Source organism: Arthrobacter sp. PsM3 (assembly GCF_030433895.1).
Lineage (GTDB): Bacteria > Actinomycetota > Actinomycetes > Actinomycetales > Micrococcaceae > Arthrobacter.
The window spans coordinates 1-98,593 of record NZ_JARUXE010000016.1 but is presented as its reverse complement, the minus strand read 5'-3'; the positions used below and the strand labels follow the sequence as shown (position 1 = coordinate 98,593).

General features: G+C 67.5%; 90 protein-coding genes and 4 pseudogenes. 37 read left to right on the top strand and 57 right to left on the bottom strand.

The features are described from left to right. Positions 1-115: pseudogene (locus QCD75_RS10675) on the top strand (glucose-6-phosphate dehydrogenase assembly protein OpcA); the annotation flags it as partial. After that, positions 105-911, top strand: coding sequence for a 6-phosphogluconolactonase (gene pgl, locus QCD75_RS10670; RefSeq protein ID WP_301228384.1), 807 nt, complete (start codon positions 105-107; stop codon positions 909-911). The pseudogene QCD75_RS10675 and the gene pgl, both read left to right, overlap by 11 nt. Positions 912-972: 61 nt before the next feature. Here the strand turns inward: pgl and QCD75_RS10665 are convergent, their stop codons facing one another. The 17 genes from QCD75_RS10665 to QCD75_RS10585 form a co-directional block, all read right to left on the bottom strand. Continuing rightward, a complete protein-coding gene (locus QCD75_RS10665; protein ID WP_301228382.1) occupies positions 973-1,353 on the bottom strand; it encodes an RNA polymerase-binding protein RbpA in 381 nt (126 codons plus the stop codon). A 120-nt stretch (positions 1,354-1,473) separates the two neighbouring features. Beyond that, entirely contained in the window at positions 1,474-1,731 is a 258-nt protein-coding gene (secG, locus tag QCD75_RS10660; RefSeq protein ID WP_226762181.1) for a preprotein translocase subunit SecG, read from the bottom strand. Positions 1,732-1,780: 49 nt separating this feature from the next. After that, positions 1,781-2,596, bottom strand: a complete 816-nt coding sequence (tpiA, locus tag QCD75_RS10655; RefSeq protein WP_301228379.1) for a triose-phosphate isomerase — start codon at positions 2,594-2,596, stop codon at positions 1,781-1,783. An 81-nt stretch (positions 2,597-2,677) separates the two neighbouring features. Continuing rightward, the gene (locus QCD75_RS10650) at positions 2,678-3,904 is read right to left on the bottom strand and encodes a phosphoglycerate kinase (RefSeq protein WP_301228377.1); all 1,227 of its coding nucleotides are present in this window, start codon (positions 3,902-3,904) and stop codon (positions 2,678-2,680) included. Positions 3,905-3,914: 10 nt separating this feature from the next. After that, the gene (gene gap, locus QCD75_RS10645; protein WP_301228375.1) at positions 3,915-4,925 is read right to left on the bottom strand and encodes a type I glyceraldehyde-3-phosphate dehydrogenase; all 1,011 of its coding nucleotides are present in this window, start codon (positions 4,923-4,925) and stop codon (positions 3,915-3,917) included. Positions 4,926-5,207: 282 nt separating this feature from the next. Further along, the gene (locus QCD75_RS10640; protein WP_301228373.1) at positions 5,208-5,831 is read right to left on the bottom strand and encodes a superoxide dismutase; all 624 of its coding nucleotides are present in this window, start codon (positions 5,829-5,831) and stop codon (positions 5,208-5,210) included. A gap of 172 nt (positions 5,832-6,003) precedes the next feature. Next, entirely contained in the window at positions 6,004-6,984 is a 981-nt protein-coding gene (gene whiA, locus QCD75_RS10635; protein ID WP_301228371.1) for a DNA-binding protein WhiA, read from the bottom strand. 10 nt (positions 6,985-6,994) lie between these two features. Next, complete coding sequence (locus QCD75_RS10630; protein ID WP_301228369.1) at positions 6,995-8,014, bottom strand: gluconeogenesis factor YvcK family protein; 1,020 nt, start codon at positions 8,012-8,014, stop codon at positions 6,995-6,997. After that, entirely contained in the window at positions 8,014-8,937 is a 924-nt protein-coding gene (gene rapZ / locus QCD75_RS10625; protein WP_301228401.1) for an RNase adapter RapZ, read from the bottom strand. Before rapZ ends, QCD75_RS10630 begins: the two co-directional genes overlap by 1 nt. Positions 8,938-9,050: 113 nt before the next feature. Further along, on the bottom strand, positions 9,051-11,090 hold the full coding sequence (uvrC, locus tag QCD75_RS10620; RefSeq protein ID WP_301228365.1) for an excinuclease ABC subunit UvrC: 2,040 nt from the start codon (positions 11,088-11,090) through the stop codon (positions 9,051-9,053). Positions 11,091-11,146: 56 nt separating this feature from the next. Further along, positions 11,147-11,815, bottom strand: coding sequence for a lysophospholipid acyltransferase family protein (locus QCD75_RS10615; RefSeq protein ID WP_301228363.1), 669 nt, complete (start codon positions 11,813-11,815; stop codon positions 11,147-11,149). Positions 11,816-11,872: 57 nt separating this feature from the next. Next, complete coding sequence (locus tag QCD75_RS10610) at positions 11,873-12,592, bottom strand: HAD hydrolase-like protein (protein WP_301228361.1); 720 nt, start codon at positions 12,590-12,592, stop codon at positions 11,873-11,875. A gap of 132 nt (positions 12,593-12,724) precedes the next feature. Then, positions 12,725-15,679 (bottom strand): excinuclease ABC subunit UvrA, encoded by a 2,955-nt coding sequence (gene uvrA / locus QCD75_RS10605; RefSeq protein ID WP_301228359.1) that lies wholly within the window; start codon positions 15,677-15,679, stop codon positions 12,725-12,727. 90 nt (positions 15,680-15,769) lie between these two features. Beyond that, positions 15,770-16,162, bottom strand: coding sequence for a GntR family transcriptional regulator (locus tag QCD75_RS10600; RefSeq protein ID WP_301228357.1), 393 nt, complete (start codon positions 16,160-16,162; stop codon positions 15,770-15,772). Then, positions 16,159-17,973, bottom strand: coding sequence for an ABC transporter ATP-binding protein (locus tag QCD75_RS10595; RefSeq protein ID WP_301228399.1), 1,815 nt, complete (start codon positions 17,971-17,973; stop codon positions 16,159-16,161). Before QCD75_RS10595 ends, QCD75_RS10600 begins: the two co-directional genes overlap by 4 nt. A gap of 203 nt (positions 17,974-18,176) precedes the next feature. Then, on the bottom strand, positions 18,177-19,889 hold the full coding sequence (locus QCD75_RS10590; protein WP_301228397.1) for an ABC transporter ATP-binding protein: 1,713 nt from the start codon (positions 19,887-19,889) through the stop codon (positions 18,177-18,179). Positions 19,890-20,079: 190 nt separating this feature from the next. Next, positions 20,080-20,859, bottom strand: coding sequence for a trans-aconitate 2-methyltransferase (locus QCD75_RS10585; RefSeq protein WP_301228355.1), 780 nt, complete (start codon positions 20,857-20,859; stop codon positions 20,080-20,082). Between the two features lie 118 nt (positions 20,860-20,977). Between QCD75_RS10585 and QCD75_RS10580 the strand changes: the two genes are divergently transcribed. The 3 genes from QCD75_RS10580 (at position 20,978) to QCD75_RS10570 (ending at position 25,545) form a co-directional block, all read left to right on the top strand. Further along, a complete protein-coding gene (locus tag QCD75_RS10580; protein WP_301228353.1) occupies positions 20,978-23,524 on the top strand; it encodes a DEAD/DEAH box helicase in 2,547 nt (848 codons plus the stop codon). A 55-nt stretch (positions 23,525-23,579) separates the two neighbouring features. Continuing rightward, positions 23,580-24,080: a GNAT family N-acetyltransferase gene (locus QCD75_RS10575; RefSeq protein ID WP_301228351.1), complete on the top strand. Its 501-nt coding sequence runs from the start codon at positions 23,580-23,582 to the stop codon at positions 24,078-24,080. Positions 24,081-24,273: 193 nt separating this feature from the next. Continuing rightward, entirely contained in the window at positions 24,274-25,545 is a 1,272-nt protein-coding gene (locus QCD75_RS10570) for an alpha/beta fold hydrolase (protein ID WP_301228395.1), read from the top strand. Between the two features lie 214 nt (positions 25,546-25,759). Here QCD75_RS10570 and QCD75_RS10565 read toward each other — a convergent pair whose 3' ends face one another. The 4 genes from QCD75_RS10565 to coaE all read right to left on the bottom strand — a co-directional run bounded on the left by QCD75_RS10565 (position 25,760) and on the right by coaE (position 31,343). Beyond that, entirely contained in the window at positions 25,760-26,617 is an 858-nt protein-coding gene (locus QCD75_RS10565; protein WP_301228349.1) for an MFS transporter, read from the bottom strand. A 102-nt stretch (positions 26,618-26,719) separates the two neighbouring features. Next, a complete protein-coding gene (locus QCD75_RS10560; protein ID WP_301228347.1) occupies positions 26,720-27,748 on the bottom strand; it encodes a TerC family protein in 1,029 nt (342 codons plus the stop codon). Between the two features lie 177 nt (positions 27,749-27,925). After that, complete coding sequence (gene uvrB, locus QCD75_RS10555) at positions 27,926-30,007, bottom strand: excinuclease ABC subunit UvrB (RefSeq protein ID WP_301228345.1); 2,082 nt, start codon at positions 30,005-30,007, stop codon at positions 27,926-27,928. Between the two features lie 40 nt (positions 30,008-30,047). Continuing rightward, entirely contained in the window at positions 30,048-31,343 is a 1,296-nt protein-coding gene (coaE, locus tag QCD75_RS10550) for a dephospho-CoA kinase (RefSeq protein WP_301228343.1), read from the bottom strand. A 22-nt stretch (positions 31,344-31,365) separates the two neighbouring features. On the opposite strand from coaE, the gene QCD75_RS10545 reads away from it, so the two are divergent. Further along, complete coding sequence (locus QCD75_RS10545; RefSeq protein ID WP_301228341.1) at positions 31,366-32,067, top strand: IMPACT family protein; 702 nt, start codon at positions 31,366-31,368, stop codon at positions 32,065-32,067. Continuing rightward, entirely contained in the window at positions 32,051-32,575 is a 525-nt protein-coding gene (locus tag QCD75_RS10540) for a GNAT family N-acetyltransferase (protein WP_301228339.1), read from the top strand. The genes QCD75_RS10545 and QCD75_RS10540 overlap by 17 nt, the downstream gene beginning before the upstream one ends. Positions 32,576-32,791: 216 nt before the next feature. Here the strand turns inward: QCD75_RS10540 and QCD75_RS10535 are convergent, their stop codons facing one another. The 4 genes from QCD75_RS10535 to polA all read right to left on the bottom strand — a co-directional run bounded on the left by QCD75_RS10535 (position 32,792) and on the right by polA (position 39,305). After that, the gene (locus tag QCD75_RS10535) at positions 32,792-33,220 is read right to left on the bottom strand and encodes a VOC family protein (RefSeq protein ID WP_301228337.1); all 429 of its coding nucleotides are present in this window, start codon (positions 33,218-33,220) and stop codon (positions 32,792-32,794) included. 391 nt (positions 33,221-33,611) lie between these two features. Beyond that, positions 33,612-35,093 carry a 30S ribosomal protein S1 gene (rpsA, locus tag QCD75_RS10530; protein WP_024367487.1) on the bottom strand — a complete coding sequence of 494 codons (1,482 nt, stop codon included), beginning with the start codon at positions 35,091-35,093 and terminating at the stop codon, positions 33,612-33,614. Between the two features lie 199 nt (positions 35,094-35,292). After that, the gene (locus tag QCD75_RS10525) at positions 35,293-36,582 is read right to left on the bottom strand and encodes a GNAT family N-acetyltransferase (protein WP_301228334.1); all 1,290 of its coding nucleotides are present in this window, start codon (positions 36,580-36,582) and stop codon (positions 35,293-35,295) included. 62 nt (positions 36,583-36,644) lie between these two features. Next, a complete protein-coding gene (polA, locus tag QCD75_RS10520; protein ID WP_301228393.1) occupies positions 36,645-39,305 on the bottom strand; it encodes a DNA polymerase I in 2,661 nt (886 codons plus the stop codon). Positions 39,306-39,531: 226 nt separating this feature from the next. On the opposite strand from polA, the gene QCD75_RS10515 reads away from it, so the two are divergent. Beyond that, entirely contained in the window at positions 39,532-39,996 is a 465-nt protein-coding gene (locus tag QCD75_RS10515; RefSeq protein WP_301228332.1) for a hotdog fold thioesterase, read from the top strand. 19 nt (positions 39,997-40,015) lie between these two features. Here the strand turns inward: QCD75_RS10515 and QCD75_RS10510 are convergent, their stop codons facing one another. The 5 genes from QCD75_RS10510 to QCD75_RS10490 all read right to left on the bottom strand — a co-directional run bounded on the left by QCD75_RS10510 (position 40,016) and on the right by QCD75_RS10490 (position 45,072). Beyond that, complete coding sequence (locus QCD75_RS10510) at positions 40,016-40,567, bottom strand: dihydrofolate reductase family protein (protein WP_301228330.1); 552 nt, start codon at positions 40,565-40,567, stop codon at positions 40,016-40,018. 131 nt (positions 40,568-40,698) lie between these two features. Next, a complete protein-coding gene (locus QCD75_RS10505; protein WP_301228328.1) occupies positions 40,699-40,920 on the bottom strand; it encodes a hypothetical protein in 222 nt (73 codons plus the stop codon). Further along, entirely contained in the window at positions 40,917-42,212 is a 1,296-nt protein-coding gene (locus tag QCD75_RS10500; protein WP_301228326.1) for an inorganic phosphate transporter, read from the bottom strand. The genes QCD75_RS10505 and QCD75_RS10500 overlap by 4 nt, the downstream gene beginning before the upstream one ends. Before the next feature lie 222 nt (positions 42,213-42,434). Next, positions 42,435-43,685 (bottom strand): FAD-dependent oxidoreductase, encoded by a 1,251-nt coding sequence (locus tag QCD75_RS10495; RefSeq protein ID WP_301228324.1) that lies wholly within the window; start codon positions 43,683-43,685, stop codon positions 42,435-42,437. Continuing rightward, a complete protein-coding gene (locus QCD75_RS10490) occupies positions 43,678-45,072 on the bottom strand; it encodes an MFS transporter (RefSeq protein WP_301228322.1) in 1,395 nt (464 codons plus the stop codon). Before QCD75_RS10490 ends, QCD75_RS10495 begins: the two co-directional genes overlap by 8 nt. 111 nt (positions 45,073-45,183) lie before the next feature. On the opposite strand from QCD75_RS10490, the gene QCD75_RS10485 reads away from it, so the two are divergent. From QCD75_RS10485 to QCD75_RS10470, 4 genes are all read left to right on the top strand, one after another. After that, positions 45,184-45,966: an IclR family transcriptional regulator gene (locus QCD75_RS10485; protein ID WP_441005467.1), complete on the top strand. Its 783-nt coding sequence runs from the start codon at positions 45,184-45,186 to the stop codon at positions 45,964-45,966. 117 nt (positions 45,967-46,083) lie between these two features. Then, a complete protein-coding gene (locus QCD75_RS10480; protein ID WP_301228318.1) occupies positions 46,084-47,214 on the top strand; it encodes a cupin domain-containing protein in 1,131 nt (376 codons plus the stop codon). Then, the gene (locus QCD75_RS10475) at positions 47,214-48,047 is read left to right on the top strand and encodes a fumarylacetoacetate hydrolase family protein (RefSeq protein WP_301228316.1); all 834 of its coding nucleotides are present in this window, start codon (positions 47,214-47,216) and stop codon (positions 48,045-48,047) included. Before QCD75_RS10480 ends, QCD75_RS10475 begins: the two co-directional genes overlap by 1 nt. After that, the gene (locus QCD75_RS10470; RefSeq protein ID WP_301228314.1) at positions 48,047-48,805 is read left to right on the top strand and encodes a maleylpyruvate isomerase family mycothiol-dependent enzyme; all 759 of its coding nucleotides are present in this window, start codon (positions 48,047-48,049) and stop codon (positions 48,803-48,805) included. Before QCD75_RS10475 ends, QCD75_RS10470 begins: the two co-directional genes overlap by 1 nt. An 89-nt stretch (positions 48,806-48,894) precedes the next feature. On the opposite strand, the gene QCD75_RS10465 is transcribed toward QCD75_RS10470, so the two are convergent. The 4 genes from QCD75_RS10465 to QCD75_RS10450 all read right to left on the bottom strand — a co-directional run bounded on the left by QCD75_RS10465 (position 48,895) and on the right by QCD75_RS10450 (position 53,631). Continuing rightward, positions 48,895-49,578: a hypothetical protein gene (locus QCD75_RS10465; protein WP_301228312.1), complete on the bottom strand. Its 684-nt coding sequence runs from the start codon at positions 49,576-49,578 to the stop codon at positions 48,895-48,897. Positions 49,579-49,683: 105 nt separating this feature from the next. Further along, positions 49,684-50,553, bottom strand: coding sequence for a universal stress protein (locus QCD75_RS10460; RefSeq protein WP_301228310.1), 870 nt, complete (start codon positions 50,551-50,553; stop codon positions 49,684-49,686). A gap of 385 nt (positions 50,554-50,938) precedes the next feature. Next, positions 50,939-52,252: an erythromycin esterase family protein gene (locus tag QCD75_RS10455; protein ID WP_301228308.1), complete on the bottom strand. Its 1,314-nt coding sequence runs from the start codon at positions 52,250-52,252 to the stop codon at positions 50,939-50,941. After that, positions 52,249-53,631, bottom strand: coding sequence for an MBL fold metallo-hydrolase RNA specificity domain-containing protein (locus QCD75_RS10450; protein WP_301228306.1), 1,383 nt, complete (start codon positions 53,629-53,631; stop codon positions 52,249-52,251). The genes QCD75_RS10455 and QCD75_RS10450 overlap by 4 nt, the downstream gene beginning before the upstream one ends. A 241-nt stretch (positions 53,632-53,872) precedes the next feature. Between QCD75_RS10450 and QCD75_RS10445 the strand changes: the two genes are divergently transcribed. Next, entirely contained in the window at positions 53,873-55,630 is a 1,758-nt protein-coding gene (locus QCD75_RS10445) for a long-chain-fatty-acid--CoA ligase (RefSeq protein ID WP_301228391.1), read from the top strand. Between the two features lie 9 nt (positions 55,631-55,639). Here QCD75_RS10445 and QCD75_RS10440 read toward each other — a convergent pair whose 3' ends face one another. Continuing rightward, positions 55,640-56,152: a TspO/MBR family protein gene (locus QCD75_RS10440; protein ID WP_301228304.1), complete on the bottom strand. Its 513-nt coding sequence runs from the start codon at positions 56,150-56,152 to the stop codon at positions 55,640-55,642. After that, entirely contained in the window at positions 56,149-56,994 is an 846-nt protein-coding gene (locus tag QCD75_RS10435; RefSeq protein WP_301228302.1) for a dienelactone hydrolase family protein, read from the bottom strand. Before QCD75_RS10435 ends, QCD75_RS10440 begins: the two co-directional genes overlap by 4 nt. Positions 56,995-57,209: 215 nt before the next feature. Here QCD75_RS10435 and QCD75_RS10430 point away from each other — a divergent pair, with 215 nt between their 5' ends. Then, positions 57,210-59,561: an FdhF/YdeP family oxidoreductase gene (locus QCD75_RS10430; RefSeq protein ID WP_301228300.1), complete on the top strand. Its 2,352-nt coding sequence runs from the start codon at positions 57,210-57,212 to the stop codon at positions 59,559-59,561. 212 nt (positions 59,562-59,773) lie between these two features. Here the strand turns inward: QCD75_RS10430 and QCD75_RS10425 are convergent, their stop codons facing one another. Both QCD75_RS10425 and QCD75_RS10420 read right to left on the bottom strand, forming a co-directional pair. After that, positions 59,774-60,091, bottom strand: coding sequence for a DUF6457 domain-containing protein (locus QCD75_RS10425; RefSeq protein ID WP_301228298.1), 318 nt, complete (start codon positions 60,089-60,091; stop codon positions 59,774-59,776). A 125-nt stretch (positions 60,092-60,216) separates the two neighbouring features. Further along, entirely contained in the window at positions 60,217-61,206 is a 990-nt protein-coding gene (locus QCD75_RS10420) for a LysR family transcriptional regulator (protein WP_301228390.1), read from the bottom strand. Positions 61,207-61,324: 118 nt separating this feature from the next. Between QCD75_RS10420 and QCD75_RS10415 the strand changes: the two genes are divergently transcribed. Genes QCD75_RS10415 through QCD75_RS10370 form a run of 10 tightly spaced genes read left to right on the top strand, consistent with a single transcriptional unit; the run spans position 61,325 to position 71,607 of the window. Further along, entirely contained in the window at positions 61,325-62,203 is an 879-nt protein-coding gene (locus QCD75_RS10415) for an FAD binding domain-containing protein (protein WP_301228296.1), read from the top strand. Between the two features lie 5 nt (positions 62,204-62,208). Beyond that, the gene (locus tag QCD75_RS10410) at positions 62,209-62,769 is read left to right on the top strand and encodes a (2Fe-2S)-binding protein (protein ID WP_301228294.1); all 561 of its coding nucleotides are present in this window, start codon (positions 62,209-62,211) and stop codon (positions 62,767-62,769) included. After that, the gene (locus QCD75_RS10405; RefSeq protein WP_301228292.1) at positions 62,766-65,159 is read left to right on the top strand and encodes an aerobic carbon-monoxide dehydrogenase large subunit; all 2,394 of its coding nucleotides are present in this window, start codon (positions 62,766-62,768) and stop codon (positions 65,157-65,159) included. The genes QCD75_RS10410 and QCD75_RS10405 overlap by 4 nt, the downstream gene beginning before the upstream one ends. 1 nt (position 65,160) lies before the next feature. Continuing rightward, complete coding sequence (locus tag QCD75_RS10400; RefSeq protein ID WP_301228290.1) at positions 65,161-66,090, top strand: XdhC family protein; 930 nt, start codon at positions 65,161-65,163, stop codon at positions 66,088-66,090. Further along, entirely contained in the window at positions 66,074-66,724 is a 651-nt protein-coding gene (locus tag QCD75_RS10395) for a nucleotidyltransferase family protein (protein WP_301228288.1), read from the top strand. The genes QCD75_RS10400 and QCD75_RS10395 overlap by 17 nt, the downstream gene beginning before the upstream one ends. After that, positions 66,721-67,653 (top strand): AAA family ATPase, encoded by a 933-nt coding sequence (locus tag QCD75_RS10390; RefSeq protein ID WP_301228286.1) that lies wholly within the window; start codon positions 66,721-66,723, stop codon positions 67,651-67,653. Before QCD75_RS10395 ends, QCD75_RS10390 begins: the two co-directional genes overlap by 4 nt. Beyond that, complete coding sequence (locus tag QCD75_RS10385; RefSeq protein ID WP_301228284.1) at positions 67,653-68,918, top strand: vWA domain-containing protein; 1,266 nt, start codon at positions 67,653-67,655, stop codon at positions 68,916-68,918. The genes QCD75_RS10390 and QCD75_RS10385 overlap by 1 nt, the downstream gene beginning before the upstream one ends. Next, positions 68,918-69,781 (top strand): SRPBCC family protein, encoded by an 864-nt coding sequence (locus tag QCD75_RS10380; RefSeq protein ID WP_301228282.1) that lies wholly within the window; start codon positions 68,918-68,920, stop codon positions 69,779-69,781. The genes QCD75_RS10385 and QCD75_RS10380 overlap by 1 nt, the downstream gene beginning before the upstream one ends. Beyond that, the gene (locus QCD75_RS10375; protein ID WP_301228280.1) at positions 69,774-70,901 is read left to right on the top strand and encodes an XdhC family protein; all 1,128 of its coding nucleotides are present in this window, start codon (positions 69,774-69,776) and stop codon (positions 70,899-70,901) included. Before QCD75_RS10380 ends, QCD75_RS10375 begins: the two co-directional genes overlap by 8 nt. 10 nt (positions 70,902-70,911) lie before the next feature. Beyond that, the gene (locus QCD75_RS10370; RefSeq protein WP_301228278.1) at positions 70,912-71,607 is read left to right on the top strand and encodes a DUF5134 domain-containing protein; all 696 of its coding nucleotides are present in this window, start codon (positions 70,912-70,914) and stop codon (positions 71,605-71,607) included. A gap of 32 nt (positions 71,608-71,639) precedes the next feature. On the opposite strand, the pseudogene QCD75_RS10365 reads toward QCD75_RS10370, so the two are convergent. Further along, a pseudogene (locus tag QCD75_RS10365) lies at positions 71,640-72,032 on the bottom strand (NAD(P)H-dependent oxidoreductase); the annotation flags it as partial. On the opposite strand from QCD75_RS10365, the gene QCD75_RS10360 reads away from it, so the two are divergent. Then, a complete protein-coding gene (locus tag QCD75_RS10360) occupies positions 72,009-72,629 on the top strand; it encodes an L-threonylcarbamoyladenylate synthase (RefSeq protein ID WP_226762233.1) in 621 nt (206 codons plus the stop codon). The pseudogene QCD75_RS10365 and the gene QCD75_RS10360 sit on opposite strands and share 24 nt — an antisense overlap. Before the next feature lie 28 nt (positions 72,630-72,657). On the opposite strand, the gene QCD75_RS10355 is transcribed toward QCD75_RS10360, so the two are convergent. Both QCD75_RS10355 and QCD75_RS10350 read right to left on the bottom strand, forming a co-directional pair. Beyond that, positions 72,658-72,951, bottom strand: coding sequence for a hypothetical protein (locus QCD75_RS10355; RefSeq protein WP_301228275.1), 294 nt, complete (start codon positions 72,949-72,951; stop codon positions 72,658-72,660). Positions 72,952-73,084: 133 nt separating this feature from the next. Further along, positions 73,085-73,297 (bottom strand): hypothetical protein, encoded by a 213-nt coding sequence (locus QCD75_RS10350; protein ID WP_301228273.1) that lies wholly within the window; start codon positions 73,295-73,297, stop codon positions 73,085-73,087. A gap of 542 nt (positions 73,298-73,839) precedes the next feature. Between QCD75_RS10350 and QCD75_RS22365 the strand changes: the two genes are divergently transcribed. Together QCD75_RS22365 and QCD75_RS10340 are read left to right on the top strand one after the other, a co-directional pair. After that, positions 73,840-74,259, top strand: coding sequence for a dihydrofolate reductase family protein (locus QCD75_RS22365; RefSeq protein WP_441005466.1), 420 nt, complete (start codon positions 73,840-73,842; stop codon positions 74,257-74,259). A gap of 410 nt (positions 74,260-74,669) precedes the next feature. Then, positions 74,670-74,984 carry a hypothetical protein gene (locus tag QCD75_RS10340; RefSeq protein WP_301228271.1) on the top strand — a complete coding sequence of 105 codons (315 nt, stop codon included), beginning with the start codon at positions 74,670-74,672 and terminating at the stop codon, positions 74,982-74,984. A 39-nt stretch (positions 74,985-75,023) separates the two neighbouring features. On the opposite strand, the gene QCD75_RS10335 is transcribed toward QCD75_RS10340, so the two are convergent. Beyond that, positions 75,024-75,275, bottom strand: a complete 252-nt coding sequence (locus QCD75_RS10335; RefSeq protein ID WP_301228269.1) for a dihydrofolate reductase family protein — start codon at positions 75,273-75,275, stop codon at positions 75,024-75,026. A gap of 353 nt (positions 75,276-75,628) precedes the next feature. Beyond that, positions 75,629-75,952, bottom strand: coding sequence for a hypothetical protein (locus tag QCD75_RS10330; RefSeq protein WP_301228267.1), 324 nt, complete (start codon positions 75,950-75,952; stop codon positions 75,629-75,631). Positions 75,953-76,628: 676 nt separating this feature from the next. Between QCD75_RS10330 and QCD75_RS10325 the strand changes: the two are divergent. Continuing rightward, positions 76,629-77,145 (top strand): annotated as a pseudogene (locus QCD75_RS10325) (DUF4113 domain-containing protein); the annotation flags it as partial. A 51-nt stretch (positions 77,146-77,196) separates the two neighbouring features. Here the strand turns inward: QCD75_RS10325 and QCD75_RS10320 are convergent. The 3 genes from QCD75_RS10320 to QCD75_RS10310 form a co-directional block, all read right to left on the bottom strand. After that, entirely contained in the window at positions 77,197-78,039 is an 843-nt protein-coding gene (locus tag QCD75_RS10320; RefSeq protein ID WP_301228388.1) for an AfsR/SARP family transcriptional regulator, read from the bottom strand. 532 nt (positions 78,040-78,571) lie between these two features. Then, positions 78,572-78,886, bottom strand: coding sequence for a hypothetical protein (locus QCD75_RS10315; protein WP_301228265.1), 315 nt, complete (start codon positions 78,884-78,886; stop codon positions 78,572-78,574). Between the two features lie 210 nt (positions 78,887-79,096). Next, positions 79,097-80,077: a S1C family serine protease gene (locus QCD75_RS10310; RefSeq protein ID WP_301228263.1), complete on the bottom strand. Its 981-nt coding sequence runs from the start codon at positions 80,075-80,077 to the stop codon at positions 79,097-79,099. Between the two features lie 182 nt (positions 80,078-80,259). On the opposite strand from QCD75_RS10310, the gene QCD75_RS10305 reads away from it, so the two are divergent. Together QCD75_RS10305 and QCD75_RS10300 are read left to right on the top strand one after the other, a co-directional pair. Then, positions 80,260-80,763, top strand: a complete 504-nt coding sequence (locus QCD75_RS10305) for an HtaA domain-containing protein (protein WP_301228261.1) — start codon at positions 80,260-80,262, stop codon at positions 80,761-80,763. A gap of 27 nt (positions 80,764-80,790) precedes the next feature. Further along, a pseudogene (locus QCD75_RS10300) lies at positions 80,791-82,490 on the top strand (alpha-amylase family glycosyl hydrolase). 44 nt (positions 82,491-82,534) lie between these two features. Here QCD75_RS10300 and QCD75_RS10295 read toward each other — a convergent pair. Beyond that, on the bottom strand, positions 82,535-82,801 hold the full coding sequence (locus tag QCD75_RS10295; protein WP_301228258.1) for a hypothetical protein: 267 nt from the start codon (positions 82,799-82,801) through the stop codon (positions 82,535-82,537). Positions 82,802-83,035: 234 nt separating this feature from the next. Here QCD75_RS10295 and QCD75_RS10290 point away from each other — a divergent pair, with 234 nt between their 5' ends. Both QCD75_RS10290 and QCD75_RS10285 read left to right on the top strand, forming a co-directional pair. Then, positions 83,036-83,338, top strand: coding sequence for a DUF4193 domain-containing protein (locus tag QCD75_RS10290; protein WP_056426952.1), 303 nt, complete (start codon positions 83,036-83,038; stop codon positions 83,336-83,338). 127 nt (positions 83,339-83,465) lie between these two features. Next, a complete protein-coding gene (locus QCD75_RS10285) occupies positions 83,466-85,724 on the top strand; it encodes a putative bifunctional diguanylate cyclase/phosphodiesterase (protein WP_301228254.1) in 2,259 nt (752 codons plus the stop codon). Here the strand turns inward: QCD75_RS10285 and QCD75_RS10280 are convergent. The 3 genes from QCD75_RS10280 to QCD75_RS10270 all read right to left on the bottom strand — a co-directional run bounded on the left by QCD75_RS10280 (position 85,713) and on the right by QCD75_RS10270 (position 89,094). Then, complete coding sequence (locus QCD75_RS10280) at positions 85,713-87,542, bottom strand: glycoside hydrolase family 15 protein (RefSeq protein WP_301228252.1); 1,830 nt, start codon at positions 87,540-87,542, stop codon at positions 85,713-85,715. The two genes, QCD75_RS10285 and QCD75_RS10280, sit on opposite strands and share 12 nt — an antisense overlap. Positions 87,543-87,687: 145 nt before the next feature. Further along, on the bottom strand, positions 87,688-88,029 hold the full coding sequence (locus tag QCD75_RS10275; protein ID WP_367400646.1) for a GNAT family N-acetyltransferase: 342 nt from the start codon (positions 88,027-88,029) through the stop codon (positions 87,688-87,690). A gap of 66 nt (positions 88,030-88,095) precedes the next feature. Beyond that, complete coding sequence (locus QCD75_RS10270) at positions 88,096-89,094, bottom strand: pirin family protein (protein WP_301228250.1); 999 nt, start codon at positions 89,092-89,094, stop codon at positions 88,096-88,098. A gap of 62 nt (positions 89,095-89,156) precedes the next feature. Between QCD75_RS10270 and QCD75_RS10265 the strand changes: the two genes are divergently transcribed. Beyond that, the gene (locus QCD75_RS10265; protein ID WP_301228248.1) at positions 89,157-89,828 is read left to right on the top strand and encodes an alpha/beta hydrolase family protein; all 672 of its coding nucleotides are present in this window, start codon (positions 89,157-89,159) and stop codon (positions 89,826-89,828) included. 12 nt (positions 89,829-89,840) lie between these two features. On the opposite strand, the gene QCD75_RS10260 is transcribed toward QCD75_RS10265, so the two are convergent. After that, positions 89,841-91,124 carry a class I SAM-dependent methyltransferase gene (locus tag QCD75_RS10260; protein ID WP_301228246.1) on the bottom strand — a complete coding sequence of 428 codons (1,284 nt, stop codon included), beginning with the start codon at positions 91,122-91,124 and terminating at the stop codon, positions 89,841-89,843. A gap of 147 nt (positions 91,125-91,271) precedes the next feature. Here QCD75_RS10260 and QCD75_RS10255 point away from each other — a divergent pair, with 147 nt between their 5' ends. Then, the gene (locus tag QCD75_RS10255; RefSeq protein ID WP_301228244.1) at positions 91,272-91,688 is read left to right on the top strand and encodes a hypothetical protein; all 417 of its coding nucleotides are present in this window, start codon (positions 91,272-91,274) and stop codon (positions 91,686-91,688) included. Between the two features lie 58 nt (positions 91,689-91,746). Here QCD75_RS10255 and QCD75_RS10250 read toward each other — a convergent pair whose 3' ends face one another. Both QCD75_RS10250 and QCD75_RS10245 read right to left on the bottom strand, forming a co-directional pair. Continuing rightward, positions 91,747-91,977 carry a zinc-ribbon domain-containing protein gene (locus tag QCD75_RS10250; protein WP_301228242.1) on the bottom strand — a complete coding sequence of 77 codons (231 nt, stop codon included), beginning with the start codon at positions 91,975-91,977 and terminating at the stop codon, positions 91,747-91,749. 7 nt (positions 91,978-91,984) lie between these two features. After that, positions 91,985-92,701 (bottom strand): TetR/AcrR family transcriptional regulator C-terminal domain-containing protein, encoded by a 717-nt coding sequence (locus QCD75_RS10245; protein ID WP_301228240.1) that lies wholly within the window; start codon positions 92,699-92,701, stop codon positions 91,985-91,987. A gap of 315 nt (positions 92,702-93,016) precedes the next feature. Between QCD75_RS10245 and QCD75_RS10240 the strand changes: the two genes are divergently transcribed. Further along, the gene (locus QCD75_RS10240; RefSeq protein ID WP_301228238.1) at positions 93,017-93,289 is read left to right on the top strand and encodes a hypothetical protein; all 273 of its coding nucleotides are present in this window, start codon (positions 93,017-93,019) and stop codon (positions 93,287-93,289) included. A 72-nt stretch (positions 93,290-93,361) separates the two neighbouring features. Beyond that, on the top strand, positions 93,362-94,282 hold the full coding sequence (locus tag QCD75_RS10235) for an amidohydrolase family protein (protein ID WP_301228236.1): 921 nt from the start codon (positions 93,362-93,364) through the stop codon (positions 94,280-94,282). Positions 94,283-94,289: 7 nt separating this feature from the next. On the opposite strand, the gene ligD is transcribed toward QCD75_RS10235, so the two are convergent. Then, entirely contained in the window at positions 94,290-95,312 is a 1,023-nt protein-coding gene (gene ligD / locus QCD75_RS10230) for a non-homologous end-joining DNA ligase (RefSeq protein ID WP_301228234.1), read from the bottom strand. Between the two features lie 96 nt (positions 95,313-95,408). On the opposite strand from ligD, the gene QCD75_RS10225 reads away from it, so the two are divergent. After that, the gene (locus tag QCD75_RS10225) at positions 95,409-96,731 is read left to right on the top strand and encodes a nicotinate phosphoribosyltransferase (RefSeq protein ID WP_301228232.1); all 1,323 of its coding nucleotides are present in this window, start codon (positions 95,409-95,411) and stop codon (positions 96,729-96,731) included. On the opposite strand, the gene QCD75_RS10220 is transcribed toward QCD75_RS10225, so the two are convergent. The 3 genes from QCD75_RS10220 to QCD75_RS10210 form a co-directional block, all read right to left on the bottom strand. Next, positions 96,722-97,021: a hypothetical protein gene (locus tag QCD75_RS10220; RefSeq protein WP_301228230.1), complete on the bottom strand. Its 300-nt coding sequence runs from the start codon at positions 97,019-97,021 to the stop codon at positions 96,722-96,724. The genes QCD75_RS10225 and QCD75_RS10220 overlap by 10 nt on opposite strands. Beyond that, positions 97,018-97,290: a hypothetical protein gene (locus QCD75_RS10215; RefSeq protein WP_301228228.1), complete on the bottom strand. Its 273-nt coding sequence runs from the start codon at positions 97,288-97,290 to the stop codon at positions 97,018-97,020. Before QCD75_RS10215 ends, QCD75_RS10220 begins: the two co-directional genes overlap by 4 nt. 106 nt (positions 97,291-97,396) lie before the next feature. Further along, positions 97,397-98,593, bottom strand: a 1,197-nt coding sequence (locus tag QCD75_RS10210; protein WP_301228226.1) for an ATP-dependent helicase C-terminal domain-containing protein, incomplete at its 5' end; no start/stop codon positions are given.

Below are 98,593 nucleotides of genomic sequence, written 5' to 3'. Positions count from 1 at the left end.
GGACTGCCTCGCCGAAGAACTCCGCCGCCTCGACCCGGATGAAGTGTTCGGTGAAGTGATTACTATTGGACTGCCACGTACCAATCTAAGGAGTGTCCGTCCCAGTGAGCGCTGACCCCAGAGTAAGCATCCATCCCGACTCGTCCGTCCTCATGGCCGCCATCGCGGCCCGCCTGATCACCAAACTGGTGGACATCCAGGACAAACACGGTGAGGCGACGGTGGTGCTTACCGGGGGATCGATGGGCATCGGCTCGCTCAAGGCCGTGGCCGAGTCGCCGGCGTCCGGCGCTGTCGACTGGTCCAAGGTCAACTTCTGGTGGGGCGACGAACGCTTCGTCGCTGCCGCCGACCCCGAGCGCAATGCCGTCCAGGCCCAGGAGGCGCTGCTCGCGCACATCAACGCGGACCCTGCCCGGATCCACGTGCCGGGTTCCACCGGGGAATTCGGTTCCCCCGAGGAGGCGGCCGCCGACTACGCCCGCCGGCTCAGCGAGGCAGCTGCCGCGGAACACGCCGCGGACATGTCCGATGACCGGCCGGAGCACCCGGCGCCCCTCCCCCGCCTCGACATCGTCCTGCTCGGCGTGGGACCGGACGCACACGTCGCGTCGCTCTTCCCGGAACAGGCCGGCATCCGGGAGAAGGAACTCTCCGTGGTGGGGGTCCGCAACTCCCCCAAGCCGCCGCCGGAGCGCATTTCGCTGACGCTGCCTGCCATCAACACGGCGTCGGAGATCTGGATGGTCGTCGCCGGCGAGGATAAGGCCGGCGCCGTGGGGCTGGCCCTGGCGGGCGCCAACCCGGTGCAGGTGCCGGCGGCCGGTCCGCGGGGCCGGATGGAAACGCTCTGGCTGATCGACGAAAACGCGGCTTCCCGGGTTCCGCAGCAACTGGTCCGCAAGAGCTAGCCTGGGCGGCCGGTCCGCTGCACGAGCCGGGGCGGCCGGTCCGCTGCGCTGTTCCCTGCGGCTATCCCTCCGGGAGGGCCCGGTTTGCGCGCAGTCTTTCGAGCGCTCCGGCCAGCACGTCTTCGGCGTCCTGGCTGGAGCGCCGTTCTTTAACGTATTCCAGGTGGCTCTTGTAGCCTTCCACCGGGACGTCCTCAAGCGCGAACTGTGCCTCGTCCCGCGTGGCCGTACCGCCGCAGCGGCGGCAGTCCCAGACGCCGGGGATCTGGTCATCCGGCAACTGGGCGAAGACCAGTGGCGTCTCGTGGCCCTTGGCGCACCGGTAGCTGACGCGGATGCGGGGCGTGCGGGCAGCGGTGCCGTTGAGCGGTTCTTGGCGGGGCGTGGCCCCTTCGGTGGCTCCTACTCGGATGCCCCGGAATCCGGAGGCGGAATGCAGCATCGGGAACTCCTGGCTACTCAGCGGGCGGAATGCGCATTGCAATCAGCCAAAGTGTAGTTCGCAGTTCCCGATGCCGGGGAGGGCCATAAGGACCCCTTATGAAGTTTTTAGGCAGCGGTCCTAGGAGTCGCCGCCGCCACTGAAACGCATGATCAGGCCAAGGCCGATGATGACGACGCCCCAGGTGACCCCGAGGATGACCGTGAAGCGGTTCAGGTTCCGCTCGGCCACGCCCGAGGAGCTGAGGCCGGAGCTCATGCCGCCGCCGAACATGTCGGACAGACCGCCGCCGCGTCCCTTGTGGAGCAGGATGAGCAAGGTCAGCAGGAGGCTGGTGATACCCAGGAGAACCTGCAGAATGACATGAAGAACGTCCACGACGGCCTTTCAGAAGATTTGGATTGCGGGGGCCACGATTGTGTCCGGACTAATCCGTCAGCAGGTGACTCTCGAACCTGACAATATTAGCAAACTCGGCGGCATCCAGGCTGGCACCACCGACCAGCAGTCCGTCCACATCGCGTTCCTTGAGGATTGAGGCGGCGTTGTTGGCCTTGACCGAGCCGCCGTACAGCAGCCGGGTCTTTGCCGCGGTGTCCGACCCGAAGAGGGTGGCGAGCTCGGCGCGGAGGGCGGCGCACATTTCCTGGGCGTCGTCCGGTCCCGCGACCTCGCCGGTCCCGATGGCCCAGACCGGCTCATAGGCGACGACGAGCTCAGCGGCCTGCTCGGGGGTGAGGCCCTCGACTCCAGCGCGGAGCTGCGCCAGCGTGTGGTCGACGTGTGTCCCGGCCTGCCGGATTTCCAGTCCTTCGCCGACGCAGAGCACGGGGGTGATGCCATGCCGGAGAGCCGCCTTCGTCTTGGCGTTCAGCACCTCGTCGGATTCGTGGTGGAGGGTGCGGCGTTCGCTGTGGCCGACGAGGACGTAGCCGCAGCCGAGCTTGGCGAGGAACTGGCCGGAAATGTCCCCGGTGTACGCGCCGGAATCGAACGGGGAGAGATCCTGGCCGCCATAGACGACCTTGAGTTCATCGCCCTGGACCAGGGTCTGGACACCCCGGAGGTCGGTGAACGGCGGGAAGACGGAGACCTCCACACGGCTGTAGTCGTGCTTGGCGTCGGACAGGGTCCAGGCGAGTTTCTGCAGGAGGGTGATGCCCTGGACATGGTCCATGTTCATCTTCCAGTTGCCTGCGATGAAGGGCGTGCGGGCGAATTTGCCGTTGGTTGACGTAGTCACGTGGTCTCCAAAATGTTCGTAGCAGTGGAACAGCCGGCAGGGCGCCCCGTCCTGGGACAGGCGCCCTGCCGGCTGGCTGGTTTAGCGGTCCAGGATGCTCAGGCCGGGGAGTTCCTTGCCTTCAAGGTACTCGAGGCTGGCGCCGCCGCCGGTGGAAATGTGCCCGAACTGGTCATCGGCGAAGCCGAGGGTCCGGACCGCGGCTGCGGAGTCGCCGCCGCCGACCACGGTGAATGCGCCGGTCTCGGTCAGCGCCTGGGCGATGGCCCGGGTGCCGGCGGCGAAGGCCGGGAACTCGAACACACCCATGGGCCCGTTCCAGAACACCGTCCTGGCGCTCTTGATCCGTTCCGCGAAGGCAGCGGCCGATTCCGGTCCGATGTCCAGGCCGATGCCCTGGGCGCCGAAGCTGCTTTCTTCAATCGCGTCGGCGCGCACCGTTTCATGCTGGGCGTCGGCAGCAAACTTGCTGGCCACCACGACGTCGGTGGGAACCACGAATTCCGTCCCGGCGTCCGCTGCGCGCTTGAGGTACGCCTGCACGACGGGGATCTGGTCCGCCTCCAGCAGGCTGCCGGCCACCTTGTGTCCCGCGGCGGCGAGGAAGGTAAACAACATGCCCCCGCCGACCAGGATGGTGTCCGCCTTGCCGATGAGGTTGTCGATCACGGCGAGCTTGTCCGAGACCTTGGAACCACCGAGCACAACGACGTAGGGGCGCTGGGTGTCGGTGGTGAGCTTGCGCAGCACCTCGACCTCGGTGCGCACCAGGTCGCCCTGGTACGACGGCAGCCGGGTGGCGACGTCGTAGACGGACGCATGCTTGCGGTGCACGGCGCCGAACGCGTCGTCCACGAAGGCGCCGTTTGATCCGGTGAGGGCCACCAGTTCATCGGCGAACGCGCCGCGCTCGGCGTCGTCCTTGGAGGATTCGCGGGCGTCGAAGCGCACGTTCTCCAGGACGAGGGCTTCGCCGTCCTGCAGTGCGGCGGCGGATGCCCTGGCGGCGTCGCCGACGGTGTCTTTCGCGAGGGAGACCTTGAACGGGGCGAGCTCCGCCAGCCGGGCCGCGGCGGGCTTGAGCGAATACTTCTCCTCCGGGGCGCCCTTGGGGCGGCCGAGGTGTGCTGTGACCAGCACACGGGCACCGGCGTCCGTGAGCTTCGCCAGCACTGGAAGGGAGGCCTTGATGCGGCCATCATCAGTCACTGTAGAGCCGTCGAGCGGCACGTTCAGGTCACTTCTGACCAGAACGTACCGCCCGCGGACACCATCAGCGATCAGTTCGTCGAGGGTGTGGAATGTCATGAGTCTTACCCTAGCCCAGCTTGGCTGCGACGAGCTCCGTGAGGTCCACGAGGCGGTTGGAGTAGCCCCATTCGTTGTCATACCAGGAAACAACCTTGACCTGGTTGCCGATCACCTTGGTCAGGCCGGAGTCGAAGATGGAGGAGGCCGGGTCCCCGACGATGTCCGAGGAAACGATCGGCTCGTCGGTGTAGGTCAGCAGGCCCTTGAGTTCGGGGGTCTCGGAGGCAGCCTTGAGGGCGGCGTTCACTTCCGCGACAGTGGTCTCGCGGGAGACGACGACGGTCAGGTCCGTCGCCGAGCCGGTGGGCACCGGCACGCGGATGGCGTAGCCATCGAGCTTGCCCTTGAGCTCCGGCAGGACCAGGCCGATTGCCTTGGCCGCACCCGTGGAGGTGGGGACCATGTTGATGGCGGCGGCGCGGGCACGGCGGAGGTCCTTGTGCGGGCCGTCCTGCAGGTTCTGGTCGGCGGTGTAGGCGTGGATCGTGGTCATCAGTCCGCGCTCGATGCCGAAGGCGTCGTTGATCACCTTGGCCAGCGGGCCGAGGCAGTTGGTGGTGCAGGAGGCGTTCGAGATGATGTGGTGCGCGGCGGGGTCGTAGAGCCCGTCGTTGACGCCCATCACGATCGTGATGTCCTCGTCCGAGGCGGGGGCGGAGATCAGGACCTTCTTGGCGCCGGCATCGATATGCTTCTGCGCGTCGGCTGCCTTGGTGAAGAAGCCGGTGGATTCGATCACGACGTCGACGCCGAGCTCGGCCCAGGGCAGCTTGGCCGGATCGCGCTCTGCGAGGACCTTGACGGTCTTGCCGTCGACGACGATGTTGCCGTCCTTGACCTCGATGGACTCCTTCAGGCGGCCGCCCACGGAGTCGTACTTGAATAGGTGGGCCAGGGCTTCCGGGCTGGTGAGGTCGTTGACGGCAACGATCTCGAGGTCTGCCCCCTGGGCGAGTGCGGCGCGGAAGTAGTTGCGGCCGATACGGCCGAAGCCGTTAATACCAATACGGGTGGTCACGTTTTCAGTCTCCTTGGTGCTTCTTCAAGCACGATTAGTTGAGAAGGCGCTCAAGCCAACTAACAGATCCCGCACGCCATTGGGCAGAGATGATTAACAGATCGGAGGGCGACCAGCCACATTGCTGAAGGCTAACCGCCTTCCGTGACCTATCTTACGTTTAACTTGGTCTGCCCCCGCAAGTGCAGGGGCAGACCGTCCACAATTTGAGCCGAACGGGCCTAATTGTGAGCTTTGTTACAGGCGTGTGAACTGCGGCACGCCCAGGTCGCCACGGCCGGGTTAGAGCGTGATGAGGCCGGTCGCGTTCTTGCGGGCCGCGTCGAAGCGCTTGGCGACGTCGGCCCAGTTCACGATGTTCCAGAAGGCCTTGACGTAGTCGGCCTTGACGTTGACGTAGTCCAGGTAGAAGGCGTGCTCCCACATGTCCAGCATCAGCAGCGGGGTGGTGCCGACAGCGACGTTGCCCTGCTGATCGTAGAGCTGCTCGATCACGAGGTTGCCGCCGACGGGCTCGTAGGCCAGGAACGCCCAGCCGGAGCCCTGCAGGCCCATGGCCGCCGCGGTGAAGTGGGCCCGGAAAGCGTCGAAGGAACCGAACGCGTCGTCGATGGCGGCTGCCAGCTCACCTTCAGGCTTGTCGCCACCGTCCGGGGACAGGTTCTTCCAGAAGACGGAGTGGTTGATGTGGCCGCCGGTGTGGAACGCGAGGTCCTTGGAGAGGCGGTTGATGTTGGCGAAGTCGCCCTTGTCGCGTGCTTCGGCCAGCTGGGCCAGGGCGTTGTTGGCGCCGGCCACATACGCGGCGTGGTGCTTGCTGTGGTGCAGCTCCATGATCCGCGCGGAAATGTGGGGCTCCAGCGCTGCGTAGTCATAGCTGAGGTCAGGCAGTACGTACTCGGTCACAAAATCCTCCAATGTCGTGGACTGGTTGTCCGTTTGGTAACTCTCGGATTGTGCATCCGGATGTTGTGGCACCCGGAAGTCTCTGGATCGGAATCCAGTGGGCATAGCCTCCGGTCCCCCTGAGGTATTCCCGCCGGCCCGATCCGATTCTGCAGTTGATTCCCGGCAGAGGCTACTCGTCCAGCATTTCCGGCGTCACATTGGCCTCCGTGCCGGGGATGCCGAGGTCCTGGGCGCGTTTGTCCGCCATGGCCAGCAGGCGGCGGATCCGGCCCGCGATGGCGTCCTTGGTCATCACGGGCTCCGCCAGGCGGCCGAGTTCGTCGAGGCTGGCCTGTTTGTGTGCGACCCGCAGTTCCCCGGCGTACTTCAGGTGGTCCGGGACGTCGTCGCCGAGGATTTCCAGGGCGCGGTCCACGCGGGCGCCGGCAGCGACTGCCGCCTGCGCCGAACGCCGCAGGTTGGCGTCGTCGAAGTTGGCCAGCCGGTTGGCGGTGGCACGGACTTCCTTGCGCATCCGCCGCTCCTCCCACACCATGAGCGCATCGTGGGCGCCCATCCGGGTCAGCAGGGCGGCGATGGTGTCGCCGTCGCGGATGACCACGCGGTCCACCCCCCTGACCTCACGGGCCTTGGCCTGGATGCCGAGCCTGCGGGCCGCGCCGACGAGCGCGAGGGCGGACTCGGGGCCGGGGCAGGTGATCTCCATGGCGGAGGACCGGCCGGGCTCGGTGAGGGAGCCGTGCGCCAGGAAAGCGCCGCGCCAGACAGCCTCGGCGTCGGCGGCGGACCCGTTCACCACCACAGAGGGGAGGCCGCGGACCGGGCGGCCCCGGGCGTCCAGGAGGCCGGTCTGGCGGGCGAGGGCTTCGCCGTCGCGCACCACCCGGACGACGTAGCGGCTGCCGCGGCGCAGTCCGCCGCCGGAGACGACGATGATTTCGCTTTGGTGCCCGTAAACCTCGGCGATGGCGGCCCGGAGCCGCCGCGCGGTCGAGGCGAGGTCGACTTCGGCCTCAATCACGATCCGGCCGGAGATGATGTGGAGCCCCCCGGCGAAGCGAAGCATGGCGGACACTTCAGCCTTGCGGACCGAGGACTTCTTGATGTCCAGCCGGGAAAGTTCTTCCTTGACTGATGCTGTCAGTGCCATGGCACTTTTCCTACCTGTTCCCGAAAATGTCGTGGTACGCCGTTGCCAGACGCAGCGGGTCGTGGATCGGCCGACGGCTCGACGCCCCCACTTTACCCAACACCACCTCGGCGCCGAGCATCGCGGCTGCCTCTTTGAAGTCGGCGCGGTCGGAGACGGAGGCCGGATCGGCCAGCACGACGTCGATCGTGAAGTCGGGCGCGTAGTCCCGGAGCACCCGCAGATGGTCCGCGGCGGACATGCCGAGGGTTTCCTTGGTGTCGGTGGCGAGGTTCATGGTGAGGCAGCGGCGGGCGGCCGTGTTGCAGAGCGCTTGGCGCATTTCCGGCAGCAGCAGGTGCGGCAGCACGGAGGTGTACCAGGACCCGGGGCCGAGGATGACCCAGTCGGCCAGTTCGATCGCGGTGAGCGCCTCAATGCAGGCGGGGGCGTTCTCCGGCAGCAGCCGGACGCGTTCCAGCGATCCGGCGACAGCGCATTTCGCCTGTCCAGTCAGGGTCTGCAACGCCGACGTGCCGTCCGGGGCGGTGACCCGGACCTGGCCCTCGATGGTCAGCGGGACGCTGGACATCGGCAGTACCTCCCCGCGTGCACCCAGCAGGGCGCCGGCCCATTTGAGGCCCGCCACGGTGTCGCCCAGGAGTTCCCAGAGCGTCACGATCAGCAGGTTTCCCATCGCGTGCTCGTCGAGGGACCCGCCGCGGCCCTTGCCGGGCGCGAAGCGGTGCTGCATGACGTCGCGCCAGGTGCGGCCCCAGTCGGTATCGTCACAGAGCGCGGAGAGCGCCATCCGGAGATCGCCCGGCGGCAGGACGCCGTACTCTTCGCGCAGCCGTCCCGAGGAGCCGCCGTCGTCCGCGACGGTGACGACGGCGGTCAGTTCGGAGGTGAGCAGGCGCAGGGCCGACAGCGACGCGGCGAGGCCGTGGCCGCCGCCCAGCGCGACGACGGACGGGCCTTTGTCCTGCTGGCTGGCGAAGGCCGCGCTGGCCGGAGGGACGAGGGGCAGCGGTTCGGTGAGCAACGCCATTACTCGCGGCCCAGATCCCGGTGCGTGGTGGTCACGGTGACGCGCGGGTACTGCGCGAGCCGGCGGGACAGTTCGACGGCGACGGCAACGGAGCGGTGCTTGCCGCCGGTGCAGCCGACGGCGATGGTGGCGTAGTGCTTGTTCTCGCGCCGGTAGCCGTCCAGAACCGGTTCGAGGGCCAGCACATAGCGCTCCACGAAGTTGCGGACGCCTTGCGCTTCCAGCACATAGTCGCTAACGTCCTGGTCCAGCCCGGTGTGCGGCCGGAGCGCCGGGACCCAGTGCGGGTTGGGGATGAAGCGGGCGTCGGCGACGAAGTTGGCATCGACGGGAAGCCCGTATTTGAAGCCAAAGCTCATCACGTTGAGACGGAGCGCCACGGGACCGGTTTCGCTGAAGAGTTCCGTGATCGCGGTGGCGAGGCCGTGGACGTTCAGCGCCGAGGTGTCCAGCACGATGTCCGCGGAGGTGCGAAGTTCGTGCAGCAGGTCGCGTTCGGCGGCGATGCCGTCAAGGATCCTGCCGCCGCCCTGCAGCGGGTGGGGCCGCCGGCCCTGCTCGAATCGCCGGACGAGGACGTCGTCGTTGGCGTCCAGGAACAGTACCCGGAACCCGACGCCGCTGGCTTCCAGGCTGCGCAGGGTGGTCCGGATGTCCGCGAACAGTTCCTTGCTGCGGACGTCCATCACGACGGCGAGCTTGGAAATGGAACCCGGGGAGTGGGACACGATTTCCGCGAGGGTGCCGAGCATCTGCGGGGGGAGGTTTTCCACGACGTACCAGCCGTGGTCCTCCAGGGCGTCCGCCGCAGTGCTCCGGCCTGCTCCCGACATGCCCGTCACTACGAGCAGTTCGGCCTCAACGGGTTTGACCGGTGTCATGCCGTCCGGCTCCGTCCCGGATCCTGCCGTCGACTCTGCCATCAGTGAAGCCCCGTTCTGCTGTGCTGTTGTGCCGTGGAACGGCCGTGGTGCGGCGCAATCGCCGCGTGCAGCGTTTCCCAAGTTCTTACCCTAGCTAAGATTGCCGGTGCTGACTAAGTCTCCAGGATTTCGCCGGTGGTCATGTTGATGGCAGGAGCGGCGTCGTCGCCCCCGCCATCGGTGAAGTGCTGGACGATGGCCGCGGCCAGGGACGGGCCGATGCCCTTGGCGCCGGTGAGCTCCTCGGCGCTGGCGGTCCTGATGCTCTTGACCGAGCCGAACTGGGCCAGCAGGGCCTTGCGCTTGGATTCGCCGAGTCCGGGCACGCCGTCGAGGGCTGAGACGGTCATCGCCTTGCCGCGCTTCTGCCGGTGGAAGGAGATCGCGAAGCGGTGCGCCTCGTCACGGATGCGCTGCAGCAGGTACAGCCCGGCCGAGGCCCGGGGCAGGATGACCGGGAAGTCGCTGTCCGGCAGCCAGACCTCCTCAAGCCGTTTGGCGAGTCCGACGACGTACACATCGTCGATGCCCAGTTCGGCCAGGGCACGGGCGGCCGCGTTGACCTGGGGCCTGCCGCCGTCGACCACCACGAGGTTGGGCGGGTAGGCGAATTTGGTCCGCGGCGCCGGGGTCGTGGTGTCGGCGACGGCAACGGGGGTGGAAGCCGGGGAGGGGGCCGCGACAGCTGCCTGCGCCACGGCGTTAAGCATGGCCTGGTGGCCGGGCTGCCGGGCCGCGTCCGCCTGGACGGCCTTCTCCTGCAGGTAGTTGCGGAAACGCCGCGTCAGCACGTCGTGCATGGCCGCCGTGTCATCGGTGGCGGCGGCACCGGTGACGGAGAACTTCCGGTATTCGGACTTCTTCGGCAGCCCGTCCTCGACCACCACCATGGACCCGACCACGTTGGTGCCCTGGACGTGCGAGATGTCATAGCATTCGATCCGCATCAGCGCGACGGGCAGCTCCAGGGCCTCCTGCAGTTCCTGCAGCGCCTGGGACCGCAGGGTCAGATCGCCGGCGCGCCGGGATTTGTGGAGCCTGAGGGCGTGCTCGGCGTTGTCCCGGACGGTGGACAGCAGCGCGGCCTTGTCGCCGCGTTGCGGCACGCGGATGTCAACCCTGGCTCCACGCAGCCCGCTGAGCCATTGCGCCAGCTCCGCGGCGTTGCTGGGCTCCGCCGGGACGAGGACCTCGCGGGGCAGCCTGCCCTGCAGGCCGGCTTCCTCGCCGTAGACCTGCTGGAGCAGGTGCTCGACGAGGTCCGGGGTGGTGGAATCCTCGACCTTCTCCACGACCCAGCCGCGCTGGCCGCGGATCCGGCCGCCGCGGACGTGGAAGACCTGCACGGCGGCCTCGAGCTCGTCCTCGTGGAGGGCGAAGACATCGGCGTCTGTGCCCTCGGCCAGGACGACGGCGTTGCGTTCGAAGACCTTCTTGAGCGCGACGATGTCGTCACGGATCCGCGCCGCCCGCTCGTAGTCCAGCTCCGCCACGGCGGCGGCCATCTCCTTTTCCAGCCGGGTGACGAACGGCTTGGCCTCACCGCCCATGAAGGTGCAGAAGTCCTCGGCCAGGGCGCGGTGGTCCTCGGCCGAGATGCGGCCCACGCAGGGGGCCGCGCACTTGTCGATGTAGCCGAGGAGGCAGGGCCTGCCACTCGCTTCGGCCCGTTTCAGGACGCCGGCGCTGCAGCTGCGGACCGGGAACACCCGGAGCAGGGTGTCCATGGTGTCCCGGATGGCCCCGGCGGTGTACGGGCCGAAGTAGCGGGTGCCCTTGCGTCGCTCTCCGCGCAGGACCTGGACGCGGGGGTACTTTTCCCCCATCGAGACGGCGAGGTACGGGTAACTCTTGTCATCCCGGAACATCACATTGAACCGGGGCTTGAATTCCTTGATCCAGGTGTATTCCAGCTGCAGCGACTCGAGTTCGCTGCCGACGACGGTCCACTCCACGCTGCTGGCCGCATGGACCATCGCATACGTTTTGGGGAGCAGCCCGGCCGGGTTGGCGAAGTACGAGTTCAGCCGCGAACGGAGGTTCTTGGCCTTGCCGACATAGATGACCCGGCCGTGCGGATCGCGGAAACGGTACACGCCCGGATTGGTCGGAATCTCACCCGTCTGGGGTCGGTAACTCGCTGGATCTGCCACAGTTCAAGTCTACTGAGCCGGCGGACGTGTCCTGGACGCCCGCCGACCCGGGGGTGCTATTCGACGGTCTTGCTCTGGTTGTAGCTCGTGGAGCGTTCCTGGCCGCTGAGGGCGGCGATCGCGTCCATGATGCGGTCGGTGGCCTGGCGGCGGGCGGGCAGGGAGTGGTCCGGCCCGGTCTTATCGAAGTACAGCGGTTCGCCGACCTTCATGGTGAAGTGCTGCGGCTTGACCGACTTGCTGTCCGCGGGCTGCAGGTTCTCCGTGCCGATCAGCCCGACCGGGATGACGGGAGCCCCGGTGGTCAGGGCCAGCCAGCCGACCCCGGTGCGGCCGCGGTACAGGATGCCGTCGCGGGACCGGGTCCCCTCCGGGTAGATGCCGACGCCCTTGCCCGAGTCGAGGATTGCCAGCAGGGTTTTCAGGGCCTGGACGCTGGCGGCCTGTTCGCCGCGTTCCACCGGGATGGAGCCGACAGCCTCGAAGAAGGATTTCATGGCCTTGCCCTTGATCCCGCCGGTGGTGAAATATTCCGCTTTGGCGAAGAAGGCGACGGGCCGGGGCATGAGCGCCTGGACGATCACGCTGTCGAGGAACGACAGGTGGTTGGGCGCCACGATGAACGGGCCCTCCTTGGGCACGTTGTCGAGTCCGATAACCGTGGGCCGGCACGTCGAGGTGACCAGTCCCCGCGTGGTCCAGCGGATTGCATCAAACATTGCCATCGGTGTGCACCTCGTCTTGGGCTTCGGTCAACAGGAAAGGGATCACTGCGGTGCTCGTCACGGGGTGGGCCGCACAGCGGCGGCCCGCAGCGTGTCCCGGCGGGCCACGGCGTCGTGCAGGGCAGTGCTGCTGTGCACAATCTCCACGGCGCCGGCCGTATGCAGTTCACCGGCCGGAGCGAAACCCCAGCCTACGCCGATGCAGTCCAGGCCATTGGCCGCCGCTCCGGCCACATCCTGGGCACGGTCCCCCACCATCACGGCGTGGTCCGTGTCCAGCCCGTGGCGGGTGGCAAAGTCGGCCAGGGCTGCTGCCACGATTCCGGCTTTTCCCGACGGCACCCCGGCTGCTGCCGCCTCGTCGGCCGCCGAGCCGCGGATGGTGTGGAACAGGGCCGCTATGCCGTGGTGCTCGAGCACGGTCCGGGCGAGGCCCTCGGGCTTCTGGGTGGCGACGGCGATTGGCCGGCCGGCTTCGGCAAACGATTCGAGCAGGGCACGGATGCCGGGGTAGAGCCGGCTTTGGGCGATACCCGTGGCAAGGTAGTGCGCGCGGTAGATCCGGATGGCGTCGTCGAGTTGGCAGGCGGGGACCCCGGCGATGTCCGTGAGGGAATGGCTGAGTTTCGGGCCGATCATGGCATCCATTTGGGCCTTGCCGGGGATACCGAGTCCGAGCTCCGTGAGGGCCGCTGCGATGCCGTCCGAGATTCCGCCGGCCGGATCGACGAGAGTGCCGTCGAGGTCGAAGATCACGGGCACTGTTGTTTGGGTCACCGGCTTAGTTTCTCACGAGTGAACGGATGCCCGAAACTCGCATACCCCGCTGGGAATATACAGGGAATACCTGGCCGGGCAGCGCACCGGGGCATCCGCTGCTGCGGCGGATGCCCCGGTGCGGGGCAGGCGTCAGGCCAGGATCTCGGCCAGGAAGGCTGCCGTGTGGCTTTCCGTTGACTTGGCAACCTGCTCCGGCGTTCCCGAGGCGACGATGCGGCCGCCGCCGGACCCGCCGTCGGGGCCCAGGTCCACGATCCAGTCGGCGCTCTTGATGACATCAAGGTTGTGTTCGATCGTGATGACCGTGTTGCCTTTTTCCACCAGGCCCTGGAGGACCAGGAGCAGCTTGCGGATGTCCTCGAAATGCAGGCCCGTGGTGGGCTCGTCCAGCACGTAGATGCTGCGCCCGTTGGAGCGTTTCTGCAGCTCGGCGGCGAGCTTAACCCGCTGCGCCTCGCCGCCGGAAAGCGTGGTGGCGGGCTGGCCCAGCCGGACGTAGCCGAGTCCGACGTCGACGAGGGTCCTGAGGTGCCGGGCGATCGGGGAGAAGGCGGCGAAGAACTCCGCGCCTTCCTCGATCGGCATGTTCAGCACATCGGCGATCGTCTTGCCCTTGTAGTGGACTTCCAGGGTTTCGCGGTTGTACCGGGCGCCGTGGCACACCTCGCAGGGCACATAGACGTCCGGCAGGAAGTTCATTTCGATCTTCAGGGTGCCGTCACCGGAGCAGGCCTCGCAGCGGCCGCCCTTGACATTGAATGAGAACCGGCCCGGCAGGTAGCCGCGGATCTTGGCCTCGGTGGTGTCGGCGAACAGCTTGCGGATGTTGTCAAAGACACCCGTGTAGGTCGCCGGGTTGGAGCGCGGGGTGCGGCCGATCGGGCTCTGGTCGACGTGGACCACCTTGTCGAGGTGCTCGAGCCCCTGGATCGACTTGTGCCGCCCCGCCACCTGCTTGGCGCCGTTGAGCTTGTTGGCGAGGACCTTGTAGAGGATCTCGTTGACCAGGGTGGACTTTCCGGAGCCGCTGACGCCGGTCACCGCGGTGAACAGGCCGAGCGGGAACGTGGCATCCACGTTCAGGAGGTTGTTCTCCTTGGCCCCGACCACCTTGAGTTCGCGCTTTTTGTCGTACTTGCGCCGCTTCTTGGGGATTTCAATCTGTTTCCGGCCGGAGAGGTAGTCGCCGGTGAGCGATTCGGTGTTCTTGAGCAGGTCCTCGTAGGAACCGGAGTGCACCACCATGCCGCCGTGTTCGCCGGCTCCCGGTCCGATGTCCACCACCCAGTCGGCTTCCTGGATGGTGTCCTCGTCGTGTTCCACCACAATCAGGGTGTTGCCGAGGTCCCGCAGCCGGGTGAGGGTTTCGATGAGACGGCGGTTGTCGCGCTGGTGCAGGCCGATGGACGGCTCGTCCAGGACGTAGAGCACGCCAACGAGGCCGGAGCCTATCTGGGTGGCCAGCCGGATGCGCTGCGCTTCGCCGCCGGACAGGGTGCCGGAGGGACGTTCGAGGTTGAGGTACTCCAGGCCGACGTCGAGCAGGAAGGTCAGGCGGGCCTGGATCTCCTTGAGGACCTGGTTCGCGATCTGGGCTTCGCGGCCGGTGAGCACCAGGTTGTCCAGGAAGTGGGCGCATTCGCGCATCGGCAGGGCGGCGACCTCGGCAATGGACTTGCCGTTGATCAGGACCGAAAGCGACGCCGGGTTCAGCCGTGCGCCCTTGCAGGCCGGGCACGGAATCTGCCGCATGTACTCCTCGTAGCGGTCCCGGGCCGAGTCCGAGTCCGTTTCCAGGTGTTTGCGGTGGACGTACTGGATGACGCCCTCGAAGCCGGTGCTGTACTTGCGTTCCCGGCCGAAGCGGTTGCGGTACTGCACCACGACTTTGTGGTCCTTGCCGTGCAGTACGGTCTGGCGGGTGTCCTCGGAGAGTTTGTCCCACGGTGTTGTCATCGAGAAGCCGAGTTCCTTGGCGAGTCCGCCGAGCAGGCGGTTCCAGTACTCCGTCGTCGCGGTGCCGAGTGACCAGGGTGCGATGGCCCCCTCCGAGAGGGACAGTTCCCCGTTCGGAATGATGAGTTCCTCGTCGACCTCCAGCTTCGTGCCGATGCCGCTGCAGGCGGAGCAGGCGCCGAAGGGGTTGTTGAAGGAGAAGGAGCGCGGTTCGATCTCGTCGATCGCGAGCGGGTGCTCATTGGGGCAGGCGAGGTGTTCGGAGAACGCCCGGATGCGTTCCGGGTCGTCGGCGTCGAGGTCGACGAATTCGGCGAGGATCCGGCCCTCGGCCAGGCCGAGGGCGGTTTCCACCGAGTCGGTGAGGCGCTGGCTGATGCCTTCCTTGACCACGAGGCGGTCCACGACCACTTCGATGGTGTGCTTGAACTGCTTGCCCAGCTTGGGCGGATCGCTCAGCTGGATCAGCTTGTCATCGACCCGGGCCCGCGAGTAGCCCTTGGCGGTGAGTTCCTTGAACAGCTCGACGAATTCGCCCTTGCGGCCGCGGACCACGGGGGCCAGGACCTGGAAGCGGGTGCCCTCCGGCAGTTCCAGCAGCTGGTCGACGATCTGCTGCGGGGTCTGCTTCGCGACGAGCTCCCCGCAGATGGGGCAATACGGGCGGCCGACGCGGGCCCACAGCAGGCGCATGTAGTCGTAGATCTCGGTGATGGTGCCCACGGTGGAGCGGGGGTTCTTGCTGGTGGACTTCTGGTCGATGGACACCGCGGGCGAGAGCCCTTCGATGAAGTCGACGTCGGGCTTGTCCACCTGGCCCAGGAACTGCCGGGCGTAGGCGGAGAGCGATTCGACGTAGCGGCGCTGGCCCTCGGCGAAGATCGTGTCGAACGCCAGGGAGGACTTGCCCGAGCCGGAGAGTCCGGTGAAGACGATCATGGAGTCCCGGGGCAGGTCCAGGTCCACGTTGCGCAGGTTGTGTTCGCGGGCGCCCTTGACGACGAGACGGGACATGTCCGGGCGTTTCAGCGCGGGGCGGGGGTCCTCCCCGCGGACCGGTGTTGCCGGACTCATCGGAAGGGAGGTCGGGGAGTCAACGGCTGGATCTTCAGCTACGGCTTTAGGCACGCTACCAATGCTAATCGAAAACTTCTTCGAACTTCCATTCCCCGGCGTGCTCCCGGCCGGCAAACGCCGCCCGGTATGCGACCGCCTCCGCTACTCGCGGTCGTACGCGGCGGCGAGCAGCTGCACGGCCTCGGCGAAGCTGGCGCCGCGGGCCTTCGCCGCGGCGGCGAACTCAGCGGCGGCAGCGGAAAGCGAGCTCCAGGCCTCGTCCCGGGCGCACACTACCGTCCCGTTCCGGCCCCGGGTCACCACGACCCCGGCGGCCTCGAGTTCCTTGTAGGCGCGGGCCACCGTATGGGGGGCGACCCCCAGCTCACCGGCCAGGCTCCGGACGGCGGGGAGCCTGGTCCCGGGCGCCAGGGTCCCGTTGTCAGCCCGTTCAATGATGTTGAGCCGGAGCTGTTCAAACAGCGGGACGGAGCTGCCGGGATTGGGCCGCCAAGTGCCGGGGAACGGCGCGATTGAGGTTTCGGTGGGTGTCACTGTACGGGCTCCTGGGCATGCTTGGGTTGTTCGCGGCGGGCGAACTGCGCCTCATACAGTTTCCGGTAAAGTCCACCCCTATTTATCAGTTGCTGGTGGGTCCCCTGCTCAACGATCCGTCCCTGGTCCATGACCAGAATTAGATCAGCGTCCCGGACGGTGGACAAGCGGTGGGCAATGACGAAGCTGGTGCGCCCCTGCCGTAGCCGGTGCATGGCCTGCCGGATTTGCACTTCGGTGCGGCTGTCCACCGAGCTGGTCGCCTCGTCGAGGACGAGGATGTTGCGCCCGGCCAATTGGGCCCGTGCGATCGAGATGAGCTGGCGCTGGCCGCGGCTCAGCGAATCGCCGTCGTTGCCGAGCATCGTCGCGTACCCGCCGGGCAGGGCCCGGACGAACTGGTGCACGTGGCTGGCCTGCGCGGCGGCCGTGACCGCGGCGTCGTCGGCGCCGGGGCGTCCGTATTCGATGTTGTCCCGGATGGTGCCGGTGAACAGCCAGGTGTCCTGCAGCACCGTGCCGAAATTGGAGCGCAGTTCGTCCCGGGTCAGCTCCGCGGTGTCCTGGCCGTCGACGGTGATCAGGCCGGAGTCCGGTTCGTAGAAGCGCATCAGGAGGTTCACCACGGTGGTCTTCCCGGCACCGGTCTGGCCGACGATCGCGACGGTCTGCCCGGGTTCCACGGCAAAGCAGAGGTCCTTGACCACGGGTGAGCCCGGGTAATAGCCGAAGCTGACGTGCTCGAAGGCAACCCGGCCGGCGGCAGCGGCTGGCCCTGCAACCCGGCCGGCGGCTGCGGCTGCACCGGCGGTAGCGGCTGCGCCGGCTTCGGGGGAACCAACAGCTGGTGACGGGGCCGTGCCCCCGGCAGCCTCGGTCGGGACCTCAGCCGGGATCTCCGGCGCGTCCAGGAGTTCGAAGACCCGGCCCGCCGAGACGAGGCAGGACTGCATGAGGGTCAGCATGCCGCCGATCTGCCCCATCGGCTGGCTGAAGAGCCGGCTGAACTGGATGAAGGCCTGAAGTCCGCCGATGGTCATGGCGCCGGCGAGGACCTGGAGCGCACCGACAACGGCCACGGCGATGTAGTTGAGGTTGGACACAAAAACCATCAGGGGCTGCACGACGCCGGACACGTATTGCGCGCGGGCACTGGCCCGGCAGAGTTTGTCGTTGCCGGCCTTGAACCTGGCGGTGGCTGCCTCCTGCCGGCCGAAGGCCTTGACGACTTCGTGGCCGGTGAAGAACTCCTCCAGCTGCGCGTGCAGCTCCCCCGTGCTCCCCCACTGCTCGGTGAAGTGGACCGAGGATTTCCGGGCCACCAGGACGGTGATGAAGGTGGACACCGGGACGGAAACCAGCGCGATCAGGGCCAGGACCGGTGAGAGCCACAGCATCATGGCCAGCGCTCCGGAGAGCATCAGCAGCGACAGGATGAGCTGGTTGAGGAGCTGGTTGAGGGCCTGCGCGATGTTGTCGACGTCGTTGGTGGCGCGGCTCAGCACGTCCCCGCGGTGCTGGACGTCAAAATGGCCGGACGGCAGGACGTGCAGTTTTTCCTCCACCGAGGCCCGCAGCCCGTAGCCCAGCCGCTGCACGGCAACGGCCGTCAGGGTCCCCTGGACCCAGCTGAAGACGGAGGCCCCCAGATACATGACGGAGACCGCCGCCAGCAGCGCAGCCAGTTTTTCCTGGTTGAAGGATCCCCCCACCACGCCCTCGACGACGACGTCGGTGGCGTCACCCAGGACTTTCGGTGCCGCCACGTTGAGCGTCACGAAGGCGCAGGTGGCGGCGATGACGCCGGCCATCCGCCAATTCGAGGGCCGGAGCAGTCTGAGCAGCCGTCCGGCGGTCCGCCAGCGGAACCGGCCGCCCTTCGGGGGCTCCTCGGCAGGCACCCCCGGGAGGGCTTCGCTGCGTCCGCCGGACGGGGCGTCCACCAGCGGCTGGTCTCTGGCGTCGCGGGCGGCGCGGGCGGCGGCGGTCCCGGTTTCGAGCGACTGTTCCGGGGTCACAGGGTCTCCTCCAGGACGAGCTGGGAGGCGGCGATCTCCCGGTAGCCGTGCGATGACTCCATCAGTTGCTGGTGTGTCCCCTGCGCCACGATCCGGCCGTCTTCAAGGAGCAGGATCAGCCCGGCGTCCACGATCGTAGCGATCCGTTCAGCGACGATCAGTACGGTGGCGGTACGCAGCAGCGGCCGCATCGCCTCCCGGAGCCGGTAGTCGGTGCCGTAGTCCAGCGCCGAGAAACTGTCGTCGAACAGGTACACGGGCGCCTCGCGGAGCAACGCGCGCGCGATGCACAGGCGCTGCCGCTGGCCGCCGGAAAAGTTCGTGCCGCCCTGGTTCACCGGCGCGTCCAGCCCCTGCGGCAGTTTCCTGACAAAATCCGCGGCCTGCGCGCTGGCCAGGACGCGCCAGAGGTCCTGGTCCGTCGCCGCGGGGGCCGCCATCCTCAGGTTCTCGGCGAGCGTCCCGGAGAATAGATAGGAATGCTGGGGAACGACGGCGATCAGGCTCCGCAGCGTGTCCAGGGGCATGCCGCGCACCTCGCAGCCGCCAACCCTGATCTCGCCGCCGGTGGCCGCCAGGAAGCGTGGCAGCAGGTTCAGCAGGGTGGTCTTGCCGCTGCCGGTGGCGCCGATGACCGCGGTCACCGTCCCGGGAACGGCCGTGAAGCTGATGCCGTCGAGGACCGGGTACTCGGCGCCCGGGTACGCGAAGGAGACGTTCCGGAATTCTACGGCGTTGCCCTCGGGCGTGGCGCCGCCCGGACCGTCAGTGATCCCGGGGGCCGTGTCGAGGACCGCCTGTACCCGCTCCGCGCAGGCGGCCGCGCGGGGCGCCGTCATAAAGACGTACATCGCCATCATGATCGCGATCAGGATCTGCAGGATGTAGGCGATGAACGCCGTCAATGCACCCAGCCGCATCTCCCCGGACTGGATCCGGTGCCCGCCGAACCAGACCACACCAACAGAGGACAGGTTAACGACGAGCATGATCAGCGGCATCATGCCGGCGACCAGCAGCGCGGACCGCAGGTTGTTCTGCGTCAGGGCCCTGTTGACCCCCTGGAAGCGGCGGATTTCGTGCCCCTGGCGGACAAAGCCGCGGATGACGTTGGCTCCGACGATCTGCTCACGCAACACCCGGCTGACCCGGTCGACGAGCTTCTGGCCCTGCCGGTAGAGCGGAACGAGGCGGCGCACGATCAGGAACATGATGACCGCCAGCACCGGAATCACGGCGACCACGATGGCGGACAAGGCGACGTCCTGCTGCAGGGCCAGCACGATGCCGCCGACGAAGATGGCGGGCGCGGCGACGAGCATCGTGAACACGAGGACCGCAAGGTTCTGGATCTGCGCGACGTCGTTGGTGGCCCTGGTCAGCAGGCTGGCGGGGCCGAACGCGCCGACTTCCTGCGAGGACATGGCCTGCACTTTGGCAAACATCTCCTCGCGCAGCTGCCGGCCGACCTCCATGGCCACCACCGCGCCCAGGTACCCTGCGGCGGCCGCCGCCGCGACCTGCACCCCGGCGATCGCGGCCATCCAGGACCCCAGGTTCAGGATCTGCGGCACGTTGCCGCCAACGATCCCGTCGTCGATGATGGCCGCGTTCAGGGTGGGGAGGAGCAGGTTGGCCGTGGTCTGCACGAGCTGCAGGACGACGATGGCCAGTACGGTCCCTTTGTGGGCGGCCAACTGCCGGCCCATCAGGCCAATAAGCACTAAACCTCCATCGCTGGACCAGGGCACAGATCCAGATTCGTCAAAGACAGCCGCCCCCACGCTGCTTCGTCATTGTAAGCACGATCACACACTGCTTTGTTGTCATGCGGTGTCCGGCCCTGTCGCCGGTCCTGCTGCCGGCCTGGGTGCCGGTCCTGAGGTGCCGGCCGGGGGGTCATTCCCGCTTGCGGGCCACAGCGAAGACCCGGCGGAACGGAAACACCGTGCCATGCGGGCCGGCCGGGTAGGCCACGGCGAGCCGCGCTGAGTATTCTGCTTCAAAATCCCGGGCGTCCTCGGCGGACAGGGCGGCGAGCACCGGCCGGAGTCCCGTGCCGCGGACCCACTCCAGCACGGGGTTCGTGCCGTGGAGGAGCTGGCAGTAGGTGCTCTCCCACGCGTCCGCGTCGCAGCCGGCGTCGAGCATGATGTCCAGGTAGTCCTCCGGCCCGCCCACGACGTCGTCATGGCGCAGCACGCCGGCGAGGCGGCCGGCCCACGCCCCGGACTCCGCGAGGCCGCGCATCAGCGTGTGCGAGGGCGCGTTGAAGTTGCCGGGCACCTGCAGGGCGAACCAAGCGCCGGGTTTGAGCGCGGCAAGCCACCCCTTCAGCATGTTCCGGTGGCCGGGAACCCACTGCAGGGCCGCGTTGGTCACCACGACGTCGGTCTCCTCCGAGGGCATCCAGTGGGCGATGTCCGCCTGGCCGAAGGCGAGATTGGGCAGCCGGTCGGTATGGACCGCGGACCGGGCCAGCATCTCCGCTGAGGAATCCAGGCCCGTGATCTTCGCCCCGGGCCAGCGCTCGGCAAGGGTGGCTGTCAGGTTCCCGGGGCCGCAGCCAAGATCGACGACGTGCCGGGGAGCGTCCGCATGGACCCGGGCCGTCAGGTCAAAGTACGGCCTGTCCCGGTAGTCTCCGAACTGCACGTACTTGGCGGGATCCCATTTCACTGCTGTCCTCCCCTCACCGGCCAACGATGCGAAGTACGAAGCCTAACCCCGCACGGAACCACGGCGCAGGGGGCGGGCGCCCCTACCGCCCCGGCGCCGGCCACTAAGCTGGTGAGCAATGAAACTTGTAGATCAGCTCCCCGCCCCGGCCGCCCGGGTCCCCAGCCGCGCCGGACTCGACCCGGACGAGCTCTACACCCGCTTCGTCGAGTGGACGGAAACCCGCGGGCTGGCCCTGTACACCGCCCAGGACGAGGCCATCATGGAGCTTGCCTCCGGCGCCAACGTGATCCTGGCGACCCCCACCGGTTCCGGCAAATCCCTGGTTGCCATCGCCATGCACTTCCAGGCCATGGCGCGCGGACAGCGCAGTTACTACACCGCTCCCATCAAGGCGCTCGTCTCGGAGAAGTTCTTCGCCCTGTGCGAGATCTTCGGCGCCGAGAACGTCGGTATGATCACCGGCGACTCCGGCGTCAACCAGGACGCCCCGATCATCTGCTGCACCGCGGAGATCCTGGCCAACATCGCCCTCCGCGAGGGTGCCGCCGCAGAACTCGGCGCCGTCATCATGGACGAGTTCCACTTCTACTCCGACCCGCAACGCGGCTGGGCCTGGCAGGTCCCGCTGCTGGAACTCCCGCAGGCGCAGTTCCTGCTGATGTCTGCCACGCTCGGCGACGTCAGCCGCTTCGAAGCCGGCATCACCGCGCTGACCGGCCGCCCGACGACGACCGTCAGTTCGGTGGAGCGGCCCATCCCGCTGCACTACTACTACGAACAGACGCCAGTGCACGAGACGCTGGAGGAACTCCTCGCCACCAAGCAGGTTCCCGTCTACGTGGTGCACTTCAGCCAGGTGGAGGCAATTGACCGGGCCCAGAACCTGATGAGCATCAACGTCTGCACCCGCGAGGAGAAGGACAAAATCGCCGAGCTGATCGCCGGGTTCCGCTTCGCGGCCGGCTTCGGCAAGACCCTCAACCGGCTGGTCCGGCACGGCATCGGCGTGCACCACGCCGGCATGCTGCCCAAATACCGCCGGCTGGTGGAACAGCTCGCCCAGGCCGGGCTGCTCAAGGTCATCTGCGGGACCGACACCCTCGGTGTGGGCATCAACGTCCCCATCCGAACCGTACTGCTCACTGCGCTGAGCAAGTACGACGGCGTCCGCACCCGGCTGCTGAACTCCCGCGAATTCCACCAGATCGCCGGACGCGCCGGACGGGCCGGCTACGACACCGCAGGGACGGTCGTGGTGCAGGCCCCGGAGCACGTCACCGAGAACGTCAGGGCGATGGCCAAGGCCACGGCCAAGTTCGGCGACGACCAGAAGAAGCTCCGCCAGGTGGTCAAGAAGAAGCCGCCCGAGGGCTTCGTGTCCTGGGGCGAACCGACCTACAAACGCCTTGTGGAATCCGTCCCGGATCCGCTCACGTCCAGTTTCACCGTGACCCACGCGATGCTGATGAACCTGATGGAACGGCCTGGCGATCCGTTCAAGGCCGCCCGCCGGCTGCTCACCGAAAACCATGAGCCGCGCTCCTCCCAGCTGCAGCTGATGAAGCGGGCCCTCGGTATCTACCGCGAGCTGCTGGCCGCCGGCGTCGTGGAACGGATCCCGCCGGAGGAGCAGGGCGGGGACGGCCGCACGGTCCGTCTGACGGTCCATCTGCAGGCCAACTTCGCCCTGAACCAGCCGCTGTCCCCCTTCGCCCTCGCGGCGCTGGAGCTGCTGGACCCGGAGTCGCCGTCGTACGCCCTGGACGTGGTGTCCGTGATTGAGTCCACGCTGGAAAAGCCCCGGCAGATCCTGTCCGCGCAGCAAAAGAAGGCGCGCGGTGAGGCGATTGCCGCGATGAAGGCCGACGGCATCGAGTACGACCAGCGTATGGCCATGCTGGAGGAGGTCACCTACCCGCAGCCGCTCGCGGAAATCCTCGGGGAGGCCTTCGATGTCTACCGCCGGGCCGCCCCCTGGATCGGTGATTTCGAACTGGCCCCCAAGTCCGTGGTCCGGGACATGTACGAACGGGCGATGAACTTCGGGGAGTTCGTCCAGTTCTACGGACTGGCGCGCTCGGAGGGCATCGTGCTGCGCTACCTTGCCGACGGCTTCAAGGCCCTGCGGCAGACCGTCCCGCAGGACGCCCTCCGGGAGGACCTCGAGGACCTGATCGCGTGGCTCGGCGAACTGGTCCGCCAGGTCGACTCCAGCCTGCTCGATGAGTGGGAGGAGCTCACCTCCGGCAAGGCCCCGACGCCGCACGACGCTCCCCCGCCCCCGCCGCCGTCCCTGACCTCCAACGTCCGCGCCTTCCGGGTGATGGTCCGCAATGAGATGTTCCGGCGCGTGGAGCTCTTCGCGGACGAGGACGCCGCCGCCCTCGGCGAGCTCGATGCCGGATCCGGCTGGGATTCCGAGCGCTGGGAGGACATGCTGGATGACTACTTCGACGAACACGACGACATCGGCACCGGCCCGGACGCCCGCGGCCCGGGCCTGCTGATCATCACCGAGGAACCCGGGATGTGGAAGGTCCGGCAGATCTTCGAGGATCCGGCCGGCAACCACGACTGGGGCATCTCCGCGGAGGTGGACCTCGCGGCATCCGACGAGACCGGCACGGCCGTCGTGCGGGTGACGGACGTGAACCGGCTCTAGGCGTGCCGGTAACCTTGGTCCGGCAGCTCCGGGGCGCCCCGGGTAAACTCGAACAATGAGCGTAATCCGGCCCGCGACAGCGAACGACGTCCCCGCAATCCTGCAGATGATCCATGACCTCGCAATCTACGAGAGGGAACCGGACGCCGTCCGTAATACCCCCGGGATGCTGACCGAGGCCCTGTTTGGCGAGAACCCGCGGGTGTTCGCGGCGATGGCCGAAAACGAGGACGGGGACGTCCGGGGCTTCGCCCTCTGGTTCCTGAACTACTCCACCTGGGAGGGCGTCCACGGCATTTACCTGGAGGACCTCTACGTCCGGCCCGAGGCCCGCGGGGAAGGCCACGGCAAGGCACTCCTGCAGCACCTGGCCGCCACCGCCGTCGACCGCGGCTACGCCCGCGTCGAATGGAGCGTCCTGGACTGGAACGAGCCCTCCATCAACTTCTACAGGAGGCTCGGCGCCGCCCCGATGGACGGGTGGTCCACCTTCCGGCTCACCGGCGAGGCGCTTGAAGCCTTTGGCGCTGCCCGTGACGCCCAGGCCCGTGGCTGACCGGCCCGTGGCGGACCTGCCCGTTTCTCACCGGCCCCTGCCCATTTCTCACCGACCCGTGGCGGACCGGCCCGTGGCGGACCTGCCCGTGATCGGGTCTGGCGCCGCGGATCTGCTGGAGGCTGCGGATCTGCTGGAGGCTGCGCGGCCCGCGGTCCCCCACACCATCAAGGCGCGGCACGAATATCGCGGAATGCGCACCGCGGAACACTACTTCGAGGTGCCGCTGGACCATTTCGGTGCCGGGACGGCCGGCGAGACCGTCACCGTCTTTGCCCGCGAATACGTCTCCACCGACCACAGCGTGGAAGAATCGGCCCAGCTCCCGTGGCTGCTCTACCTCCAGGGCGGCCCGGGCGGCCGCGGCAGCCGTCTTCCGGCGCTCGGCGGCTGGAGCAAGGCCGCCGCGAGGGACTTCCGCATCCTCATGCTGGACCAGCGCGGCACCGGCCTGTCGTCCCCCATCGACCGCAAAACGCTGCCGCTGCGCGGGACCGACGCCGACCAGGCGGATTACCTGGCGCACTTCCGGGCGGATTCGATTGTCGCCGATGCCGAGGCGATCCGGCTGGCCCTGGGCTCCGGCCCGTGGACAATCTACGGCCAGAGCTACGGCGGCTTCTGTGCGCTCAGCTACCTGTCCTTCGCCCCCGAGGGCCTGCGTGAGGCCCTGATTACCGGCGGCCTCGCGCCGCTCTCGGGGCCAGCGGACCGGGTCTACCAGTCCACGTTCCGCCGGGTGGCGGCGCGCAACGCCGAATACTTCGGACGGTATCCCGAGGACCGGGCGGAGGTCACCCGGATCGCCCGGCACCTCCGCGGGTCGGAGGAATTCCTGTCCGACGGAGAACGGCTCACCGTGGAACGCTTTCAGATGGTCGGGTCCTTCCTGGGCGGAAACACCAGGGTGGATGCCCTGCACCACCTGCTGGAGGATGCCTTCGTGGCCACACCCGGCGGCGACCGGCTTTCGGACGCCTTCCTTGACCAGGTCCGCGGGCTGGTGTCCCGGTCCGGCAACCCGCTGTACGCGCTGATGCACGAATCCATCTACGGCCAGGGCGAGTCCACGGACTGGGCTGCCTGGCGTGTGCTGAGGGACTTCCCGGAGTTCTCCCCGGACGCCCCCGAGCCGCTGCTCACCGGCGAAATGGTCTACCCCTGGTACTTCGAGCAGGATCCCGCCCTCCGGCCGCTGCGGAGCGTTGCCCGGCTCCTCGCCGAAAAGGACGACTGGTCCCCGCTCTACGATCCCGACCGGCTCGCGCGCAACACCGTCCCGGTGGCGGCCGCCGTGTACAGCGAGGACATCTACGTCGACCGCGATCTCTCGCTCGAGACGGCCGCGGCCGTCCGCGGCCTGCAGGTCTGGGAGTCGGCGGAGTTCCACCATGACGGCATCGCGGACGACGGAGAGGGCATCTTCTCCCGTCTCCTGGGCTTGACCCGCTCCGTCCGGGACTGAGCCGGTACTGAAAAAGCGGAGCGGCCCGGGTCCTGGGCTACTGCGCCTGGGCCGCCGCTGATGCGCTGCGGCCTTGCGCGGCAGCGCGGAGGGCGACGGCGAACACCACCGCCGCGACGGCAGCGGAAGAAAAGTTGAGGCCCTGATAGCCGACCCCGGCCATCACCAGGGCCGGCTGGGCCTGGCCGAAACCGGCGACAAGGACGGACAGCGATCAGTCTGTGGCCCAGCAGGATGACCGGGAGCCGGCCGGCATGCCGGCCAGGGGCCCCTCGGTCAGCAGCTGCAGGTGCAGGGGCGTCATCGACATCACGGCGGCCATGCAGCCGTGCGCCGCAATATCGGCGACGAGGGCCAGCGCGGCCCAGGGCGAGTCACGGATGGGTCGCATGCCGTGACGGAGGCCGTGCCACCGCCTCGTGCTGTCAGTGCCCGTGGCTGTGGATCCGGCGCTGCCTCCGGTGCTGCCTCCGGCGGCGGGCTGCTGCCGGGCGGAGCGGAGCCGGTCGGCCAGCAGCAGCGGATCCGGGCGCAGGCAGATGAGCAGCAGCAAAGCGGCCAGCGCCAGCCCCGCCGTGGAGAAGACAAAGGGCCCGGCCAGCGCCGGCAGGCCGAGGGCCTCGCCGACGAGGGCACCGGGGCGGATTAGGTTCGGGCCGGCGACAGCGCCGATTGTCACGGCCCACACCACGATCGCCAGGGAACGGCCGCGGTGTTCCGGTTCGGCGAGGTCGACGGCCGCGAAGCGGGCCTGCTGGTTGGCGGCCGTGCCGAGTCCAAGCAGGGCCGAGGCGAGCAGCAGCACCGGGAAGCTGCCCGTGACCGTGGCGACGATCACCAGCAGGGCCCCGGCCATGGCGGAGAGCAGACCCGTGATGAGGGACGCGCGCCGGCCATGCCGTCCGGCGCGCCCGGCGAGGGGCAGGGCTGCCGCCGCGGCTCCGAGGGTCATGGTGGTGGTGACCGAGCCGGCCCAGGCGTTCGAGCCGGAGAGCTGGACCGCCAGCAGGGACCCGACGGACAGGCTGGCCCCGCCGCCCATCCCGCCGAGGAGCTGGGCCGTACTCAGCACCCAAACGGTACGGCGCTGGACCCGTTGCGGGTCCAGCGCCGTTCCTTAGTACTGCCGCAGGGTCAAAGATTTTCGCGGTCCGAGCTTAGCCGGACCGCTGGGCTACTCCGCGTCGCTCAGGCTCTTGCGGGAGTCCTCTTCCAGCCGCGCGTCCAGCTTCGACTGTGAGGACTTGGAGCTGATCAGGCTGGCGATGACGGCGACGATGATGGTGCCGATGATCACCCCGAGGGAGACGTACGTCGGGATCTCGGGCGCCCACTCGATGTGCTGGCCGCCGTTGATGAAGGGCAGTTCGTTAACGTGCATGGCGTGCAGGACCAGCTTCACGCCGATGAACGCAAGGATCACCGAGAGTGCGTGCTTCAGGTAGATCAGACGTGTCATCAGGCCGCCGAGCAGGAAGTAGAGCTGCCGCAGGCCCATCAGGGCGAAAATGTTGGCGGTGAAAACGATGAAGGCGCTCTGGGTCAGGCCGAAGATGGCCGGGATCGAGTCCACCGCGAAGAGCAGGTCCGTGAGGCCGATGGTCACGAAGACGATCAGCATGGGGGTGAAGACCTTCTTGCCGTCAACGACGGTGCGGAGCTTTCCGCCGTCGAACTTCTCCGACATGGGCAGGACCTTGCGGATCCGGGCGATGAGCGGGTTTTCCTTGTCCTCTTCATCCTCACCGTCGTCCTGGGCCTGCTTCCATGCGGTCCAGAGCAGGAAGACGCCGAAGATGTAGAAGACCCAGCTGAACTGTTCGATCACGATGGCGCCGAGCAGGATGAAGATGCCGCGGAGGATCAGCGCGATGATGATGCCGACCATCAGCACTTCCTGCTGGTACTTACGGGGTACCGAGAACCGGGCCATGATGATGATGAAGACGAACAGGTTGTCGATGCTGAGGCTGTATTCCGTGACCCAGCCGGCGATGAACTGGCCGCCGTACTCCGGGCCGGTGAAGACGAACATGGCTCCGGCGAAAAGCAGCGCGAGGGCAATGTAGAAGGACACCCACAGGCCGGCTTCCTTCATGGAGGGCTCGTGCGGACGTTTGAGGACCAGCAGCAGGTCAATGGCCAGGATGATGCCGAGAACGACGAAGGAGCCGATCTCGAACCAGACGGGAAGTTCGGGCACGAAGATACCTTTCGCAGGGTGTGACTCATCGGTGTAAGTCTCTCCGACTGGCCCGCATGTCCGGTACGACGTACCTGGTGCTGCGTGGCTGCCCGCTACGCCCGGCAGGGCATCTGTGCCATACGTGTTGACGATCGTAGCGCTTGGGATACTCCCCTACGTCCGACCAACATTACCCTAGGCGTGCCCGGCAGCCTGCATCTGGCGCAGTTCCTTCTTGAGCTCCCCCACCTCGTCACGCAGCCGCGCGGCCAGCTCAAACTGGAGCTCCCCGGCGGCGGCATGCATCTGTTCGGTGAGTTGCTCGATCAGGCCCACGAGGTCCTCGGCAGGTGCAGCCGCCAGGCCGTCCGCCCGTACCTTGGTGGCGCCCTTTCCCTTGCCGCGTGCCTTGCCGGCGTTGGCGAGGAGTTCGCGGGTGTCGGCGTCCTCCTTGGCGATCTGGTCGGTGATGTCGGCGATCTTCTTCCGCAGCGGCTGCGGATCGATCCCGTGCTTGGTGTTGTAGGCAACCTGGATCTCGCGGCGCCGGTTGGTCTCGTCGATGGCCTTGGCCATCGAATCGGTGATCCGGTCCGCGTACATGTGCACCTCGCCGGAGACGTTGCGGGCGGCACGGCCGACCGTCTGGATCAGCGAGGTCGCCGAACGCAGGAAGCCTTCCTTGTCGGCGTCCAGGATGCTCACCAGCGATACCTCGGGCAGGTCCAGCCCTTCGCGGAGCAGGTTGATGCCCACCAGCACGTCGAAGACGCCCATCCGGAGCTCGCGGAGCAGCTCCACCCGGCGCAGGGTGTCGACGTCCGAGTGCAGATATTCGACCTTCACGCCGTGGCCCAGCAGGTAGTCGGTGAGGTCCTCGGCCATCCGCTTGGTCAGGGTGGTGACCAGCACGCGCTCGTTCTTCGCCGTGCGGGTCTTGATTTCCCCGAGCAGGTCATCGATCTGGCCCTTGGTGGGCTTGACGACGATCTCGGGGTCGATCAGTCCGGTGGGCCGGATGATCTGCTGCACGAAGCCGTCAGCCTTGCCGAGCTCATACTTGCCCGGCGTGGCGGAGAGATAGACGGTCTGGCCCACGCGGTCCTGGAACTCATCCCACTTCAGCGGCCGGTTGTCCATCGCGGAGGGCAGCCGGAAGCCGTGGTCGACGAGGTTCCGCTTGCGGGACATGTCGCCCTCATACATCGCGCCGATCTGCGGCACGGTGACGTGCGATTCGTCGATCACCAGGAGGAAATCGTCCGGGAAGTAATCGATGAGGCAGTGCGGCGCGGTTCCGCGGGCGCGGCCGTCGATGTGGCTGGAGTAGTTCTCGATGCCGTTGCAGAAGCCCATCTGCTGCATCATTTCGAGGTCGTAGGTGGTGCGCATCCGCAGGCGCTGCGCCTCCACCAGCTTGTTCTGGCTCTCCAGGACCTGGAGCCGCTCGGCGAGTTCGTCCTCGATCCGCTTGATCGCCCGGCCCATGCGTTCGGGACCGGCCACGTAGTGCGAGGCCGGGAAGACGTACATCTCGGTCTCATCCCGGATGATTTCCCCGGTGAGCGGGTGCAGGGTGTAGATGTTCTCGATCTCGTCGCCGAAGAACTCGATCCGGATCGCCAGCTCCTCGTACATGGGGATGATTTCCACGGTGTCGCCGCGGACCCGGAACGTGCCGCGGTGGAAGTCCATGTCGTTGCGGGAGTACTGCATGGAAACGAATTTCCGGAGCAGATCATCGCGGTTCATCTGGGCGCCCTGGCGGAGCGTCACCATGCCTGCGATGTACTCTTCCGGGGTGCCCAGGCCATAGATGCAGGACACGGTGGCGACGACGATCACGTCCCGGCGGGTCAGCAGCGCGTTGGTGGCGGAGTGCCGGAGCCGTTCGACTTCCTCGTTGACGGAGGAGTCCTTCTCGATGAAGGTGTCAGTCTGCGCCACGTAGGCTTCCGGCTGGTAGTAGTCGTAGTAGGAGACGAAGTACTCGACGGCGTTGTTTGGGAGCAGCTCGCGGAATTCATTGACGAGCTGCGCGGCGAGGGTTTTGTTCTGGACCATCACCAGGGTGGGCCGCTGGACCTGTTCGATCAGCCACGCCGTCGTCGCGCTCTTGCCGGTACCGGTGGCGCCGAGCAGCACCACGTCCTTCTCGCCGTTCTTGATGCGTTCGGTCAGTTCCGCGATCGCGGCCGGCTGGTCGCCGGCCGGCTGGAACTCGCTGATGACCTCGAAGGGCGCCACGACACGGTTGATCTGCTGGGCAAGGCTCATGTATCTAATCTACCGCCGGGCCCTGACAGGATGTCCTGATTCAGCTTTGGGCGGTACCGGGGCCGGTATGGCGCGGTCCCGGTACCGCATCCGGGGCGGCCTCCGGTCCCCGTTCCGGCGCGGGGGTGATGTACGGCGGCGGCTGCCAGCCGGTGCGCCGCGCCCACGCGTCCATCCGTGGCGCGGCGTAGTTGGCGAACCAGCCTTCCTTGTCGGCGGCGTAGCCGGCGGTGGATTTGTCCACGCCGTGGAGCTTGGCGACGCGGCGCTTCTCGGCCAGGTAGTCGGCGCGGGCGGCCGCGTCGTCCCGCAGCCAGTCCCGGAAGCAGAGCGCGAACCGCCAGCCGGGGGATCCCACCGCGCGGACATGGACGTTGACCGCGCGCCCGGGGTCCGCGTTGCCGTGCATCCGCTTCCGCCAGTCCGCGGGGTCCGGGCGGGAGGGTTTGGGGTTGTCCGAGGTGATCCCGGGCCAGCCGGGGAAGCCGGCGTCGGCGAGCAGCGGCGCGATCCGTTCCGCCGCGGCCATGTCCTCCACGCCAAGCTGGAGGTCAAGCACGTCCTTGGCGTCGAGCCCGGGGACAGCCGTGGAACCGACATGGTCCAGGGCCAGGATGTCCTGCGCGGCGGCGGCGCGCAGCCGCGCCATGAGCCGGCCGGCCTGCGCGGGCCAGTCCGGGTTGGCGGGCATGAGCACCGGGCCGCCGGTGCGCGGTGCGAGGCGGTGCCTGGCCAGGTTCCCGGCGAACGGTGCCAGCCGGAACTTCCAGAGCCGGTCCACCGCGTCCTGGAGTTCGGCCTTTGACCCCGAGTTGTCCAGGACGATGTCGGCCGCGGCCAGCCGGTCCTCCCGCGTGGCCTGGGCGGCCATCCTGGCTTGGGCTTCCTCAGCGCTCAGGTGCCGGTGCTGCACCATGCGCTGCACCCGGACATCGTCGGGGGCGTCGACCACCACGACCAGATGGAAATTGGCGCCCTGGCCGGTCTCGACCAGCAGCGGGATGTCCTGGACCACCACGGCGCCTTTCGGAGCGGCGGCGGCCAGCGCGGCGGCGCGTTCCCGCACGAGGGGATGGATGATGCCGTTGAGCACCGCGAGGCGTTCCGGGTTGCCGAAGACGAGGCCGCCGAGCTTGGGTCGGTCCAGGCCGCCGTCGGGAGCCAGGATGGCATTGCTGAAGGCCTCTACGACCCTGGCAAGTCCCGGCGTTCCGGGTTCCACGACCTCACGGGCCAGCGCGTCTGCGTCGATCACCACCGCCCCGAGTTCGCGCAGGCGCGCGGCAGCCACTGACTTGCCTGAGGCGATGCCGCCTGTCAACCCGATTTTCAGCACCCCACCAGACTAAACTGATCCGGTGGCTGATGATGCGGTTTTCCCGGAGAGCAGGGCCACCGTTTACACCACGCTGGCGGCTGGCCAGCAGTCCCGCCACGAGATCGAGGTGAAGCGCTCCCGCTTCATCACCGTGCTGCACCGCACCGCCGATGAGGACAGTGCCCGATCGGTCCTCGCCGGACTGCGTAAGGAATTCCACGACGCCCGGCATCATTGCTCCGCCTTCGTGCTCGGCCCGGACCGCGATGTGCAGCGCTCCAACGACGACGGCGAGCCGTCCGGCACGGCGGGCCTTCCGATGCTCGACGCGCTGCTGAAGCGTGAGACCGTGCCCGGCGTGACGGACCTGAGCGACGTGACCGCCGTCGTCGTGCGCTATTTCGGCGGGATCCTGCTCGGCGCCGGCGGTCTCGTCCGGGCCTACTCCGAATCCGTGTCCGCCGGCCTGGACCGGGCCCCGCTGGTGCAGCGCCGCCGGCTGCGGATCTGCGCGGTGACGGTGCCGCACACGGCGGCCGGACGGCTGGAGAACGAACTGCGCGCCGCGGGATATGTCATGGCCGAAACCAGTTATGAGGCGCAGACTACTGTCCTGAGGCTTGCACTGCCGGATGACCGGGCGGACCTGCGCCGGGCGGCCGAACGGCTCGCCGCGCTGTCGGCAGGCACCGCCGAATTGCTGCCTGGAGAAACGGAGTGGATCGATGTCCCCCTCGGCTGAGCCTTCCCCCGCCGCTGTCCGGCTCGTCGACGTCTCCGACGCTGTCCTGGAACAGCTCCTGACCGTGGCGATCCAGGACGCCGACGCCGACGAGGTGACGCCTCCGCTGGGCAGCGCCGCCGGCTGGAATTCGGAACGGATCAGCTGGTTCCGCGAATACCACCACGCGGCGGCAGGGCTCGACAGCCCCGCGCGGCAGAAAAGCTGGGCCATCAGCGCCGACGGGGAACTCGCGGGTTCAATCAGGCTCAAGCGGACCGGGGCGGACTCGCTGGAAACGGGGATCTGGCTGGGCCGCGGCTTCCGCGGCCACGGCATCGCCCGGGCTGCCCTTGGTCTCGTGATCGACCGGGCGGCCGCAACAGGCGCCGAAGTGCTGGAGGCCGACACGACCGCCGGAAACACCGCGGCGCTGGCCCTCCTGCGCTCAGCCGGCGCCGAGCTCGTGGAGGGCCAAGCGGCCGGCGACGCCACAGTCCCGGTCAAGGCCAGGATCCGGCTGCGCTGAGGTCCGGGCCTGCGCACACCGCCCGGCTTCCCCGCCCACTGGACATGCCCCGCCCTGGCCACACCGGCTGGACATAATCCCATTGTGCCCATCGGCCGGGCCCACGACTGGACATGTCCATGACCTGGCCCTGGCGCCGAGACGGCACCGGCTCAGGGCCGCGCTGGAACCTGGTCCCTCTCCGCGAGGCCCGGGGTCAGCCCGGCCGCACCGCCGCTATTGTGCTATTTCCCAGATGTGGCCGCCTGGGTCGCGGAAAGTGGCCGTTCGAATCCCCCAGGGACGGTCCATCGGACCGTTCAGGAGCTCGACGCCGCGGCTCGCCAGTTCGGCGCACATGGCGTCGACGTTGTCGACCTCGATGGTGAACTGCATCCGGGACCCCGCCTCGGGGGCTGCCACGATGGCGGGTCCGATTAGCTCCGGAGCTTCGGACGATTTCAACAGGTTGATCATGGTGTTCGCGAACTTGAACACAGCCGAAGCATCATCCTCGAAGGCTACCGGCAGGCCGAACACGTCTCGATAGAAGCGCTTGGCACCCGGCAGATCCTCGACAAACAGGGTGATGGCGCCGATGCCTCTCGGCCATGGTCCAGCGCCTGCTGAGTCCGCCGCCCGAGGACTTCCTGAAGTCTCAACCATAATCGCTCCCCTAGTGTGTTCCGTACACTCAACCCGCCTAGTCTGAACGCGTCACCAGGCGGCGTCAATGTTTCCAGCCGTCACAGGCCCGAGTCGCCGGCATGCCCCGTCCCCGGAATCGCTGTTGGACATAATGCCAAGATGCCCATGGACCGCGGCCAGGACTGGGCATGTCCACCCGGCGCCACGGACTCCGTGGCTGGAGCAAGCCCCGCCGTCGTGCCCACGTTTGGACATAGTGCCCATATGTCCAGTGGCCTGCCCGGGGACTGGGCATGTCCCTCAGAAACGAAAAGTGGCCGCCCCCGCAGGGACGGCCACCTTCACGGTGCTACTTCAAGCTACCAACTGCCAAGCCCCGGGGAGCGGACTCCCCGGGGTCTGCGGGCAATTAGTTGCCGGTCAGCTTCTCGCGCAGTGCTGCAAGAGCCTCGTCGGAAGCGAGCGTGCCGCCACCGGTGTTGGACTCGGCTGCAGCCGGCTCAGAGGAGTAGCTGGTGGTGCCGGAGTCGCTCTCGCCGGACGTTGCAGCTGCAGCGTCGTCGGCAGCGTGCTGGGCAACCTGCTTCTTGTGGGCTTCCCAGCGGGTCTGGGCGTCAGCGTACTGCTGCTCCCAGGCGGCGCGCTGCGTCTCGTAGCCTTCAAGCCACTCGTTGGACTCCGGATCGAAGCCCTCCGGGTACTTGTAGTTGCCCTCTTCGTCGTACTCAGCGGCCATGCCGTAGAGAGCCGGATCGAATTCGGTGGACTCGGCGTCGACGCCCTCGTTGGCCTGCTTGAGGGACAGCGAGATGCGGCGGCGTTCGAGGTCGATGTCGATGACCTTGACGAACAGCTCATCCCCTACGGAGACAACCTGCTCGGCCAGCTCAACGTGGCGCACGGCGAGCTCGGAGATGTGGACCAGGCCTTCGATGCCGTCTTCAACACGAACGAACGCGCCGAACGGAACCAGCTTGGTGACCTTACCCGGCACAACCTGCCCGAGGGCGTGGGTGCGGGCGAAGGTCTGCCACGGATCTTCCTGCGTAGCCTTGAGCGACAGGGACACACGCTCGCGGTCCAGATCGACCTCGAGAACCTCGACGGTGACTTCCTGGCCAACTTCGACAACCTCGGACGGGTGGTCGATGTGCTTCCAGGACAGCTCGGAAACGTGAACGAGGCCGTCTACGCCGCCCAGGTCCACGAAGGCACCGAAGTTGACGATGGAGGAAACGACGCCGGGACGGACCTGGCCCTTTTCCAGCTTGTTGAGGAACGTGGAGCGGACCTCGGACTGGGTCTGCTCGAGCCATGCACGGCGGGACAGCACAACGTTGTTGCGGTTCTTGTCCAGCTCGATGATTTTGGCTTCGATCTTCTGACCGATGTACGGAGCAAGGTCGCGCACACGGCGCATCTCGACGAGGGATGCCGGCAGGAAGCCGCGCAGACCGATGTCGAGGATAAGACCACCCTTGACAACCTCGATGACGGTACCGGTGACGACACCGTCTTCTTCCTTGACCTTCTCGATGTCGCCCCAGGCACGCTCGTACTGAGCGCGCTTCTTGGAGAGGATCAGGCGGCCTTCTTTGTCTTCCTTGGTGAGCACCAGGGCTTCGACGAGATCGCCAACGGAGACGACGTCTCCGGGATCAACATCGTGCTTGATGGACAGCTCGCGGGAGGGAATGACACCTTCGGTCTTGTAACCGATGTCGAGCAGAACTTCATCGCGGTCGACCTTGACGACGGTACCTTCGACGAGGTCTCCGTCGTTGAAGTACTTGATGGTGGCGTCGACTGCTGCGAGGAAGTCCTCAGCGGTACCGATGTCGTTAATCGCGACTACGGGGGTACCGGGCTTCTCGGTGGAGGTGATGGTCATGTAGTAGGGGCTCCGTTGTGGATAGTTAGTCGGTCAGGCAAACCGCTGCGCCCGCGTCGGCGACACGGGCACAGAACACGGCATAACGCCGGGTCATCCTGATTTGTGGATTGTAGATGCGCGCACGTAGTACACGCCCGTTTAGTCTAGTCGTATACGGGAACGCGGGTCAAAGCGCAACGGGATGGTTGGGACCCGTTTAGAAGTGCGTCAGGCAGTGCGGTGCACGTTCGACGGCGAACATGAGTCGCGCCGTCAGCGCCGCCCCCGGTGTGTGCTCGGTTATCCGTCCGGCGGCTGCCAGCGTCACCGGGCAGACAGCGCCCAGATAGACGGACCCGAGTTCCGCGACGTCGAGGGAAAGCTCCGGAACGGCGCCGTCCGGAGCGGCCGCCACCCGTGCCTCGCCGCCGGTGACGGTCAGTGTGAACGTGCCGTCCGCGAAGCCCAGGGCATCGGTGATGCGCAGGACCAGGCTGCCGTCGTAGGAGTAACGCCTAGCACCAAGGGCCTTGGCCGTGTCAAGGATGCGGAGCCAGAGCATGTCGCTGTTCTCGGTGGACTCGATGCAGCGCGGGTCCTCAAGCGCCCACGTCAGCGGATCGTCGACGGGCGCTTCGGCCCAGGTGACCCGCTGGATCAGGTCGAGGCTGCCAAGGAACTGCCAGAGGTCCAGGTAGCCGGAATCAGTTGCCGCCACGAGGTCGATGACTTCCATGGTGTGGGGTTTGGTGTCCCAGCCGGAGAACTTGTAGGCCACATAGCCGTCGATTCTTCCGTCGGCGTCGTAGTGCAAGGCGCACCTGATCGATTCGTCCTCCGCGCCGTCCTGGCCGAGGGTTCCAGAGCTGCGCTGCCGGTAGGCATCCTGCCGCACGATTGAGCCCGGGGTGACGCGGTGGACGCGTTCGAACACCACAGGAGCCAGTTCCAGCAGGACTTTGCGGTCGGCGATTTCCACCGAGCCGGCCGGTGTGTGCCTCAGCCGGAACCGCGGCCCGGTGTCGACCTTGGTGCTGCGTTCGAAGGTTGCGACGCCAAAGCCGAAGCGGCCGTAGATCGACGCTTCCGAGGCCGTCAGCGCCGCGATGGCCAGGCCGTCGGCTTTGGACGCGGCGAGGTCCTCGGTCATCATCCGGCGCAGGAGCCCCTGCCTGCGGTGGGTTCCGCGGACGGTCACGGCGGTGATCAGCTGTGCCTCGAGCTGACGGCCGTAGCCGATGTTGAGGTCCTTGCGCAGGGTCCCGAAGGTCGCGACCGGGATCTCCGCCGGGAGGGAGCGGCCCGCCACAGCGCCGGTCTGGTAGACCCCGGTCATCTCGCGGTTGTCCACCCGGTACATGGTCATGACCTTGTCGACAAACTCTTCCTTGTGCCGCTCGTCGTAGAACCCGACGCCGACGCCGCGCAGCCAGTCCACCCCCAGCGCGTAGCCGGGTTCGCCTTTGTCGGCCGCGCGGAAACGACGGATCTCATACTTCTCTGTCATGTAGTTCTCCCCCTAGAAATCCTGACAGCGCCCAACGACTAAGCGCCCAAGGATGCAGTGCGTCAGTGCCCGGCCTCGTACCAGCTGGAGCCGATGCCGATCTGCACGTCCAGCGGAACGGTCAACTGCGCCGCAGAGCCCATCTGTTCCGTTACCAGCTGCTCCACGGCCTCCCGCTCGCCGTGCGCCACTTCGAGGACCAGTTCATCATGGACCTGCAGCAGCATGCGCGATTTCAGGCCCTGTTCGGCCAGAGCGCCGGAGACTCCAAGCATGGCGCGTTTGATGATGTCCGCGGCGGAACCCTGGATCGGCGAGTTCAACGCCACCCGTTCCGCGATTTCGCGCAGCTGGCGGTCGGTGCTGGTCAGGTCCGGAAGGTAGCGGCGCCGCCCCTCAATCGTGGCGGTGTAACCGTCGATCCGTGCCTGTTCCACCACGCCCCGGAGGTAGTCGCGGACCGCGCCGAAACGCTCAAAGTACTCCTTCATCAGCGTCCGGGCCTCGTCCACGGAAATTTCGAGCTGCTTGGACAGGCCAAAGGACGTCAGCCCGTAGGCCAGGCCATAGGACATCGCCTTGACCTTGGACCGCATCGCACTCGTGACCTCGGCCGGGGGCACATGGAAGATGTGCGATCCGACGAAGCGGTGCAGGTCCTCGCCCTCCTGGTAGGCCTGGATCAGACCGGGGTCGCCGGAGAGGTGCGCCATGATCCGCATTTCGATCTGCGAATAGTCCGCCGAGAGCAGGCAGTCGTAGCCCTCGCTCACCACAAAGATGCTGCGGACGCGCCGGCCTTCCTCGCTGCGGATCGGGATGTTCTGCAGGTTCGGGTTGTTCGAGGAGATACGCCCGGTGGCGGCGACATTCTGGGCATAGGTGGTGTGGATCCGGCCGTCCTCGGCGACGGACTTCTTCAGCGATTCGATCATCTGCCGCAGCTTCGCGGATTCACGGTGCGCCATGAGCTGGACCAGGAATTCATGGCCGGTCTTCTCCAGCAGCGACTTCAGCGAGGCGGCGTCCGTGGTGTAGCCGGACTTGATCTTCTTGGTCTTGGGCAGCCCCAGTTCCTCGAACAGCACGGTCTGCAGCTGCTTGGGCGAGCCGAGGTTCACTTCGTGGCCGATCGCGGCGAACGCGAGTTCCTGGGCGTTGTCGATCACCTTGGCGAGGTCGGCCAGCTGTTCGTTCATCCGCTCCATCGACACGCCGATGCCATCGAGTTCCATCCGGGCCAGCACCCGGCTGACCGGAAGCTCCAGGCTGGTCAGCAGCTCCTGCGCCTTCCGGACCCTCAGTTCCGTTTCGAAGTGGTGGCTCAGGGCAAACACGACGGCGGCCTGCTGCACGAGCTCGCCGGCGGAGGCGTCGTCCTCTCCCCCGAAGGAAAGCTCCAGCTGGCCCGTCTTCGCGGCCGCGGTGGAGACACCCATCTTCAGGTGGTGCTGCGCGAGCTCGGCAAGTTCGTAACTGCGCCGGTCCGGCTGGATCAGGTAGCCGGAGATGGACGTGTCATCCACGACGCCGTCCAGGCCGAGGCCCCGGGCAGTGAACGCCTTCAGGGCGGCCTTGAAACCGTGCGTGACCTTCGCCGCCTTTGGGTCCAGCAGCCAGCCGGCCAGCACGGCCTCGGCCTCGGCGTCCAGCGCCGTGACGTCGATGTATGCGGCTGCGTCGCCGCGGAGCACGGCAATGGCCGGGGCGTCGTCGGCAATCCGCCCGGGAGCGAAGTCGACGGCGAGGGCCGAGCGGTGGTCCTTGCCGGCGGCGAAGAAGGCCTTGAGTTCCGCAGCGTCGCTGAGGGCGGAGAACTCAGGGACATCGATGCTGTCCTGCCCGGCATCCTCGGAGTCGCTGGCGTAGAGCGCGAACAGCCGGGGGCGGAGCGTTTTGAACTCCAGCCGGTCAAAGATCTCTTCGATCGCATCGTTGTCGGGGCGCGGCTCCTCCAGCTCCTTGAGCGAGACGGGCAGCTCCAGATCCGTGAGAAGGCGGTTCAGCCGGCGGTTCCGCTTGACGGAGTCGATGTGCTCCCGGAGCGCGTCGCCGACTTTGCCGCCGATCGAGTCAAGGTTCGCCAGGATGCCTTCCAGCCCCCCGTATTGGTTGATCCACTTCGCGGCAGTTTTGGGCCCGACGCCGGGCACGCCGGGAAGGTTGTCCGCCGACTCCCCCACGAGCGCGGCAAGGTCTGAATACTGCGGGGGCGTCACGAAGTACTTGGTCTCGATGGCCTCGGCGTCCATCCGGGGGATGTTGCTCACGCCGGTCTTCGGGTAGAGCACGAAGACGTTGTCGGTGATGAGCTGGAAGGTGTCGCGGTCGCCGGAGACGAGCAGCACCTCGAAGCCCGCGGCTTCGCCCTGGGCTGCCAGCGTGGCCAGAATGTCGTCGGCCTCGAAGCCGGGCATGCTGATGGTCTTGATACCCCAGGCGGTCATGACCTTTTCGATCAGGTCGATCTGCCCGCTGAATTCCCGGGGCGTCTCGTTCCGCCCGCCTTTGTAGCCGTCGTATTCGGCTTTGCGGAACGTCGTGTCGTCGGAGACATCGAATGCCACGGCGACGTGGGTGGGCTTCTGCTCCTTGATCAGGTTGATCAGCATCGAGGTGAAGCCGTGGACCGCGTTCGTGTGCTGGCCTGTCGATGTGGCGAAATTCTCGGCCGGAAGGGCGTAGAAGGCCCGGAAGGCCATGGAGTGTCCGTCGAGCACCATCAGCCGGGGCTGGTCGGTAATGGGGATGACCGGGGCCTCGGTGGCGGAAACCTCCGCGGCGGTGCGGCGGGGCTTTTTCACGCGCTCAGCCACAAGGACCGGCGAGCCGTCCGTGGCCGGCGCGGCGCCGGCGGCAGTTCTTGCGGCGTTGTCTGCTGAAGTCTCCACTGCGGAGGGGGAAGGGGCCGGTTTGGTAGTTTCACTCACAGGTGCCAGCCTAGTTCCCATGATGGACAATTTCACGCCGGGCCCGTACGCGGCCGAACTGGCGGCCGCCGGGATTCCCGAGGAAATGCACGACTGGCTGGGGCAATACGGCGTGGGCGCCCTGGTGGTGAAGATGGGGATCCACTTCCTGGAGATGAGTCCTGAGCGCACCGTGGGCACCATGCCGGTGGAAGGCAACACCCAGGTGGCCGGCATCCTGCACGGCGGCGCCCATGTGGTCCTGGCGGAAACCCTTGGTTCCTTTGCCGCCGGCATGCACGCCGGGCCGAAGGGCCAGGCACTGGGGATCGATGTCAGCGCGACGCATCACCGGGCCATCACGACGGGCACTGTCACCGGGACGTGCACGGCAATACACCTTGGGCGGACCCTGACAACGCATGAGATCGTCATGACGGACGAGAGCGGCCGCCGGCTGTCCACGGCCCGCATCACCAACCTGATCCGCGACATCGCCGGGTAGGCACGACGCCGGGGATCCGCTACGCCGGACTGCGCCCGAAACGGTAGTGCAGCTCCACGATGCCCCGCCCCATGGTGTGCGAGGAGATCAGCTCAAGGGGCGCCGTCGGCCGGGAAAGGGGCAGGACCGCCTTGCCGCTGCCCAGCACGACCGGAATGATCGAGATGATGATCTCGTCCAGCGCGGAGGCATCGGCAAACTGGGCCGCGAGCACCCCGCCGCCGACGATCCAGACGTTCCGGTCTCCCGCTACGGCACGGAGGTCCTCGGCGAATTCGGCCACGGGGCCGCGGACAAAGGTAACGTCGGCACCTTTGGGCGCAGAGAGTTCGTGGTGCGTGAACACCCAGCACGGCGTGGTGGGGTACGGCCAGTTGCCAGGCTCGTGCTTCCTCAGCCAGGCATAGGTTTCACCACCCATCACGATGCAGCCGACGTCCGCCATAAAGGCGTCGTAGCTTTCCTTGCCGCCGGCGAACCCGTCGAACTGGAGCAACCAGTCCAGGTTGTCATCGGAGGTGGCGATGAATCCGTCCAGCGAGGACGCCACAAAATACTGGAAACCAGGCATGTCCCCAGCCTAGCCACTCCAGGCCGGGGTGCCCATCCTGCGCGCCGGGCGGAGGCCGGTATCCGGGCCGAGAGCGGAGAACGGCATCCACGTCGGGACGGAGGCCCCGCGGGGGCGCGGAGCGGCGCCGGCTACTTGCTGAAGTAGGGAATGATCAGGTACAGCCCGAACATCACGGCGAGGCCGCACAGGGCGAAGCACACGATCGCGAGCGGCCGTACCCAGACCGGCTTTCGTCCACTGACGTCACCGGCAATCGCGGTCAGCCGGACGCCCAGGGAGTACAGGACCACGACGGTCACTGCCGCGATGAGCGTTGCACCCGCCACTTGAACCAGTTCCAGCCACTTCATGACGGCCCATCCTTCTGCTCGTCCTTGACGCCGCTGACGACCGGTTCGTGTTCGACGCCGCTGACGACCGGTTCGTGTTCGACGCCGCTAGTGGCTTCGTCCTTGGCGCGGCTGGCGGCAGCCGCTTTCTTCTTCTTGCGGAACTGCACAGCCTGGCCGGCTTCCTCGACCTCGACAGCGTTGTGGTGGCCGACGCGTGACTTCTTGGAGTGGAGGAACATGTAGGTCACGGCAGCGGTGCCGGCCACGGCAGCGATGATGACGCCAACGACGCCGGTTTTCACCAGCAGGGCGGTGAGGGCACCCACGATCCCGGCGGCGGGGAGGGTGAACAGCCAGCCGAGCGCAATCTTTCCGGCTGTTCCCCACTGTACGGTGGTGCCGCGGCGGCCTATGCCCGAGCCGATCACGGAGCCGGAGGCAACCTGGGTGGTGGACAGTGCAAACCCCAGGTGCGAGGAGGCAAGGATGGCCGATGCGGTGCTGCTTTCGGCCGCGAAGCCCTGGGCAGGCTTGACGTCGGTGAGACCGGATCCCATGGTGCGGATGATCCTCCACCCGCCCGAGTAGGTGCCGATCGCGATGGCAAGCGCGCAGGTGGTGATGACCCAGAGCTGGGGTCCGGAGCCGGGCTGCTGGAGGCCGGCGGAGATCAGCACGAGGGTGATGATGCCCATGGTCTTCTGTGCGTCGTTGGTGCCGTGGGCGAGGGCCACGAGGCTCGAGGTGAAGATCTGGCCGGTCCGGAAGCCGCCGCGCTTCTGGGTGAGCTTGCTGCCGGATTCCGGGTCGTGGCGGGAGGTCAGCGCGTACGCCAGCTTCGTGCACAGGTAGGCGACGCCGCCGGCGATAATCGGCGCGAAGATGGCGGGGAGTATGACCTTCTGGATGAGGCTCTCGAAGTTGATCGAGTGAATGCCGATGCCTGCGATGGCGGCGCCGATCAGGCCGCCGAAGAGTGCGTGCGAGGAACTGGACGGCAGGCCCTTGAGCCAAGTGATCATGTTCCAGAGGATGGCTCCCATCAGTCCCGCGAAGATGATCTCCGGGGTGATCTGGATGCCGTCCGATCCTTCTTTGATGATGCCGCCGGACACGGTTTTGGCCACTTCCGTGGAAAGGTACGCCCCCACCAGGTTCAGCACCGCCGCGAGGGCGACTGCCGTCTTGGGTTTGATTGCACCGGTGGCGATGGGGGTGGCCATCGCGTTGGCCGTGTCGTGAAATCCGTTGGTGAAGTCAAAAAAAAGCGCTAGCGATATTACTAGCGCCACCATGATGGTGATTTCCACCTGTTGCCCAATCTGCAGAGTCGACGGTCAGCAGTTTCGTTCCCCGCTGCCGGCAGCATTTTTCCGGGGTTCACTGGAAAGATGTACGGCGTTCAGCAAAGTAGCCTGACGCGTTAAATCGTACGGGGGAAAGGCATCAGGGTAAAACAAGGTCAGCAGACGGCAAACGCCGGGCACCACGATGGTGCCCGGCGTTCAAACTGCCGGCGGGCGCGTGGCGCCTCAGGCCGGCAGCTTCACCCGTGCTGCAGGTCGCGCCGCCGAGGGGATGCCATCGCCGGCCTGGCCGTAGAGCCAGTCGTTGTACTGGAAGTCGTTGTCCTTCCGGCTCTTGAAGAGCAGGTTGCGCAGGGTCCGGGCCAGTCCGGAGACGTGCCAGGATTCGCCCCAGACGCGGGCGGTGCGCTGGACCCGGGCGGTGCGGGCAGCGCGGGTGCTGTTGAATTCCCTGATCGCTCCGTCCCAGGCGTCCGGGTTGATGCCGTCCGCGGTGAAGACGGTCCCGTTGCTGGCGTCCTGCAGCACGGCGGCGTCCTCGAGGGCCTGGCAGGCGCCCTGGGCCAGGTACTGGAGCATCGGGTGCGCGGCGTCACCCATCAGCACCATCCGGCCGGCGACCCAGTTTTCAATGGGGTCACGGTCGTACATGGGCCAGCGGATGCCGGTGGCCAGGTTCTTCAGCGCTTCTTGCACCGCGGGTACGCAGTCCTTGTAGGCTGCCTCGAGCTCGTCGACGCCGCCGTACTGCTCCTCGCCGCGTTCGAAGGACGCGGATTTGAAGACAGCCACCGTGTTCAGCAGCTCGCCCTTCCGCAGCGGGTACTGCACGAGGTGGCAGTCCGGGCCGAGGTAGACGATGACGTCCTCGAGGTCTGCCTTGGGCGTGTTTTCGGTGATCGGAACGGTGCCGCGGTAAGCGACGTAGGCGGAGGGGACCGGCTCGTCGTTGGCCACGAGCGGGCGCAGGGTGGACTTGAGCCCGTCGGCGCCGATCACGACGTCGGCCTCGTAGTCCACACCGGCTGCGGTGTGGGCCACGCCGCGGCCGTTCACGGTTTCCACGCTCTCGACCATGACGTCGTTGATGAGGGTGACGCCTGCCGCCTCACAGCCTTCCAGCAGCACCCGGTGCAGGTCGCTGCGGTGGATCACGACGTACGGTGCGCCGTAGCGTTCCGCGAATTCCCCGCCGAGGGTCTGGCGGGTGAGCTCCTCGCCGGTGACAGCGTCGCGGAAGACCAGGTGCTTGGGCTGGACACCGATCTCCAGTGCCTTTTCCAGCAGGCCCCAGCGCTGGAGGACACGGGAGGCGTTGGGGGCCATCTGCAGGCCCGCACCGACCTCGCCGAATTCAGGCGCCCGCTCCACGAGGGTGACGTTGGCCCCGTTTTCGCGCAGCGCGAGGGCTCCGGCCAGTCCGGCCATCCCCCCTCCGATGACGAGGACATCGGTGGACGTGGCGTGCTCAGACATTGCTTGCTCCTGTTGGTGTGATTGAGATTTTCGACTTGAGTTTGATGCCGACGGCGGCCAGCAGGACCGCCGCGATGGCGGCTGCACCGGCGAAGGCGAGGAAATTGGAATTGACGCCCAGACTGGCGGCCAGCAGGAGGCCGCCCACCTGGGGTGCGGCGACGGCGCCGATCCGGCCCGTCCCCAGCGCCCAGCCCAGCGCGGTCCCCCGCAGGTGTCCGGGATAGTGGCTTGCGACGGCGGCGATAATGAGGCACTGCGTGCCGTGGGTTCCGACGCCCGCGAGGACCAGCATGAGGTAGACGACGGTGACCGACGGTCCGGTCACCAGCACCACGAGCGCTCCGGCGGCGACGGCGGCGGCGGCGATGGCGGTTGGCACCGGACCAAAGCGGGTCCCGGCCCAGGCCGTGATCACCGATCCGGCCACCGCACCCAGGTTCAGGGCCAGGGCGAAGGTCAGGGCGGAGCCCAGGTTGTAGCCGGCCAGCTGCATGAGGTTGGGCAGCCAGGTGCCCAGTCCGTACCAGGCGAACAGGGTGGCGATCGTCGCCAGGGCGAACAGCACACTGACACCGAGGTACGGTGCGCGGAGCAGGGAGGAGAAACCGGAGGGCTCCCGGATGACGCTGGCGCTGCGCCCGGCAAAGCGGGCGGCCTTGCCTGTGGCTTTGTTAGTTGCACTGTCTGTGGCGCTGACCGGGGCCAGCGTCTCCGGAAGGTATTTCAGTCCCAGCGGGACCACGATCACCAGCGCGAGCACGGCCACGAGGAACATCGCCTGCCAGCCATAGACCGGGATCAGCTGGATCCCCACGAGCGCGGCGATGGAACCGCCGATCGGGACACCCGACATCATCAGGGTGGCGATGGTTGACCGCCATTTGGCGGGGACCAGTTCAGCGACAAGGGCGTTGGCCGACGGCACCAGACCGCCGAGGCCGATGCCGGCGAGGAGCCGCAGCACGCCGAAGACGGCGGCGCTGGGGGCGAAAGCGCAAAGAATCGTGAAGATCGAGAAGATGACGGCGCAGCCCAGGATGGTGCGGCGGCGCCCCCAGGAGTCGGCCATGCGGCCGGCGAAGATGGCCCCGATCATCATGCCGACGAAGGCCATGGAGCCGATGGTTCCGGCCGTGGCCTTGGTCAGGCCCCAGCCGGTGTCGTTAATCAGGGAGGACTGGACGGTGCCGTAGACAATGAGGTCGTAACCATCGAAGACCACGAGGAGCCAGCAGACGAGGACGGCAGCGGCCGAGGCTTTGGAGAACCGGGCGGCGGGGCCGCCAGCAGTGCCAGCCGGTATGGGGGTGCGGCCAGCAGTAATGGGGGCCGGAGCTCCCGGCTCGGACCGTTGCGGCGTTGCAGCGGAAGGTGTGTGATTCATACCACTACCGTCGCCGCCAGGGCAGGTGAACCACAATATAATTCTGATGTGCAGAACAAGCCAACGTCCAAGCCCACCCCCAAGCCAACCTCCAAATCAGCCCGGAAGCCCGTGCAGAAGCGGCCAAGCTATTCCGTGGAGGCAGTCGACAACGCCCTGCAGCTTCTCCAGCTGCTGCGTGACGGCGGGGCGTTGCGGCTCAAGGACGCTGCAACGGAGCTGGGTGTCGCCCCGTCCACAGCCCACCGCCTGCTGGCGATGCTGGTCTACCGGGGTTTCGCCGTGCAGGACGAAACGCGCCGCTATCTGCCTGGTCCGGCGATGGGCGTGGGGCCGGCCGGGCTGAGCTGGACCAGGCTGCTCCGATCCCTTGCCCAGCCCCACATGGAACTGCTCTCCGCGCAGCTCAACGAAACGGTGAACCTCATGGTGCGGGTGGGCACCAAAGTCCGTTTCCTGGCCACGGTGGAAGGAAACAACGTGTTGCGGGTGGGCGACCGGCAGGGGACGGTCATGCCCGCCAACAGGACGTCGGGAGGCAAAGCGATGCTGGCCGAACTCGAACCCCAGATGATCGACCAGCTCTTCCGCAGCCACAACGCCGAGATTGGCGGCGACACCATCCCGGCCGAGGAATATCCGGCGTTCCTGCGCGAGCTGGAATCCGTCCGCAGCAACGGCTTCGCGGCCAACTTCGAGGGCACGGAGGACGGGGTGAGCGCCCTGGGGATTGCCCTGCACAACCGGCACGGACAGGTCGTCGGGGCGCTCAGCGTCGCAACCCCGGCGACCCGCTTCCGCAGGGTCTTCGACGCCGGACTGGTCCCCGCGCTGCGGGAAAGCTGCCGGCAGCTCGAGATCGATATCGCGGCGAATCCGGCCGAGCCGGACTAAGTCCGGCGCAGGCCGGTACTATGAATTCTGCCCTGCAGAATATGCTGGGGATCACACGGCCGGATCCGTAGAGTCGAACTACGCCAAAGAACTGTTCGCCCTACCGAGGAGGCCCACGTGTCCATCAGCGCCGAGAACACGACTCATGAGTCAGTTGCCGCGGGGCATACTGCCCCGGAGCCGACGCCTGAAGAGGCTGCCCAGCTCAAGGAGCTGTACCGCGATTTTGACCGGGAGAACCTGATCCCGCTCTGGACCGAGATCGCGGACCTGATGCCGATGGTCCCGACCCCCAAAGCGGTGCCCCACGTTTGGCGGTGGAGCGATCTCTACCCGCTGGCCGCCCGCGCCGGGGATCTGGTTCCGGTGGGCCGGGGCGGCGAACGCCGCGCGATTGCCCTGGCCAACCCCGGCCTGGCCGGGACCCCGTATGCCACCCCCACGCTGTGGGCGGCGATCCAGTACCTTGGTGCCCGGGAGACCGCGCCGGAGCACCGCCACTCGCAGAACGCGTTCCGCTTCGTCGTCGAAGGCGAAGGCGTCTGGACGGTGGTGAACGGGGACCCGGTCCGGATGTCCCGCGGGGATTTCCTGTTGACCCCGGGCTGGAACTTCCACGGCCACCACAACGACACCGATGAGCCGATGGCCTGGATCGACGGCCTGGACATCCCGTTCGTGCACTACGCCGACGCCGGGTTCTTCGAGTTCGGCACCGAGCGTGTCACGGACGAGGCGACCCCGGACATCTCCCGGTCCGAGCGGCTCTGGGCGCACCCGGGCCTGCGCCCGCTCTCGGGCCTGGATGACACCACGAGCTCCCCGATCGCGGCGTACCGCTGGGAATACACCGACCGTGCCCTGACCGAACAGCTCCTGCTCGAGGACGAGGGGCACCCGGCCACCGTGTCCCAGGGCCACGCCGCGGTCCGCTACACCAACCCCACCACCGGCGGGGACGTGATGCCGACCATCCGGGCCGAATTCCACCGCCTCCGCCCTGGCGCCTCCACGCAAGTCCTCCGTGAGGTCGGCTCCAGCGTGTGGCAGGTCTTCGAAGGTTCCGGCACGGTGGTCCTGAACGGTGAAACCCGGACCCTGGCGAAGGGCGACCTGTTCGTCGTCCCCTCCTGGGCCGAATGGTCCCTGCAAGCCACGAGCGAGTTTGATCTCTTCCGCTTCAGCGACGCCCCCATTTTCGAACGGCTGAACTTCAACCGCACCTACATCGAAGGACGCAACAAATAATGAGACTGCTCACCCTCCGCCTCGCCCAAGGGGAAAAGACCCTCACCAAGGCCGTGCGCCAGGACGGCGACACCCTGACCGAGATCGACGGCTTCGCCGACGTCGGGGCCCTCCTGAAGGACCCGACCTGGGAAGCGACCGCGAAGGCCGCATCCGGCGCCACGCACCCGCTCGAGGGCGCGGACCTGGCCGCCGTGGTCCCCTCACCGGCGAAGATCATCTGCGTGGGCCACAACTACCGCAACCACATCAAGGAAATGGGCCGGGAGGTCCCGGAGTTCCCGACCCTGTTCGCCAAATACCAGGAATCCCTGATCGGCCCGAACGATGACCTGGCCCTTCCGCAGGAATCCGACGCTGTGGACTGGGAGTCCGAACTCGCCGTCGTGATCGGCAAAACGGGCCGCCGGATCGCCGAAGCCGATGCCGCGGACCACATCGCCGGCTATGCCGTCCTGAACGACGTGTCCATGCGCGACTACCAGTTCCGCACCATCCAGTGGCTGCAGGGCAAGACCTGGGAAAAATCCACCCCGTTCGGCCCCGCTCTGGTCACCAAGGACGAGTTCAGCGGTGGCCTCATGAGCACCGCGGTCGACGGCGAGATCCAGCAGCAGACCCCCACCAACGACGTCGTTTTCACCCCCGAATTCCTGGTCTCCTACATCTCCACCATCATCACCCTGAACCCGGGAGATGTGATCGCGACCGGCACCCCCGGCGGGGTCGGCCACGCCCAGGACCCCAAGCGCTACCTCCAGGAAGGCCAGCTCCTGGTCACCACCATCGAGGGCCTCGGAGAACTGAAGAACCGCGTCATCAAGGAAGCCTGATGGTCGCCCGCCACGACCAGAGCACCGACCCGGAGCTGCTCGCGGCGCTGCTACAGGCCCGCCGGGGCACGGCGTTCTTCGCCCGCAAACTCAACGAACTCACCGACGCGGAACTCGACGGCGACACGCTGCTGCCGGGCTGGACCCGCCGCCACATCACGGCGCACATCGGCTACAACGCCCGGGCGATCGCCCGGCTCGTCGAGTGGGCGGCCACCGGGGTGGAAACCCCGATGTACGCCTCCACCGAGGTCCGGGACCACGAAATCGACTTCGGGGCAACCCTGTCCCCGATCGCGCTGCGGCACCTCTTCGACCACTCCGCCGTGCATCTGAACGTCGAATGGCGCGACCTGCCCGAGGACGCCTGGCACCACAGAGTCCGGACCATCCAGGGCCGCGAAGTGCCCGCCACTGAAACTGTCTGGATGCGCACCCGCGAAGTCTGGATGCACGCCGTCGACCTCGCCAACGGCGCCAGCTTCCAGGACATCCCGGAACCCGTGCTCGAACGGCTCCTGACGGACATCACCGGCGCCTGGCACACCCGCGGCACCGATGCCGGCCTCCTCGTCAAGGTCACGGACCGGAACCTCACCTTCGGGGACACCACCTCGGCGTCCCCGACGGTGGTTTCAGGACCGCTCGCGTCCGTCGTCGAATGGGCCGCAGGACGCGGCAACACCGGCGTGACTGCCACCGGCCCCGGCACTGAAGCCAACACCAGTTCGGTGCCGGCCGCACCGAAATGGATCTGAGCCGCAGCGCCTGATCCCCCCATGACCAGGAAAGCCCCCTCAATCGAGGGGGCTTTCGTCATGGCCGGGCGCTGCCGCAGCCGTTTCCGTCAGCCCTGGTGGAGGTCGGGTGCCCTCCCGGCGTCGAGCATCCCCGCGATCTTTTCCTCCAGCGCGGCCAGCGTCGCGTCCGGCAGCACGATCAGTCCATCCAGTTCGCGCCGGGCGCGCTTGTACGCCGTTTGCCGCTCCGCCGGTGTGGCGGCGGCATCAGAGGCGATCCGCAGCAGCTTCCGGGCCGTTGCGAGGCGCTCCCGTTCCGGGCCGGTGAAGTTGCTGTCCCTGATCCGCCGGGCTTCCCGCTCGGCGACGTCGAACGCCAGTTCAAAGCTGTGGACGGCTTCGCGGTATTCCGCCAGCGCGGCTGCCGTGGAGATGTCCTCGGCGGCCCGCGGCCGCAGTCCGTCGGCCTGCCGCTTGGCACGCAGGAACGCCACGGTCAACGGTTCGCGGACATCGGTCATAACCGGAAAGTCGATCAGTTTCCCTACGTCCAGTTCGTAGGCGAGCCAGCGCCGGTTGACGGCGTCGTGGCTCTCCATCAGCTGCCGGACCTGGGACCGGCTGGCGTGCTCCACCTCCGCGGCCCGGTTGCGGAGCTGGTAAAGCTCCACCCGGCGCCGGTGCCGGCGTTCGCTGGCCCTGGACCAGGAACGCGCCCAGCCGCCAACCAGTCCGCTCAGCGGAAAGATGAGCCACCAGAAGTGCCCGACGTAATTGAAGAACTGATCCACCGCATCATCCTCCCATCCGCGTCCGGGCAGGCTCAAGGGGCCTGTCAAAGGGAGTGCCCCCTTCGTGTGAGGGGGCACTCCCTTTGGCGGTCAGCTGCCCGGGTGTCAGTCCTCGTGCTTGACCTTGTGCACCCGGGTGACGATGGTCGGGCACGGCAGATTGACGAGGACGGCGTGGGCCGTGGAGCCGAGCACCATCCGGGTGAAACCACCACGGCCGCGGCTGCCGATCACGAGGAGGCGTGCCTTCTTGCCGGCCTCGACCAGTGCCTTGGCGGGTTCGGTGTCGGTCTCCAACTGCTGGTGGACAACGAGGTCCGGGTACTTGTCGGCCAGCCCGGCCACGGATTCAGCCAGAACAATCCGGTCCTCCTCGAGGATCGATTCGGCGAGCCCGCTTTTCGGCAACTGGTTCTCGACCCAGCGGGCCGGCCGGTGGAAGGCGAGGACCACGGTCAACTCGTCACCGCCCCGGTCTGCTTCCGCGGCGGCGAAGTCAACGGCCTGCAGGGACTCTTCCGAACCGTCCACACCAACGACGACGCCGTGGTCGGCGGCGCTGCGCTTCAGCGGGATCACCGCTGCGGGTATTTCCGAGGCGGAGACGATTTGCAGGGCCCGGTCCGTCAGCGGTCCGCCGTCCATCCAGTGCTTGTCATGCTCGCCGACGACCACCATGGACGCTTCCTTGGACACCTCGCGCAGAACCGAGCCGCCGCTGCCATGACGAAGCTGGATGTCCACTTTCACGTCGGGGGCCTGCTCTGCGGCGCTGGCCTGTACCTTCTGGAGCAACTCCATGCCGGCTTGCCTGATGAGCTCGTGGTACTGGAAATCCGGGGACATCCAGCGGTCGTCCACAGCGTGAATGACGGTCACCGGAAGCTTGTCCCGGGCCGCCCGCCCAAGAGCCCATGTCAGGGCGGCTTCGCTTCCAGCTGATCCGTTGATACCGACGACGATTGGTTTATTCATTCTGAATCCTGCTCTTTTCCATGGCGCGGTCTGTTCTGCATCGCATGATCCGGGCGGCAGCACCAAAAGGCCGCCGACACTTCAGTGTGCGCGCCGGGGCTACCACCGGTTAGGGCCTTAAGCCCCTCACTCCCCGTGCCCCCGCGCGTAGCGTCCGGCCTGCCGGACGCTGCGGGGACGGTGCTTGTGTGGCTGCACGGCACTCAGCACTGGAGCAGCCACGGGACTCCACGCATACTGGAAAGCCAGCGGCGATCCTGCGGCCCGGGCCGCAGCGGACCGCACGGCTGGGCTGCTGCTGGCACACCGTCTCTTCAAGTCCACCTCGACCGGGCGGCCACCGAGGTGCTGCGGAGCTACATGCTGCCGGACGGCGGGCAGCAGATTAGAAGCCCGTCGGTTCCGTCTCGAATTCCGGTTCCCGGGGTGGACCTTCGTGGTGCACCGGGCGCAGTGCGGCAGTGTGCTCGAACCAGACCAGCGCGTCGTAGCGTTCGCCAATCCGGGTCGGGACGTAGTTCCCGAGCTCCCGCTCGGGATGGTAGACCACACCGATCGCCCGGTGGCCGAGCCAGGTGGAAAGCCAGGGCCCGGACCTGTCCTCACCAAACTCCAGCACCGACGGCACCCCCAGCGCCTCGTGCAGGAAGTCCTCATGGCTTCCCGGGCGCGCCGGCGGAACCGGCATGATCCGTTCCGGGCTGCCCCAGGCGTCCGCGGCGATCACCTCGCCCCGGTGGGAAGCAAAGCCCACCAGCATCACGCCGTCCGCGGCGTGCCGCTCACGCAGCAGCTGCCCCACGTTGACCAGCCCGTCCTGGGCCATGTCGGTGGCCCGGGCGTCCCCCACGTGGGTGTTGTGCTCCCAGATGAGGCCTTTGGATGCGGGACCGAGATGCCTGCTGAGCCGGTCGATGGTGTCGGCCATGTGGTGGTCGCGGATGTTCCAGGACTGGCGGTCGCCGCGAACCATGATGCGGTAGTAGTGCTCGGCGTTGGCGGCCACCTCGGCGTTCTGCACGGCGTCGAACGCGCCTTCGCCGTGGTCCCCCGGGCTGGATACCCGGTTCCTGACCTCGGTAAGGAGGGCGATGACGTCCGCTTCGCAGGACTGCGGCACCAGCCGCGTGCTCCAGGCGTACTTGTGCGGGTCCTCGTGGTGCGGCAGGAAGCACTGCCAAGCGCGCATGGCGGCGGGGACGGCGTCGGGAACGTTCTGCTCCAGCCAGCCGATGATCTCGCGGAGCGAATCCCAGAGCGAGTACACGTCCAGCCCGTAGAAGCCGACGCGCTGGCTCAGCGGCTGGCCGAGATTCCAGCTGCGGAGCCAGTCCAGGAAGGCTGCGACTTCCTCGTTCGCCCACATCCACGTGGGCCAGCGTTCGAAGCCGCTGAGCAGCGCGTGGACGCCCTGGTCCTGCCCGGCCTCGCCCCGCACCCAGCGGTTGATCCGCCAGCAGTCCGGCCAGTCGCCCTCCACCCCGATCCAGTTGTAGCCTTCCTCCTCGATCAGGCGCCTGCTGAGTGTGTCCCGCCAGGTGTAGAACTCGTGCGTGCCGTGGGAGGCTTCGCCGATCGCGACGAAGCGGCAGTCGGCCGCGCGCCGGACCAGTCCGTTGAGGTCCCGGTCGGTCTTTAGCGGGCGGGCCAGCGAGTGGATTTCCGCCAGCACAGCGGATTTGGCAACACCGGATGTCATCGGGGCTCCTCAAGAGAGATTTGTTCAAGGTGTTCCGGAACCCGCGCACGCCAGCCCAGCTCCCGCTTGATCCGGATGCGCAGGGCATCCGATGCGTCCGGTTCACCGTGCGTGATGTACGTCATCCGGGGTTCCCGTTCCGCAGCCTTCAGCCACGAGATGATCCCGTCCGCGTCAGCATGCGCCGAGAGGCTTTCCATCTGGATCACCTCGGCCCGGATCTTGACGTCCTCACCGTAGATGCGGAGCTCGCGCTCGCCGGCAGCCAGGCTGGCGCCGCGGGTGCCTCCGGCCTGGTAGCCGCTGAGGATCACGGCGTTCTTCGGATCCGGCCCGTAGGCGGCCAGATGGTGCAGGATCCTTCCGCCGGTGAGCATTCCGCTGGCGGAGATGATGATCATCGGGCCGCCGCGAAGGTTCAGCAGCTTGGATTCATCGACCGAGCGGGTCAGCTTCGCGAGTTTGTACATGTTAAGGTATTCCGCCTCCTTGAGCCGGTGCTCCTCGGGGTGTCGCTGGTACATCCCGGACGCGTCAATGGCCATCGGGCTGTTGAGGTACACCGGGATGTCGGGGATCAGGTTCTTGCTGCGGAGGCGGGAGAGGTGCAGCATCAGGGTTTCGGCGCGGCCGACGGCGAACGCGGCGAACAGCACGACGCCGCCGCGCTTCGCGACCCTGTTGATGATGTCCCCCAGCTGCTTTTCGGGATCCACGGTGGAGTGCTTCCGGTTCCCGTAGGTGGACTCCGTGACGAGCACCTCGGTCTCCCCCAGGGGGCGCGGCGGGTACATCAGCGGGTCGTCCGTCCGGCCCAGGTCGCCGGTGAAGTGCACCGAACGTGAGCCGAGGCGCACGTGGACCTGGGCGGCGCCAAGGATGTGGCCGGCGGGCAGGAACGTCATTTCCATTCCGCCGCCCAGGTCCATGGGCTCGTCGAAACCGTGGATTTTGAAACTGTTGAGGGACTTGACAGCGTCGGCCGCGGTGTAGAGCGGGAGTGCCGGGCTGTGCGCGGTTGATCCGCGGTGCGTCGCGTAGCGGGCCTCTTCCTCCTGCAGGTAGCCGCTGTCGGGCAGAAGCAGCTTGCACAGGTCCGTGGTGCCGTCGGTGGCGATGACCGGACCGGTGAACCCGTCCCGGACCAGGGCAGGAACATAACCGGTGTGGTCCAGGTGCGCGTGGCTCAGCACCACGGCGTCGATCGAGTCCGGCCGCACCGGGAAGGGCGTCCGGTTGCGCTCGCGGCTGCGTTTGTACCCCTGGAAGAGCCCACAGTCCACCAGCACCCGTTTCCCGCCGGCCTCGAGCAGGTACCGGGAGCCGGTGACGGTGTCGGTGGCTCCGAGGAAACGGAGGGTGGGCTGCTGGTGCTTCATGGTGCTCCCGTTTCCGCGAGGAATTACCGGCATCGATGCGAGGGGGCACGGCTGACCCGCGCAGGCGACGTATCCCCAGCTTCCGCCCGTGGCGGCCCTGCCCGTAGGGCCAAAGGTCACCAACGCCCGGCGCCGGCGCAGGTCCGGCGGCCTGCACCGGTAGGATTTTCCGGGCAGGCTCTTTGGCCCGCTACCACCCGGCGGATTCCAGCGGCTAGGACTGATGATGAAGAAGAAATCCATGCGGACGGCGCCCAGGGCCACGGCACAACAGCCTGCGGCGTTGTGGAGCGACCGGCCGTGGACCCGTTCCTACGGGCCGGGTGTTCCGGCGGACCTGGTGCTCCCCGAGGGCTCGCTCGTGGACCTCATGGACAGCTGCGTGCGCCGCTACGGATCGAAGCCCGCCCTGGAGTTCTTCGGTGCCCGCACGAGCTACCGCGAGCTCGGCGCTCTGATCAGCAGGGCGGCCGCAGGCCTCGCGAAACTGGGCGTCAAGGCAGGCGACAGGGTTGCCCTGGTAATGCCGAACTGCCCGCAGCACATCGTTGCCTTTCATGCCGTGCTGCGCCTCGGCGCCGTCGTGGTCGAGCACAATCCGCTCTACACCGACCGGGAACTGCGCCACCAGTTCGAGGACCACGGGGCCGCCGTCGCGATCGTCTGGGACAAGGCGGTGGAGCGGGTCCGGCAGCTGCCGCCCGACGTCGGACTGCGCAGCATCGTCTCCGTGGAGCTGATTCCCGCGATGCCGCTGCTGCAGCGGCTGGCGCTGCGGCTTCCGGTTGCCGCGGCCCGCAAGGCACGCGCTGCCCTGACGGTCGGCAAAAGGCAGCCGCAGGGCCGGCCGGCGCCGGCCCTGCGGCCCGTGCTGCCGTGGCGTGAGCTCCTCGACGCCGGGGAGCTGAGGAAGAAGCATCCCCGACCCTCCGCCCAGGACCTCGCCGTCCTCCAGTACACGTCCGGCACCACGGGATTGCCCAAGGCCGCCATGCTTAGCCACGCCAACCTGCAGGCGAACGCCGCGCAGGGCCGGGCCTGGGTGCCGGGGCTCAAGGACGGCCGGGAAACCGTGTACGCGGTGCTGCCGATGTTCCACGCCTACGGCCTGACGCTCTGCATGACCTTCGCGTTGAGCATCGGCGCGAAGCTGGTCCTCTTCCCCAAGTTCGACGTCGACCTGGTGCTGAAGGCGCTCAAGAAGTCCCCGGCAACCTTCCTGCCGGCCGTACCGCCGATCTACGACCGCATCGCCGCCGCGGCGGCAGAACGCGGCATCAGCCTGGAAAGCATCCGTTTCTCCATCTCCGGCGCCATGAACCTGCCGACGGCGACCGTGGAGACCTGGGAGAAGGCGACCGGCGGCTACCTGATTGAGGGCTACGGGCTGACCGAAACCTCACCGATCGCAATCGGAAACCCCTTCGGCCCCAGCCGCAAGCCGGGAACAGTGGGTGTCCCGTTCCCGCTGACCGACATCCGGGTGGTGGACCCCAGGAATGTCGCGCTGGACCGCGTCCCCGGCGAGGAGGGCGAACTCCTGATCCGAGGCCCCCAGGTGTTCTCCGGCTACTGGAACCGGCCGGAGGAGACCGAGGAGGCCCTGCTCGAGGGCGGCTGGTTCCGCACCGGCGACATCGTCTCCGTGGACGACGACTACTTCGTCACGATCCGGGACCGGATCAAGGAACTGATCATTACGGGCGGCTTCAACGTCTCCCCCAGCGAGGTGGAGGACGTCCTCGCCACGTTCCCGGGGATCGCGGACGTCTCCGTGGTCGGGCTTCCCCGCCCGGGAGGGGGCGAGGACGTGGTCGCCGCCGTCGTGCCGATCCCGGGCACCACCATCGATCCGGAGGCACTCCTGGCCTTTGCCCGGGAGCAGCTGACCGCCTACAAGGTGCCGCGCCGCGTAGTGGTCCTCGATTCGCTGCCCCGGTCCCTCATCGGCAAGGTCCTCCGCCGCGAGATCCGCGACACCCTCGTGGCGGGACGCTGAACCGGCGGACTACTGGCCGCGGCGCGCGCCGGGATTGAGCCTGGCGATTGCCGTGGACAAGACCGTGGCGAATCCGCACCACAGGGCGTAGGGGGCCAGGGCGACTCCGGCGGCGCGGTTCAACTGGTGGGTGCGCCGCACCAGGTCGGCGCTGCTCGCCGCCAGCACGGCGCATTCCGCCGCGGCCAGCCACGGCCGGCGGGCACGCCAGAAGAGCCAGCTCCACGCCGCATTGAGAACGAGGTTCGCGGCCAGGGCGCCCCGGTAGGCACGGAGCTGCTGCTCCCTGGTTTCGTTGCCGGGGGTGTCCCCCGCTTCCTGGCTGTTCAACGCGACGGCGGTTGTCACGGCGAGGTCGGCGTAGAGCGCCGTCCAGACCACGGGAAAGGCGATGGCGGGCGGCTGCCAGTCCGGTTTGCGCAGCCGCCGGTACCAGCCGCTGCCCGGATCCGTCGCTGCTCCGCCGGCCGCTGCCGTCGCGGCGGTCGCCGCCGCCGTCCATACCGCTGTCATTGCTTTCATTGCTGCTCCTCTGTTCGTGTGGTTGCCGCCGTACCCGGGCGCAGGCGTTCGCCGATAAACTCGATGGTCCGGTCCAGGGCCGCCTTCGTCGGGTGCCCCGGGGTGTCCACCAGGTCGACGGTCAGGACGCAGTGCGCGGACTCTGCTATTCCGAACGGATTTCCCGGTGACGAGTCGATTTCGATGCTTTCAAAACCCGCACCGAATTCCCGCCGCATGGTGGCGAAGCGCTCCGCCGGGCACGCCCGGTCATTGCTGAACCGCAGGCCGAGCAGCCGGAGTCCCTGGCTGGTCCGCGCCTTCACCTGCGCCAGCTCGCCGTCGTCCAGCCCGACGGCGGCACGACCGCGGGCGGTGAGACCCGCCGGCAGCGCGGGCTGGCTCATGACCGGGGCGATGACGGCCGGGTCCAGGGCCATGGCGAGGGCGAAGCTGCCGGTCATGCACATCCCGATGGCCCCGACCCCGGGACCGCCGCACTCCCGGTGCGCCTTGGCGGCGAGGGCCCGCAGCCAGCCCGTCGCCGGGCTGCTCCGGTTCGCCAGGACGGCGAATTCGCGGGAAATGCAGACCTTGGCGATGGACTTCACGATGCCCTCACCCGCTTTCCCGCCGGGCCGCCCGAACATGGAGGGAAGGTAGACGGTGTAGCCGCGATCGATGAAGCGGCGGGCGAGGTCCAGCACCCCCGGATGGATGCCGGGGACCTCATGGATGAGGATCACGGCCGGGCCGGCACCGCCCCGGAAAACCTGGTGGCTGATGCCGTCGTGGCTGAAGGTCGATTCGGTGAAGCCATCCAGCGTTTCCCCTCGCTTCGACTCCTCCCCTTGCTCCGGCATGGACGTCCCCCTCGGTCCCGGGGCGTTGTGCTTCGGCCCACCAGAGCCGCCCCGCGTACCGCACATGCTACGGAACTGCGGCGCCGCCGTCGACAGCAGATCCCTTGCGGCGCTCCGGGCCAGCTGATAGGCCTGTAATAGGCCTAACGGTAGGGTGCGTAGTAGTTAGTGAAGCGCCGGCCTGAACAGGCGGTGGTTGCAGAAGGGAAGTACACGTGACCAGCAAGAATCCCCAAGTCGAGGAAAACGACGAAAAGGACCTCGTGGTCGGCGACGGTCCAAAGGACTGGGCCGCCGGCATCCCGGGGGTGCTGCACTCCATGAAGCCCGCGATCGAACATATGGGCTTGAACCGTACGCGCAAGACGGTGCTGGCGATGAACCAGAAGGACGGCTTCGACTGCCCCAGCTGCGCGTGGCCGGACCCGAACCACCGCAAGGCCTTCGAGTTCTGCGAAAACGGCGCGAAGGCCGTCACCTGGGAGGCGACACCGGTGGTCATCGGCCGGGAGTTCTGGGCCGAACATTCCGTCAGTGAACTGCGGAAGCACTCCGAGTACTGGCTGGGGATGCAGGGACGGCTCACTGAACCGGTCCACAAGCCGGCGGGTGAGGACCACTACAAGCCGGTGACCTGGCCCGAAGCGATCCGGATCATCGCGGACAAGCTCAAGGGCCTGGACTCTCCGGACGAGGCAGCCTTCTACACCAGCGGCCGCACCTCCAATGAGGCAGCCTTCCTCTATCAGCTGATGGTCCGCGGCTATGGCACCAACAACCTGCCGGATTGCTCCAACATGTGCCACGAATCGTCCGGCTGGGGGATGGGCCAGACCATTGGCATCGGCAAGGCCACTGTCAGCTTTGACGATTACGCCAAAGCTGACCTGATCATCATCATGGGGCAGAACCCGGGCACCAACCACCCGCGGATGCTGACCGAGCTGGAAGCGTGCAAGGAAAACGGCGGGGAAATCGTCGCCGTCAATCCCCTGCCGGAGGCAGGCCTGCGCCGGTACAAGAACCCGCAGAAGGTCAAGGGCATCGTCGGCCACGGCACGCAGATCGCGGACCAGTTCCTGCATATCCGTATCGGCGGCGACATGGCGCTGCTGCAGGCGGTCTCCAAACGAGTGCTCGAGGCCGAGGCGCGCAAGCCGGGCACGGTGCTGGACCACGCGTTCCTCGCCGAGCACTGCGAGGGCCTGGCTGAGCTGCGCGAGCACCTCAGCCTCCTGGACGATGAGGCGGTCCTGGCAGCGACCGGTCTGCGCACCGAGGAAATCGACGAACTCGCCGCCCGGTACCTGAGGGCCGAGAAAGTCATCATCACCTGGGCCATGGGCATCACGCAGCAGAAGAAGGGCGTGGCCACGATTAAGGAGATCATCAACCTGCTCCTGCTGCGCGGCAACATGGGCAAGCCTGGCGCCGGCGCCTCCCCCATCCGGGGCCACAGCAACGTCCAGGGCGACCGCACCATGGGCATCTGGGAGCAGATGCCGCAGTCCTTTATGGAAGCCCTTGGCGAGGAGTTCGGCTTTGAGCCGCCCCGCGATCACGGCGTGGACGCCGTCGAAACCATCAACAAAATGCGCGACGGCGGGATCAAGGCGTTTGTGGCGCTCGGAGGCAACTTCGTTGGCGCCATGTCGGACACCAACGCCACCGAGGCGGCCATGGAAAGCACCGAACTTTCGGTGCAGATTTCCACGAAACTCAACCGCTCCCACACAGTGACCGGCGCCGAGGCCCTGATTCTGCCCACGATGGGGCGGACGGAGATCGACATCCAGGCGTCGGGGCCGCAGTTCGTTTCGGTGGAGGACACCGTCTGTGCCGTGCACCCCTCCTGGGGCAGTGTCGAACCCGTCTCGCACCACCTGCTCTCTGAGCCCGTGATTGTCAGCCGGCTGGGCAAGGCGCTGGTCGGGGACAGGATCAAAGCCGACTGGGACGGGTTCGAGCGGAACTACGACCTGATCCGGGACCACATCTCACACGTCGTGGGTGGCTGCGAGGACTACAACGAGCGGATCCGGCACGAAGGCGGCTTCGTTCTGGAAAACGGGCCGCGGGATTCGCGCACCTTCCCCACACCGACAGGCAAAGCCGTGCTCACCGTCAACGAGCTGGAGCACGTGGAGAAGCCCGCAGGCACGCTGATCCTGCAGACCATGCGCTCCCATGACCAGTTCAACACCACCATCTACGGCCACAACGACCGCTACCGCGGCATCAAGAAGGGCCGCCATGTAGTCTTCGTAAATCCGGAGGACATCGCGGAGCTTGGTCTGGCCGATGGAATGTTTGTCGATATCAGGGGCGAGTACCAGGACGGCCTGGAGCGTGTGCTCCGCAAGTTCCGGGTGGTCTCCTACCCGACCGCGCGCGGCTGCGCGGCCGCTTACTACCCGGAAGCCAACGTGCTCGTACCGCTGAACCACACGGCCGAAGGCAGCAACACCCCGGTATCCAAGGCTGTGATCGTCAGGCTCGAACGCAGCGAGGACCAGACCCCGGACAGTTCAACTGCCCTGGCGTCCGGCGCGGCCCGGACAAGTTAGGCCCCACCCCCGAGGGACATGCCCAGCCCTAATCGCGCCCGGTGGACATAGTGGCACTATGTCCATCAGTCCGTGCCACGGGAGGGCATGTCCCCCGGGGGTTAATTCCCACTCCACAGGACATGCCCATTCCTGGCCGCGGCCAATGGACACAATGCCACCATGTCCATTCCTGCGCGCAAAAGGAGGGCATGTCCCCCGCGGTGCTGAGGCTACTGGGCCCGCTTGGCCCAGCCCTCTTCATCGGGGCCGCCGGACTCGCCGTGCTCACACAGCTCAATGACCTTGTTGGACGCGGCGTGGACGGCGTCCTGCGTGCTCTTCCGGCCGTCGGTGGACGCGGTTCCCGCGGCGTAGCCGACGATGAAGGCGCTGATGGCATCCGCGTGCGGCCCGACGGCTTTCAGCGACTCGTCCGCGAGCTGGACGATGTTCTCGTGGTCCACTTCCAGATCAAGGATCTGCAGCGCCTGGATCAGGCGGGTACTCCAGTGCCGCAGCGCGCTGTCTTCGTCCCGGGTCAAAGTCATGGTTACTCCTCGTAGTAGGGTGCGTCAGTTGATTAGCTTCCCCACAAGGGTTAGCACCGACACCAGGGTTCCGCAACGCGACACACGAAAATCCGGGCACCAGAAACCGCCGTCCCGGAACTGCGTCAGCTCCACAACGCGACGTGGAACTTCGATCCCCGGCGTTCAAGTCCCCGGGAGCCGCCGGGGGCAACCATCGCTGCTGTCGCGTCGGCGGTGCCGGCGAACCGCTGCAGCGTCCGCGCCATCGTGGTGGTCCGGTGGTTGTTTAGGGTGCTCGCCCACCACAGGCCGGTGACCGGCGTCCCGACGACGGGCAGCCGGACGAGGACCCCGCTCTGCAGTTCGGCGCGGACGATGTGGCCGAGTGCCAGCATGATGCCCTCCCCCGCGCGGACCGCCGCCAGCGCTTCCGTCTCGCTGCTGAGCCGGATGATCTCCGGCACCACCCCCGTCGACGCCAGCCAACGGCCCTCCTCCGAACTGTCCTGGATGCCCGCCGGTCCGGCAAACCACGGCCGGTCCAGCAGCCGGGCCACGGAGACCGGCCCGGGAAGCCGGGACAGCGGATGCCCTGGCGCCGCGACCAGGGTGCGCTGGTAGCGCAGGAACGGAACACAATCCAGGCCCGGATGCGTCCCGTCAGTCCCGGCCGGGGCGACTGGCACCACCGGCCGGGCACCCAGGGCGATGTCGTACGCCCGTTCCTGCAGGAGCGAGGCAAGGTCCTCGGCGGACTTGACCACCACATCCACCGAAGCGCCGGGAACACGTTTGGTGAAAAGGTCCAGCAGCCGGCCGGCCGCATGTTCGGCAAAAGGGGCGGTGGCAGCGATCTTCAGCCGGCCGGCGTCGTTCTTGGCGTGGGACACTTCCCAGCGGGCCTGGTCCGCCAGCCCGACGATGTCCTGGGCATAATCGGCCAGCGCCCGGCCGCCCGGGGTCAGCGCAATGCCGCCTCCGGCGCGCACGAAGAGCGGATCGCCGAGGTCCTGCCGGAGCGCCGTCAAGGCGGCGGAAACAGCGGGTTCGCTGACGCCGAGCGTCTCCGCGGCAGCGTGGAGCGAGCCCAGACGGGCCACGAGGGCGAACGTGCGCAGCTGGCTCAACGTCATCGACACGGGTCATAACCTTTCGCTTATGACGATATTGACACTCCGTATCAGGCAGGGCAAGACTGGCCTGAAATCGGTGCTGCGCGACGTTGCCAGCGCCCTGGCGTGAGGTGGGACTATGCAGATTCCGGCTCCTTTCGACTACGTGCGGGCCACTTCCGTGGACAACGCCCTGGAACTCCTCTCGCGCCACGGCGCGGAGTCACGGGTCATCGCCGGCGGCCACAGCCTCCTGCCGATGATGAAGCTCCGGCTTTCCCGGCCCGAGTGGCTGATCGACATCAATGACCTCTACGAACTCGACTTCATCCTCCGCGACGGCGACAAACTGCGCGTCGGTGCGCTGACGCGGCACACGACACTGCTGGAGTCGGACGAAATTGCGGCGCTCTTTCCCATCGTCCGCGACGCAGAAGCCGTGATCGCCGATCCGGTCGTCCGCAACCGCGGAACCATCGGCGGGTCGCTCTGCCAGGCCGACCCCGCAGAGGACCTGTCCACGGTGTGCGACGTGCTGGGTGCGGAAGCCGTGATCCGGGGACCCGCCGGCGAGCGCATCCTGGCGATGGCCGACTTCCACCGCGGGCCGTATGAAACGGCGGTGGGCCAGGACGAATTGTTGTGCGAGCTCCGATTCCCGATCCGCCCCCGTGCCGGCAGCGCCTACGAGAAGGTCGAACGCCGGGTGGGAGACTGGGCCGTCGGTGCCGCCGGCGCGTCCGTGACCCTTGCAGCGGACGGCACCATCGCCGACGCCGCCGTCGGACTCACCGCCCTCGGGCTTGCCCACACCGTCGCGGAGGCCGCCGGCCTGCTCCGCGGCCAGCAGCCCCGGGAGGAACTTTTCGTGGAGGCCGGACGGCTCGCCGCGGCAGCCTGTGATCCCGTGGCCGACCAGCGCGGCCCGATTGACTACAAACGGCATCTCGCCGACGAACTCACCCGGCGGGTACTGCGGCAAGCCTGTGCCCGCGCCGCGCGGACCCAGGAAGGCTGAAGCGGATGCAGATCAACATGACCGTCAACGGCAACGAAGTCACGTCCGACATCGAGCCCCGTGTGCTCCTGGTCCACTACATCCGCGAGGTCCTCGGCCTGACCGGGACCCACTGGGGATGCGATACCAGCAACTGCGGGACCTGCGTGGTGCTGATGGACGGCCAGCCGGTGAAGTCCTGCACCGTCCTCGCGGCGATGGCTGCCGGACACGACATCCGTACGGTCGAGGGACTCGCCAGCGGCGCCACCCTGGACCCCGTCCAGCAGGGCTTTATGGAGGAACACGGGCTGCAATGCGGCTTCTGCACTCCCGGGATGATGCTGACCGCCCGCGCCCTGCTCGATAAGAACCCGCACCCGGACACCACCGAGATCCGGAAGGCCATTTCGGGCCAGATTTGCCGGTGCACCGGTTACGCCACGATTGTCCGCTCGGTCCAGTGGGCCGCCGCCCACCCGGCCGGCGGCGACACCGACGCCACGGTGGATGAGGTCATCGACGGCACGGACACCGCGGTCGAAGACATCGCAGCGGAAACCCAGGACGCAGAGGTGAAGTCATGACCGTCATCCACGAACGGCCCAGCAATCCGGCGGCCGGCGACGCGGACCGCCCGATCGGCTACGGCCGGATCCAGCGGAAGGAAGATCCGCGCTTCGTCCGCGGCAAAGGCAACTACCTGGACGACATCGTCCTGCCCGGCATGCTGCACGGCGCCATCCTGCGCGCCCCCGTGGCCCACGCCCGGCTGGTCTCCATCGACACCACCAACGCCCTGGCCCACCCGAAGGTCCTCGCCGTCATCACCGGGAAGGACCTGCTGGGCCTCAATCTCGCCTGGGCCCCCACCCTCTCCGCGGATGTCCAGGCAGTCCTGGTCACCGACAAAGTGCGCTTCCAGGGCCAGGAGGTGGCGTTCGTCGTGGCCGAGGACCGCTACGCCGCTCGGGACGCGCTGGAACTGATCGACGTTGAATACGATGTCCTGCCCCCGGTCATCGACGCCAGGAAGGCCCTCGACGCCGATGCCCCAGTGATCCGCGACGAGATCGAGGGCCGGACGGATAACCACATCTTCGACTGGGAGATGGGCGACAAGGCCGAGACCGAGGCGGTCTTCGCGAGCGCCGACGTCGTGGTCTCCCAGGAGATGGTCTACCCGCGGGTGCACCCCGCGCCGATGGAGACCTGCGGGGCGATCGCCGACTTCGACGCCGTGGACGGCAAGCTGACCCTCTACGAAACGACCCAGGCCCCGCACGCGCACCGCACCCTGTTCGCGATCGTCGCCGGGATCCCGGAGCACAAGATCCGCGTGGTGTCCCCGGACATTGGCGGCGGCTTCGGCAACAAGGTCGGCATCTACCCCGGCTATATCCTTGCCGTCGTCGGCTCGATCGTCACCGGCAAGCCGGTGAAATGGGTGGAGGACCGCTCGGAGAACCTGATGTCCACCTCCTTCGCCCGCGACTACATCATGCAGGGCGAGATCGCGGCCACGAAGGACGGCAAGATCCTCGCGGTCCGCACCAGCGTCCTGGCGGACCACGGCGCGTTCAACGCTACCGCCCAGCCCACCAAGTACCCCGCGGGCTTCTTCTCCATCTTCACCGGGAGCTACGACATCAAGGCCGCCTACTGCTCCGTCACGGGCGTCTACACGAACAAGGCACCGGGCGGCGTCGCCTATGCCTGTTCCTTCCGGGTCACGGAGGCCGTCTACCTTGTCGAGCGGATGGTGGACATCCTGGCCCGCAAGCTGGAAATGGACCCGGCGGAGCTCAGGCTGAAGAACTTCATCAAGCCCGAGCAGTTCCCCTACGCCAACAAGACCGGGTGGGTCTACGACTCCGGCAACTACGAGCCGGCCATGCGGCTGTCCATGAAGCTGGCCGGCTACGACGAGCTCCGCCGCGAGCAGCAGGAGAAGCGTGGGCGCGGCGAACTCATGGGGATCGGTATCTCCTTCTTCACCGAAACCGTCGGCGCCGGCCCGCGCAAACACTTCGACATCGTGGGCCTTGGCATGGCCGACGGCGCCGAGCTGCGGGTCCACCCGACCGGCAAGGCCGTCGTCCGTCTCTCGGTGCAAAGCCAGGGGCAGGGCCACGAGACCACCTTCGCGCAGATCGTCGCGGAGGAACTCGGCATCCCGCCGGAGGACATCGACGTCGTCCACGGGGACACCGACCAGACGCCCTTTGGCCTTGGCACGTACGGGAGCCGTTCGACGCCGGTCAGCGGCGGCGCCGTCGCCCTCGTGGCCCGCAAGGTCCGCGAGAAGGCGAAGCTGATCGCCGCGGCCATGCTGGAGACCCGACCGGAGGACCTCGAGTGGGAGAAGGGCCGCTGGTTCGTCAAGGGCGATCCCAGCGCCGGGAAGACCATCTCCGAAATCGCCATGGCTGCCCACGGCACCATGACGCTGCCCGAAGGGGTCGACGGTAATCTCGACGCCGAGGTCACGTACGACCCACCGAACCTGACCTTCCCCTTCGGCGCCTACATCTGCGTGGTCGACATCGACCCGGGCACCGGGCACGTCAAGGTGCGCCGCTTCATCGCCGTGGACGACTGCGGCACCCGGATCAACCCGATGATCATCGAGGGCCAGGTGCACGGCGGACTCACCGACGGCGTCGGGATGGCCCTGATGGAGATCATCGAGTTCGACGCCGACGGAAACTGCCTGGGCGGGTCCTTCATGGACTACCTGATCCCCACCGCGATGGAGGTGCCGGACTGGGAAACCGGCTTTACCGTCACCCCGTCACCGCACCACCCCATCGGTGCGAAAGGCATCGGCGAGTCAGCCACTGTCGGCTCGCCGCCGGCGATCGTGAACGCGGTCGTCGACGCGCTGGCCCCCTACGGCGTGGTCCACATGGATATGCCCTGCACCCCGGCCCGGGTCTGGGCCGCCATGCAGGGCCGGGCAAGGCCGCCGATCTAAGATGACACCCACTGTTGACATCCTTACAGCCCGCGCGAACGACCTTGCCTCCCGCCGTGAGCCTTTTGTGCACGCCACGGTGGTCCGCGCCCAGCATCCCACCAGCGCCCACGCGGGGGACACGGCCCTGGTCATGCCCAGCGGTGAGATCCAGGGCTTCGTGGGCGGCAACTGCGTCGAGTCCTCGGTGCGGGAGTACAGCCTGCAGGTCCTGGCGTCTCAGGAACCGCTGCTGCTGCGCGTGGTCCCCGGCGAGCCGTCCCGCAGCGCCGGGGACGGCGCGGTGGAGGTTTCCAACCCCTGCCTGAGCGGCGGGGCCATCGAGATCTTCCTCCAGCCTCGCATCCCCGCGCCCCGGGTGCTCGTGGTCGGCACGACGCCGGTGGCGCAGGCCCTGGAAACCCTCGGCTCCGGGGTCGGCCTGGCCATGGAACTCACCGACGGTGAATCAGCGGCGCCGCGGGCCGACGATGCGGCGCTGATCGTGGCCTCACACGGCAAGGCGGAGGAGATCGCGCTTGAGGCGGCCCTCCGCGCCGGAGTTCCGTACGTCGCACTCGTGGCGAGCGGAACCCGGGGCGCCGCGGTGCTGGAATCCCTCGACGTCGACCCGGCGCAGCGCGCCCGCGTCTTCACCCCGGCCGGCCTGCAGCTGGGCGCCCGCACCCCCGGCGAGATCGCCCTCTCGATCCTGGCCCAGCTCATCCAGGAGCGGGCGAAGAGCCGGCACACCGGCCCGGCGGCACAACCTGCGCCGGTATCCGCGCCTGCTGCGGCGGCGACGGCGACCGACCCCGTCTGCGGCATGACCGTCGCCGCCAGCGAATCCACCCTGCGGCTCGAGCACAACGGTGCCACCGTGTACTTCTGCTCGCCTGGCTGCCGCGCGGCCTTCCGCAAAGATCCGGAGCGCTATGCCCTCACCCTCTGAACGCCCGCCCGCACCGCACCGGACGGCGGGCCTGGTCCTCGCGGCCGGGGCGTCGCGGCGCCTGGGCCGGCCCAAGCAACTGCTCCCCTACGGCCACGGCGTCCTGCTCGACGCCGTGCTGGCGACCGCCCGGGGCTGCGGCTTCGACCAGACCGTGCTGGTTTTGGGAGGTGCGGCCGGGGAGGTGCAGCGGGCGGTGGACACGACCGGCTGCGAGATCGTGCCCAACCCGGACTCCGGCGGGGGCTGTTCCTCCTCGATCGCCGCCGGCCTCGCCGCGCTCCACCCCGCCACGGACGCCGTGGTCCTGCTGCTCGGCGACCAGCCGGGGGTCCGGGGCGACACCGTCCGGGCGCTGCTGGAGCTCCTGTTCACCGGAGAGCCCGGCAGCGGCCGGCGCGTCCCCGGCATTGCCGTCTGCCGCTACGACGACGGCGTGGGCCATCCCCTGGCGTTCGCCCGGCGGATGCTGCCGGAACTGGCGGCCCTGCACGGCGACAAGGGAGTCTGGAAGCTGCTGGAGCAGCGCGCAGACGAGGTTGCCGCACTCGATATTCCGGGACCGGTGCCGCCCGACGTCGACACGGAAGAGGACTACCGCCGGGCCCTGGCCGCACTCGAAGGCGCGTTATGAATACCGCGGCGCGCACCGGTGCGGAGGAGGATGTCCAGCGGCGGATCCCCGACGTCGCTTCGCTGATCTCGGCTCTGGACCGCAACGACTACCTGGCCGACGTCGGACTGGCCACGGCACTGTTCCTGGCCGTCCGGCTGCCGCAGCCCATCCTGCTGGAGGGCGAGGCGGGCGTCGGCAAGACCGAGGCGGCGAAGGCCCTGGCCCAGCTGCTGGACACACCGCTGTACCGGCTGCAGTGCTACGAGGGAATCGACGCCGGTGAGGCCCTCTACGAGTGGAACCACCAGCGGCAGCTGCTCGGGATCCGGCTCGCGGAAGTCCGGGACGCCTCCGTCACCGAAACCGACCTCTACAGCCCGGAGTACCTGCTGCGGAGGCCGCTGCTGCAGGCGATCGAACATCCCGGGCCGCGCCCCGCCGTCCTCCTGCTGGACGAGATCGACCGCGCCGACGCCGAGTTCGAGGCCTTCACCTTCGAACTGCTCGCCGAGGCCGCGGTCACCATCCCGGAGCTCGGCACCATCCGGGCGACCCACCCGCCGATCGTCATCCTGACCTCCAACCGGACGCGGGACCTGCACGACGCCCTGACCCGGCGCTGCCTCTACCACTGGATCGACTACCCCGGCCCGGAACGGATCGCGGAGATCGTGCGCCGCCGCGTGCCGGCCAGCAGCGGCCCGCTGGCCCTGCAGGCCGCCGCGGTGATCACGAAGCTCCGCACCCTGGACCTCGCCAAAGCGCCCGGGATCTCCGAGGCCATCGACTGGGTCTCCGCCCTCGCCGTGCTGGGCATCGGACAGATCGACGCCACGACGGCGGAACAGACCCTCGGCGCAGTCGTCAAGAACCGCGACGACCTGGAACTGGTCGGCGCCCGCGGGGCCGACTGGCTCGTGGCCGGAACGGGCGGGGGGACCCCTTGATGGCCGGCACCCTGCAGCCCACGGCCGCAGCACTCCCCGCGGTGGAGTCGGCCAGCCTGGCAGCGGCGTTCCTCTCTGCTCTGCGCCGGGCAGGGCTTTCCTGCTCGCCGGACCGGGCGGTCCGGCTGGCCGAGGCCCTGAGCCTGATCCCGCCCAGCGATGCCGACAAGCTTTACTGGGCGTGCCGGGTGGTGCTGGTGTCAACCCGCGAGCAGCTGCCGGTCTTCGACGCCGTCTTCTCCGCGGTGTTCCGCGGCGGCTTCGACCCCGCTGCGCGGTCCGGCAGTCCCGTGGCCCCCGCCGCGCCACCACCCGGCGGCCCGGAGCAGGCACGCACCCGGCCCTCCCCGGCCGAGGACCGCGCCCCGGGACAGGCGCCGCCGCAACCGCGGACGGCGCCCGTGGTTGCCAGCGCAGGACCGGACGGCGGGGACCGCAACACCCCGGAGCGGGAGGCCGTGCTGGCCGTGGCCTCCACAGAGGAGCGGCTGCACCAGATGTCGTTCGCCCAACTCTCGGACGCGGAAGTGCTCGAGATCAGGCGGCTGGCGTCCCGGCTGCTGCTCGCCACCCCCAGGCGACTGAGCCGCCGCACCCGCAAATCAGAGCACAGCAGCGCCCGGCTGGACGTCCGCGCCACGGTCCGCGCGGCCCGGCGCTCCGGCACCGACACCACCCGGCTGTTGTACGCACGACGCCGGGAGCAGCGCCGCAAGCTGGTCATGCTGTGCGATGTCTCCGGGTCGATGGAACCGTACTCCCGGGTCTTCGTGTCGCTGCTGCAGGGGGCGGTGGCAACTGCCGGTGCCGAGGCCTTCGTTTTCTCCACCCGGCTGACGCGCCTGACCCGGCAGCTGGCGCTCCGCGATCCGGACGAGGCCCTGGCCCGCGCCGCGGAAGCAGCCCCGGACTGGGCCGGCGGCACCCGGATAGCCGACAGCATCCGGCACTTCGTCGACGAACACGGCCGCCGCGGCGTGGCCCGCGGCGCGGTCGTGGTGATCTTCTCGGACGGCTGGGCGCAGGAGGACCCCGGAGAGGTGGCGGCGCAGATGGCGCGGCTGCGCCGGCTCGCGCACCGGATCATCTGGGTCAATCCGCGCAAGAGCGCCCCGGGTTACCAGCCGCTGGCGGGCGGAATGGCGGCGGCCCTGCCGTATTGCGATGCCTTCGTCAGCGGACACAACTACACGGCTTTGGCAGAGGTGGCAGCCGCAATCCGCGGCGACGGCCAGCCATTACGCAAGGAAAGAGGGAACAGCTAATGCAGATAGACAGCACTTTCTCGGTCGTCGCACCGATCGACACGGTCTGGGACACCATCATGGACTTCGAGCGCGTGGCCGGCTGCGTCCCCGGCGCCAAGATCCTGAACAAACTCTCCGACGACGCCTACCAGGTAGGCATGACCGTAAAGCTGGGCCCGGTCAACATGCAGTACAAGGGCCTGCTGAACGTCGTGGAGCGCAACTCCGCCGAACACCGGGCCGTGCTGGGCGGCAAAGCCCAGGAAACCCGCGGCCAGGGAACCGCCGAGGCCACGGTGACCCTGCTGCTGGCGGAAGAGCCCGGCGGCACCACCCGGGGCACCGTCAACGCCGACCTGTCGCTGTCCGGCAAGGCCGCGGCAATGGGCAAGGGCGTGATCGGCAGCGTCACCGAACAGATGATGGCCCTGTTCGCCAGCAATCTCCAGGCCCTGGTCACCGCGCCGGCCGCCGGAACTCCAGCCGCCGGACCGTTGGAAGCGGGCGGGGCGCCGGAGCCCGTGCCCGCAGCCGGGCTCGACGCGGAGGCGGAGGCACAGGCGGCCGCGGCCAAGGTCGCCGCGGCGGCTGCCCCGGCTCCGGCGTCCGAACTTCCCGGCCTGCCTCCGAGAGCCCTGCCCGCAGCGGCCCGGCCCGCCCCCGCACCCGCCCGGGCCGCTGCAGCGTCGCCCGCACCGGCGCCGGCCGGCAGCCTGGACGCCCTCAGCCTCGCAAAGGGGATCGCGGCGGAGCAGCTTTCCAGCCCCGGGAAGGTCCTGGCGCTGGTGGCGGTCGTGGCGTGCCTCTCCTACTGGACGGGACGCCTGTCCGCGTTCCGGATGATCCGCGCGATCGGAAGGCTGAAGATCGACCGTGCGTGATGTCCTGGCGGCCATGATGCCGGGCTGGCAGAAGGGTGACACCGCCGGCCTGGCCACCGTGGTGAGCACCTTCAAGTCGGCCCCGCGGCTCCCTGGCGCATCCATGCTCGTCACCGCCGGCGGGGAGGCAACCGGATCGGTCTCCGGCGGCTGCGTCGAGGGCGCCGTGTACGAGCTGGCCACCCAGGTCAGGGAGGACGGCATTCCGGTTCTGGTGCGCTACGGGATCAGCGACGACGACGCGTTCGCCGTCGGCCTGACCTGCGGCGGGATCATCGACATCTTCGTCGAGCCGGTCTCCCGGCGCAGCTTCCCCGAACTCGACGCCGTGCGGCAGGACGTCGCCGGGGAGCGGCGCGTGGGTGTCGCCACCGTGATCGAACACCCGGACGCCAGCTGGCTGGGCCGGCACCTGGTTGTGCGGCCGGACGGCTTCGAGGGCGACCTCGGGTCCGAGCGGGCGAACCACGCCGTGGGCGATGACACCCGGGGCCTGCTGGCCGCCGGCCGCTCGGGCATCCTCAGCTACGGCCCCGACGGGGAGCGGCTGGACGCCGGAATGCGGATCTTCTTCGCCAGCTACGCCCCGCCGCCGCGGATGCTGGTCTTCGGCGCCATCGACTTCGCCTCGGCGCTGGCCCGGCTGGGAACCTTCCTGGGCTACCGCGTCACGGTGTGTGACGCCCGGGCGGTTTTCGCGACCCCCGCACGCTTTCCCGACGCGGCCGAGGTAGTCAACGCCTGGCCGCACCGCTACTTCGCTGAGCAGCTGGACAAGGGCCTGGTGGATGAACGCACCGTGATGTGCGTCCTCACGCACGATCCGAAGTTCGACATTCCGCTGCTGGACGTCGCCCTGCGGGCCCCGCCGATCGCCTTCATCGGTGCCATGGGTTCCCGCCGGACGCACGCCGACCGGATTGCGAGGCTGCGTGAGGCAGGCCTGGGCGAGGAGGCGCTGGCCCGGCTGCACAGCCCGGTGGGCCTCGACCTGGGCGCCCGGACCCCGGAGGAGACGGCCGTGTCCATCGCCGCGGAGTTCATCGCCGAGCAGTGGAGCGGGAGCGGGGAACCACTCCGGGAGCTCGGGGAGCGCATCCACCACGACGAGCAGCATTGACCGGGCACCGTTGATCGGGAACGATCTCCTGCGCTGCGCGCTGACGGCACTGCTGCTGGCAGCGCTGCTGTACGCGGCCTTCCGCGCCGGCCGCAAGTCGGCGGCGGCCACCCGGATCGGTTTTGGACTCCACGCTGCAATGATGGCGGCCATGGTGCTGATGCTCAACCCGGGAGTCCGGTGGGTGGTCCTGCCCCAGATACTCTTCTTCGGCCTCGCCGCATGGTGGTACATCCTCCGCACTGTCTCCCGCCATTCCGTAACCCTGGCCGGGCGGCCTGTTCCCGCCGCCGGGCCCGGGACGGGCCGCAGCCCGGGACCCGCCGGCCGCGGCCGCCTGCTCTACTACGCGCTGACCATGGCTGCCATGGCCTACATGCTCGCGGCCATGGACCTCCGCAGTGACCATGTCCCGGAAGCTGCCGGTATCCAGGCTGCCGGCGTCCAAGCTGCCGGCAGCCTGGGCCAGGCCGTGCACCACGGCGGCGTCCCAGCCCCGGGGCTGGCGCTGCCGGGCCCAGACCAGGGCTGGAGCAGCCAGACCGCGCTGGTTCTGGCCGTGGCGTTCGGCCTGGCGACAGCGGTGTGGACCGTGCACCTGCTCCGGCGGCCCGGCTCCCTCCACGGCCGGCGCCGTGCGGACACCATCCTCGACGTCGTTGGTGCGGCGTCGATGGCGGTTATGTTCGCGGCGCTCACGGCGTGACACCGGCAAGGGCCGCGTGCGGGCCGCGTCCGGGCAATCAGCGGCCGGCGGTTGCCGTCACCGGGGAAAGCAGCTCCCGGTGTTGAGATGACCAGCTGCAGCCGCCTGCCGTGCAAAGCGTCCCCGCCGGCACCGTAGGCGAAGCCGTAGGTGATGACCTGGTCCATCCATTCCTTCAGCACGCCAGGAACCGAACACCAGTGCCAGGGGAACTGCAACACGATGGTGTCATGCTCACGCAAGAGCTCCTGCTCCCGGGCGGCGTCGACGCGTCGGTCCGGGTAGGCGGCTGCGCACTCAAGTCCACGGAATCGGGCGGCGTACTCCGCCGCGGGGACCGGAGGCTGACTGGTGGGCCGGACGTTGGACGGCCGGGCCGCCGTCGGGCGTAAGCTCTTCCCATGGCGAGATACTTCGATGTTCACCCCGAAAACCCCCAGGCACGCTCCATCAGCCAGGCCGTGGAGATCGTCCGTTCCGGTGGGCTCATCGCCTATCCCACCGACTCCTGTTATGCGCTTGGCGCGCAGCTGGGGAACAAGGACGCACTCGACCGGATCCGGGCCATCCGCCACCTCAATGACAAGCACCACTTCACCTTGGTCTGCAAGGACTTCGCCCAGCTGGGCCAGTTCGTGCAGATCGACAACGATGTGTTCCGCAGCATCAAGGCCGTCACTCCCGGCAGCTACACCTTTATCCTGCCTGCCACCAAGGAGGTCCCCCGGCGGCTGCTGCACCCGAAGAAGAAGACGGTCGGCGTGCGCATCCCGGACAACCGGGTGGTCCAGGCGTTGCTGGCCGAGCTGGGCGAGCCGCTGCTCTCCAGCACGCTGTTGCTGCCGGATGAGGACGAGCCGCTGACCCAGGGCTGGGAAATCAAGGAACGGCTGGAGCACGTGGTGGACGCCGTGATTGACTCCGGCGACTGCGGCGCGGAGCCGACCACGGTGATCGACTACTCCAGCGGCGTGGCCGAAGTCGTCAGGCGCGGCATGGGCGACCCGGCCCGGTTCGAATAGCCCCGGTTCGAATACCCCGTTTGGCGGCCTACGCCGTCTCGGTTGGCCCTGCGACGCCCGACGCCCGGTTGCGCACCCAGCGGCGTGAGAGGTCCACTACCGCAACCAGTCCTGCAATGGGCGTGAGCACCGCAGCGGCGTAGACGAACAGCAACCAGGTGAGCGTGGTCAGCATCGACTGGTGGTCGCTCAGCAGTGACAGGCCACCGAAGAGCCCGAGGCCCCAGAACAGGATCACTCCGGCCAGCACCGCCGCCGCGGGAAAGTACTCGTTCGTCACAGTGCTATTCGCAGTGCTCTGAAGGATTTTCAAGGTTTTCATGGACCCTCCTCATGCCTGGCGGTGGGGAATGTCCGCCGGAGTCATCTCAAGTATGAGGCCCGCCGCAGCCGGATTTTCGACGAAAACCCGGCACGTGACGAAGCTAACATCGGGCCATGCGCGCGGTCACCGCTCAGGGAATGAGTGCTTCCTCGTCGGAAAGTTGTTGGACTTCTATCCGCGCGTCTCTGAACCTCGAGAACGGAAGCACCAGAGAGGCCAGGAGGAGGAACGCGGCGGCCGCCCAGAGCGCCGTACCGGTACCCGCGACGGTGGCCATGACGCCGCCCAAGGGGGCTCCGATGACGATCATTCCCCGGTTCACCGAACGCCTCGTGGCACTCATGCTGGCTATGAGCCTGTCCGGCGTCACAGCCTGCTGGCAGCCAATTTCCAGTGGCCCTTCGACTCCCATGGCCATGCCGAATAACAACTGCCCGAAGCTGGCCAGCTCAGTGGTGCGGTTCTGTCAGCGATACGGGTCAGGGCGTGCCGTCTGGCGATCCGCTGCTTCTGCTCAAGCAAAGTATGCCGCTCGGGCGGGACAGGGTCGTATCGGCTCGGAGCCGATGATGGAGACAGAGGTTCGTGATGCGTGTATCAAGCGCGCGTCCGAATACATCTCGCTGTTCGGATCGGTGGATAAGGCGAACGAGCAGGACCAGCGGCTTGTCGCGCACTGGGCGAAGTCGGTTCCGGGTCGCGTCGTTCACGGGCCTCGGGCTCCAAGTCGGGCAGATCGGGGGGATCCTCGCTTGGTACTCCCTTATCCACCTCCGTCCAGAAGACCTTCCGTCCGCTCTGGTCGAGTTCGGGCGCTGCCTTGGCCCGGGAGGAACCCTCCTGACGGGGTTCTTTGATGGTGCGGACGGCGAAGCCTTCCCCCACGTGGTGACCACCGCCTACTTCTGGTCCGCTGATGCCATGGCTGCGAGACTCGTCCGCGCCGGTCTCGAAGTCGTTGCCGTGCAGACGCGGACCGATCCAGGCCGGCGTCCCCAGACGGCGATGATCGCGCGCAGAAGCCCTTCCACGAGCGCCGGCAGGCTCGCTGACGCTACCAGGGGCTCCTTCCTTTCTCCGCCACACGACGCTGGCAGCAAGTACGTGGCGGATGCCGGAGGCGCGTCGACGGTCCGCCAACACCTTCCGGCGGGGCTGATTGACGAGTTGCGGCTCCACATCGCGCCTATCGTCCTGGGAGCGGGCGAGCGGCTGCTGGATGGCGTCGCGAACCTTAAGCTTGAGCCGACGGAAGTGAGCGGGACCCGCCTCGTCACCCACGTGCGCTGTCGGATAATCCACTAACAAGCCGACGCTCAATCGACCGACGTCATTCCGCGGAGGATTCGGCCCCCGAGCGTGCCGTCAACGAGACTTCATCCGGTGCAAACATAGGCGGAAACGGTTGCCCGCGGGGCAGTTTTTGACTGAATTGCTCTCCGAATTTGCAGAGTCAGCAGGAGACTCCGGCAGCGATACGGGGACGAATATCGGGTGGGTGTATTCGCTCGCTGCCAACCAGCCGATAATAAGGAAATGGCGCTCGCTCCCAGGTATCGAGTTCGAAGTTACAGCATGCCGGTTTTCATGGCGGCCGGTGTCGTCCTGCTCGTAGGTGCTGCATCCGGATGCGCTGCTTCCACAGGGAACGGCGAACCGCCGTGTTTCCGCCTTGATTTCTCGTGAAGCCGGCGACTGCGCAAGCCGGGGAGAGAGTGACGGTCACCGCGCCGGATGCTGACTGCAATCCCCGTTACGGCGTCAACGCCCGTATCCAAGTAACCGTCATCGACGCAACGAACGCGAAGGTCATCGACGCAACTGCCCCGATGGATGACGCCGGCGGGTTCACCTACACCTTTGAGGTCCCATCTCAAACGGCCGTCGGCGACGCGGCGGTCACGGCCATACCGTACAACATCGACTGGTGCGATGACACCGGCAAGAACAACCGTGCCGATGGAGCCGCTGCGTCTCTGCAACGGGCGTCGTGTGTGATGCCAATGAAGCCAATGACCATCATCCCGTAGGGGCGGTTGGGCGGAAATCGGCCCGGGCCGGTCCGCATTTCAGGCGCGGTCGTTCGCGTAGTGAAGCAATACCACGCCGTTGCCGAACGCCCGCGTCCCCTCGAGTCTGCAGTCCATCCGGACATCAGGGGCCTCGAACAGCGGCCGGCCCTGACCCAGGACCACGGGAAGGACGAGAATCCGAAATTCGTCGATCAGGCCGTGCCGCAGGAACGTCGCGGCCAGATTGGCGCCGCTAAGGGCGATGTCGCCCCCGGGCTGCGCCTTCAGTTCCGCGATTTGTTCAGGCACGACGTCGTGAATCACCGTGGTGCGCCAGTCCGCACGCGTGAGTGTCCGCGAAAGACAAATTTGGGCATCGCGCGCCAGATCCCCACGAACTCAACCAGTTCCGCCGGCATGTCCGGGTCCTGGTCGGCAGTGGGCCAGTATCCGGCCATCAGCTCATGGGTAACGCGTCCGAACATGAAGGCTCCCACCGTCCGGAGCTGCCCGTTCAAGTGGCGGAGGAGACCGACATCATGAGGATGATCTTGCGCATTCGAATACCCCCGGTGGCGCCGGAAGGCGCGGTGGCCGTCTTCGTGCCTTTTTTGAACGAATAGCTCCCCGGCAGGGCACCTTCGGCGGTTTACGGGTGCTTTTCAGCCGGCGGGGCGCTGGTCGGAGTGGATCGTCACCGTGCCTGCGCCACAACTAAGTACAAGTCCTTCCCCGGAGGACTCGAGGTGGCAGTTCTCGCTGCTGATGGTCCGCGGGCCGGAGAGCTCCGGCGCCTCCCTGTACCACCTGTAGTGGAAGGCATCGAATTCCGTGTAGATATGGACTGCATCGCCATCAAATTGATCCTGGGTGACGATGATCGAGCGCCCGTCCGGGGCGACTTCACGGACAGTAGTCCCGAAGCAGAGGATCAATGAGACCAGCAGAAATGGCCCCACGAACGGGGCTGCGGCAATAGCGGCCACGACTGTTGCCCACCCTGTTGTCACTCGAAGCCAGCGGAGGGGGACCCGGCGAATCAGCGACGGAAGCAGGAGAAGAAGCCCGGCGCAACCGACCAGGCCGCCGACCAGGTAGGTCAGGCCAACTACTGCGGCCCCTTCAATCCCCCAGAAAAAAATGAGCCGCTGACCATCGGGAGCCAGAGGATGTGCCGAGAAGTAGAAGCTCACCCAGCTGGAGATGGCAGCAGCAAAAAAGGAGCAGGGCTGACCCCCAGATATGGTCCCCCAAACGCTCCGCCCTGGCGCATCTTAACCCAGAGCGCAGTGAGGGTTGGGGCCGAATTCTGCCCCAATCCAGGTTCCGCCAGCGTCTTTGCACCTTTGGATCACAGGGTTAGGGTCACGCCTCATCTGGCAGGTGGCGAGGCCGACCAGCAGCAGTGCAGTGACAAGAATCCAAACCAGGCGTCTCTGGCCCCCACGCTTGGTGCGGTTTTCCCCCATTCCCATAACGGGAGTCTATCGTCGGACACGCCAGGCCCGAGTCAGAGGCAATCAGCTCCCTTCAGCCGCAATATTTCTGCATCAAACGCGGGAGAGTCCTGAGGGGTTCAAAGGTGACAGTAAGCCCGGACGGCATTCCGAGTCTACTCATGCACCGCCACATCGCGCCGAGCATGCATCCGGTGCAACTGGGCGTTCCCACGCCGCCCCGATCACCACCGGCGCCGGGCTTCGCCAGGGGCTTGGCGTCTACGCCCAGCAGGCCAGCGCCCGCCAGGCGAAACATGGGCTGCAGGCCAAGGTGCTGACTGCGTTCGCCGCCACGTCCTACTTCAGCACCCAGGCCGGCCCGTGCCCCTCTGTCTGCGTTCCGTTGCCGATGCCCACCGCTGACCCGGTCCTCCTGGCGAGGGCGGCGTACGACCTGCTCCCCCGGATCGACGACGGCGTCAAGTACGTCCGTGCCGGGATCATGGTCACCGACCTGCGCCCCAAAGGCAACCAGGCACCCCTGCCGGTCTTGGAGATCCGCACGAGGAACGCGGCATCGGCTCGATCCTGGAGGAGGTCAGCCGGAAGTACGGCCGGGGTTCGATCGGCCTGGGTCACGCGGGAGTCCGGGGCGGCCCGGACTGGAGCATGAAGCGCGACATGCTGCCCCCCGGTACACGGCGCACTGGGCCGAGGTTCCCATCGTCAAGGCCGCGTAAATGCCTGGTAGGCATTCTCCGGGTCAGGCGGGTTGGCGTCCTCCCCCGTTATTAGACGGCGGCCAGCGCCTGCTGCAGGAAGGAGCCCAGGACACGGCCAGCCTTCTCCTGCAAGCGCCGGGACTCCGCCTCGGCGAGCGGGGTGCACTTGGGCCCATGCAGCCGCTCGCCCAGGTAAAGCAGCGCCGCCAGGACTTCGGAGAGTTCGGTGTTTCCCTCGGCACGCTGCCGCAGCAGCCTCAGGTGGGCGGCCTGAAGGGCCGGTCCCGGGGCGCAACCCAGGTCCCGGTCGAACAGGCGGCGGCAACGCTCGTACGCTGAGAGCCCCTCCACCGGCAGGCTGGCCTGCTCGTATCCCGCGACCAGAAGGGTCCAAGCCCGTTCGTTCAACGGCTCGGACCGGATGGCAGCCTGTGCCAGCGAAATGGCCAGCTGGGGATTGTCGAGGAAGGCCGCAGTCTCTGCCGCGAGAATCTGGGCGCCGACCTTCTCGGCCGCATGCCGCGCCCGCGCTTCCTCTGCCCAGTCAGCCACGAGTTCAAAGCCGAGCAACGGCTCAGCAGCCAGTTCCAGAGCCTGCATGGAGAGCAGGTGGGCCTCGGCCGGCGCCGACTGCCGGGCCGCTTGGACCAGCTGGCGAAACATCGAAAGATCCAGTTCCACAAGTTGCGGGTCCAGGACATAGCCGCTGTTGGCGGTGCGAAGCGGACCCTTCTTAGTGTTGCCGGGCTGGATCGCCCTGCGTATGCCGCTGACATAGCTCTCCAGCGTGGCGATTGACCCATCGCTGGCCTGGGGTCCCCAGAGGATCTCCACGAGGCGTGTCTTGGACACAGGGGTCCCCAGATTCAGCAAGAGAATTTCCAGAATGTGCCGGGCCTTGCAGCCGCCCATGTCTGCCGCCGTGAGCACGGCGTCATTTCTGCGGATCTCGAATGTCCCGAATAATCTGACCGAAATTCCTGGCGTGAGACCGCCCAAATTAACCACATTGATCTCCGATTTCCCCACCCAATACGTATTCGCTTTTCGGAGAGCCGGAAAGAATTACAGAAACGTGCCGAGACTCACTTCCCATCCGACTTTCTATGAAAACCCTGCCACGCGAAACAAGGGGCCACAAGCAATGACGCTACCCGACTTTTTATGCTGCGGAAAGTCGAGTACACCCGGGAGCGCCACTAAGTATTCACCGGAGCTAGTGTGAGTAGTCTGACCGAGTCAAAGTATTGCAGAACCGCCCTGCCGCACACTTCTCCGAACTCCGTCGCGAGCCCCCGCTAGTGTAGGCGGTCCGATTTGCCGTCCTTCGGCCTGCCCGGATCCGGCCGTCGAAGTTGTTTCGCGAGCATGCGGCGCTCTTCGACGGATGAGTGAGCTAAAGGGGCAGGCACCCAGTCGCGGCTGAACAGGCGGCGGCCACGACCTACTTCCAGGGGCCACTCACTTGGCCAAGGGCCATTTCCATGGCCGGGGGCTCGCCGAGCGAGATCCAACCCAGACCGACCAGATCCTTCAGCCGAAACGTGCGCCGGGATGCTTCAGGAGCCGTTGTCGTCCTGCGTCCCCTCATGCTGCACGCGAGACGCTGTGGCAGGGCCCGGATGCCGAGCAGTGTCCGAACCAGCGACGCCTGAAAGAAGTCCATCTCACGAGCTGCCTCGGAGCACTGGCGGCGGGTGCCCGGGAAGATGTCGGAATGCGCCACGGAGAAATCGAGTCCTGGCAGGAACTGTTCCATGAGCAATTGCGAGCCAGCTGCACGTGCACGGCGCTATCGAGGCGGTTGTGCCGATGTCGCACTCATAAAGGCTCACTTCCTGCACATGCCGGTGTTTGCCTTGCGACGACGACCGAACGGTTCCGTTCTCGTCCCCTCGCAGACCAGATGGCACTGCCATAGACGAGCGAAATAGCTCTGCTATTCACATTCAAGGGTGGGGCGAATCCATCACTTATCGTTCATTTCCTCGGGAACGGTGAGTATCCGGATTTCCGATCCGTCCCGCAGCACCACCAATTCCAACGGCACACCAATCGCCTCGGCAAACAGCAGCTTTTGCAGGCTCTCGGCATTGGACACGGCTTTTTCACCGACTCTGAGGAGCACGTCGCCGGACCGAAGTCCTGCCCGCTCGGCGGGCGAGTCCACCAGGACCTCGACCACGAGGAGCCCTTCCCGGTGTCCGGTCCGGACCACAGAGCTTGGCGGCAGCTGGACAGGGGTGTTGACGAGCCCCAGATAGGCACGCCGGACCCGTCCGTCCTTGAGCAGCGCGGCGATGATCCGCCGCGACGTGGCGTTGACAGGAACCGCCAGACCCAACCCGGCCCCGGCCACCGCCGTATTGATGCCAACGATCCTGCCGCGCGCGTCCGCCAGCGCCCCGCCGGAACTTCCCGGGTTCAGTGCCGCGTCCGTCTGGATCACGTCTTCGATGATGCGGCGGTTGCGTCCGGACCGGACGGGAATGGAGCGGCCCAGCCCGCTGACGACACCTGCGGTCACGGAGCCTGAGAGGCCCAAGGGGTTCCCGACCGCGATGACCAGCTGCCCCACCCTGAGTGACTCCGCATCGCCGAGCTCCGCCGGCGCCGCCGTGGGGGCCCTGCCGTGCACGACTGCCAGGTCCGAGAGTGGGTCCGAGCCGACCACTTCCACGGCCGTGGGCGTCCCGTCGGAGAACACCGCGCTGCCGGCCCGGGCGCCACCCACGACGTGGGCGTTGGTGAGGAGGTACCCGTCGGAGGTGAACAGGACGGCAGAGCCGGCGCCCATCCGGAATCGCCCGTTCCGCCCGGCGCCTGTCACTTCGAGTGCCGCCACATGGGGCGTCACCGCAGCCGCGACGCGAATCACTGTTGCGGAGTAGGAATCGAGGGGGTCCTCGGACGCCTCGGGGCCAGGGACCCGGCTGATCGCAGTGGCCACAGCGCACCTCCTGAACTGGTACTTATCCAAGTCAACCACCGGCAGGGCAGGGGTAGTCCGGCGCCCCCTACGCCCTCAGAGAACTACGCCGGAAGTCGGGCCCCCAGGGCGGCAGTTAATCCGGACGGCGTTCCGCCGCTAGGCTCAGAGGAGACCAGACTTTCAGCCACAGGAGAACCTACGTGAACCCAGCGTCCGCTTCACCCGAACCGCTGCCTCCGCTGGGCCTGAGCTGGGGCATCAAGCGCAGCTTCATCGACTACATCACCAGCCTGCCGGACGGGTCCGTTTCGGCGACCGGCGGGGCGACCGTCGCCGCAGCGTCGCTTTTCTGCTTCAGTCCCGAATCCTCGGACTACGACCCCGCGCGCGGCACCGGGGTGCTGCGCTTCCGCGGGGATGTCCGGCTCGCCGGCCACCACGGCATGCTGCTGGTCCGGCTCCTGGACCCCTGGATCACCTTCACGAGCGGCAGCGGCGTGCTCTCCATCAGCTCGGGCGACGGCGGCGGCCAGGACCGCACCACCGTCGGTTTCCTCAGCCCTTCCACCCCGCACGAAGCCGGCGGATCCCTGGTCTGGGAACACGTCGACGTCGTCATTTCCCCGGAGGGGTCCGAACTCTTCGACGGCCAGTATGCCGCCGGGCAGCCGATGGATCCAGTGTTCATCCGGATCGCCGGCTAGCCCGCGGAACCTCAAAGGAGAACTTCAATGGTGGAAGCCACGGACGCTGTTGAAGCAGCCTGCCGGCATGTGCTCGCCGCTCTGGACAGGGGACCGTCGCCGGATGACCAGGACACGGCCGACTTCCGGCGCCGTCTTGACGCCCACCTCCCCGACCTCGCCCGATTATTCCACGGTCTCTACGGGACGCGGACCGACTGGCTGGACCAGCTCGCTGCCCTCGTCAACCAGGCCGCCCAGTCGTGGGCGGTGCGCCCAGCGGAGCTGAAGGCCCTCGACGCCGCCCGCGAGGACAACAGCGGCTGGTTCCTGTCCAACCAGATGCTCGGCGGAGTGTGCTACGTCGACCGTTACGCCGGGGATCTGGAGGGCGTCCGGGCCCAGATCCCCTACTTCAAGGAACTTGGGCTCAACTACCTGCACCTGATGCCCCTGTTCCTGGCACCCGAACCGCACTCCGACGGCGGCTATGCCGTCTCCAGCTACCGCGAAGTCAACCCCAAGCGCGGCACCAAGGAACAGTTGCGCACCCTGGCCGGCGAGCTCCGGGCCAACGGCATCAGCCTCGTCCTGGACTTGATCTTCAACCACACCTCCGATGAACACGAGTGGGCCTGCAAGGCTTCCGCCGGCGATCCTGGCTACAGCGACTACTACTGGATCTATCCCGACCGGACCATGCCGGACGCGTTCGAGACAGAGGTGCGGGAGATCTTCCCGGATGATCATCCGGGCTCATTCGTGCCAATGCTCGACGGTCGCTGGGTCTGGGCGACATTCCACACCTTCCAATGGGACCTGAACTACTCCAACCCTGAGGTCTTCCGGGCGATGGCGGGCGAGATGCTCTTCCTCGCTAACCAGGGAGTGGACATCCTCCGGATGGATGCGGTCGCCTTTATCTGGAAACAGTTGGGAACGCCCTGCGAGAACCTGCCGGAGGCCCACCTCCTGCTGCGGGCCTTCAACGCCGTTTGCCGGCTCTCCGCACCCTCCCTGCTGTTCAAGTCCGAGGCGATCGTGCACCCCGACGAAGTGGCGCAGTACATCGACCCGGCCGAATACCAGCTCTCCTACAACCCCCTGCAGATGGCCCTCACCTGGGAAGCCATGGCCACCCGGGACGTTTCCCTCCTGGCGCAGGCCCTGGAGCACCGGCACAACATCCCGGAGGGAACGTCCCGGGTGAACTACGTCCGGAGCCACGACGACATCGGCTGGACCTTTGCCGACGAGGACGCCGCCGGGTTGGGCATCAACGGATTCGACCACCGCAGGTTCCTGAATGCTTCTACGCCACCGATTCCCGGGCAGTTTCGCCCATGGCGTCCCGTTCCAGGACAATCCCCGGACGGGAGACTGCCGCATTTCCCGGCCGACCGGTATGCCCGACGCGGCGACCCCTCCAGCTCCGAGGGCGCCGTATTCGCCGGGCTCCGGACCATGATTTCGGTCCGGTCCCGCACGCCGGAAATGGCCGGGACGAAGCTGCTGGACTTTGCCACCGGCATTCCGGGGGTCCTCGGCTACCAGCGGCCCTGCGACGGAACCCGGATACTGGCCCTCGCCAACTTCAGCGACCCGGCACGGAAAGTGCCCGCGCTGACCCTCTCCGGATTCGCGGCTCGCGCCGTCAATGTCCTGACCGGAAACCTGATGGGGCTTGAGCAAGGAATTGGCTCCAGCCCTGGCAGTTCGTCTGGCTCAGGGTAACGCCGGTGTCCTAGGGCTTCGGACGCTCCGAACCGCGGCTTGCACGCGCCGGCTGGCCCTATGCGTCCCCGTGTGATTGCGGCACCTGGGTAGCGGGACCGAAAAGCCAGCCGGCGACGTCGCTGCGCAGCACCAAATGGGGTCCGCCCGTTGCGCTGACACTGCCGGTGGGAACGTAATAACCGCGACCTGCGCCCGGGCCGCCCGCTGCGCGGTCGAGGGCCTCGGTGAGGTGTCTGGGCAGGTGCCCGGCCGGGCCGAGGGCCCGGAGTCCATCAAATTCCTCCGGCGTGAGCCTTCCGAGTACTGCAGCGATATCGGCCATCGCGAATCCCTTCTGGCGGACGGTGCTTGAAGAATCAGCCTAGGACCGCGGCATGAACGCCACGTGAAATCCGGACGACGATCGTCGAACATCAGGCGGGCACCCGGTGGCGGCCACACCCGGGTGTTGTCAGTGTCACTGCACGCAGCCCCCTTACACCCAGCAAATTAACGGTCGGATGCTGTACCGTTCAATTCCGGGAAACCCAGAACAACGGAATCGAGAATTAACCAGGTGGCAACCGACTATGACGAAGTCCGATCCGACGTTGCGGAATCACGCAACGCCTCGCTGGAGGCCCTCCGCTCCGCGAACGCGCCGGACGCCCGCAGCGTAACCCGTGAGCTCGACGAGGCTGACACCTCCGAAGGCGTCGAACTGCCGGGCGCCGACCTGTCCGGCGAGGAACTGACGGTTACCGTCATTCCACAGAAGGAAGACGAGTTCACTTGCTACTCGTGCTTCCTGGTCCGGCACCGCTCGCAGCTGGCCCGCGAAAAGGCAGGCCATTCGTACTGCGCTGACTGCATGAGCTAACTGCATCAATTAGCCCCGCTTCACATTTCGACCGCTACGACGCCGGGCATGCCATGTCCGGCACGTTCCCGATACGCTCCTCTTTGACGATGCGCCGCATGCCGGCAAGTAGCCGGAGGCAGGAACCATGCGGAGCTGGAGTACTAAACGGGACGACCCTGCTCACACAGAGGCTGACGCCCCCGCTGATGACCGGCTCGTTTTCGACAGCTTCGGCACCGGCAGCACCGGTACCGGAGCTGTTGCCGTTGGCGCGGAGGCCCGGCGCTTCGGACGCGGCGGGAGCCTCAAGACCGAATGGTCCAGGGCGTTCGCGCTCATGCTGGTGGCGCTGCTTCTTGGGGCTCTCGCGACAGTTGTCGGACTGAGGGTGGTCACAGACCAGGTCCAGGCAACGGCAGCCCAGCTGCACCGTGAGTCGGATGCCGTGGCGGGATTACGCTCCGCCCTTGACGCCCATGAGCAGACCGGCCACGAACTTCTGTCCAACGCGCCAGTCGACCGAACCGCGTTCCTGCAGCAGCAACAGGACATCTCGCGCCGTTTCGACGACGCCGTCCGGGTCCTTCCGTCCGAAAGGGACATGCGCGCCACCGCGAGCGAGGCCCTCACCGAGTGGCAGGCTGGCCTCGCGAAACACGGTCTGTGGGGCAGCGGGGTGCAGACTCTCTCGGGAAACCGAGTGGCCGAGTCCCCGGACCTCGCCGCGTCCGGGGCGGGCGTCCGCGCGTTGCTGGACGGGATCCAGAGCTCGGCCCTTGAATCCCTGGATTCGGGCCTGGCGTACAGTGCCGAACTCCAGCAGATCGTGATCGCGGCCCGCAGCGCTCTATTTGGGTTGGCCGCGGTCGGTGTCGTCTATTTCCGGAACAGGATCGTCAAATTCCTGATCCGGCCGGTGGAAGACCTGCACCGCGGTGTCCATAAACTGCAGACCGGCGACTACACCCACCGCATCGCTGTCGCCCGGTACGACGAGCTGGGCGAGTTGGCGGAGGCCTTCAACTCCATGGCCGGAGCCGTGCACCACAGCCACCTGGCCCTGACCCACCGGGCCACCCATGACCCGTTGACGGGTCTGGCCAACCGTGCGGCATTGAGGGAGCGCCTGTCGGCAGTGTTGAATCCGGGTTCGAACTTTGGGTCCCGGCACGAATGTCTGCTGATGATCGACGTCGATGACTTCAAGGACGTCAACGACTCACTGGGGCACGAAGGCGGCGACCTGCTGCTGGTCCAGCTGGCGGTCCGGCTCCAGGGCTGCGTGCGCGCCAGCGACCTGGCCGCCCGTCTGGGCGGGGACGAGTTTGCGATTGTGGTCACGGACGACGCCGACGGTTCCGTCACCGCCGGGATCGCCGAGCGGATTCATGATGCGCTGCGGGCACCGTTCTCCGTCGGCGAAGTCCGGTTGAAGGTCTCGGTCAGCATGGGCGCGGCACAGTGGCACCGGGGAACCGGTGATTCCGCCGAACTGATGCGGCAGGCCGACTTTGCGATGTACATGGCCAAACAAGGCGGCAAGGGCCGCTACCAGCTCTTCGACGCCGAGGGCTACAAGAAGATGACGTACCACGCTGCCCTCCGGGCCGACCTTGCCACCGCAGTGACCCGGCGGGAGCTTCGGCTCGAATACCAGCCGGTGGCCGATCTGCGCACCGGGGACATCCTGGGAGTGGAGGCGCTCGTGCGTTGGAATCACCCCACGCTGGGGCTGCTGTTGCCCGCAGCTTTCATCCCCCTGGCCGAGGAGACCGGGGACATCGAAGCGATCGGCCGCTGGGTGTTGAGAACCGCCACCCGGCAGGCCGCGGCCTGGCGGGCGTCGATCGGCCACTGCGAAAACCTTTGGGTCTCCGTCAACCTGTCCACGCTGCAGTTGCCCAGCCCGCGGAACCTGGCCGCGATCGAAAGCATCCTGATGGATCCCGCATCCCAAGCGGACAAGGTTGTTCTGGAAGTCACCGAAACGGCATTGGCCAGCAGCGTCGATGGCGGCATCACGGCGCTCCACCGGCTGAAGAGCTGCGGGGTCCGCATCGCCATCGATGACTTTGGAACCGGGTACTCCTCCTTGAGCACCCTGGCCGACCTGCCCGCGGACATCCTCAAGATCGACCGTTCCTTCCTCTCCGCCAGCAGCTCCGACGGGCCCTCCGCCGCCATGCTCGAAGGCATCCTTGGACTGGCCCATAAGCTCAACCTCGAGGCGGTCGCCGAAGGGATCGAGGACCTCGGGCAGCTGGCTCTGCTCCGGGACCTGGGCTGCCGCCTGGGGCAGGGGTATTTCCTGTCCCGTCCCGGCCCGGCACCACTGATCGAGGCACTCCTCGCCTCCGGTGCCCGGCTCCAGCCGCCGGCCCGGGCTGGGTCTTCAGATTCCTGAGGCGGCCCGCCGTCCGGCTTTCAGCAGGCGCAACCCGCTGGCAAGGACGCCCACGTGGCTGAAGGCCTGAGGAAAATTCCCAAGGAACTCCCCCGTGCCTGGATGGATTTGCTCCGGCAGCAAACCGAGCGGGTTCGCGCGGCCGCAGAGAGCCTCGTACAGCGCGTAGGCCTCATCGATCCTGCCTTGACCGGCGAGGTTGTCCACCAGCCAGAAGCTGCACAGCAGGAAGGCGCCCTCGCCTCCCGGCAGACCATCGGGTGACACTTCGGGGCGGTACCGGAAGAGCAGCCCGTTGCCGGCGTCGAGCCCTTCCATGATTGCCCTGGTGGTTGAGATCATCCGTGGGTCGTCGAAGGCGATGACATTGCGGACGGGCAGCGTCAGCAGTGCCGCGTCGAGACCACCAGCGCCGCCGAGGTTTTCCGTGAATGTCTGAAGGTCGGGGTTCCACGACTGTGTCAGCGCGGCTTCGCGGATGTCTTTGGCGGCGGCTTCCCATCTCCCCCTGGGGTAGGACAGTCCGTGCCTGCGTGCAATCTGGATGCCGCGATCCACGGCCACGTAACAAAGTGCCGCCGAGTAGGTAAACGTACGCCCCTCGGACCGGATCTCCCATGGTCCGCTGTCCGGGGTCCGCCAGCGGGCGATGGCGAGTTCGACGATGGGGACCAGCGCGGCCCAAAGCCGGCCATCCACGCGCCCTCCGCTGTTCGACCACTGGTAGGCGATATCGATGATCTCGCCGTAGACGTCGTGCTGGAGCTGATGAATGGCACCGTTCCCCCACCGGACCGGGGCCGAGCCGCGGTAGCCGCGCAGCACCGGGTCCTGGACCTCGTCCGGCGGTTGCGAGCCGTCCAGCGCATACATCACATGCGGTGCGCCATCCCTTTCAACGTTCGTCAGCACCCACGCGAGGAAGACATCCGCATCGCTGGGGTCACCGATACGCCGGAACACATAGTTCGAGAACGACGCGTCGCGCACCCAGGTGTAGCGGTAATCCCAGTTTCGCGGCGCCCCAGGCCACTCCGGCAGCGACGAGGTGGCCGCTGCCATGATGGCACCCGTCTCTGCATGGTCCAGCAGCTTCAGCGTCAGCGCCGATCGCTTCATCAGTTCGGCCTGCGACCCCTGGCAGTCCAGCCCCGAGGCCCAGCGCCGCCACGCGGCAACGGTCTGGTCGATGAGCTTCCGCGAATCCGGGTGCTGCCGGAGCCGGAAACGCCCCGACCAGTGCAGGGCTGCGGTGATCGTTTCGCCGGCCCGCAACGTCAGCTCCGCCGACAATCCCCGCCCGTCCGGAGCCAGTTCCACCGACGACCACAGATACACCTCCGAAACGCGGCCGCTCTCCCACGCGAAGCGCCAGCCCCCGGCGAGCTCGTCAAAAGTGACGCCGGCCCTGGGGACCAGCCGGATGCGGAGGCGCACATCCCCTCCCACCGCCTGGACAAACCGGAGCAGCTCGCTGCGGCCGGCCGGGACAGGCTCGACCAACTCGGCGCCGGAGCGCAGCGTCAGGCAATCCGTGATTTGGAGCAGGCCACGGTCAGAGGCAAGCGTGGTGACCAGGACGCAGGAGTCCTCCATGTACCGCTGGGCCGATGATTGGAGCGAAACCGGAGCGATTTCGAAGAGTCCGCCATTCTCCGCGTCAAGGATTCCGGCGAGGAAGGGCGGGCTGTCGAACTCCGGGATGCAGAGCCAGGAAATTCCGCCGTCCCGTCCCACGAGTGCGCAAGTGGACCCATCGCCGATGAGTCCGTGGTCCTCGATGGGCAGGTACCCGTCCCGGCGAACAATCGAACGCATGTGCGCAGCAGGGAACACTACTGCGGACTCCTTCAATCTCCTTGTGCGGCTTCCTCCCTATATTCTCCACCTGTCCGGCCACGGAGACCACAAGCCCGACGGCGGCACGGCCCCGTGCGGGCCGGGCCCCGCAGCTGAAGTCGGCTCAGCGCCGGGCGCGCTCCGCCAGCGCCTTCAGAACTGCCAGGAGTGCCGGAGTGGGATTTTGGATGCTCGCCGCGTACTGGGTGTGCTTCCCGAGATATTTCTTGATGTACGGGCACACCGGGACAATCTTCAAGCCGGCGGCAACCGTCTCGTCGAGCGCCTGCGCCGCGAGCCGGCCGGCCAGGCCCTGGCCGCCGTATTCCCTGTCGATGACCGTGTGGTAAAAAATCCGGTGGCCGCCGCCGTCGTCCACGTACGCCGCCTGGCCGATGCGCGTGCCGCCGTCGAGCACTTCGAAGCGCAGCCGTTCCGGATTGTTGCGGATGGTGATTTCGTTCAAAAGCTTCTCGCTTCTCGTGGGGCGTGCGAGGTCAACGCGGGTGGACTGCCGCCGCAGAGACCGGCGTCAGGCACGGGGACGGAGCCGGGCATTGGGCAGTGCGGGCGCCGGCAGCGGGGCGGGTTCCCCGGGAGGGAAAGTACCGAACCGCGGGCCAGTGGTTTCCGTCCCGGCAGCGGGGCGGCCGTCCTCGACGCCGATCTCCGCCTGCCACTGTGCCCGGTACCGGACGATTTCCTCGTGGCTTCGTCCCACAAAGTTCCACCACATCACGATCTGTTCGCCGAGGGGTTCGCCGCCGATCAGCAGTGCCCGGAGTGGGTCGGCGCCGGCCTGCAGGACGAGGGACGTGCGCCCCACCGGCAGGTAGGCGAGGTAATCCTTGGCCACCGGATGACCATCGAGCATAAGGACCCCGGTGTCCACCAACAATCCATGTTCAAACGACGGATCGGTGTCCAGGCTCAGGGTGGTTCCGGCATCCAGCAGGATCTCAACTCCAAGCAGCGGCGTGTGGGTGGTGACCGGCGAACTGGCCCCGGCGATTGATCCCAGGAAGACCCGCATGGTCCAGCCGGGTCCGGACAGTGGGTCGGGGCGGTAGTGCTCAAACGTGGGCTCCATCTGCCGGGCGCTGTCCGGCAACGCCACCCACAGCTGTGCACCATGCAGGACGTCGGTGCCGGGAGTGGAAAATTCCGAGTGGCTGATGCCTCGGCCGGCGGTCATCAGGTTGACCTCGCCCGGCCGCACGGCGGCGTGGAAGCCGGCCGAATCGCGGTGTTCTATCTCGCCGGTAAAGAGCCAACTGACCGTCTGCAGCCCCGTGTGCGGATGGCGCGGCACGTGCATGCCCCCGGACTCGCCAACCCGGTCCGGACCGTAGTGGTCCAGGAAACACCAGGCACCGATGAGGCTTCGCCGGCGCTGAGGCAGGGTCCGTCTCACGTCCATGGCCCGCGGTCCGCCCAGCGGGACCTGCCGGGGGGCGAGAATTTCCACCCCGACACAGCTGTCGTCCGTTGCACAAAGGATCTCCTGGGGGGCCACCTCGGTATTGCTCATAAATGACAGCCTAGCGATTGAACTGCGGTAGCCGCAGCCTCTCCAAGCGTCATGATGGAGTTATGACCATCGCCGAGTTGCCCGTCACCATTGCCGTGGGCGAATCCGTCATCTCGGGCATCTATACCCGGCCCGAGAAGCCCCTTGCTGCGCTGGTGCTCGCCCACGGGGCGGGGGCCGGCATGGATCACCCGTTCCTTGCCGGGTTCGCCCGCGCCCTGGACGGGCTGGGCGTCGCGACGCTCCGCTTCAACTTCCCCTACCGCGAGGCCGGCCGGAAGTTCCCCGACAGACCTCCGGCAGCCATTGCTGCCTGGCGGGCCGCCATGGCTGAGGCCGCCGCCAGGTCCGCGGGCGAGCCGCTCTGGGCCGGGGGCAAGTCCTTTGGTGGACGCATGGCCTCGATGGCCGTTGCCGAGGGAATGCCCGCGGCCGGTCTCGTCTACCTCGGCTACCCGCTGCATCCCCTTGGTAAGCCTGAAAAGATGCGGGATGAGCACCTCTACGGGCTGACCCTGCCGATGCTTTTCCTCCAGGGCACGCGCGACCCGTTTGCCACGCCCGAACTGTTGGAGGCCGTGGTGGCCCGCATCGGCCCGTCAGCAACCCTGGAGTGGCGCGACGGCGGGGGCCACACCTTCGAGGTCAAGGGAACGAGGCGCAGCCCGGAGGAGGTCGGGGCATCACTTGCCGGGCCGGCCGCGGCCTTCATCGCCTCACACCACTCCGGCTGAGGCTCCGCCGCCTCAGAGCCATCCGGTCCGTCGCAGCGGGGGTTCGGTGCCGCCGGGCCGCTGGACCAGGATCTGGTTGACGCCAGTCAGTCCCGTTTCGAAGCCCAGGGCGCTGGCGGCCATGTAGAGCCGCCAGACCCGGGCACGCCCTTCGCCGGCAAGCTGCACGGCCTCGCTCCAGTGGTCCTCGAGGTTCCGCACCCAGACCCGGAGGGTGAGTGCGTAGTGCCGGCGCAGGGCCTCGACGTCGAGCACTTCCAGTCCGCCGGATTCAAGGGCCCCAACCATTTCGGCCAGGCCGAGCATCTCCCCGTCCGGGAACACGTAGCGGGGGATGAAGGAGTCCGGATCCGGCGCTGTGGGTCCGGCGTTCCAGGAAATGGCGTGGTTGAGGAGCCGCCCGCCTGGCCGGAGCAGGCCGTGCAGCCTGGCGACGTACTCGGGCATCTGCTCGCGGCCCACGTGCTCGGACATGCCGATGGAACTGATCGCGTCGTAAGGGCCGTCGGCGACGTCGCGGTAGTCCTGGACGCGGATGGAAACGCGGTCAGTCAGGCCGGCGTCTGCCACCCGCTTTCCCGCCATGGCCGCCTGTTCACGCGAAAGCGTCACGCCCACGACGTCGACTCCATAGTTTTGGGCCGCCCGCAGGGCAAAGCTCCCCCATCCACATCCGACATCCAGCACCCTCATGCCGGGCTGGAGTCCCAGCTTCCGGCAGACCAGATCGATCTTGGCGTCCTGCGCAGAGCCCAGACCGGTGTCTACGTCCTCCCACACCGCGCAGGAGTAAACCATGGACGGGCCGAGGACCAGGGCGTAGAAGTCGTTGCCGACGTCATAGTGGTGGGAGATGGCCGCAGCGTCGCGCTTCCGCGTGTGCCGCCGGCCGGCGCGGACGATTTTTGCTTCCTCCGGCGGCGGAGCAGGATTGGGGCCCAGTGCTCCGAGCAGCGCGGCATTCTTGAGGATGGTCACCACTTCTCGCACAGTGGGACGCCGGAACGGCCCGGGTTCGGCGAACTTGCCGGCGGAACTCAGGGCGGCGAAGGTGGCGAAGACGTCGCCCGGGGCATCAATGTCCCCGGCAACGTATGCGCGGCTCAGTCCAAGCTGTCCGGGAGACCACAGCATCCGGCGCAGGGCCCGCCGGGAGCGGAACTCCACGACCGGTGCTCCCGCCGCACCGGCTTCCGAACCGTCCCAGGCCTTGAGCCGGAGCGGGATGTCCTCCGTGCCAAGGACGATGGCGAGTACTTCAGCCAGCCGTGGCGCCGCCCCAAATTCCTTCGTCATGATCATGGCCTTTCGTCCGATGCAACATTCCGTCCCAATCTAATTCGATGCTCCGCTCCAGAACAGGGGCCGGATGGCCCTGACGTCGCTTCCGTCCGGGGCCCGTGCCTCTGGCGCTCACAAGGCAGGACGCCTATGGTCATTGCCATGACTGAAGCTCTCTCGTCTCTCGCGGAGGCATTCAAGAATGTGGGTGTGTCCAGGGCCTACGGTCCGGCCGTCACGGTGGAGGGCGAGGAGCTGATCCCGGTGGCCCTGGTGTCCTTCGGCTTTGGCGGCGGCCAATCCGCCGGCGGCGGGGACGCGGCCGGCCGAAAAGCAGTCGGCGGGAACGCGGTCGCCGGAAACGCCGCCGGGAACGCCCCCCTGGACGGCAGCCCGGAAAACGCGGCGGGTGGCGGCGGAGGCGGCTTTGTGCTTCCGCTGGGCGTGTACTGCCGCGGGCGGAACGGGCGGGTGGCGTTCCGGCCCAACAGCATCGCCGTACTTGCCGGACTGGTTCCGCTGGTGTGTGCCGTGGGAATCGCGGTACGCGGAGCGCTCCGAGCCCTTCATCGCCGCTGACGCCACAGCGAAGCGTGCCCCCGCGGTGGCACTGGCGCGGTGCCACCGCGGGATGGCACTAAACGGACAGGGAGTTCTTCTGCCGCCGCGTCAGGGTGTTGACGGTGCCGCAATTCGAGCACATGATGCGGTAGGACCGCGAGGTGGTGAACACCGGGATAAGGAAGAGCGTCAACCTGGTGGCCCGTTCTTCCAGCCCGTGGTGACACACGCGTCCGCAACGCTGGCAGGTGGCCGGACGCCCGGGCAGCGGATGCTCCACAGTCTTGAGGCCGAAGAGAATGAACATTGGGTCCTCAGCCTTTCTTGACCGGCGGTGCGGACAGGTGTGCCGCGAGCCCGGACAACAGGATGGTGAGTCCCTCGTCCAGCTCTGCGGCGCCGTCGTAGTCAGCGAGCGCGGGAGCCAGGGCACGGAGCCGCGGGAACTCTTTCGGCGGCAGACGGTGCAGTCCAAGGCGCAGCAAGGCCTCGTTTTCATCGGGGTCCACGATGAACTCCTGAAGTTCGTTCAGGATGTGGCCGTAGAGGAATCCGTAGTAGGCCCGGTAGACGTGCAGGGCATCGGAGGCGGTAAAGCCAGCGTCAATCAGCAGGCCAAGAATCTGCTCCAGCGGCCGGAGGGTGCCCAGCGGACGGAGACCCAGCGGGGTCGAGAGCGGCCGGGTCACCAGCAGCGGAACCACGTTGGGGTGGCGGAGCGCGAGTAGCCGGAGATCGTGCGCGATGCGCCGCAGCTGTCCCTGCCAGTCGGGGTCGTCAGCAAAAATGGCCAGCTCGTTCAGGACCAGCTCCGTGACGCCGTCCAGGAGCGCGGCCCGGTTGGCTGCGTAGCGGTACAGCCCCATGGGGTCCCGGTGCAGGGCCTGCCCCAGCCGGCGCATGGTCAACGCCTCCAGCCCCTCTTCGTCGACAAGTTTCAGGGCGGCTTCCAGCACAATCTCACGGCTGAGGCGGATCTTCCGGGTAACACTGCGGCCTTCGTCGCCTGCGGGTTGCTGCGGGGTTGCCATAATAACTTGCCACTTCCTCAAGCCTTGGGCCAACGCACCGCGACTGCGGCGCCACTTGCCAGAGTTGTAGTCTACGCCTAATATCTACGATGTAGACTTCCCCGGATGACGTGTTCATGGACATGGAAACCGGGAGAGGGTACCCCGGTCCGTCCCCGGCCTTTCGGGATCGCCCGCTGACTGCCTTAGGGCACGTCGGGCCGCGGAAGGCTGACCTTCGGACCAAGACCTTCGGCGCCCTGTGCACGGCGCGGAACTAACCGCTGCTGTAGCCACACGGCAGCATCCACTGCACAGCCCGGAAGAGAGCCAACCATGGCCGCTTCACCGACTCCCCCTGCCCACATCGTCCGCTTCCTCGCGGAGGCCACCATCGCAGGAACCGACGATGGCCCCTCGCTGAGGAAAGACCAGCTCTATGGCCTCTACATCAGCTGGTGCCTGCTGCACGACGACGCACCGCACCCGTTTTCCGGCTTTTGGGCGGCACTCAGGGCCCACCGCATCAACCCCGGCCGCAGCAGGCTCCGCATGGCGGGTCCGGCGGCCACCGATTACATCCTGGCCACGTACCCCGCCCTGAACTGAGCAGACCCTGGTCCCCCGTTTCCCCGGCGGGGCGCCCGCCCGGACAAAAGGCCGGCGTGACACACTGTGGGCGTGAACAACGTAACGGACGAGCCGGCGGAAACGATGCAGGATGCTGACGTGCCCCGGTGGTGGACAGGACTCGGACTTCCGGGCCTGATCGACATCCATACGCACTTCCTCCCCGAGCGGATGCTGCGGCGAGTGTGGGCGCACTTCGATGAGGCGGGCCCCCTGATTGGCCGCCCCTGGCCCATCACCTACCGGACGGACGAGGCGGGCAGGCTGGACCGGCTGCGCCAGCTTGGACTGCGGCACTTTACCGCACTGACCTATGCGCACCGTCCGGGCATGGCGGCCGACCTCACCGATTTCGCTCTCGAGCTAGCCGCCGCCGAGCCGGACTGTGTCCCGAGCGCCACGTTCTTCCCCGAAGACGGCGTCCTGGACCAGGTGCAGTCGGCGTTGGCACGCGGGGCGCGGGTCTTCAAGATCCACGCGCAGGTGGGCGGGTTCGATCTGCGCGAGCCGGTGCTCGACCCGGTCTGGGGGCTGCTGGCCGAAGCCGGCGTTCCGGTTGTAGTGCACGTCGGCAGCGGCCCGGTTCCACGCCCCGGCTTTACCGGTCCGGACAAACTTGAGGGGGTGCTGCGCCGCCATCCCCGGCTGACCGCCGTCGTCGCCCATATGGGGGCACCGGAGTACGGCGAATTCCTGGACCTGGCGGAGAGATACCCCCAGGTGCACCTGGACACGACCATGGTCTTCACGGATTTCTTCGAGGCGGCCGCGCCCTTCCCGCCTGAGCTGCTGCCACGGCTGGCCGCGATGCCGGAGCGGATTGTTCTTGGCAGCGACTTCCCGAACATCCCGTACGCCTACGCCCATCAGCTGGAGGCTCTGGAACGGCTCCGCGACAAGGACCCCCGCCTCGACGACGACTGGCTGCGCGCCGTCTGCTGGTTCAACGGCCAGCGGCTGCTGGGCGTCTGATTCCCGCCTAGTCCTTGGTTCTGGCCCGGCTGGGCTGCACCCGCATCGGCTCGCCCGGCATCTTCGGGAAGTCCGGCGGGAACGGCATCTCCCCCAGCCCGGCCGCAAGGTCCCGCTTCCACCACCCCAGGAGGACGTCGATCGTGCCCGGCGTCGCGTGCATGTCCGCCCACGGGTCCCCGGTGGCCTTGAGCCGCTGCGGCACCGTGGTGATGGTGAAGTCCTTGGTGTCGACGCGCTCCAGTTCGTCCCAGCCGATGGGGCACGAAACTGTCGCGCCGGGCAGCGCACGCGGACTGTAAGCCCCGGCCATGGTGCGGTCGCGGTTCGCCTGGTTGAAGTCGACGAAGATCCGGGTTCCGCGTTCCTCTTTCCACCACGCGGTGGTGACCGCCCGCGGCATCCGGCGCTCCAGTTCGCGGGCGGCGGCGATTACGGCGTGCCGTACCTCGAGGAACTCATGGCTGGGTTCTATCGGGGAGAACACGTGCAGTCCCCGGTTGCCCGAGGTCTTGATGAACGACTCCAGGCCGGCCTCGGACAGCACGGAGCGCAGTTCCAGCGCGGCAGTCACGGCATCCTCGAAGCCGGTGCCCGGCTGCGGGTCGAGGTCGATCCGGAGCTGGTCCGGGTTGTCCGGGTTGCCGGCCCGCGAGGCCCAGGGGTGGAACACCACCGTGTTCATCTGGACCGCCCAGACGGCGGCGGCGATCTCATCAATCACCAGTTGGGGGTGCGAGCGACCGCTGGGGTAAACCACCATCACCGAGCGCACAAAGTCCGGGGCGCCCCGGGGCGGATTCTTCGAGAAGAACTGCTCGCCCTCGATGTTGCCGGAGAACCGCTGCAGAGTCACCGGACGGTCGCCGTTCGCCGCCAGGAAACAGTCGCCGACGTCGATCATGTAACGTGCGAGATCCAGCTTGGTCAACCCGAGATCCGGCCAGAGGACCCGGCGGGGGCTGGAGATCCTCAGTTCGCGGTTGCCGCTGGGGCTGCTGACAGTGACGGTGACTTCTTCCCTGGCCATGGGGACAAGGTACCCTCCGGACGGGGTCAACTGAATAGCAGGCCGTGCACAATCACTGCCTGCTGACCCTCCGGGTGCTGAGGACTAGGGTGAATCATGGACACCACGCCGGCCCGGGACGGCCGCATTACGTCCCTCTACACCGACCATTACGAACTGACCATGCTGCAGGCGGCCCTTCATTCCGGGGCGGCGGAGCGGAGAACCGTCTTTGAGGCGTTCGCCCGGGCCTTGCCGGAGGGCCGCCGCTACGGGATCGTCGCCGGGACGGGGAGGCTGCTGGAGGGCCTTGCCGGCTTCCGCTTCGGCCCGTCGGAGCTGGAGTTCCTGGACCGGACCGGCGTCGTCAACGGGGAAACCCTGGCCCGCCTCGCGGACTTCCGGTTCTCCGGCGACATTTGGGGCTACCCCGAGGGAGAGGCGTATTTTCCCTACTCCCCCGTCCTGATCGTGGAATCCAGCTTTGCCGAAGCCTGCATCCTGGAGACGTTCGTGCTGTCCGTCCTCAACCATGACAGCGCCATAGCCTCGGCGGCTTCCCGGATGGTCAGCGCGGCAGGAGGAAGGCCCTGCCTTGAGATGGGTTCACGCCGGGCCCAGGAGGAGGCCGCCGCCGCGGCTGCCCGCGCCGCCGTCATCGCGGGCTTCGCCGGAACGTCGAACCTGGAAGCCGGCCGGCGCTTCGGGCTCCGAACGGTGGGCACAGCTGCGCATTCCTTTACGCTCCTGCACGACACCGAACGGGATGCCTTCCGGGCGCAGCTGGACTCGCTGGGGCCCGGGACCACCCTCCTGGTCGACACGTACGACGTCGAAGCGGCCGTCCGGACCGCCGTCGAGCTCGCCGGGGACAAGCTGGGGGCCGTGCGGCTCGATTCCGGTGACCTGCTGGCGCAGGCGAGGTGGGTCCGTGAACTGCTGGACAGCCTGGGCAACGTCCACACGAAGATCGTGGTCACGTCCGACCTCGACGAATATTCCGTAGCTGCCCTGCGGGCGGCGCCGGCCGATTCGTACGGCATCGGAACGGCGCTGGTCACCGGTTCCGGTGCCCCCACCGCCGGGATGGTCTACAAACTGGTCAGCCGCACCAACGACGCCGGGGAGTTCACCTCGGTGGCCAAGAGCTCCAAGAACAAGATCAACGTCGGCGGGCGGAAGCATCCGGTACGCAGGCTCGACCGCTCCGGCACAGCCACCCACGAGGTCCTGGGGGTAGGGCGCCTGCCAGCGGACGAACCCAGCGCCAGGCCACTGTTGCAGCAGTTCATCCGCGCTGGCGAACTCCTGCCGGGATGGACCGGCCCGGAGGCCGTGGCACGGGGCCGCCGCCGGCACGCCGACACCATGGCCGAGCTGCCCGCCGTCGTGACCCGGCTCCAGCGCGGGGAACCCGCCATACCGACCATCTACGCGTGAGGCAGCCGCCTGGCGTGCCGGAATCCTGCCGGCGGGACGGCTGGCCGGCCCGGGGTTCCGCTTCGGCGCTCCAGCTCGTCGGTGACGAGCCGCAGCAGCTTTCCGGCAGACTCCGAGAGGTCCCTGCCGTTGTCCGGCGAGGCCATTTCAACGCACTGCAGCAGGGCCGAGCGGAGCCGCACCAACTGCGAGGAGGGCACCAGGGGCCAACGGCGGAAGGAGTCAAAGATCAATCCGGCACCATGGGCATGGGCGACGGACCCGTACCCGACGGCCAGTTCGGGCCTCATGCCGCACGCCCCCGGCCGGTCTTTCCAGTGCCGATCAATATGTTCCCGCGCCATCCCGAATCCCGGATCATGGCCACGGCCTGAGAATCTGCGGCGGTCAGCTTCCGCAGGTCCATCACCACCTGGAGGCCATACCCAAAAGATTCTGCCCGGTGGGCGACCGCGATAAGGCTTGGAACATTGCGAACGGTGAGTTGGCCCACCGGTGAAACGAGTGCGGATTCCGAACTGAGGTCGACAGCGACGGTGATGCCGAGTTTGCTGGTCATAATAAAAAGGTCCCCTGTGAAGCATGTGCGGCCGACTGCATGACCTCTTCTAGGATAGCCAACGCGCCGTGGGCTGCGTCACAATTACGTAATAGCTGCCCGCAAATCAGTTCCGGTTCTTGGTCCGGGCGGTCGCCGGCGCCGTCCACGGGTCCTCCGGCCAGGGATGCCTGGGGTACCGGCCGCGCATCTCGGCACGGACCTGCGCGTAGGGCCCGGACCAGAACGAGGCGAGGTCGTCCGTGACGGCCAGGGGCCGCCGGGCAGGCGAGAGCAGATGGAACAGCACCGGTACCCTGCCGCCCACAAGGCGCGGCGTCCGGTCCCAGCCGAAGCACTCCTGAAGCTTGACGGCGACAACCGGGCGCGCGCCGTCGTCACCGACTTCGGGATAGTCGATCTTCACCCAGGAACCGCTCGGCACCTCCAGCCGCTCCGGGACCAGCTCACCGAGCCGGGCCGCGTCGGGCCACGGCAGCAGGCGCCGCAGCGGGTCTGCCAGGTCGATCCCGCTCGTGGAAGCGCCGCCGGCCAGCGCCTCGAGTTCCGGGGCCAGCCACTCGTCGAGGCGGGCCAGCAGTCCCGGCTCGGACACGTCAGGCCACGGGTCCCCGAGTTCCCGGTGCACCAGGGCAAGACGGCGGCGCAAGGCCCCGGCCGCCGTCGACCATCCAATGGTTCCGAGCCCCTCCTTCGCCAGCGCCCGGGCGACTGCCGCACGGCCCTCGGCGGCGGAGGGACGGACCGGCGTGGAGGAAAGCACAATCGCGCCCAGCCGGCGTTCCTTCCGGGCGGTCACCCGGCCCTGGCTGAACTGGGCCTCCACGGTGTCAGCCAGGAGGTGCCGGGCGGCGGCCTCGGCCGTGTCCGCCGTCAGCGGGGCAGCGGAACGGATGACGGCGCCGGTGCCGGCCGCGTCGCGCCCCTGGGCCCGGGAGACCTCAGCGACGGCGAGCCATTCGTGCCCGGACAGCGAGCTTCCGGCCGGAAGACCTGCCCGCGTCCCTGAGCTGAGCAGGTAGCGCTCCGGCCCGCCGCCGGGGACCCGGCGCGCAACGCGGTCCGGGAACGCGAGGGCGACGACGAAGCCGACCGCCTCCCGAGGCGTGACCGGGGAGGTCAGCGGAGGACCCTTCACGCCGGAACTCTCGTGCCGTGCGATCGCCTCCATCCGCCGGACATCCTCCTTCCAGCGCCGCGAGGCCGGCTCCTTGCCCGTGCGCAGTGCGGCCAGGAGGCGTGGGAGATCGGCACCCGGGGCGGGGGGGGGGGGGGCTGATGCCCTTGGATGCGAATGCGGCGG

Bases quoted from the DNA above. Each gene is read 5' to 3' on its own strand.
- QCD75_RS10665 (WP_301228382.1), bottom strand. From the start codon at position 1,353: ATGCTGCATTCCGCCTCCGGATTCCGGGGCATCCGAGTAGGAGCCACC.
- QCD75_RS10650 (WP_301228377.1), bottom strand. From the start codon at position 3,904: ATGACATTCCACACCCTCGACGAACTGATCGCTGATGGTGTCCGCGGG.
- whiA (WP_301228371.1), bottom strand. From the start codon at position 6,984: ATGGCACTGACAGCATCAGTCAAGGAAGAACTTTCCCGGCTGGACATC.
- QCD75_RS10630 (WP_301228369.1), bottom strand. From the start codon at position 8,014: ATGGCGTTGCTCACCGAACCGCTGCCCCTCGTCCCTCCGGCCAGCGCG.
- rapZ (WP_301228401.1), bottom strand. From the start codon at position 8,937: ATGGCAGAGTCGACGGCAGGATCCGGGACGGAGCCGGACGGCATGACA.
- QCD75_RS10615 (WP_301228363.1), bottom strand. From the start codon at position 11,815: ATGGCAATGTTTGATGCAATCCGCTGGACCACGCGGGGACTGGTCACC.
- QCD75_RS10595 (WP_301228399.1), bottom strand. From the start codon at position 17,973: ATGGCCGGCGTCATCGCCGCCACCTGCGCCTTCGTGACGCTCAACGTG.
- QCD75_RS10590 (WP_301228397.1), bottom strand. From the start codon at position 19,889: ATGGGCCGGCAGTTGGCCGCCCACAAAGGGACCGTACTGGCCATCGTC.
- QCD75_RS10580 (WP_301228353.1), top strand. From the start codon at position 20,978: ATGAAACTTGTAGATCAGCTCCCCGCCCCGGCCGCCCGGGTCCCCAGC.
- QCD75_RS10575 (WP_301228351.1), top strand. From the start codon at position 23,580: ATGAGCGTAATCCGGCCCGCGACAGCGAACGACGTCCCCGCAATCCTG.
- QCD75_RS10570 (WP_301228395.1), top strand. From the start codon at position 24,274: ATGCGCACCGCGGAACACTACTTCGAGGTGCCGCTGGACCATTTCGGT.
- uvrB (WP_301228345.1), bottom strand. From the start codon at position 30,007: ATGAGCCTTGCCCAGCAGATCAACCGTGTCGTGGCGCCCTTCGAGGTC.
- QCD75_RS10540 (WP_301228339.1), top strand. From the start codon at position 32,051: ATGTCCCCCTCGGCTGAGCCTTCCCCCGCCGCTGTCCGGCTCGTCGAC.
- QCD75_RS10535 (WP_301228337.1), bottom strand. From the start codon at position 33,220: ATGGTTGAGACTTCAGGAAGTCCTCGGGCGGCGGACTCAGCAGGCGCT.
- rpsA (WP_024367487.1), bottom strand. From the start codon at position 35,093: ATGACCATCACCTCCACCGAGAAGCCCGGTACCCCCGTAGTCGCGATT.
- QCD75_RS10525 (WP_301228334.1), bottom strand. From the start codon at position 36,582: ATGACAGAGAAGTATGAGATCCGTCGTTTCCGCGCGGCCGACAAAGGC.
- polA (WP_301228393.1), bottom strand. From the start codon at position 39,305: ATGGTGCTCGACGGACACTCCATGGCCTTCCGGGCCTTCTACGCCCTT.
- QCD75_RS10515 (WP_301228332.1), top strand. From the start codon at position 39,532: ATGATGGACAATTTCACGCCGGGCCCGTACGCGGCCGAACTGGCGGCC.
- QCD75_RS10510 (WP_301228330.1), bottom strand. From the start codon at position 40,567: ATGCCTGGTTTCCAGTATTTTGTGGCGTCCTCGCTGGACGGATTCATC.
- QCD75_RS10505 (WP_301228328.1), bottom strand. From the start codon at position 40,920: ATGAAGTGGCTGGAACTGGTTCAAGTGGCGGGTGCAACGCTCATCGCG.
- QCD75_RS10495 (WP_301228324.1), bottom strand. From the start codon at position 43,685: ATGTCTGAGCACGCCACGTCCACCGATGTCCTCGTCATCGGAGGGGGG.
- QCD75_RS10490 (WP_301228322.1), bottom strand. From the start codon at position 45,072: ATGAATCACACACCTTCCGCTGCAACGCCGCAACGGTCCGAGCCGGGA.
- QCD75_RS10475 (WP_301228316.1), top strand. From the start codon at position 47,214: ATGAGACTGCTCACCCTCCGCCTCGCCCAAGGGGAAAAGACCCTCACC.
- QCD75_RS10470 (WP_301228314.1), top strand. From the start codon at position 48,047: ATGGTCGCCCGCCACGACCAGAGCACCGACCCGGAGCTGCTCGCGGCG.
- QCD75_RS10460 (WP_301228310.1), bottom strand. From the start codon at position 50,553: ATGAATAAACCAATCGTCGTCGGTATCAACGGATCAGCTGGAAGCGAA.
- QCD75_RS10455 (WP_301228308.1), bottom strand. From the start codon at position 52,252: ATGACATCCGGTGTTGCCAAATCCGCTGTGCTGGCGGAAATCCACTCG.
- QCD75_RS10450 (WP_301228306.1), bottom strand. From the start codon at position 53,631: ATGAAGCACCAGCAGCCCACCCTCCGTTTCCTCGGAGCCACCGACACC.
- QCD75_RS10445 (WP_301228391.1), top strand. From the start codon at position 53,873: ATGCGGACGGCGCCCAGGGCCACGGCACAACAGCCTGCGGCGTTGTGG.
- QCD75_RS10440 (WP_301228304.1), bottom strand. From the start codon at position 56,152: ATGAAAGCAATGACAGCGGTATGGACGGCGGCGGCGACCGCCGCGACG.
- QCD75_RS10435 (WP_301228302.1), bottom strand. From the start codon at position 56,994: ATGCCGGAGCAAGGGGAGGAGTCGAAGCGAGGGGAAACGCTGGATGGC.
- QCD75_RS10425 (WP_301228298.1), bottom strand. From the start codon at position 60,091: ATGACTTTGACCCGGGACGAAGACAGCGCGCTGCGGCACTGGAGTACC.
- QCD75_RS10420 (WP_301228390.1), bottom strand. From the start codon at position 61,206: ATGACGTTGAGCCAGCTGCGCACGTTCGCCCTCGTGGCCCGTCTGGGC.
- QCD75_RS10415 (WP_301228296.1), top strand. From the start codon at position 61,325: ATGCAGATTCCGGCTCCTTTCGACTACGTGCGGGCCACTTCCGTGGAC.
- QCD75_RS10410 (WP_301228294.1), top strand. From the start codon at position 62,209: ATGCAGATCAACATGACCGTCAACGGCAACGAAGTCACGTCCGACATC.
- QCD75_RS10405 (WP_301228292.1), top strand. From the start codon at position 62,766: ATGACCGTCATCCACGAACGGCCCAGCAATCCGGCGGCCGGCGACGCG.
- QCD75_RS10400 (WP_301228290.1), top strand. From the start codon at position 65,161: ATGACACCCACTGTTGACATCCTTACAGCCCGCGCGAACGACCTTGCC.
- QCD75_RS10395 (WP_301228288.1), top strand. From the start codon at position 66,074: ATGCCCTCACCCTCTGAACGCCCGCCCGCACCGCACCGGACGGCGGGC.
- QCD75_RS10390 (WP_301228286.1), top strand. From the start codon at position 66,721: ATGAATACCGCGGCGCGCACCGGTGCGGAGGAGGATGTCCAGCGGCGG.
- QCD75_RS10385 (WP_301228284.1), top strand. From the start codon at position 67,653: ATGGCCGGCACCCTGCAGCCCACGGCCGCAGCACTCCCCGCGGTGGAG.
- QCD75_RS10380 (WP_301228282.1), top strand. From the start codon at position 68,918: ATGCAGATAGACAGCACTTTCTCGGTCGTCGCACCGATCGACACGGTC.
- QCD75_RS10360 (WP_226762233.1), top strand. From the start codon at position 72,009: ATGGCGAGATACTTCGATGTTCACCCCGAAAACCCCCAGGCACGCTCC.
- QCD75_RS10355 (WP_301228275.1), bottom strand. From the start codon at position 72,951: ATGAAAACCTTGAAAATCCTTCAGAGCACTGCGAATAGCACTGTGACG.
- QCD75_RS10350 (WP_301228273.1), bottom strand. From the start codon at position 73,297: ATGAGTGCCACGAGGCGTTCGGTGAACCGGGGAATGATCGTCATCGGA.
- QCD75_RS10320 (WP_301228388.1), bottom strand. From the start codon at position 78,039: ATGGGCGGCTGCAAGGCCCGGCACATTCTGGAAATTCTCTTGCTGAAT.
- QCD75_RS10315 (WP_301228265.1), bottom strand. From the start codon at position 78,886: ATGGAACAGTTCCTGCCAGGACTCGATTTCTCCGTGGCGCATTCCGAC.
- QCD75_RS10295 (WP_301228258.1), bottom strand. From the start codon at position 82,801: ATGGCCGATATCGCTGCAGTACTCGGAAGGCTCACGCCGGAGGAATTT.
- QCD75_RS10285 (WP_301228254.1), top strand. From the start codon at position 83,466: ATGCGGAGCTGGAGTACTAAACGGGACGACCCTGCTCACACAGAGGCT.
- QCD75_RS10280 (WP_301228252.1), bottom strand. From the start codon at position 87,542: ATGCGTTCGATTGTTCGCCGGGACGGGTACCTGCCCATCGAGGACCAC.
- QCD75_RS10270 (WP_301228250.1), bottom strand. From the start codon at position 89,094: ATGAGCAATACCGAGGTGGCCCCCCAGGAGATCCTTTGTGCAACGGAC.
- QCD75_RS10265 (WP_301228248.1), top strand. From the start codon at position 89,157: ATGACCATCGCCGAGTTGCCCGTCACCATTGCCGTGGGCGAATCCGTC.
- QCD75_RS10260 (WP_301228246.1), bottom strand. From the start codon at position 91,124: ATGACGAAGGAATTTGGGGCGGCGCCACGGCTGGCTGAAGTACTCGCC.
- QCD75_RS10255 (WP_301228244.1), top strand. From the start codon at position 91,272: ATGACTGAAGCTCTCTCGTCTCTCGCGGAGGCATTCAAGAATGTGGGT.
- QCD75_RS10250 (WP_301228242.1), bottom strand. From the start codon at position 91,977: ATGTTCATTCTCTTCGGCCTCAAGACTGTGGAGCATCCGCTGCCCGGG.
- QCD75_RS10245 (WP_301228240.1), bottom strand. From the start codon at position 92,701: ATGGCAACCCCGCAGCAACCCGCAGGCGACGAAGGCCGCAGTGTTACC.
- QCD75_RS10240 (WP_301228238.1), top strand. From the start codon at position 93,017: ATGGCCGCTTCACCGACTCCCCCTGCCCACATCGTCCGCTTCCTCGCG.
- ligD (WP_301228234.1), bottom strand. From the start codon at position 95,312: ATGGCCAGGGAAGAAGTCACCGTCACTGTCAGCAGCCCCAGCGGCAAC.
- QCD75_RS10225 (WP_301228232.1), top strand. From the start codon at position 95,409: ATGGACACCACGCCGGCCCGGGACGGCCGCATTACGTCCCTCTACACC.
- QCD75_RS10220 (WP_301228230.1), bottom strand. From the start codon at position 97,021: ATGAGGCCCGAACTGGCCGTCGGGTACGGGTCCGTCGCCCATGCCCAT.
- QCD75_RS10215 (WP_301228228.1), bottom strand. From the start codon at position 97,290: ATGACCAGCAAACTCGGCATCACCGTCGCTGTCGACCTCAGTTCGGAA.